Raw genomic sequence first — 111,109 nt, 5'->3', positions numbered from 1 at the left:
GCCCATGTCAAGCACACCGGCTATGCCCGCCTCCCAGCCGAGAATTGCCCGCTTGCGGGTCACGCCCCAGTGGTAACCACACATATTTCCAGATCGGCCGAGCACCCGGTGACAGGGCACAACGAATGACACCGGGTTTTTGCCAACGGCTGTGCCAACTGCACGTGATGCACCCGGCTTACCGAGACTTTTTGCGATATCGGAGTAGGTCGTTGCTTGGCCCATCGGAATTTTTAGCAGTTTCTCCCAGACGCGTATCTCAAAATCTGTGCCTATGAACACAACGCGCAACGGCGTTTCTTCCTGCCACTGCTCCCTATTGAAAATTCGGGCAACATAGGGGGCGCTTTGCTGAGGATTTTCTACAAAGGTGGCCGCGGGCCATCGCTTGCACATATCTTGCAAGGTCTCCTGCTCTTTGCCTGTGTCAGCAAACGCCAGCCCCGCTAGTCCACGCTCGGTGACCATCAACAGAACAACGCCAAACGGGCAAGGGTGGAAACCATAGGTTATGGTTAGACCTTCACCACGGCGGCGAAAATCACCGGGCGTCATAGCTTCGTGGGTAACAAAAAGATCGTGCAGGCGAGCAGGGCCAGACAGGCCGACATCATGCGCGGTGTCCAGAACAGTTTCCGCTTGTTGTAGCATTGCGCGCGCATGATCAAGTGTGATCGCTTGCAGAAATTGCTTTGGGGTGATGCCCGCCCAACGCGAAAACAAACGCTGCAGCTGGATTGGCTGTTGATCTACCTTGCGTGCAAGCTGTTCCAGCGATGGTTGCTCCCGCCAGTTTTCTGATATGTGTTGCAACGTTTGCTGCACCAGTTGATAGTCTTCAATCCGGCTTGGCTCCACCGGGGTGAAGCTGGTCGCGCCATGTTTTAATGCAGCAATAGGCATGCAGGCTCCTACGGGTAAATCTGCCCAAAATCTAGCAGCTTTTGCGGATCGGACGACCCGTTTTGCGAGGGGGCTGCGATTATGACGTTAAAAACCCGAGGCACCACCATTTCGTGCCTGATACAAGGCGGAGCGTAGCGCCACCGCCAACGACTGGCGCTCTTGCGGGCTAAGTACTTTTCCAATGACGACATGTCGGCGACCATGACGCAGCCAAAGAGCTGTAACCCCTTCTGCATCCTCCCATTTTTCTTCAACTCTTGCAAAGAAACTTGGCAGGTGGTGATAGCTCGCACGACCTCGGGCTGGAATTTGCGCGATGGTGACACCAACAAGTGTTACCTCTATCCACTCTCGATAGCTGGCTCGATATACATTAATTGCAAAGGCCGACCAAAGCGCAAGGCTAGGCAATACAGCGAAGCTCAACAAGAACCATACCCCCGTAACAACAGCATGCACAGCAATTGGAGCAGATAACAACAGTGTCAACAGGAGCGCTATACGGCGGCCTTGCCTGCTAGAGGATAGATTTGGGGTTACCAACGCAGAGAATATGGGCGTTTGCCCCGATAAATCAGGAAGAGCGCTTGAGCAATAAGATTGGGTTGGACTATTCTGGTTCCCATACTGCATAGCATGCTAGTGTATTCCCCAGGATATTAACAAAAGACCCCTATAAACCCATGGAAGCCCGCAAAGCCTCGACTGCCAAGCCAGCCAAACGCCCCATAAGCCGTTCACGCTATAGCAAAGCGGAAATTCACGCTATTTTTCAACGGTTTCATGAGGATAATCCAGAGCCGCATGGGGAGCTCGATCATAGTAACGAGTTTACCCTTTTGGTTGCAGTCGTGTTGTCAGCGCAGGCGACTGATGCAGGGGTAAACAAAGCCACGCGCAACTTGTTTGTTATTGCAGATAGTGCCCAAAAGATGGTGACGCTTGGCGAGGATCGGATCCGCGAGGAAATCCGTACAATCGGGCTATACAAAAACAAAGCAAAGAATGTCTACGCGCTCTCCAGAATTTTGGTGGAACGCTATAACGGCGTGGTGCCTCAAACTCGCGAAGAACTGGAAGCGCTGCCGGGGGTCGGGCGGAAGACAGCGAATGTGGTGCTCAATATTGCTTTTGGACAACCAACAATCGCGGTAGACACTCACTTATTCCGGATCGGCAACCGCCTTGGCCTTGCTCCGGGCAAAACGCCGCTAGACGTAGAATTGAAGCTAGAGAAGATCATTCCAAAGGAGTTTTTTCTGCACGCACACCATTGGCTGATTTTGCATGGGCGTTATATCTGCAAAGCGCGCAAGCCGGAATGCGGGAAGTGCATCATCGCAGACCTATGCAAATCTAAGGAAAAGGCTTTGCCTGTCTAATTTTACGAAAAACTGAAGCGCAAAACAAAAAAGCCCGCGAAAACCGCAGGCTTTTAAAAATCGATAGTTTTACGCGTCGATACGCTTTAACCGAACCACCACATCCACACGGGAAATGCGCATGCCCTCTGGCGGCTCTGGAAGATTATCCAGCGATACACCCGCGCCCGGAATGTCGATCACGCGGTTTTCATCCTCCAAAAAGAAGTGATGATGTTCTTCTGTGTTTGTATCGAAGTATGTTTTTGTGCCTTCAACAGCGACTTCGCGCAGGAGGCCAACTTCGGTAAACTGGTGCAACGTGTTGTAAACCGTCGCCAATGAGACGGGAACATTGGCAACAATCGCCTCTTCATGCAGGTTTTCCGCAGAAATATGACGGTTCCCTTTCGAGAAAAGGAGTTCGGCGAGCGCGACGCGCTGTCGTGTAGGACGTAGACCAGCGCCGCGTAACATCGCGGTTACATCTGGAAGACTGGAGTGGCAATGCATAGTCATGTTGAACCCACTGTCGAGTTTGTCAGGTTATCCGTCCGTGGCAACTTTACTTGTTCTAATATGAAGTTGCAGCACGAAAACGTACAGTGGACAATTTGGCTCACCCGCAAAAAAAGGGGGTGCACACCAAATCCACGCCTCATTGCCATTGAAACAGGAGGCTCACCTAACTAATTTTCATCGGTACATAATAGGAATAGTGTAAGATTAAAGCAACCTTGCACATTCTTGGGAAGTAAACTGCGCTTTTGTCCCCTTTCGGAGTGGCGGTGGCTGTGCTAGGAAGTGCGCGACAGAAAAGTACTAAAACCTAAGTTTTCGCTGCGTCCGGTGCATTTTTACCGAGATAATAGCGCATAAAAGAAAACTACAATTAATGCGGGAATAGAATGCAGAACAGGCGTTCCAGTTTCGATTACGAAGATCTCCTTGCTTGCGGTCGCGGCGAGTTGTTTGGCCAAGGTAATGCTCAATTGCCAGCCCCTCCAATGCTGATGTTTGATCGTATTACCGAGATTTCCGAGGATGGCGGCGAGAATGGTAAGGGCCATATTCGCGCCGAGCTGGATATTCGTGACGACCTTTGGTTCTTCGGCTGCCACTTTCCAGGCGATCCAGTAATGCCTGGGTGTCTCGGCCTTGATGCGCTGTGGCAGATGACGGGTTTCTTTCTTGGCTGGTTGGGCGAGCCCGGCCGTGGCCGCGCATTGTCAGTTGGTGAAATCAAATTCACCGGCATGGTGACGCCAAGCGTCAAGAAAGTCGAATATGGCGTTGATCTGAAGCGCGTTATGCGTTCGCGCCTCAAGCTGGGCATCGCTGATGGTTGGGTTAAGGCAGATGGTGAAACCATCTATGTTGCCAAAGACCTGCGTGTTGGTTTGTTTCAAGACGAAACAGAGTAAGCACAGCCATAGGCTATTAAAAACATAGGGGCTTTGGCCCCTGTTCTGTTGTAACTTGCCAAGCCGCGCCATCTGGCGCGGTCTTAGCATATTTCCACGGGAGTCTATTGATGAGACGAGTGGTTGTCACCGGTATGGGTATTGTTTCTTCCATCGGCAACAATGCTGATGAAGTTGAAACAAGCCTGCGCGAAGGTAAATCCGGCATTGTTGCTGCCAAAGATTACGCTGACCTTGGCTTTCGCTGTCAGGTGCATGGCGCGCCGACGCTAGATCCATTTGAGGCGCTTGGCCGCCGTACCACCCGCTTTATGGGGGCAGGATCTGCTTGGAACTACATTGCCATGGAGCAAGCAATTGAAGATGCTGGTCTAGCCGAAGATGTGGTAAGCAATGAGCGCACCGGCCTGATTATGGGTTCTGGCGGGCCTTCTACCAAAGCGATTGTTGAAGCTGCTGATATCACCCGTGAAAAAGGCCCTAAGCGCATTGGCCCAACTGCGGTGCCTAAAGCGATGAGCTCTACCAACTCTGCAACTTTGGCAACTCCTTTCAAAATTCATGGCGTAAACTATTCCATTTCCGCAGCTTGTGCGACCACCAACATTTGTATTGGTAACGCCTATGAGTTGATCCAATGGGGTAAGCAGGATGTTGTGTTTGCCGGTGGTGGTGAAGAGCTGGATTGGAGCCTTTCCAACCTGTTTGACGCGATGGGCGCAATGTCTTCCAAGTACAACGACACGCCTGAAAGCGCTTCTCGCCCCTATGACAAAAACCGTGATGGTTTTGTTATTGCAGGTGGTGCCGGTGTTCTGGTTTTGGAAGAGCTGGAGCACGCAAAGGCTCGTGGCGCGAAAATTTATGCGGAAATCGTTGGCTATGGCGCAACATCTGATGGGCACGACATGGTTGCGCCAAGTGGTGAAGGCGCGGCGCGCTGCATGAAGCTGGCGCTTAAAGACGTGGATTGCGAAGTTGACTACATCAATCCGCATGCCACCTCCACGCCTGTTGGCGATATCAAGGAGATCGAAGCAATTCGCGAAGTATTCGGCGATAAAGTTCCGTCGATCTCCGCGACTAAGGCTTTGACCGGGCACTCTTTGGGCGCTGCCGGCGTTCAAGAAGCAATTTACTCTCTGTTGATGATGAAGGGCGACTTCATTGCAGCTTCGGCTCACATTGAAGAAATTGACCCAGACTTTGCAGATATGCCGATTGTGCGTGAGCGCGTGGATAATGCAGGATTGAACTGCGTGCTTTCCAACGGATTTGGCTTTGGCGGTACAAATGCCTCTGTCGTATTCAAACGGTATGCTGACTAATCAATAGTTTTTGGAGCCGGCTTCGCCGGCTCTTTCATTTAAGGAGTTGTGCATGAACCAGTTGATGAAGGGAAAACGCGGCCTGATTATGGGTGTTGCCAACGATCACTCGATCGCTTGGAGCGTTGCAAAAGCCTTGGCCGATCAAGGCGCAGAGCTTGCGTTTACTTATCAAGGGGATGCATTTGGCCGCCGTGTAAAACCGCTTGCTGAAAGCGTTGGATCTGAGCTGTTGCTGCCCTGTGATGTGGAAGATATCGACAGTGTAGATGCAGTATTTGCTAAACTGAAAGAGCAGTGGGGGTCTATCGACTTTCTTGTTCACGCAATTGCTTTTTCTGACAAGAATGAGCTGAAGGGCAAGTTTGCTGATACTAGCCGCGCCAACTTTACGCGAACCATGCAGATTTCCTGCTTCTCGTTTGTTGAAGTTGCCAAGCGCGCGGCAGAGTTAATGACAAACGGCGGCTCTATGGTGACACTGACCTACGGCGGTGCCACCAGCGTAATGCCAAACTACAATGTGATGGGCGTTGCCAAAGCGGCTCTGGAAGCTTCTGTGCGTTATTTGGCTATGGACTATGGTGAGCAAGGCATTCGTGTAAATGCGCTCTCTGCGGGGCCCGTACGGACTCTGGCAGGCGCTGGTGTTTCCGATGCCCGGTTGATGTTCAACTATCAGCAGGTCAATTCACCGCTCAAGGAAACAGTGACCAGCGAGCAACTGGGGGGCTCTGGCCTCTATTTGCTTTCTGATCTTTCTGGCGGAGTTACTGGCGAAGTGCATTTTGTAGATTCTGGCTACAACATTGTTTCTATGCCGCGGCTGGAGGAGTTGAAAGCAATCGACAAACTGAAGCGCTCCGCTGAATAGCCAGACTGAGTTTTTTAGTTGAAACTCCATTAAAAACGCCGACCCATGGGTCGGCGTTTTTTTATTCAAACTCTTCGTCGTTGTAGACGCCAAAGAGGCGCTCTTGATCTATCCAACCCTCAAAATCTTTACCAGAAATGCGGCAGTAGCCATCTTTACACTCAAGGACACCAGCCAGCACATAAGGCTCTAGATAAGCCACAATCGGCTCATTCGGACCAGGGCGGCGACGGAGCGGGGTTTTCGCCGGCGCGTCTTCCCATGGTGTTACGAGTGCCGAGCGATAGCCTGTCAGCAAAGTTTTAAAAACCCAACCTGATTTGCCTTCCCAATCTCGGATTTTGTACCAGTTGTCATATTCTTGTGTGATCTCGACAGGCAGGCGCACTTTTACGAACGTCCAGACAATGCTGTGATCCATGCCCGGGCCACCACGCACATTAACCTTGTCAGATTTCAAGCTTACAAAGCGGGGAACCGGAAAGCCGCTTGAGCCGATTTTTTTTGTTTGTGCTATCGCCTGTAGTGGAGATAGAACCACAGCACCAGCAAGAAGCACTGCGCTGACAAGCTGTGTCAGCTTTAGTCTAAAGAGTTTAGGCATTGTTGCACCGAAATCTTCCAAATCCGTCGGAAACTGGTAGAGTTTTAATCCCTATCATTTTTTTTCTAAGTTAGGGAGCCTTGAATATGGCTGCTAGTGTAAACAGCTCGATTTTACAAGACTTGTTTTAGCTGTTCCATCTGCTAATGAAACAGGAGCAGCGCAATCCCTTACGGATTCATCATGCGCATGCTTGGGTTGGCGAGGGCTTGCATAGTCCTCAAGCGATTTGCAAAAGGCGGGGACGATGCCCAAAAAGAAGCCCGTGGTTGTTGTGACAAGAAAACTGCCTGAAGCTGTTGAAACGCGGATGCGCGAACTTTTCGACACTCGGTTGAATGAACACGACAAGCCGTTTAGTCAGGCAGAACTTGTGGAAGCGGTGAAAACCGCAGACGTGTTAGTGCCTACTGTGACTGACCGGATCGACAGCTCGATATTGACTCAAGCTGGCCCGAACCTGAAGCTAATCGCCAACTACGGAAATGGCGTCGATAGCATCGATGTCGCTACCGCAAATAATCGTGGTATCACCGTTACCAATACCGCAGGTGTTATGACCGAGGATACAGCGGACATGACAATGGCGCTGATCCTCTCTGTTCCCCGTCGCCTTGCCGAGGGTATCAAAAAAATTGAAGACGGCGAGTGGGCAGGCTGGTCGCCACAGTGGATGCTTGGCCGCCGAATTTGGGGCAAACGCCTTGGCATAATTGGCATGGGCCGTATCGGGCAAGCCGTCGCCCGCCGGGCAAAGGCCTTTGGCATGTCCATTCATTATCATAATCGCATACGTGAGCCGCTAGAGCTGGAAGAGGAGCTGGAAGCTACCTTTTGGGAAAGCCTAGATCAGATGTTGGCACGGATGGATGTGGTTTCTATCCATTGTCCTTATACACCTGCCACTTACCATTTGCTTTCAGCCCGTCGCTTGAAGCTCATGAAGCCTGACGCTTACATTGTTAACACCGCGCGTGGCGAGATCGTTGATGAGAATGCTCTTATACGCCAGATCGAAGCCGGTGAGCTGGCAGGAGCAGGGCTGGACGTATTTGAGTATGAGCCAGCGGTGAATGAGCGACTGGTGAAAAACGAGAATATTGTGCTGCTGCCCCATATGGGCTCCGCCACCATTGAAGGGCGAATTGATATGGGGGAGAAGGTTATTATCAACATTAAGGCATTCATGGACGGTCATCGTCCACCTGATCGAGTTTTACCTTCAATGCTTTGAGGCGAGAAAACGAGAGCTTTATGGGCTGACTAAGCGCCAGCCTTTTCGTTTCAAGAGGTCTCTTCGCCTGTTTTGAGTTCTTCGATGTATTTGGCCCAAAGGGGCTCGCTTTTCATACCTTTTATAAAGGCGATATGCGCTTCCGCTTCTGCTGCGCTTAGACGGGAAGGGAGCGGACTTGGCCGTTGTATCGCTGGTTTGCGCTGAAAAGAGCCACCTTCACCAGAAAGACCGCCATCTGTATCATCATCACCGAGGATGAGGGCTTTTTGCTTGCCGCCATTTAACTCTAGATAGACCTCTGCAAGCAATTCCGCATCAAGCAGAGCGCCGTGTTTGGTGCGCTTGGAGTTATCGATACCGAAGCGATTACAAAGCGCATCAAGTGAAGCAGAACCGGTTGGAAACTTCCGACGCGCCATTTTCAGCGTGTCGAGAACTTGAGTATTGGGGATAGGCGACTTGCCTATTCGGCCCAACTCCATATTGATAAAACCCATATCAAACGGCGCATTATGGATGACCAAGCGGCCATCACCTACGAAGTCCAGAAAGTCTTGCGCGACTTCGGCGAACTTTGGTTTGTCGCGGAGAAATTCCTCTGACAAGCCGTGAACGCGATAAGCCTCTTCCGGCATATCTCGCTCTGGATTTATGTAGACATGATAGACACGGCCTGTGGGCACAAAATTGATCAGCTCGACACCACCGATTTCAACCAATCGGTCACCATCCAAAGGGTTCAGGCCGGTTGTTTCGGTATCGAAAGAAATTTCACGCATTGCTGTTCCGCTGTTTTTTATCGGCTTGCTCTACAGGAGCATAGCCCCCCAGAGCCCTAACAATAGCATAGACTTGCGAGCGCGCATCAGCCAGAGATCGCGATGTATCGACAATAAAGTGCGCTTTTGCCCGCTTTTGTGCATCGGGCATTTGTTTTGCAAGAATTGCTGCAAATTTATCGGGGCTCATGTGAGGCCGTGCGAGCACGCGTTGTTTCTGTAGCTCTGGTGGCGAGGAAACAACGACAACTGCACTTAAGGCGCGTGGCTGAGGCTTATCCAGCAACAGGGGGATATCAAGTACGGCAAAGGCGTGCCCTTGCCTGCGTGCATTTTCCAAAAATGCCAGTTCCTTGGCTTGTACGAGTGGGTGAACAATCGCCTCTAGCCGCGCCAGTGCGGCGGCATCTCCCAGCACGTATTTAGCAAGCACCTGCCTATCTATTTTTCCCTCAACCAGTGCTTCTGGGAAGACTTGTGCGACCGGGGCAACCGCCTCATCTGCATAGATTTGGTGAACAGCAGCGTCCGCATCATAAACTGCGGCACCAGTTTCTTTAAACAAGCCGGCGGTGGTTGATTTTCCCATCCCGATTGAGCCGGTTAGGCCAAGTACCTTCATCCTTCAAGATCCATGGATTTAATGGTCTGCTGGCGAAGTTCTTCCGTTACCTCGGGCATTTGCCCAAACCATTTCGCAAAACCAACGGTTGCCTGATGCAACAGCATTCCAAGGCCATCGACTACCGGATTGCCACGCTCTATTGCGGTTTTGAGCAAGTCCGTCATGAGAGGGGTGTAGACGATGTCTGTCACTACAGCTTTTTTCGACAGCTTATCCAACGCGATATCGAGCTTTGGCTGTCCTTTCATACCAAGCGCGGTAGTGTTAACCAGCAAGTCGGCTCCTTCTAAATCTGTCGACCGGTTTTCCCATGGCTGTGCAGAAACATTTCCTCCGAAATAGTCCGCTAAAACCTTAGACTTTTCGAAGGTCCGATTGCAGATGTGGATATTGTTGAAGCCGCGCTGCTGTAGCGCCCATATGATCGCTCTTGCGGCGCCACCTGCACCAAGAACGACTGCTTTATTCACATTGTTATCCCAACCGGGGCAACCTTGATCAAGATTGCCAAGAAAGCCGAGGCCGTCGGTATTGGATCCACACAGAACGCCGTCTTCATCTAGCCAAAGAGTATTCACTGCACCAATCGCTTTCGCGGCATCGTCAAGGTGCTGTGCAGCTTCAAAGGCAATTTCCTTATTGGGAATGGTAACATTACAGCCATCCAAGCCATTGTCTTTTAGGCTCTGGTAGAAGTCCATCGCAGTGCTTGGCGAAACCTCGACCCGACCGTATTCTCCCTCAAGACCAAGTTGTTTTAACCAATAGCTATGAATTTCCGGAGATTTTGAGTGACTAACCGGATGTCCGGTTATGGCTGCTTTTTTCATGGGATCAGTCTTTTTTGTTCGCGGAAGAAATGAAGAAGCGGAAGAAGTGGCAGGCCAAGGATTGTAAAATAGTCGCCCTCGATCCGTTCAAACAGCTGAATACCCAGCCCTTCGAGCTGATATGCACCGACGCTGGAAAGGATCCGGTCTCCTGCAGTGGCTAGATACCAATCCAGAAATGTTTCGCTTAACTCTCGCACATGCAAATGCGCGCTTGATGTTGTAGCAAACAAGACCTGATCGCCTTGCGCAACTGCGACAGAAGAATGCAGCGCGTGAGGTTTTCCAGAAAAATCCAGAAGGCGCGCACGCGCTTCGGCCATTGATTTGGCTTTGTTGAGGCGCCCGTTTTCAAAAGCCAGCACCTGATCTGCCCCAACTACCAAGGCCTCAGGATGTTGCTTGGCTACAGCCAAGGCTTTGGCATTGGCAAGTTCTAGCGCGATGTCTTCAGGCGAGGCACCATTTTCGGCTAAAGGTTTTTCAATGGCGCGCTCGTCCAAATCCGCAGGAATGGCTGTAAACTCTAGGCCGGCATTTTTGAGCAAATCACCTCTGATTTTGCTCGTGCTTGCGAGAATGAGGGATGCTGTCATATACCTGTATTCCTGTTGGTTGCGCTTTGTCGTTCTGGCAGTTGTTCACTGGAAAAGGGCAAAAATCAAGGGAGGGGCGAGAGGCCACGCTCAATCCGCGTTTTCCGCATGACCTCGATTATTTCGGTTGCGGATTCCTCTATGGATTTCCTTGTTACATCTATCATAGTCCACCCGTTTTCCTTACAAAGGCGCTTGCACATCGCGATCTCCTGAGCAATGAGCTTTCGATCCACATAGCGTTCGTTTCGCTCGCCAGGTGACGCGCTTAAAATGCGGTTTTGCCGAATATCGCGAATGCGCTCAGCAGAGGCCAATAGGCCAACAACAACCGGATTTCTTAGCCTTTTTAGTGATCTTGGTGGATCAATATCAGGAACAAGAGGCACATTTGCCGCCTTGAAGCCACGATTTGCCAGATAGATACAAGTCGGGGTTTTTGATGTTCGACTAATGCCAACCAAAACGACATCCGCTTCTTCTAAATCATCGGCGAGCTGACCATCATCATGCATCATGGTGTAGTTCAATGCTTCCATTCGCTGGAAGTAGTGATCATCTAAAACATATTGCCCACCGACACGCCAAGTTGCCCGGACATTGAGATAGGATTTCAAGGTTTGGTGAACGGGATCAAGAATGTTGACGCAGGGAACCTGAATATGCTTACAGGCTTTTTCCAATCTCTGCGCAAATGTACTTTCTACCAATGTGTAGAGGACAATACCCGGTGCTGCCTCGATATCTGCAATAACCTTCTCCAATTGCCGATCTTGCCTGATGAGCGGATAAACATGCTCCACCGGCGCAATGTTTGAGTATTGCGCGGTCGTTGCACGTGCAACGGTCATCAATGTTTCGCCTGTTGAATCGGAAACCATGTGTAAATTGAAATAGTTAGATTCATTTCCCATGAAACTATCCTCAGGTTGTTACGGCGCATGGGAGAAACTGGGATATTCGGCAAGCGTCGCGTTTTTACTCCCCGAATTTCGAAATCCATCAACAGAAGTGTTTTTATTGAACATTGCTCGTGAAACGATTGGGAAAACCGGGATTACACATTTCATTCTTAAGGTATTCACAGGCTAGCAAAGACACAATTCAAATTTGGGCACAGCCGCGAAAAATTTTAAGTATCTGAAATACCGTATCTTTTGAAACGTTATCGACTCCTGTTGATGCATTCTTACCAGAGTCCTAACGATCTTTTCCCGTGAAAGATTATTCTTGGGTAGATTGTGCGTTATGAAGGATCCCTGTAATCCACTCCCTAATAGAAAAAACAAATTCCTCTAACGAGGATTCTATTAAAGCGAACAGGGGAAAAGGCGAGCGCTATGCAATCAAACGAACGTGCCGTTATGCGTGTACTAAACGGCGAAAAACTCGAACGCCCTCCAATCTGGATGATGCGACAAGCGGGTAGGTACTTGCCCGAGTATCGCGCAGAGCGCGCAAAATCGCCAAATTTCCTCGATTTTTGCTACAACACAGATCTAGCCACTGAAGTTACACTTCAACCGATCCGCCGCTATGGCTTTGATGCAGCCATTCTTTTTTCAGATATATTCGTCGTCCCAGATGCGCTGGGGTATCCAGTTCGCTTTGAAGAAGGGCGTGGACCTGTTCTGGAACCTCTTTCAAATGAAGTGGTCGGCAGGCTTGATCAGGCAAAAGTGGAAGGCCATTTAGAGCCAGTTATCGCAACTGTGAAACGATTGCGGGCAGAGCTTCCAGATGAAACGACTTTACTGGGCTTTTGCGGGGCCCCCTGGACAGTTGCTTGCTATTCGGTAGCAGGACATACCACTCAGGATCAAACGGCGGCCAGGATCGGCTCCTATAGCGATCCAGCGTTGTTGCAAGCGTTTATTGATGAGTTGGTGGAAGCCTCCATTTCATATCTTGTGAACCAGATTGATGCCGGTGCGGATGCTCTGCAGATTTTTGATACGTGGGCAGGGGTGCTAGACGATATCGGTTTCAAGCTCTGGTGCCTGGAACCGACACGAAAAGTTGTTGCCGGTGTAAAGGCGCTACGTCCTGACGCTAAAATAATTGGCTTCCCAAAAGCCTCTTCCTCGCGGCTAGAGCTTTATGTAAGAGAAACTGGAGTTGATGCGGTTGGTCTTGACTGGACCGTGCCTGCAGAAGTTGCGCAGAAAATCCAGCAGATTGTACCAGTTCAGGGGAATATGGATCCTATGCGCCTTGTCGCCGGTGGCACTGCCCTAGAAGAAGGTATCGATTATTGTCTCGATATTTTTTCTAAGGGACCGCATATTTTTAATCTGGGTCATGGTGTTGTGCCGCAAACCTCGCCAGAACATGTAGCGCAGATGGTTAAACGCGTAAAAGGGTTGTAACTCGTTAGATTAGAAAAGGGCGAGCGAATGGAAGACGTATATAGCTGGGTTAAATACCTACACATTATTTCTGTTATCGCGTGGATGGCAGGGCTATTCTACATTCCTCGCCTTTTTGTCTATCACACAAGTGCTGAAATAGGTTCAGACAAGAGTGAAACTTTTAAAATCATGGAACGCAGATTGTACAAGGCGATCATTAGCCCTGCTATGGTTTCCTCCTATGTTTTCGGGTTATGGACCGCCTATGAACTTGACGCGTTTTTAGACCCTTGGTTTCATGCAAAGATGCTTTTTGTTGTGGCCCTAACCGGTTATCAGGGCTTTATTGCTCGGTATCTCCGCGATTTTGCAAATGATGCAAACAAACATAGCGAACGGTTTTACCGGATCTTTAACGAGGTCCCGACGCTGCTCATGCTCTTCATTGTCTATTTTGTAATATTCAAACCTTTTTAAGTTTAAAAATTTTTCATTTATTTCAAAAATCAAAACTGTAACGCAGTGAATTTGGGCTTGCCCTTCGCCGCGTGAGGGGGTATGTTCCCGCCAACCTCACTTAGTCGTGATTGAGCGACGGTCCTGCTGGATTGAATTTAATCTCCTTCTCTAGCATCCTTAGCTTAGTCACTCCTCTCCCTTAACAATTTGAGTTCTTCTAGTCTTGACTGAAACAACATCAAGTACAGAACCAATAGAGAGATCGATCCCTTTTATGCGGGAAATGAAACTCAAAGATTTAAAAGCTAAAACACCCACTGAACTTCTTGCGATTGCGGAAGAGCATGAAGTGGAGAATGCCAGTACACTGCGCAAACAGGAACTTATGTTTGCAATTTTGAAGCGTCTGGCAGAACAAGACGTCGAAATTATTGGTGAAGGCGTTGTAGAAGTTTTGCAGGACGGATTTGCCTTCCTTCGATCTCCTGATGCCAACTACCTTCCAGGGCCGGACGATATTTACGTTTCGCCTTCGCAGATCCGCCGCTTCTCCTTACGCACCGGTGACACTGTAGAAGGGCAGATCCGTAGCCCAAAGGAAGGCGAGCGTTATTTTGCGCTGCTGAAGGTCAACAAAATCAATTTTGAAGAGCCGGAAAAGGCTCGACATAAAGTTCACTTTGATAACCTGACACCGCTTTATCCTGATGAGCGCTTTAATCTGGAAATCGAAAATCCGACATCAAAAGACATCTCGCCGCGGATCATTGATCTTGTCGCGCCGCTAGGTAAGGGGCAGCGTGCGCTGATTACCGCGCCGCCGCGTACGGGTAAGACTGTCTTTTTGCAGAACATCGCAAAGTCAATCACAACTAATCATCCAGAGTGTTATCTCATCGTTCTTCTGATTGATGAGCGCCCGGAAGAGGTGACTGACATGCAGCGCACGGTGAACGGCGAAGTGGTTTCTTCCACTTTTGACGAACCTGCAGCGCGACATGTTCAGGTGGCGGAAATGGTTATCGAGAAGGCGAAGCGCCTTGTTGAGCATGGCCGTGATGTTGTCATTCTGCTGGATAGTATCACCCGCCTAGGCCGCGCCTATAACACGGTGGTTCCGTCTTCCGGTAAGGTTCTTACCGGTGGTGTTGATGCGAATGCATTGCAGCGTCCTAAGCGCTTCTTTGGTGCGGCACGTAATATCGAAGAAGGCGGTTCATTGACGATTATCGCGACAGCCCTGATCGACACCGGCAGCCGCATGGATGAAGTTATCTTTGAAGAATTCAAAGGAACTGGTAACTCCGAGATTATTCTTGATCGTAAGATCTCTGATAAACGTGTGTTCCCGGCAGTTGATATTCAGCGCTCTGGTACACGTAAGGAAGAGCTGCTCGTGCCTGCTGATAAACTCAAGAAGACCTTCGTATTGCGCCGGATTCTCAATCCGATGGGTACCGTTGATGCTGCCGAGTTCCTTATTGATAAGCTGCGGCAGACCAAGTCTAACGACGACTTCTTCGATTCAATGAACACGTAACGACCAGCAGATTGAAACGATAGTTTCGCAATGCTAACGTTTTTGCCTCGGCGGGAAACTGCCGGGGCTTTTTATTTGGAGATTTTAAAATGCGTGTTCCGGAAATACAGACAGATCGCCTTTTGCTGCGAGCTATTAAAGATAGCGATATTGATTGCTTCTATGAGATGTGTAGCGACCCTGAAGTCATGGAGTTCTTTCCCTCTGTTATGTCACGACAAGAGACAGAGGAAATGATGGGGCGCATGAACGAATTGGCAGAAAAAAATGGTTATTGCTTTGAGGTTGTCGCTGATAAGCGAAGTGGAGAGCCGTTCGGCTTTGTCGGTTTAAACGTTCCTCGTTATCAGGATCAGCTGCATTTTGGCCCCTGCGTAGAAATTGGCTGGCGGTTAAAGCGTTCCTGCTGGGGGAAGGGGATTGCAGTTGAAGCGGCGAACGCTTGGCTCGAATACGGATTTAATCATCTGGGCCTTGAAGAGATTGTCGCCTTTACCGCGAAGGGGAACAAAAAATCGCAGCGTGTGATGGAAAAGCTTGGGATGAGCTATTCTGCCGCTGATGACTTTGAAATGCCAATGCTTGAAAAGGAGCACCCATTGCGCTCGCATGTGCTTTACCGGTTACGCTCCAGTGACTTTTCAAAGGTTAGGTTATTAACGAAAGGTTAACGTCCCGCTCTCTGAATTACGTTGGAAATTTCAGCGGAAACGAAAAACAGGGTGTTTCACGTGAATCCACAAGGAGCTATTGTTCTTCGCAGAAATAGCTTCGTGCGGGTTCCGCCGCACTGCGATAAGAGATGAAAAATGCCCCATACGTCTGCCCAAACTGCACTTGCACAAGAAACCATTTACGCGCTTTCAAGTGGGGCGCTGCCATCGGGCGTAGCTGTTATCCGTTTATCGGGTTCAAGAGCGGGCAAAATTCTCCGGGCTTTGGTGAATGGCCGCATGCCTGTTTCACGTGAATCCGTTTTAAAAAAGATCTACGATCCTGCAGATGGTTCAGTTCTCGATCATGCTTTGGTGTTGTGGTTTGAGGGGCCAAATAGTTTTACGGGTGAGGACACTGTTGAACTCCATTGCCATGGTGGGCGTGCAGTTGTGGCCGCGGTTCTTGAGTGCCTTGGACGTTTTGAGGGATGCCGTCCGGCGGAGCAGGGAGAATTCACACGCCGTGCCTTCCATAATAACAAGTTGGATTTGACCGAGGTCGAAGGGCTTGCCGATCTAATTGATGCGGAAACCGATGCGCAGCGGCGCCAAGCGCAACGCCAAATGTCTGGTGCCTTGGGTGTGCTCTATGAAGGATGGCGCGAGACATTGGTTCGCTGCCGCGCGTTTATCGAGGCCGAGCTCGATTTCCCCGATGAAGAAGATGTACCGGACTCCGTTGCGGCGGAAGTGTGGGAACGGGTTGCCCGTTTGATTGGCGAAATCGAAGCTCACCTTGCCGATGCCAGGCGGGGGGAACGGCTGCGTTCCGGTCTACAGGTTGTCTTACTTGGCGCACCTAATGCGGGGAAATCCAGCTTGATGAACCAGCTGGCAAAGCGGGATGTAGCTATTGTCACGCCGGAAGCTGGAACCACACGCGATGTGTTGGAAGTGCATCTGGACTTGGCGGGTTATCCTGTGACTTTGGTGGATACAGCGGGGCTGCGAGAAACTGAGGGACTTGTGGAGCAAGAGGGAATTCGACGTGCGCTCCAGCACGCTCAAGGCGCTGATTTGGTCTTATGGAGCGTGGCTCCCGATTTACAGGAGCAAGCATTGCCGGATGGTATTGGTTCTTCAGGGCAGGTTTGGCAACTTCACACAAAGGCAGATATGGAGAAGGGGGGATATCCGAGTGATCCCCGGGTTGAGAAAACCATCAGCTGCTCGGTAAATGCCGAAAGGGGGATGGATGAGCTGCTCGGTGCGCTTGAGGAGTTTGCACAGCAAAGTATTGGATTGCTTGAGAATCCAGTCATAACACGCGAACGCTATCGGGTTGCGCTACAGCAATGCCTGCGAGATCTAAAGCGCGCGCGGGATGCGGCGCATATGCCTATCGAATTGCGTTCAGAGGATTTACGTTTGGCCTCACATCAGCTTGGGCGAATTACCGGCAGGATCGATGTTGAAGATCTTCTTGATGTGATTTTTCATGATTTTTGCATTGGTAAATAGACCGAGTGTTTCACGTGAAACGTTTTCATTGCTGATGTTGATGAACCTGAATATTACAGTGGAAATGCTTTTTGCCGCTGCTCTTGATAGAAAGAGTGGCGGCATTTTTTTTACCAAGTACGGTAGTTTCGCCCGAAATAGATTTTGCCCCTGTGTTTTCTTTGACCAAGAGACAGAGCTGTTGTATTGAGGTGGTAATAAGCGATTAACCCCATATAGCTCGCGGATGAAATGAAAACACTGTAGTGTGAGTACTCCGCTTGAGCAGGTAGAAACAGCAGGTCAGCAATGTCTGAAATGTTTAACGACACTTTCGATGTGATTGTCGTTGGTGGCGGCCACGCAGGTTGTGAAGCGGCTGCGGCAGCAGCGCGCATCGGCGGGTGCGTAGCTCTCGTAACACATAAGTTTGAAACTATCGGCGTGATGTCTTGTAACCCCGCGATTGGCGGCTTGGGGAAGGGGCATCTTGTAAAAGAGATCGATGCGCTTGATGGGTTGATGGGCCGCGTGGCCGATGCCGGCGGTATTCAGTTTCGCATGCTAAACCGGCGCAAGGGGCCGGCTGTGCAAGGACCGCGGGCGCAGGCGGATCGACGGTTGTATCTGGAAGCTATGCAGCGCGAGATCAAGGCGATTAAAAACCTCGAAGTCGTAGAAGGGGAAGGGCACAAGATCCTCCGTTCTGCTGAAGGGGAATTGCTTGGGCTTGAGCTGGCTGATGGGCGCAAGCTCGGCTGTGGGCAAATTGTACTGACCACAGGTACATTCCTACGCGGGTTGATCCATATTGGTGACAAGAAGATTCCTGCGGGCCGAGATGGTGACGCGCCTGCGCTTGGTTTGTCAGAGAGCCTTGAGGAAATGGGGCTGCGGCTAGGGCGGTTGAAAACTGGTACGCCGGCACGGCTTGATGGTCGCACCATCGATTGGGATAGCCTGGCGCAGCAGCCGGGAGACGATGATCCCAAGCCGTTTTCTTACCTGAACAGCGCTGTTACGACAGATCAAGTGCCATGCTACATCACGCGCACAACGCCTGAGACGCATCAGATTATTCGTGATAATCTGCATCGCTCGGCTATGTATTCCGGTGAGATCAAGGGGCGGGGACCGCGCTATTGCCCTTCTATTGAAGACAAGATTGTGCGCTTTGGCGATCGTGATGGACACCAAGTCTTTCTTGAGCCAGAGGGACGCGACACGGACAGCGTTTACCCGAATGGAATTTCTACCTCGCTTCCAGAAGATGTTCAGCTCGATTTTTTGAGAACGATACCAGGATTAGAGAAGGTTGAGGTGTTTAAACCCGCCTATGCCATTGAGTATGATCACATCGACCCCACAGAACTATTGCCAACACTGGAACTGAAGAAACAGCGTGGCCTTTTCCTAGCGGGTCAGATTAATGGGACTACCGGCTATGAAGAAGCGGGGGCGCAAGGACTTGTCGCGGGGTTGAATGCTGCACGGCAAGCGAAGGGCGAAGAGGCGATCATTGTTGGTCGCGCTGATGCCTACATCGGTGTGATGATTGATGATTTGGTTACACGTGGCGTGAGCGAGCCATACCGAATGTTTACCTCACGGGCAGAGTATCGTTTGATGCTGCGGGCTGACAATGCAGACCAACGTTTGACCAAGCTTGGTGAGAGTTGGGGGCTTATTGGTGAGGTTCGCTCTAATGCTTTTGCGGAGAAGCAGCGGGCGCTAGCAGAAACAAAAGAGCTTATGCAACGGCTCTCTATTTTGCCTAATGATGGGCGCAAGCGTGGGTTGCCAATCAATCAGGATGGACAACGGCGCTCGGTGTTTGACCTACTTTCCTATCCAAACATTAGTCTAGACCAGTTGTGCGAGGTGTTTCCCGAGCTGCAGGAACTCGACCGCGGTATCGCTGAGCAGGTGGCAATTGATGCGCTTTATGCGGTTTACCTTGAACGGCAGGCGGCGGATGTAGAGGCGCTGCGCCGCGATGAAGAACTGCGTATTCCTGCGAGCCTTGATTACAATAGGTTGGCGGGTCTATCGAATGAGTTACGCCAGAAGTTGGAGGCGGTGCGTCCGGCAACTATTGGCCAAGCTTCTCGAATTGACGGGATTACGCCAGCGGCGCTGACGTTGCTGCTTTCTCATATTCGCCGCACGGGCACGGAAAAGGTGGATGCTGCTTAAATGACTAGTGATTTTGCGCAGGATGATGATACGCAGATTGAAGTTGTCCAGAAATTATACCCGGATGTTTCACGTGAAACGTTTTCAGACCTAGCAACCTATGTTGGGTTGGTTCGGAAATGGCAACCTGCCCAGAATTTGATTGCGCCTTCGACGATGGGCGAGATTTGGCTTCGGCACATCGCTGACTCAATGCAGATCCAGCGTGCAATGCCGGAAGCGCTCCGGTGGATTGATTTTGGCAGCGGGGCAGGGTTTCCGGGGCTTGTGACTGCTATACTCCTTAAAGGTAAAGAGGGGGCTTGCGTGCATCTGGTTGAAAGCAATCAGCGTAAGGCCGCTTTTTTACGTACCGTTGCCAGAGAAACAGGCACAAATGTTATGGTTCATGCTGGCCGCATTGAATCCGTCACAGAAGGCTGGCAAGATCCTATCGACGGAGTATCCGCAAGAGCACTCGCAAACTTGATAATGCTCTGTGATTTTTCACATGCGTTTATCTCTCGTGGAGCAAAAGCTGTTTTCCACAAAGGCAAAGATTTTGAGCGTGAGGTCGCAGAGGCCTCTGCATTCTATGAGCTCAATCTGATAGAAAACAAGAGCCTCATAGATCCGCTTAGCCGCGTTTTGATAATTGATCGGATGGACGTGCGCGCAACCAAGTAGAGGTTTGTCGGATGAGCATACTACCACAGTCTCCGCGTGTTCTTACCATTGCTAACCAAAAGGGTGGTGTTGGTAAAACAACGACTGCAATTAATTTAGGAACTGCGCTGGCCGCAATAGGCGAGCGTGTATTAATCATTGATCTTGATCCGCAGGGTAACGCCTCTACAGGTTTGGGAATTGAGCGACAAGATCGCGAATTTTCGACCTATGATGTCATGTGCGCTGATTGCAGCCTTGAGCAAGCGGTGATGGAAACGGCTGTGCCTCGCCTTTGGGTGGCTCCTTCCACTATGGATTTGCTGGGTGTCGAGCTGGAAATCTCTGGTGCAGCTGATCGGACATTCCGTATGCGCAATGCGATCACGGGTTTGATCAAGACAAGCCAGATGGCTGGGGAGGAAGGTTTTTCCTATATCCTGCTTGATTGTCCACCTTCGCTGAACTTGTTGACCATCAATGCTCTTAGTGCATCGCACAGCATTCTTGTTCCGCTGCAATGCGAGTTTTTTGCGCTTGAGGGCTTAAGCCAGTTGTTAAACACCGTGGAGCAAGTGAAGCATTCGCTTAATCCGGAACTGAGCATTCACGGTATCGTTTTGACGATGTACGATAGCCGAAATAATCTCTCCGAGCAGGTGGTTCAGGATGTGCGCGATACAATGGGAGACACCGTTTATGATACGGTTATTCCGCGAAATGTACGTGTTTCCGAAGCGCCGAGCTATGGAAAACCGGCTTTACTCTATGATCTAAAGTGCTCTGGGTCGCAGGCGTATTTGCGATTAGCTTCGGAAATCATTCAGCGTGAGCGTGACATGCGCACAGCAGCGGCGTAAAGTCTGCTCTGCAATCAATTGACGGGATTTGTCGCGTCGCAGGTACGCCGCGATATTTGAGTGCGCCTTAAACAACAATAATAGGTGGTTTTAAAATGGCGAAAAACGAGGAAGCGGGCAGAAGTAATAAGCGCCTTGGCCGTGGGTTAGCAGCGCTGATTGGCGATGTAAATACCGAGCCGATGACAACTGCCGAGCGGCCCCGTGATACGCGTAAAGTGCCTATTGAACATTTGCGGCCCAATCCTCGTAACCCTCGCAAATCCTTTGTCGAGGCGGATCTTAGCGCGCTGACAGATTCGGTGAGAGAAAAGGGGATTGTCCAGCCGATTTTGGTACGTCCCAATCCGGGTATGCCGGGACATTTCGAGATAATTGCGGGAGAGCGACGTTGGCGCGCTGCGCAGAAAGCTGGCTTACATGAGGCGCCAGTTATCGTGCGTGAGGTAACCGACCAAGAAGCGCTTGAGCTTGCAATTATTGAAAATGTCCAGCGCGCGGATTTGAACCCGATTGAAGAAGCGCTTGGCTACGATCAGCTGATCGAAGAGTTTTCTTATAGTCAGGTCGAGCTTTCAAAAGTTATAGGCAAGAGCCGCTCCCACGTAGCAAACACACTGCGCCTTTTGAAGCTGCCAAACTCTGTGAAAGATTATCTTGCAGAAGGCTTGATTACGGCTGGGCATGCGCGGGCCTTGATTACAGTCGATGATCCGGCGGCATTGGCTGATTTGATCGTGGAAAAGGGACTTACTGTTCGTGATGTGGAAAAAATCGCGCAAGACCCTTCTATACTAGAGAAGAAGCCAGCAGCACCAAAACCCGAAAAAGACGCTGATACGCGGGCTTTGGAGAAGCGTCTGGCCGACGGTTTGGGTTTGAAGGTCAATATTGCGCATAAAACAGAAAAAGGCTCAGGAGAGCTTAAAATCAAGTACGCCAATGTTGAACAGCTGGATGAGGTCTGCCGTCTATTGGGAATACAAAACTAGGCTCCACCGCTTCGTCTAGTTTCAGCTTTTGATAACCGTGCTACCTGAAAGGGTATCACGGTTTTTTGTCGTCTTGCGTCTGCCTTTTGTTCAAAGCAAAGGAAAGCACAATGATACAGCTACGAGTACTACGTGGAGATGATGCTGAAAACTGGGTAAGGAGCATTCGCCTTACCGATGTAACAGGCACATCATATACTTGGGGTGAGGATGGTCAGCCTTGGGGAGAGACCGTTGGGAATGTCGAGCTACAAGTGTTTGACGTGCGCATTACACCCGCTTTTGTGATGGGTACGGCTGATACAAATAACTTTGTTCAACCAGCGCAGCTAGAAAATATTCCGGCATTTGAATTGTGGCTACACGAAGATTTTGAGCAAGATCCTCATCTCAAAATCCTAGAGATAGTGCTAGCGGGGGAAGAAGAAAATGCCGATGATCCGCAGGACGGCTAGTTTACCTGCGCGTTTTTGAGGCGTGGGATGCAACCTGAGAAATGGCAAGAAGCACGTGCGAAACAATAGAGCGGCTGAGGACAGGGCCGCTCAACCGTGCTTTTGCCACGGCTTCCTCCAGCCTGACAAGGGCGCGTTCGAGCCTGCTTGTATCCCATATACTAAGCTGTTGGCTAACAAGGCGTTTACGCTTCCAGAAAATCGGAGGGCGAACAGAGCTGATGATATCATCTGATGACCTACCGGCCTCGACAGCCAGACGACTTTGGTGCAAAAACTGAAAGTGTTTTAAAGCCTGATTGGCGATCACGCCTGCATCTATGCCGCTTTGGGCAAGGCGTTCCAATCCATGGTCCAGTGTTTTTGTATCACCACATGAGGCGGCATCAATTAACTCATCCATGGCAAATGCAGAGGCATCACCGATGATTTCTTCAACGTGATGCAGCTCGACGCGTTGCGCATTCATGGCATATAGGCACAGCTTGCGGAGCTCGCCGCGGCTGGCCATTCGATCTGCCCCAAGAAGGCTGTGCAGGCCCATACGCGCTTCCTTGGAAATCTGCAGGCCCATGGAATGGGTTTCTTCATCGATAAGGCGATCAAGATCACGCTCTGTGTCGGCGAAGCATGGCACGGCATAAGCTGATTTGCTGGCTTCTATTTTTTTTCGCAGTGCGCTCGTCTTTTTGAGATCACCTGCCTCAATGACAACGAGAGCCTCATAATTCTGGTTTGCCAGAAGAGGCTCGACTGCGTTCATTGTTTGTTTGCCACCGTTGTCGCGGAGCCATATGGTCCGCCGTCCACCAAACAGCGGAATAGTGAGGGCTTCATCAATTAGGCGATTTGCGTCTCCAGCAATATCTGCGCTGTCGAGCTTTATCTGCGAAAATGGATCGCTGTTTTCATCTGCCGCGCTGTTGATGAGCCGCTGTGCGCGCTCATTCACCAAACCTGTATCTGGCCCGTAAACCAATATAAGGTTAACTGAGGTTGGTGGACTTGAAAGAAAGCGCTCGATCTCTGCGGCTTTTAAAGCGACCATGAGCCAAATCCTTTAGGGATGCGTGGCAAAGTAAGCTGCAATGCGAGCCTGAATATCTTCTGCAACCATATCGGCAGCGCGGTTCTCCGCATCTCGTTCTGCGCGAGTATTTGCAAAACGCTGGTTAGAGAAATCAAAGGACGCAGAAGCGAAAGAACGACCAAGATAGAGAGACTTGCCGCTTTCTATATTCGAGAGTGTGAAAGTAGTATTGATTGTCAGGTTATATGCTGATGGGACGTCAGCAAGGTTTTCAATACCAACTTCACTGAGTGTCTTGTCCGCGATGATTTCAAGCTTGAACTTGGGTAAGGGCTGCTGTGCGCCGCGATTGAACCCATAAATCAACTGGTTGCGCATGTACTGCGATGCGCGGCTGACATCCTGACTGCTTCCATAGCTGGAAATGCTGATGTCAGTTGCGGCTAGCATATCCTGTACTGCCTCATGCTGGGCGCCATTCGTCGATGTAGATGGCAATGAGCCGTAGAGTGGGCGCATTTGACATGCTGAAACTGCAAGCGCGCAAACAATTACGGCAGCGCCGCCGAGCATGGCCCGGCGGTTGCTTTTAGTGTTCTGGTAAAGTCGATTAAACAACGACATTAACAATCCTCTGGGGTACCACAATAATTTTGCGGGGCTCTTTGCCATCCAAAGCATTTTGCACCGCTGCGTGTGCCAGAGTAGCCGCTTCTACCTCTTCTTTGGAAGAGGTTCTTGCAACTGTTAGCTCACCTTTTTTCTTTCCGTTGATCTGGATTGGCAGCGTGATGGTGTTTTCGACAAGCAGCGCCTCTTCCAGTGCCGGCCATGAGCTTTGTGAAATCAAGCCTTCGTGCCCCAGCATTGTCCAGCATTCTTCTGCAAGGTGCGGCGTAATCGGGCTCATCATTACCAACATAAACTGAGCTGCCTCACGCAGAGCAAAGGCCATATCCGGCTTGCTGAGATCTGCCTGTAGAGCTTTGGACACAGCGTTGGTGAACTCGTAGAGGCGCGCTACAGCGCGGTTGAAGCCCAGCCCGTCGAAATCCTTTGTGATTGCCGACAAGGTTTTATGGGAGACGCGCCGCAGAGCGGTGGCATCATCTCCGAAGGTTTCTGGTTTGCTTGTTGCCCGCGATTTTTCAGCGACTTCACCGATAATGCGGTAAACGCGCTGAACGTGGCGCCAAGCGCCCAAAACACCTTCTTCTGTCCAGATGATATCACGCTCTGGCGGGCTATCAGACAGCACAAACCAGCGCGCTGTATCTGCGCCGTAAGTGTCGATGATGTCGGTCGGGTCCACGACGTTTTTCTTGGACTTTGACATCTTTTCGATGGCACCGATGGCGACAGGTTCGCCGGTTGTTAGCAAAGTCGCAATGCGGCCCGCCTCGCTTTCTTCGATGGTAATATCAGCAGGCGAAACCCAGCGCCCATCGGAGGAAGCCTTGTAAGTTTCATGATTGACCATGCCTTGGGTGAACAGGCCCTTGAATGGCTCTTTCAAATCCAAGTGGCCAGTGATCTGCATAGCACGGGTGAAGAAGCGGGAATAGAGCAGGTGCAGAATAGCATGCTCGATGCCGCCAATATATTGATCTACAGGCAGCCAGGCATTCGCTGCTTTGGGATCCGTTGGATTGCTGTTTTTAGGATCAGTGAAGCGCGCGAAGTACCACGAGGAATCTACGAAGGTGTCCATCGTGTCGGTTTCGCGTTTCGCTTCCTTGCCGCAGCATGGGCAGGTGGTTTGGCCCCAAGTAGGATGGCGATCCAGCGGGTTGCCCGGACGGTCAAAGCTGACATCTTCTGGTAGTTTGATAGGGAGGCTTTCGATTGGCGCATGTTGTACGCCGCAATCATCGCAGTGAATGATCGGGATCGGGCAGCCCCAGTAGCGCTGACGGGAAATCCCCCAATCACGCAGGCGATAATTGATCTCGGTTTCACCTTGCGGTTTGCCTGCGAGCTCTTGCCCGGCGAGCTTTTCCGCCACAGCTTTTTTAGCATCTGCGATAGAAAGGCCTGTCAGGAAGCCAGAGTTAAAGATCGAGCCATCACCTGTATAGGCTTCGTTTTCAACCTTGAAGCTTTGTGCATCTCCGCCTTCTGGCAGAACAACCGGCTTGACATCCAGGCCGTACTTGCGGGCAAAATCCAGATCGCGCTGATCGTGCGCGGGACAGGCAAAGATAGCGCCTGTACCGTAATCCATCAGGATGAAGTTGGCGATATACACCGGCAATTCCCAAGAGGGATCCAGCGGGTGTTTTACGCGCAAACCGGTGTCAAAGCCAAGTTTTTCTGCGGTTTCAATGGCCTCTTCTGTGGTGCCGATCTTGCGGCACTCCGCAAGGAAATCTTGCAGTTCTTCGTTGTCTTCGGCCAGTTTTTGCGTGATAGGATGATCGGGAGACAGGCCGAGGAAGGAGGCGCCAAACAGCGTATCCGGGCGTGTGGTGAAAATCTCCAGCTCGGTATCGCCGGTTGGCGCGGCATCGACCAGTTCAAAGCGTACTTTGAGACCTTCAGAGCGACCGATCCAGTTTTTCTGCATCAGGCGTACTTTTTCTGGCCAGCGGTCTAGCGTATCTAGCCCTTCCAGCAGGTCCTCGGAGAATTCGGAGATTTTGAAGAACCACTGGGTGAGTTCTTTTTGCTCAACAACAGCTCCAGAGCGCCAGCCCTTGCCATCTATCACCTGCTCGTTGGCAAGTACGGTCATGTCAACTGGGTCCCAGTTAACTTTTGATTTCTTACGGTAGATCAGGCCTGCCTTGAGGAAATCGAGGAACAGGCGCTGCTGTTGGGCATAGTAATCTTCATCGCAGGTTGCGAACTCGCGTTCCCACTCCAGCGAGAGACCCATGGATTGCAGCTGACCGCGCATGGTCGCGATGTTTTCGTAGGTCCAAGTTTTTGGATGCCCGCCGTTTTCCATTGCCGCGTTTTCCGCAGGCATACCGAAGGCGTCCCAGCCCATAGGGTGCAGCACGTTGTAGCCCAAAGCACGCTTGAAGCGGGCAACTACATCGCCCATGGCATAATTGCGCACGTGGCCCATGTGAATACGGCCTGACGGGTAGGGGAACATCTCTAGCACGTAGTATTTTTCCCGCGGATCATCGTTGTCCGAGGTGAATACCTTGTTATCGTTCCAGACCTTTTGCCAGCGCGCTTCTGTTTCGCGCGCGTTGTAACGCTCCGTCGCCATAAAATTCGCCATTCTTTTGGTTTTCATCAGGGCCAATGAGGCCACTTTTCCTTGAGAGGACTGTCACCAGAATTTCGCCACTTGGTCAAGGCAGGAAGCACGTAAAACGCCGTTCTGTGCTTGAAAAAACCGTCATTGCCATTGAGAAAACGCAGGAGGGCGGTTGTGTCTATGGAAAATAGGCTTGCAATTGGGTTTGTCCCGCGCCAGTGATGGGCAAACAGGCAGGATAAGTCCAAGGAGTTTTTCATGGCAGACAGCGCACAAAGCCGGTTGGAGCAAGTGAACGGCGCTATTGCTTTGGCAGAGAAAGAAGCAGGGCGGATGAAAGGCGCTGCGCAGCTTATTGCCGTATCTAAGACATTTGCAGCAGAAGATATTCGCCCGGTTTTGCTGGCAGGGCAGCGTGTCTTTGGTGAAAATAAAGTGCAAGAGGCGATGAAAAAGTGGGATGAGCTTCGCGCGGAGTTTTCCGGTGTTGAGCTGCATCTTATCGGGCCATTGCAATCTAACAAGGCGAAGGAAGCTGTTGCGACTTTTGATGTGATCCATAGTGTGGATCGAGAGAAAATCGCTCGGGCTTTGAAAACAGAGATGGATAAACAGAGCAAGTCACCAAAGCTGTTTATTCAGGTGAACACTGGCGAAGAAGAGCAGAAGGCGGGAATTGCTCCCAAGGAAACGGCGGCGTTTATCTCTTTTTGTCGGGATGAACTGGGCTTGGATATCGCTGGCTTGATGTGTATCCCGCCAGTTGATGAAGCGCCGGGTATGCACTTTGCGCTGCTGGAAAAAATCGCTCGTGAGAATGATTTGCCGCTGCTTTCTATGGGGATGTCGGCAGATTATCCGATTGCTATTCAGCATGGAGCAACGCATGTGCGCGTTGGCTCTGCAATTTTTGGAGCGCGGGATTACGCTTAGGCTTCTAGTAGACTTATGAATACTGGTGAAGGGCGGGAAACCGCCCCTTTTTTTTGACTACTCGATGCCGATTGTGGAGAGCCAATCGAGTGTTTGCGCCGCTATGGGCTTCGTTGCTTTTGGTGCCGTTAGCTTTCCAACATTAAGGTGGCTGTTCTTATGCTCGCTATTGGTGATCAGAATGCGCTGCTTTGATCCACCCCAAGCGTTATAGACTTGGTCGGTTGCGTCGGCATCAACGGTTTTATCTGCTTTTGAATAGATGAACAGTGCCGGGATTTTTGCGTCCTGTACTGGGAGATCTCGAGAGTATGCCACAAGCTCGGCCATTGGGAAGGTTGAGCGCAGTGGATAGGTGATCGTCCATGCATGTTCTTCTTCCTTACTAGGGTTTTCTGAGGAAGATCGGTTTTCTCCCAATATGATAGGCAGAGCGGAACGTATGAGCGGCTTACTAAGTAGGGAAGCACCGGCTGCATTGATTGCATAGTTAGGGCTGAGCAGGATTAATGCTTTGATGTTGTTGGTGGGAATTTGCTGTTGGAGCGCAAGCCATGAAGCAAGTGTGCCGCCAGTAGATGAGGCAATAATAATTGTTTCGTTTCCGATATGATTAGCTATTTTTATAGATTCTAGCGTATCATTCATCCAATCCTCCGCGCTGGCAGTTGCCATAGCTGCGCCTGTGCGGCCATGACCTTTAAAGCGCGTGTAAAAGAGGTTTGCACCGAGTTGTTTGGCAATGATATCGGGAAAGGGGCGCGCTTCTTCTTTGCTGGCTGAAAAACCGTGCAGATAAACAACAGCATATCGTGTTTTGTCTTTTTGCGTTGGATCGGCCCAAATGATTTGCTTTTGCAGGCCTTGACGGATGGCAGGAACCGCTGCTTCGCGCGCGTTTAAGTAAGCGTCGGCATCCTCGCCGATCTGTATTTCCGGCATTTGAGTGGGCGGGATGGGGGCGCTGTCTGGCTCAAACAGAAATAGAGCGGCACCGGCCAGCACGAATGCAATGAAAACTCCGACAAAAGCTTTTAGCATTAATAACGACCCTATTTGAATATGCATGGCTTAAAGAGCAACAAAAGGGAGCTTAGCGATGTTGGAGCGGATAGGCACTCGTGTTTTTTGGAGCAGACAAAGCCGCGAGTTTTTATTGACTTTTCCCCGAAAAGCTTATAGGAGCCACATGTTAATTCCAAATCATGGATGTCCATGAGCCACTGACTGGGCCCCGAGAAGGTATAAAGAGAGCCTAGAAGTCAACACCCGACAGCGCGTTGCGCCCTCGGGTGCTTTTTTGCTATGAGCTGTTACTGACAGATCTAGCAAATTGACCGGCGGCTCTTATGTCATGCATGAGGGGGAGTTTTCGGCGGGGTGCTGGATCCTTTTTCCTGCATGTTTCGTCACTCAAGCCACTTTAAAGGAACGCCATGTTCGATAATTTGTCAGATCGCCTCGGCGGCATTCTCGATAAGCTCACCAAACGCGGTGCGTTGACAGAAGCCGATGTCAACGAAGCGCTGCGCGAGGTTCGCCGTGCGCTGATCGAGGCAGATGTGGCGTTGCCAATTGTGCGCTCCTTTACAGATAAGGTGCGTAACCGCGCTGTTGGTGCTGAAGTAGTCAAGTCTATCCAGCCGGGTCAGATGGTCGTTAAAATCGTCCATGACCAACTGGTGGAGATGCTGGGCGAAGAAAGCCAAAGCCTTGATTTAAATGCCCCGGCGCCGGTTTGTGTGATGATGGTGGGTTTGCAGGGCGCTGGTAAAACCACCGCGACTGGCAAGATCGCTCTGCGGATGAGCAAGCGTGATAAGCGCAAGGTGCTGATGGCCTCGCTTGATACCCGCCGTCCGGCTGCTCAGGAGCAGCTAAAGGTGCTGGGCGAGCAAAACAGCGTTGATACTTTGCCGATTATTGCCGGGCAGGCGCCTGTCGAGATTGCCAAGCGCGCCATGCAGGCGGCAAAGCTAGGCGGTTATGACGTGGTGATGCTCGATACAGCTGGCCGCACACATATCGACGAGCCGCTGATGCAGGAGATGGTGGAGATCAAAGCTGCCGCCAATCCGCACGAGATTTTGCTGGTTGCTGATGCGCTCACTGGTCAAGATGCTGTCAATCTTGCTCGTAACTTTGACGAGAGCGTTGGCATCACCGGTATTATGCTGACCCGAATGGATGGTGATGGGCGCGGTGGTGCAGCTCTTTCCATGCGTGCGGTTACCGGAAAGCCGATCAAGCTGATTGGTACGGGCGAAAAAGCCGAGGAGCTGGAAGAGTTTCACCCAAAACGGATTGCTGACCGTATCTTGGGTATGGGCGATATTGTATCGCTGGTAGAAAAAGCTGCTGAGGCGATTGATGCGGAAAAAGCCGCAGAGATGGCCCGCAAGATGCAAAAAGGGCATTTTGATCTTAACGATCTTGCCGATCAGCTGAAGCAAATGGAAAAAATGGGTGGTATGTCTGGTTTGATGGGCATGCTACCGGGTGTTGGCAAGATGAAGAAGCAGCTGGATGCTGCCAATCTTGACGACAACATGATTAAGCGTCAGGTCGCGATTATTCAATCCATGACCAAACAAGAGCGCGCAAAGCCCGAGCTTTTGAAAGCCAGCCGTAAAAAGCGTATTGCAGCCGGCTCTGGCATGCTGGTTGCTGATGTAAATAAGCTGCTAAAAATGCACCGGCAAATGGCTGACATGATGAAAGCCATGAGCAAGGGCAAAGGTAAGGGCATGCTTGGCAAAATGATGGGTGCCATGGGCGGCGGAATGCCCGGGATGCCCGGAGGTGGTATGCCGAATATCGATCCAAAAGCCTTGGAGCAGATGGCGAAGAGTGGCCAGTTGCCCGGCGGGATGGAATTGCCAAAAGATTTCTCCGGTTTGCCGGGCGGCCTTGGTGCGCCGAAGTTGCCGGGGCTTGGCGGTGGTGCCGGTTTGCCCGGCTTAGGCAAAGGGAAGAAGTAATTGAGCGAGAACGACAAGACAGCAAAAGCCCAAGAGGTTTTGGGTGGATTGCGCGGTAGTATCGACAATATCGATGCGGCACTGGTGCATATGCTTGCCGAGCGGTTTCGCTGCACGCAGGCGGTTGGGGAGCTAAAGGCGACCTACGGCTTGCCCCCGGCTGATCCAAACCGGGAAAAAATTCAGATCGAACGTCTGCGCCGCTTGGCAACTGACGCCAACCTCGATCCTGATTTTGCCGAGAAGTTTCTGAACTTTATCGTGAAGGAAGTTATTCGGCATCATGAAGCTATCGCTGCCAATCGCAGCGCAGACTAGACATTCTAGGAGTACAACATGTCTGTAAAAATCCGTCTCGCCCGTGGTGGCGCGAAAAAACGTCCTTTCTACCGCATCGTAATCGCTGATGTGCGCTCTCCACGTGATGGCCGCTTCATCGAAGTTGTTGGCCGTTACAACCCAATGCTGCCAAAAGATGCTGAAAATCGCGTTGAACTGGTTGAAGAGCGCGTTCAGTACTGGCTGTCCAAAGGTGCAAAGCCTACCGACCGTGTACACCGTTTCCTCGATGCTGCTGGCATCTTGAAGCGCGAGCCACGCAACAACCCGAACAAAGCAAAGCTTGGCAAGAAAGCTCAAGAGCGTCTTGACGAGAAACTTGCTGCTGAAGCAGAAGCAAAAGCTGCTGCAGAAGCTGAAGCTGCTTCCGAATAAGCCAATCTAACGGGTCAGGGGCCGTATCATGACTTCATCGTCTGATGAGAAAATTCTTCTGGCCCAGGTTGGTGCCGCTCACGGCATTAAAGGGGAAGTGCGGGTCAAGCCTTTTGGCGATGACCCGCTTTCCTTCGCGGACTATGGAAAGCTGGAAACGCTGGACGGTAGCCGCAAATTTAAGGTCAAGCGCGCACGGGTGCAAAAAACCGTGGTGGTGACTAAATTTGAAGGCGTGAATACACGCAACGAAGCTGAGGCCTTGAACGGGGTTAAGCTTTATATTCCTCGGGAGCGGTTGCCGCAAATTGAGGAAGCTGACGAATTCTATCATTATGATCTGCTTGGGTTAAAGGCTGTTGATGCGCAGGGCGAGGTGCTGGGCACTGTTGTTGCGCTGCCAAACTTTGGCGCCGGAGATTTGATTGAGATAGCGCCCAAAAGCGGTGCTGCATTGCTGCTGCCATTTACCAAGGAAGTTGTTCCTGAGATAGATCTTGAAGCCGGGCAGGTTACTGTTATCCTGCCACTTGGTTTTCTTGAGGATGGCGAGCGCGAACCAGACGCCGATATCTAGGCGCCCCTTAGCATTTTATTGACATAAAAGGTGATGCCATGAGCTTTCACGCCAGCATTCTCAGCTTATATCCTGAGATGTTTCCCGGTATATTGGGGCAATCGCTCAGTGGCCGTGCGCTAGAGCGTGGGGACTGGGTGTTGGATGCGCATAACCCACGCGATTATGCGGCGGATAAGCATCGCTCAGTTGATGATACGCCCTCTGGCGGCGGGGCCGGAATGGTGCTGCGTGCTGATATTCTGGCCAAAGCAATTGATGATGTTGCTGATACTCATGATCCACGTCCCAAACTGCTTATGAGCCCAAGAGGGCGGCCCCTAACACAGGCCTATGTGCGTGATTTGGCGGCGGGACCGGGGGCAATCATCGTGTGTGGGCGCTTTGAGGGCGTCGATGAGCGGGTGATTGAAGCCCGGGGGCTACAGGAAGTTTCTATCGGGGATTACATCCTCTCAGGTGGTGAGGTTGCGGCAACTGTGTTGCTGGATAGTGTTGTGCGTTTGTTGCCCGGAGTGATGGGAAACAAAGAGAGCGGTGAGACCGAGAGCTTCGAAACAGGGCTGCTTGAGCACCCACATTACACTCGGCCTGCCGAGTTTGAGGGCCGGACAATCCCCGAAGTTCTTACCAGCGGCAATCACCGTTTGATTGATGAATGGCGGCATGAGCAAGCGGAAAAGCTGACGCAAGAGCGGCGGCCGGATCTTTGGCAGAATTACTGCAAAAAAGCGCAGAAATAGGCGTTTTTGGCGAGAATCTTGATGACAAGGCGAGGAAACTAGGCTAAGAACCCGCCAACCGGAGATGAGTGTTTGGCCACTGCAAGCTTGTTTGCGTGGTTTATAAAGCCTGTCTCTACTTCCCGGCATATTGCCAAGTTTGGTGTATTCGTCCTTCTCAGCGCGACTGGGGCGGGACGCTCTGACCAGAAATTATGAATGGAAGAACTGCCATGAATATCATTGAGCAGCTTAACGCCGAAGAAATGGCGCGTATCGAAGAGAAGCGTAAGCTTCCTGAGTTTTCTCCTGGTGATACTGTTCGCGTTCTTGTACGCGTGACCGAAGGTACCCGTACTCGTGTGCAGGCCTATGAAGGCGTTTGCATTGCGCGTTCCGGCGGCGGTATCAACGAAAACTTCACAGTTCGTAAGATCTCTTACGGTGAAGGCGTTGAGCGTGTATTTCCAGTATTCAGCCCAATGGTTGAGGGTGTAGAAGTTGTTCGTCGCGGTAAAGTCCGTCGTGCGAAACTCTACTACCTGCGTGATCGTCGCGGTAAATCCGCACGTATCGTTGAAGCAACCAACGTTCGTGCCAAGCGTCTCAACGAGATCGACCGCGCAAACGCTGCTGCTGCTCGCGCTGCTAAAGCTGCCGAGAAAAAAGCAGAAGCTTCTGCTGAGTAATTCCGAAGGTCTGATTAGGCCTTTGAAAGAAACCCCGCCGGAAATCGGCGGGGTTTTTTGTTTTTTGCGCTTGGCGGTGATGATGTCATGTCGCGTTGAGAGAAACTCAACCGATACCTGCTTGAGATTTTTCTGGAACTGCGTCACTTATTTAAGCAATGGGTGGCAAGCGCGAATGCTTTGCGGATAGTGCCGCCAACAACTTTGATTGGCGGAAGACCGCCCGATAACAATTTTGACCATCTGCTGCTGTTTTTGGCACGCTGCACAGGTTGCGCGGGGCTGAAACTGTTGAACTAGATGGTCGCTCCAGGAGACAAGCGCCATGTCGCAGGCCAAAACACTCTATGACAAGATCTGGGATGCGCACGTTGTTGCCACTCAAGAAGACGGCACCAATTTGCTCTACATTGATCGTCACCTTGTACACGAAGTGACCAGCCCACAGGCTTTTGAGGGACTGCGCATGGCTGGCCGTCAGGTGCGTCATCCTGAACGGACCTTGGCTGTTGTTGATCACAATGTACCTACCACAGACCGCACAAAGGGTATTGATGATCCAGAGAGCGCTTTGCAGGTGCAGACACTGGCAAACAATGCTGCTGAGTTCGGCGTCGAGTACTATTCCGAGCTGGATGACCGTCAGGGCGTTGTGCACATCGTAGGCCCGGAACAGGGCTTTACCCTGCCAGGCATGACAATTGTTTGTGGTGATAGCCACACCTCGACCCATGGTGCGTTTGGCTCTCTTGCCCATGGTATTGGTACATCCGAAGTGGAGCACGTGCTGGCAACCCAGACGCTGATCCAGCGCAAAGCCAAGAACATGCGTGTCACAGTGAATGGGCAATTGCCTGCTGGTGTGACGGCAAAGGACATTGTTCTGGCAATTATCGGTGAAATCGGTACTGCTGGTGGAACAGGTTATGTGATTGAGTATGCCGGTGAAGCTATTCGCTCGCTCTCCATGGAAGGCCGTATGACCGTGTGTAACATGTCCATTGAAGGCGGGGCGCGCGCGGGCTTGATTGCACCGGATGAGAAGACTTTTGAATACCTCAAGGATCGCCCAAAATCTCCAAGCGGAGAAAACTGGGAAGCAGCTGTTGCCTATTGGAAAACCCTGTTTACAGATGAAGATGCACAGTTTGACAAGGAAATCGTTCTGGATGCAGCGGCATTACCACCGATTGTAACCTGGGGCTCTTCTCCAGAGGATGTCGTTTCTGTTAACGGTGTTGTTCCAAATCCGGAGGAGATTGAAGAGGAAACACGCCGTGCTTCCAAGCAGCGCGCTTTGGAATACATGGGTCTTGAGGCTGGTACCAAGATCACCGATATCAAAATTGATCGTGTTTTCGTTGGCTCATGCACAAACGGCCGAATTGAAGACCTTCGTGAGGCTGCAAGCGTTGTTAAAGGCAAGCAGGTGGCAGACACAGTTAGCGCTATGATCGTGCCCGGCTCTGGCCTTGTTAAAGCGCAGGCAGAGGCTGAGGGGCTTGATAAGGTGTTTGTTGAGGCAGGTTTTGAATGGCGTGAGCCAGGCTGCTCCATGTGCTTGGCGATGAACGCTGATCGTTTGAAGCCGGGCGAGCGCTGCGCCTCTACTTCCAACCGTAACTTTGAAGGCCGCCAAGGCTTTAAAGGCCGTACGCACCTGGTTTCACCAGCTATGGCAGCAGCGGCAGCAATTGCTGGACATTTTGTAGATGTGCGCGATCTTTAAGAGATAGCTGTTCAGTTCAAGATAATTTGAGGGCATTCTGGAGTTCAGAGTGCCCTTTTTATTTATACACATATTACTATTAGGCAGCAAAATACATCTAATTCATTGTTACTTAATAAGCTTTTTTAAAGCATAGGCTAATTCCGCTAGGGTATATGCTGATGTCAGCTTCACAGTTCTGTCATTTGTTGCCTACAATATCCGCGTGACTGGACACCCCTGTTTCCCGGCATCAGCCGAGAGCGAAACTGAGGATCACGCTGTGAATGTTGCGGTTACTGCGGGGACGCACCCGGCGCTGGTGCTAAACGCGGATTACAGACCTTTATCCTATTATCCCTTGTCGCTTTGGTCGTGGCAGGACGCGGTGAAAGCCGTGTTTTTGGATCGTGTAAGCATTGTTTCTGAATACGATGTCTCTGTGCGCAGCCCAAGTTTTTCTTTTCGCCTGCCTAGCGTTGTTGCGCTAAAAACCTATGTGGAGGCACAACGATATCCCGCCTTTACCCGTTTTAACGTGTTTTTGCGTGATAAATTTGAGTGTCAGTACTGCGGCTCGCCCCATGATCTGACGTTTGATCACTTAATCCCTCGCTCCAAGGGCGGGCTGACGACTTGGGACAACGTGATTACCGCTTGCTCGCCGTGTAATCTTCGTAAGGCAAACAAGTCTTGGCAAGAAATGAATATGAAGCCGCGCCAAATGCCTTTTATGCCGTCGGTGCATAGTTTGCATAACAATGGACGGCTGTTTCCGCCAAACTACCTCCACGAGAGTTGGCTCGATTTCTTGTATTGGGATACCGAGCTAGATCCGTGAGCTGCGAAAAAATGCAATTCACTTTAAGTGATCTCTGCATTAATTTGCAAAAGTGTAGTTATTGGATGCCTTCGTTTACTTTTCGACATAGTCGAGTTTTCTTGTAGAGGGGTTTTGTTCACGATTTATAGGTATACTATATTTACCATATCTGTAATAAATGCAAGGTTGCTTTATAAATAAAATTCTATTTAACATAGAATAAATGATGAATATTATATGGGAGAAACATATATAAAATAGAAGATACTAGCGATGTTGTACGCATTTGTAGGAAGTGAACGCGGGGCTGTTGCACCAATTTTTGCACTCATGGCTGTTGTCCTGATTGTGATTGCTGGTTTTGGAATCGACTTTGCCCGAGCTGTAAACGCAAAGCGCCAGCTTCAATACGCGCTAGACTACGCAACCTTGGTTGTTGTGAAAGATGTACGCAAATACGAATATCATCAACAAAAGGCAGAGGTTGATTTTAGGGAATACTTCAAAACCAGCTTGGCCAGCAAGTTAGAAGAGGGCATCTCTCCTAAACTTGACTATTTTGAATTCAGCAACAATCAGGCGAAGCTCACTGCCCGTACATCTGCCGATGTTCCTACCTATTTTATGCGCTTGCTTAATCTTTTGGACAGATCCAGCAAGCATGACCATCTGACCGTTGCTGTAGACTCCAGAGCAGAAGTTGGGACAGCAAATCTAGAGCTAGCCCTTGTTGTGGATGTGACAAGTTCAATGCGACAAGATATTCCAAGCCTAAAAAGGGCATCAAAGCTGCTCATTGAGCAACTCATTCGAGAAAGCAGATACGCTGAGAAGTTACGGGTTCGTATGTCGATTGTTCCGTATTCTTCCGGTGTGCAGCTAGACTACAAAAAGTCTGCGGCTATTCTTGGTGAAAAAAAGCCAAAGGACGGCAAAATCTGTGTCATCGAGCGGCTTGAGGATTTGAGTTCAAGTAGGAGAGGAAAGCATAACAACTTTAACCCTACAGATGAATACACGTATTCGGGGAATGTTATAAATAGGGGAAAAGTAGCCTATTTTAGTCACTTTTTGCACTCTCCGTGCCCTAGGGCGGAGGTTTTGCCGCTTACCAGTAGAAAGGGTGCACTGCTTAGTAAGGCTGATGAACTGGCTAATATAGGAACGACGGCTGGTCATGCAGGTTTAAACTGGGGGTACTTTACGCTTTCGCCAAAATGGGGTGACTTTTGGGCGAGTTATGGTTCAGCTCAAAGTCGACCTTCAGATTATTCAGATCAGAGTGTTCGTAAGGCGATCATCTTCATGACTGATGGGGAGTTTAACTCTTACACATACCAGAAGCGCGGACATGCAAACAATTGGGACTGGGCGATGAAAATAATGTTTAGCGGAAGCAGAAAACTTGCTGAATTTCGCGTGCAGGAGGTATGTGCCGAGATTAGAAAAGACGGAATTGAATTGTTTACACTTGCATTTGACAATAGCGGGCGTGGTGCGTTGAAGGGCAGCAACACCGAGCGAATATTAAAGGAATGCGCAACTGATCCCCAAAACTACATTTATGCCAATAAGTCCAAAGAGCTTGTTTCGGCATTTGAGATGTTTGGTTCGCGACTGACCCATCTACATCTTTCAAAGTAATGTGCGCCGATTCTCGTGCTAAGGATAATAATGTATACGTTGTGGATCTTAGGTAAAAATAAAAATTTAATTAAAATAACTAGGTAAGAGGGATATATAGTCACAGTATCCTAACATACCTCATGTTTATTGTGTTTCTCTAGTGTGACTTGCACAATTATCCTATAATTTTCCGTAGGGTAAAATGTGCTGATGCTGTTTTTCAGGGATGAGCGTGGGGTTGTGGCGCCAATAACCGCGCTAATGATCGTCGTGCTAATTGCTATTGCTGGTGCGAGTATTGATTTTGGCCGTGCGTTTGCTGCGAAGCAGAAAGTAGCGCAAGCGCTGGATGTTGCGGCCTTGCAGGTTATCGGTAACATCCGTTACTACAAGAAAGATCGTACTAAGGCCCTAAAAGATTTTGAGGATGCATTTAACGCTGCCATGACCGGTAAGCTGCCATCAAGTGTTTGGTATAGTATCTCTGATGTGCAGTTTGACTTTGTGGAAAGTACAATTGACGCTCAAGGCAAAGCCAAAGTTCCCACTTACTTTATCCGCGTTCTGAACATGATAAGCGGGGAGGACGACCTTGATACGCTGACCGTGGTTTCTGACACGCGCGCTGAATATGGAACACCGGACCTAGAAATTTCAGTAGTGGTTGATTTGACCGGATCGATGAATAGTCATGTGAAAAGTCTTCAGAACGGTGTAGAGCAGCTTATTGCTCAAGTTTTACCCAGCGATATTCCTAGAGACAAGCTGCGTGCTAAGGTGGCAATTATACCCTACAGCGCAGGGGTGCGATTGCCCGTAAACAAAGAGACAAGGAAAGTCCTTGATCCTGATTTTAACATGCGTAGCTATACGAGTGTTTGTGCATTGGAGCGACGCTCAAGTCTCAAGGCGAGCAAGGCCGAGAAAAAATGGAACTTTAATCCAAAAGACAACTATTTTTACGGTGGAGCGGATCCTGGTAAAAAGAAAAGCTATTTCGGGGTTATGAGGAGCGGATGTCCCAGCACTCAAGTGCAGGGGTTAACCCAAGATCGCGCGCAACTTGAAAGACGAATAAAGTCTTTCAAGGCAACAGGTTATACTGCGGGACATACGGGGTTGAATTGGGGTTATCTGGCACTTTCACCTAGCTGGGGCAGCTTTTGGGGAGCCGCTAAACCCAAAAGCTACAGTGACAAAAGTACCCGTAAAATACTGATATTTATGACTGATGGACAATTTGTAACATATTTTTACAAGAACAATAAAACTTGGTTTGGGCGCAATTACTCCGGCGATGCGACGAGCATTTCAAATGCGCGTGGGCTGCGCGTATGCGAGGAAATGAAGAAACGGGATATTGATGTCTATACGCTGTTTTATAAAACAACTAGGAACACAACTAGCGCAAAAGCAGCGGAACAAGTTTTAAAAGACTGTGCAACGGGCCCCAGCTATCATTTCTTTGCAAGAGATAAGAGCGATTTGGTGCAGATGTTTGAAGTGATCGGCGCCAGATTATCGGAGCTATTCTTATCTCGATAAAGCCTGAAAAAAGGGGGCCACAGGCCCCCTTTTTTGTATCAAGTTATGTTTTGCTAGCAAGCTCTAGGCTTCCTGCCTATTTTGCCGGTTATCAATCAGATCACCGACAACGGTTGGATCAGCCAGTGTTGACGTGTCGCCCAGATTTTCAAAGCTATCCTCGGCGATTTTACGCAGAATGCGGCGCATGATTTTGCCCGAACGCGTTTTTGGAAGACCAGGTGCAAACTGGATGAGATCTGGTGAGGCGATTGGTCCGATTTCGGCCCGAACATGTTTGACGAGCTCTTTTTGCAGGGCTTCTGAAGGCTCTTCGCCTTCCATCAAGGTGACATAGGCATAGATGCCTTGGCCCTTGATGTCGTGCGGGTAACCCACCACAGCCGCCTCGGAGACTTTCTCATGCGATACGAGCGCGCTTTCAACTTCTGCTGTGCCCATGCGGTGGCCTGATACGTTGATGACATCATCCACGCGGCCTGTGATCCAGTAGTAGCCATCTTCGTCGCGGCGGCAACCATCGCCAGTGAAGTAGAGGCCCTTATAGGTTGCGAAGTAGGTTTGAACGAAGCGCTCATGATCGCCATAAACAGTGCGCATCTGCCCAGGCCAGCTGTCTTTAATGACAAGGTTACCTTCGGTTGCGCCATCAAGGAAATTGCCTTCTGCATCGACAATAGCAGGCTCGACGCCGAAGAAGGGTCGCGTTGCCGAGCCGGGCTTAAGTGCAGTTGCGCCCGGCAGCGGCGTAATCAAAATACCGCCGGTCTCTGTTTGCCACCAAGTGTCAACGATTGGACAGCGACCTTCGCCAACAACGTTGTGGTACCAACTCCATGCTTCCGGGTTGATTGGCTCACCGACAGAGCCGAGAATACGGAGGGACTTGCGGCTGGTTTTGGTTACAAACTCATCACCTGCGCCCATTAGGGCACGGATTGCAGTTGGGGCTGTGTAGAAGATGCTGACGTTGTGTTTATCGCAAACCTGCCAGAAGCGAGAAGCGTTAGGGTAGGTTGGCACGCCCTCAAACATCAATGTTGTGGCGCCATTGGCAAGCGGGCCATAGAGGATGTAGCTGTGGCCTGTGACCCAACCCACATCTGCAGTACACCAGTAGACCTCGCCGGGTTTATAATCAAAGACGTACTGGTGCGTCATAGAGGCATAAACGAGGTAGCCGCCGGAGGTGTGTAAGACACCTTTTGGGCTGCCGGTTGAGCCTGAGGTATACAGAATGAAGAGCGGGTCTTCTGCGTTTACTTCCTCAACCGGGCAATCTGCCGAAACCTTTGCCGTTTCCTCATGCACCCAAACATCGCGCCCTTCCTGCATTGGGACAACGCCGCCTGTGCGCTTCACAACGAAAACTTTGTCGACACCGCCGCACCGCTCGATCGCTTTATCGGTGTTGTCTTTTAGTGGCACTTTGCGCCCTCCGCGCAGGCCTTCATCAGCTGTGATGACATAGCGGGAGGCACAATCTTCAATGCGTCCTGCAAGGCTGTCTGGAGAAAAACCACCGAACACGACTGAGTGAACTGCTCCGATACGTGCGCAAGCGAGCATCGCGTAGGCGGCCTCTGGGATCATCGGCATGTAGACAGTAACCCGATCACCTTTTGCAACACCATTGGCGCGCAGCATATTAGCAAAGCGGTTTACTTCTTCAGACAGCTCTTTGTAGGTGATGATTTTGTGCTCGCTCGGGTCATCACCTTCCCAAATAATTGCCGGTTGGTCGCCGCGCTCTTGCAAGTGGCGATCAATGCAATTGGCTGAGACATTCAAAGTCCCATCTTCAAACCACTTAATATCGACATTGTGATAATCGTAGGATGTATTTTTAACCTTGGTGTAAGGCTTGATCCAGTCGATGCGCTTGCCATGCTCGCCCCAAAATGCATCGGGATCCTTGATGGATTGGTCGTAGAGCTTTTGGTAGGCGTCGTTGTCTACCAAAGCGTTAGCGGCGATATCTGCTGGTACCGGAAAGACTTCTCCAGTCATCACATTTCCTCCCATGGGCTGCTGGGCAGCCAGTTACTGTTCCCCGCGCGCATTATGATCGCCGGACGTTGCGACGTCCAGTCGCAGTGCGTCGAACTTTCGTCTGCTTCGGCTGGGGAGGGTGTGATTTATGTGCGCCTGGCATTAAAAAGGGGGCTGGGCCCCCTAAAGACATGTGGACTTTTATTTCATGAAAACGTTGAGCTGATCCAGCCATACAGTGCCCCTTGCAGCATCAAGGCAATGAGCCAGTGCCCAGAATCAATCAACATGAGAGACGAGGGCGCATTTTGAAATGTGTAGTTGATTGCCATTGTTGTCAGCACAAAGCCGAGCCAAGCAGTTGCGCCAGTGTAGAGCCCGTTAAGCAAGGTAACTTGGCCAAGCGCTGTCATAAACAGAGCCAACACCACCGCGATCATCAACTGGCATGCAATTAGAAGAACAATTTTAGCTAAGCTCATGCCTGCTTGTTCTTCACTTACATTTGCTGCCGCCATCCACTGCTTGGAAAGTGCGCCATACCAAATCGCCCCAAAAATAAAAGAGGCAAATGCCGCGGTCACAGCGGCAGGGATATAAATGCTAAATACAGTCATTTCATCCTCCAAAAATGATACATAAATATACTTAGTTATACTTTGGTTTTAAATTAATAGTTCTAAGTTGTCGGTCTTCAGGCCTTGCTGGTTTGGCTAAAGAGCTTTGACATGCACTTTGTCGCGGCTGGCCGAGCTAATATGCCAGCTAAGTACTTTTGTACTGCTTTGCTTTTTATCTCGAATTTTGCTTTGCCAGCCCATAGCAAGCAATGACAAACGAGGATATCGGCGATCGTAAATGTGTCTCCCATGAGATAAGGATTTCCCTGAAGGCGCTGTTCCAATCGCTCAATAGCAATATCCCATTCATAGCGACATGCGTTTTTTGCTTCTGGAACGCGGTATTCTTCAGGAAGCACGAAGCTGTGTTTCGCGGCAGTCCATAGCGGGCCTTCCAGCTCTTCTACAATGAACTGAGTGTAGCTGTCTTGCTCAGCGCGGGCGAGTGTTCCGGCCGGAAAAGTGAACTGGCCATGTTTATCAGCTAAGTAAGTGAGAATGGCGACGGAATCCGTGATGATCGCATCTTCGTCTTGGAGAATAGGCACCTTGCCGAAAGGCGAGTATTGCTTTGCTTCATCAGAGCGAGGTTGTGCCAGAATAAACTCAAAATCCTGAGAGAGTTCTTCCATCATCCACAAGACGCGAAGCGCACGGTTCGCATATGTCCCAATGACCTTATACATGAAAAATCCTCCAAAACGTGTTGCTGCTAGTTTATTGGCAATATGAGCGATGGCAAGGCGACGGAGAGCATTCTGATCAAAGGTTGCATGAGATAGCTTGTTTGGCTGCCTAAACCGCCTAGCTTTGCACGTAGCTCCTGATTTCAGGGTATTGATCTGCCGCTTTTGGGCTTATACTCTACGGCGGTAATTGCTTGCGGCAAAGGCGCTATTTTTAGCGATTGACCGATTGAGCTCTATCTGGAAATCGATCAACACAGGCAAAGAGTGAATAACATGGCGAATGTGTTGATGCGCGTTTGGGGCCTCTCTTTTCTGTTGTTTTGTATTGTGCTGCCGTTAAAGGCGATGGCGGACGTTGCTGCATGGATTGCCATCGATGCGAGAAATGGCAAGGTATTACAAGAGCACAATGCGTTTGACCGTTGGTATCCCGCGTCTCTCACAAAGATGATGACTGGCTATATCGCTTTTAGCTATCTCGCGAGTGGTAAGATTGCCCCGCAGGATACTCTTGTTATCTCCAAGGCTGCGCTGGCTATGCCCCCCAGCAAGATGGGTTTTAAAGTTGGCACCCAAGTGACGCTAGACAACGCGCTAGCGATGATCATGGTGAAATCGGCTAATGATATTGCCTTTGCAATGGGGGAGCGTATTGGCGGATCTGCAGGAGAATTCGCAGTATTGATGAATGCCTATGCCAAAGAGCTGGGGATGCGCCACACACACTTTGTCAATCCGCATGGTTTACCTGATAGCGCGCAGGTGACAACAGCTCGTGATATGGCTGTGCTTGCACAAAGATTGTGGAACGACTTTCCGCAGTACCGTGGTTATATGCGCCAGGCTGGCATCAGATTTGGTCGACGGACAATGCCCTCGGGAAACAAGGATTACCTGTTGCGCACCGAAGGGGCGAGCGGGATAAAAACGGGTTATATCTGTGACTCTGGCTACAACGTGGCCGCAGCAGCGACGCGCGGCGATAGGACAATTATTGCGGTTGTGCTCGGCGCCGGATCGACCTTGGAGCGGGCTGCATTTACCAGCAAGCTGATGGATAGCAGTTTTAAAAAAACGTCTGGTCCGAACCTCAGACAGTTTGCGGAAAAGGGCCGAAAGGCACCGCCTGAAAAGGGCTATTGCAAGCGCAATAGCAAGTCCAATGCGCAGCAGCTGGTCAACCGCTTTGGTAGTAAGCGGCAGAATGCCAGCATGTTGGCCTACTCTAAGAGCCGGAGCCCTGCAGCGGACGGGGTAAACATATATTATACAAAGGAAGGCTCCAAAAAAATTAAAACAAACTGGGGCAAGGTTTATGAAGAAATTTTAGGACCTAAGCTGCGCAGTTATGAGCCGCTTGTTGTACGTGCAGGAGCGGGGCGTTCTGTGGGGCAAATTCGGGATTTTCTTGGTCTGGATGGGCGCGTCCCCACGCCTCACAGAAAACCCAGTGGTGTTGTTGAGCGGGCAAGCGTGGTTGATCGGCATCAGCGGAAAGATCCGTTTGCACTTGCGGCAAATCAGAATAACCCAAGCGGTTTGCGCCCGTTAGCAGGGAACGGCTCAGGTAGTTTGATGCCATTAGGGCGTGCGCAAGCGGGGCACACAAGAAACAATAGCGGAAAACAGTTGTTTGGTGCGCCGGGTGGCCTCTTTGCCTCGCCAGAGTGATGAGTTAGGATGCGCGCTCTTGTAATTGCTTAGCGACGCCACGATGACTTCAGAAAACAAAAGCACACCGCCACCGCCAATTCCGCTCAATGTCATCACAGGGTTTTTAGGGGCTGGCAAAACCACGCTGCTTAATCGGCTTTTGAAAGAGCCAGAGATGGCGGATACGGCTGTTATCATCAATGAGTTTGGCGAGATTGGCTTGGATCACCTGCTTGTTGACGAGATTGAAGATGGCATCATCGAGTTGTCCTCTGGTTGTCTGTGTTGCACCATTCGCGGTGATCTGGTTTCAACGCTGGAGAATTTGTTGCGGCGGCTGGACAATAATCGCCTTGATAAATTGCAGCGGGTGGTGATCGAGACGACCGGTCTTGCAGATCCTGCCCCTGTGCTGCACTCGGTAATGCTGCATCCTTATCTGGTGCTTCGTTATCGGTTGGATGGCGTGATCACTCTGGTGGATGCGGTGAATGGCCTTGATACAATTCGCCACTACGAAGAGGCCGTGAAGCAGGTTGCTGTGGCAGATCGGATCTTGCTAACGAAAACAGATCTGGTGGACGGTGATGAGCATGCCGAGGGCCAAGCGGCGCTTTTGCAAGAGCTGAAAAGACTGAACCCGGGGGCTGAAGTCTTTGACAATTGGCGGGTTAAGCCACTGTCCGAAGCGCTGGTTCATTGTGGACTTTACAACCCGAAAACCAAAATTCCTGATGTGGCGCGATGGCTGAAGGAAGAAGAGTTTCACGGGGATCATAGCCACCATCATCACGACCATTCGCATGGGCATTCCCATAACCATCATGGTGCTGAAAGCGAAAAAGCGCATACGCATCACGCAAGCAGCCATGGTGCGCATACACATGGGCACCATCACCATGATCATGCCCACGATGTAAACCGGCATAGTGCAGATATTCGGGCGTTTACGCTGACCCATGATAAGCCTATCGGGGCGGGGGTGCTTGAGATGTTTATTGATCTTCTGCGTTCAGGGCATGGGCCGAAACTTTTACGGGTGAAGGGTATTATTAATGTGGCTGAACATCCTGATGAGCCACTTGTTATTCATGGCGTGCAACATGTCTTCCATCCACCTGCGAAGCTGGCAGAATGGCCAGATGACGACCGCAGATCAAAGCTGGTTTTCATTGTGAAGGATTTGCCAGAGGGATTTGTGCGGCGCATGTTTGGAGCGTTTACAGGCGGGATAGCGCCAGACACGCCAGATAAAGATGCGCTTGCAGTTAATCCGCTATCTGTTCCCGGATTTGGGGGCGGTTTCAAGCCAAGATAGGCTTGAAACTTTGAGCTAAAAAGTATAAGCCCGCGGCGATTTCGCTGCGGGCTTTTGCCGTCTATTTATCTTACCGAGTTGGCACGGGAGTATCGCCGCGATAATCGTAGAAGCCGCGGCCACTCTTCCGGCCAAGCCAGCCGGCCTCAACGTATTTCACCAGCAATGGGCAGGGGCGGTATTTGGTATCGGCCAAGCCTTCGTAGAGCACTTGCATAATGGACAGGCATGTATCAAGGCCAATGAAGTCAGCAAGTTGCAGCGGGCCCATTGGGTGATTTGCTCCAAGGCGCATGGCTGTATCGATGGACTCAACAGAGCCAACCCCTTCATAGAGGGTGTAAATGGCTTCGTTGATCATTGGCAGGAGAATACGGTTCACCATAAACGCCGGGAAATCTTCCGAAACCGCGTTGGTTTTGCCCAGCTTGTCCGTGAACTGCTTGCATGAGGTGAAGGTATCGTCGTCCGTCGCAATACCACGGACCAACTCAACCAGCTCCATCACGGGTACAGGGTTCATGAAGTGAACCCCAATGAACTTTTCTGGGCGGTCTGTGGCCGCAGCAAGGCGAGTGATAGAAATGGATGAGGTGTTGGTCCCCAGAATTGCCTCTGGTTTCATCACCGGACAAACGGCATTATAAACCTTGCGTTTAATCTGCTCGTTTTCACTGACCGCCTCAATAACAAGATCGGCATCAGCTAGGGCCTGCAGATCCTCTGTCATGGTGATGAGATTAATTGCTGCATCACGTTCTGAGGCGTTTATCGTTCCTTTGGCGACTTGGCGGGCCATGTTGCCCTTGATTGCCTCTATGCCGTTTTCAAGGGCCTCAGCCGAGATGTCCTGCACAACGACATCAAGACCTGCCAAAGCGCAAACATGGGCAATGCCATTGCCCATCTGTCCCGCGCCGATTACGCCTACTTTTTTAATTTCTATTGCCATTTTTGAACCCGGGTTGTTTGGCTCGGCTTTGTTAGGGCCTGTCGCCCCGCTCTAAATCTCATAGCGCCCAAGATTGCAAGAGAATAAGAAAACAGCAAGGCCTCGAGCATTTTTTTCGCTCGAGGCCTCTAACTGAATTATTTTAGACGCTTAGATCTGGTTTTGGAGTTCCGGCAAGACATCAAAGAGATCTGCCACAAGCCCATAATCCGCCACTTGGAAAATAGGGGCCTCTTCATCCTTGTTGATTGCAACAATGATTTTGGAATCCTTCATGCCTGCAAGGTGTTGGATAGCACCGGAGATCCCGCAGGCGATGTAAAGCTCTGGGGCGACGACTTTGCCTGTCTGGCCAACCTGCCAATCGTTTGGTGCGTAACCGGCATCAACAGCGGCGCGGGAGGCGCCAATTGCCGCACCTAGCTTGTCAGCCACCGGAGTGATGACTTCTTCAAATTTTTCTTGGGAGCCAAGGGCGCGGCCACCGGAAATGATGATGCGCGCTGAGGAGAGCTCAGGGCGATCCGATGCGGCAATTTCCTCACCAACGAAGGCTGAAAGCGCAACACCTGTGGCGGCATCAATGCTCTCGACCGCGGCAGAACCACTATTTTCTGCGGCTGCGAAGGTAGAGGTGCGAATAGTAAGAACTTTTTTCGCGTCTGTGGCCTGTACAGTTTGTATTGCGTTGCCGGCATATATCGGGCGCTCGAAGGTGTCAGATGAGATCACTTTAATGACCTCCGAGACCTGCATCACGTCCAGCTTTGCGGCCACGCGCGGCAGGATGTTTTTGCCGTTGGTTGTGGCTGGGGCAACAATGGCGTCGTAATTATCGGAGAGCTTGAGAATAAGCGCTGCGGCTGGCTCGGCGAGGGAGTGCTCCAGAGCTTCATCCTCGGCAAGTAGAACCTTTTGGACGCCTGCAAGTGTGGCTGCCTGATCTGCAACAGCAGCGACGCCTTTGCCAATAACCAAAATATCCACAGGAGCGCCAAGCTCGCTTGCTGCTGTTAGCGCTTTTGCGGTTGCTTCGTTTAGCTGGCCACCTGCGTGTTCTGCCAAAAGAAGTGTTGTCATGGGTGATACCTCTCTTGTCGTATGCGGTTAAAGGACGCCAGCTTCGTTTTTGAGCTTTTCGACAAGCTCGCCAACAGAGGCAACTTTAACACCGGCTTTGCGCGCTTCTGGCTCAGCGGTTTTCAGGGTTTTCAGGCGCGGGGTTAGATCAACGCCGTAGTCTTTTGCGGTTTTCTCAGCGATTGGCTTCTTCTTTGCCTTCATGATGTTCGGCAGTGAAGAGAAGCGCGGCTCGTTGAGGCGCAGATCAGTGGTGATGATGGCAGGCATTTGCAGCTTTACAGTTTGCAAGCCGCCATCAATTTCACGGGTGACATCCACTGTGCCATCTTCCAGCGAGACGCTGGAGGCGAATGTGCCTTGCGACCAATCAAGCAGAGCTGCCAGCATCTGGCCGGTTTGGTTGCTATCATCATCAATCGCCTGCTTGCCAAGGATAACGAGGCCGGGCTCTTCTTCGGCAACCACGCCCTTTAGCAGTTTGGCGACAGCTAGCGGCTCAACGGTTTCATCGCTTTGGATGAGAATACCGCGATCTGCACCCATGGCAAGGCCGCTGCGGATGGTTTCGGTTGCCTGCTTCGGGCCGATGGATACGACAATGACCTCGTCTGCCTTGCCAGCTTCTTTGAGGCGCAGGGCTTCTTCAACTGCGATCTCATCAAACGGGTTCATGGACATTTTGACGTTTGCGAGCTCGACGCCGGACTGATCGGCCTTAACGCGAACCTTAACGTTGTAATCAACCACCCGTTTTACGGGCACCAGAATTTTCATCATTATCCTCCACCGGATCGTGGCCATTTGCTGCACAGCATCATTCGTGCTGCGCTGCAATGCAGACTATGCCAATTTGGAATGCTTGCAACATTGCCTTTGAGGGTGGACGGTAATGACGAGTGGGGAAGCTGTCAACGATGGCCCTAGGGAAACTATCCCTAAGTTTCAACCATTGTATAAGGGCTTAGGCCATGTGGGCAGGAGGTTAATTCCAATGGTATTGAAGGGGGTGGTAATAAAAACTCACCTAGGCCAGATGATTGGAAGCAAGAGGCTACTTTTATTGGTTTGTTGCGTTTTGGGCAGGCATGCCGGTGCACTTCGCACTTGTGTATAACTTGAAATGGTCGCTCAACGATTAGCGCCGGGCACCCAGAGGACGTCGCCGCTTTCTCTGGCGTTTGCGTAGCGCGAGGCGACAAAAAGCAAATCTGATAAGCGGTTAAGGTATTTTATAGCTTCTGGCGAAATAGCCTCCTGTGCTGCTGCGGCGGTCGCGAGACGTTCTGCGCGGCGGCAAACTGTGCGGGCTTGGTGCAGGTGGGCCGCTTGGGGGCAGCCGCCTGGCAGCACGAATGATTTTAACGGCGATAACTCACTGTTCATCTGGTCAATAGCGTTTTCGAGTGCGTCGATTTGCGCAGCTGTGATGCGCAGGGGCTCATAGCCAAGGTCTTCATCGGTGTGTGGAGTGGCAAGATCTGCACCCAGATCAAACAGATCATTTTGAATGCGCCCGAGCAGTTCGTTCAGCACCGGCATTTCATCGCAATGGAGGCGAACTATGCCTAGAACCGCGTTGGTTTCATCAACGCTGCCATAAGCTTCTATGCGCAGATCGTGCTTTACGCGGCGCTCGCCATTACCTAGCGCGGTGGTGCCATCATCACCAGTGCGGGTGTAGATCTTGTTGAGAGTGACCACATGAGCCTCTTTGGGTTTATAAGGTTAACCTAGCCACGGGCAAGCCATGCGCCGACAATGAGTAACAAAACAGCGCAGAATTGGAACAACACGCGCAGGCGCATCAGCTTTTGCGAGCGATTGGCACTGCCGCCGCGCATCATATTCCACAGGCCGAGAAAGAGCACTACCGCGACAGCGAGTAGCGAGAGCGGGATTAGCACAGAGAAAAGACTGTCCATGAATTCTCCAAGGTGAGACTAAGTGTTAAGAACAATGATAGCGCCGTTTAACAGGGCGGCGAAACTGATCCAAAGGATGTAAGGGCAAAAGAGCAGGGCAGCGAGTGGCCTAGCCTTGTGTGCTTTGATCACAAAAACAAGAGCAAGCAGGATCATTGCCAGCAAAACAGCCATTGCGAAGAGGGGATTATGAGCCCCGAAAAAGGTGAAGGACCATGCAGCATTGAGGAGCAGCTGGGCCACCGCGAGCAGTTGCAGGGCTAGTTTTTGCTTTGTCGATTGGGGAGAAGGTGCGCTTGTTGGCAGTTCTGTCGCAAGCCAAGTGGCGAGGGCAAAGAGGGCATAGAGCGCCGTCCAAACAGGTGCAAAAATCCAGTTTGGCGGGCTGAATACCGGCTTTTCCAATGCGGCGTACCACGTGGTGATTTCCGGCTTGGTTACGATTGCGCCATATGTGGCCACTGCGTAGCAAAGCAGGCCCCAGCCGATCAAACGAGACCAGACATGCCTGCTTTTCCAGCGCTGGTGAGGTTTGTTGGCTTTTGGGGCATTCATGGGTGGCCTCCTACCGTTCTTCCGAATTTGCAGCGCGGCGCAAAAAGGCATCTAGGGCATTGGTTGAAAGGACGCGGCGCAGCACTGCCATAAGCTTGGTGGGGAAGGTGACACGGTATCGGGCGCGAGCCCGCGGCGCCTCAATTGCATGGATGAGCTTATCGGTGACGGCTGAAGGGGGGAGTTTAAAGCGGGTGGCGCCGCCTTTGCCCAGCAAAGCAAGGCGGCGGCGGTAGTTTTCTTTAAAGGCCGAGGCATCACGGCCTTTTTCGCCAATTTCCGCGTAAAAAGCTGCGATGGCGTTTTTGGAAAACTCTGTAGCAATCGGGCCCGGCTCTATAAGGCTTACCTGAATGCCACTGGTGTGCAGCTCAAGGCGCAGGGTGTCTGTATAACCCTCTAGCGCAAATTTGGTGGCATTGTATGCACCGCGAAAATCCATTGCGACAAGGCCAAGGACGGAAGAGCACTGCACGATACGGCCATGACCTTGCGGGCGCATTATGGCGATGGCTTGGCGGGTTAATTCATGCCAGCCAAAAAAGTTGGCTTCAAACTGGCGGCGCAGGGCCTCTGTCGGGATGTCTTCAATAGCGCCGGGCAGGCCGTAAGCGCCATTGTTAAACAGGGCGTCAAGCCGACCGCCGGTAAGCTCCAGTGTTTGGGCGAGTGCCTTAGTGATACTCTCTTCGCTTTGGTAATCTAATTGGACCGCATTGAGGCCCTCATTTTTTAGGCGCTCGACATCTTCGGCTTTGCGAGCGGCAGCGACAACGCACCAGCCGCGTTTTTGCAAGGTGTGGGCGGCGTCATAGCCAATGCCGGTGGAGCAGCCGGTGATTAGAATTGCGCGTTGGGCGGAATTATCGGTCATGCGGAATGAAAAGCCTCGGTGCCAAAGGGAACTAAACGGTTAAATTGGATTGCCGAGCAGGAGCTTGGGGCTATCGCCCTTGGTTGCTGCGGCTTCACCAATCAGGGCTTTTTTCAAGAAGGGCAATCGCTCGACAACGCCTAGGCCAAAATCGCGGGCAAAGCGAACCGGGTCAATATCATTGGAAAACAGCCGGTTTAGCACATCAGTTGTTACGCCCATTTGCCATGTGTCGAAGCGGCGCCAGCTTTGATAGCGTTCCAGAATGTGTTCGGCGCCGATATCCAGCCCCAAGCGGTGTGCGTCTACAAGCACTTCGGCGAGCGCAGCAACATCCTTGAACCCGTAGTTTAATCCTTGTCCGGCGATTGGATGAATGCCGTGGGCCGAATCGCCTGCCAGCGCAAAGCGTGGCTTGATGAATGCGCGGGCGAGCGTGAGGTTTAGCGGGAAAGCGTGGCGCGGGCCATCGAGCGAGAGCGGGCCAAGATGCTTACCAAAGCGGCGCTCCAGTTCGATTTCGAATGTGAAGTCATCGGTTTTTACAAGCCGGTCAGCATCGCTGGTTTTCTCGGTCCAGACGATTGAAGAGCGGTTGCCTTTTAGCGGCAGAATTGCAAATGGACCGGATGGCAGGAAGTGTTCTTCAGCGCGACCATGGTGCGGGCTCTCGTGCGCAACTGTTGTCACTATGCCTGACTGGTTATAGCGCCAGCGATTACAATGAATTCCTGCTAGATCACGCAGTTTCGAGCGCACTCCATCTGCCGCAACCAGCAAGCGAGCTGTTAGGTTTTTGCCGCTGGCAAGGGTGATGTCTGTCCGCTCCGGATGCGTGGTGAAATCTGCCAGTGTGTCTGGTGCGAAAATCTGCACATCTGCCGCCTCGCAAGCATCATAGAGCGCGCCGACCATGTGGTTGTTTTGCACCATATGGGCGAAGGGTTCGCCGTCTTTCACCTCTCCTGAGAATGTCAGGAATATGGGGCGTACGCTGTCGTTAAGCTTGCTATCGGTGACAATCATTTCGGTGATTGGCTGGGCATCGCCTTCCAGTAGGTGCCAGATGCCCAGTTGATCGAGCATGCGGCAGGCACCGGCGGCAATTGCTGATGAGCGGGGATCATTTTTGATTGCGTCACGTGGGCGCAGGTCTACCAGTGCGACTTTCATATCCGGTTCGGACTGTTTCAACGCTAAAGCGAGCGAAAGACCAACATATCCGCCGCCGCCGATAACCACATCGAAAAACTGCGAGGCTGTGGTGTGGTTATCTTTGCTCATGAAAAAATCCTTTTGTCCTGAAGGCTAACCATTTGGCCCGTTGACTTGATGTTATGGCGCGCCTTAACTCGTGCCCGCTACGTATAACACTCAAGCTATGGAATTGTCGCCCATGACAAGCGCTGTGGACAGCCTTTTACAAACACTTGGTTTGGAAAACCTAGAGCACAACCTGTTTCGCGGCAACAGCCCCAAGGCGGGTTGGCAGCGGGTGTTTGGCGGGCAGGTAATTGGGCAGGCGCTGGTTGCTGCATATCGTACAGTGCCGGAAGAGCGCAGCGTGCATTCCCTGCATGGTTACTTTCTGCGAGGAGGCGATCCATCTACACCGATTATCTATGAAGTAGATCGCATTCGCGATGGTGGCAGTTTTACAACGCGTCGCGTGGTCGCTATTCAGCATGGACAGGCGATTTTCTCCATGTCGGCTTCGTTCCAAGTGCAGGAAGGTGGATTAAGCCATCAGGCAAGCATGCCAGATGTGCCCATGCCTGAAGATCTGCCGGGTGAGGAGGAGCTGAAGGAACGCTACCTCGCCCACGCGCCAGAACCTGTGCGTAAGTATTTTGAGCGGCGGCGCCCCATTGAACTGCGCCCTGTTGAACTGCAGCGATACTTCACAACGGACAAAAAGCCACCAACGCAGTATGTATGGGTACGGGCAACAGCGCCTTTGCCGGAGGAAGCGCGCATTCATGAATGTGTGTTGGCTTATGCCTCGGATATGACCCTGCTGGACACAGCACTGCATGTGCATGGCATGTCGGTGTTTAACCCCAAAGTACAGGTTGCCAGCCTTGATCATGCAATGTGGTTCCACCAGCCGTTTAAAGCAGATGAGTGGCTGCTCTACGCACAAGATGCACCGGCGAGCGGCGGCGGACGCGCCTTTACCCGAGGCAGCCTATTCACCCGTGAAGGCCAGCTGGTGGCCTCCACTAGTCAGGAAGGGTTGATGCGGCTTAGGCAGGAAAAAAGCGAAAACTAGAGCTATTCCTGCGCTTTTATCGCAGCTTTTATGAGGGCAAGCGCTTCGGGGGCTGCCCAATTGGCCGGACCATACATGGTGCCAATTTCGCAACCATCCTTGCCGATTAGGACAGTGGCGGGCAAACCGCGGGCTCTCGCCTTGGCGCGAAGATCACGGAAAACCTGCATGGTGTTATCATTGTAAAGCGCGAGATGCTTGACGTCGATTTCTTTTAGGAAGGCTGCGGGTTTTTCTTGAGGGTCACCGCGATCCACATTAACCGCGAGGACATGGAAGGCGTCGCCGCCAAGCTTGTGTTGGAGTTTGTCCAGATCCGGCATTTCTTTGCGGCACGGCGCGCACCACGTGGCCCAGAGGTTGAGCAGGGTAGTTTTACCCATTAGCGCCTCTGGGGTGGCTGACTTTCCTTCTGCGGTTTTAAAGCTCAGATCTGCCATATTGAGGTTTTGCTGAGCAGGTAAGAGGGCGGCCACCTCTCCAGTGGCGAGCGGTTTTATCGCTTCAGCTGCATTATGGGACGCTGTACAGGACGGTGCTGAGTTGAGAGAACCTTGCCAATTCAGCAGAAAAACTGAAGCAGCTAAAGCGCCGATAACGCCAAATCCGGCAATAAAGCCTTTCCTGCGCTTTGAGTTTCCGCTACTTGAAGTATTCAGCATAATATTTCCCTAACTCATAAGTGAGGCGCGTAATGAGCAACCGCATGTGGGGCGGCCGGTTTGCAGAAGGCCCTGATGCCATCATGGAAGAGATTAACGCTTCCATCGATTTTGACCAGAAGCTTTATAAGCAGGATATCACTGGTTCAAAAGCCCATGTGCGCATGCTTGCTGCCAATGGCATCGTCAGTGCGCAGGATGCCGAAACCATCGAGGGTGGTCTAGACAAAATTCTGGCCGAGATCGAGGCAGGCGAGTTCAAATTCTCGCGAGCGCTTGAAGATATTCATATGAATATCGAGGCGCGGCTGGCGGAGTTGATTGGCCCGGCGGCGGGGCGTTTGCATACAGCACGCTCGCGCAATGACCAAGTGGCGACAGACTTCCGCCTTTGGGTGCGCGAGAGCGTTGACAATCTTATCGTGCAGCTTGGCGAGTTGATGCAGGTGCTTAGCGCCAAAGCGGAGACCCATGCGGCGGATGTGATGCCCGGCTTTACGCATTTGCAATCAGCCCAGCCGGTAACATTTGGCCACCATATGCTGGCCTATGTGGAGATGTTCGCGCGCGATCGCTCGCGACTGAAAGATGCGCGTGCGCGGATGAATGAATGCCCACTGGGCAGTGCGGCTCTTGCTGGCACCTCCTTCCCGATTGATCGCGAGATGACGGCCAAGGCATTGGGGTTTGATCGGCCAATGGCGAACTCGCTGGATGGTGTTTCTGACCGCGATTTTGTGCTTGAAGCACTATCGGATGCGTCAATTTGCGCTATGCACCTTTCTCGTTTAGCTGAGGAAATTGTTATCTGGTGCTCGGCACAGTTCAATTTCGTCAAGCTCTCGGACAAGTTTTCTACTGGCTCCTCCATTATGCCGCAGAAGAAAAATCCGGATGCTGCGGAACTGATTCGTGCGAAGACCGGGCGTATTTACGGCGCTCTTAATGCACTTTTGGTGATGATGAAGGGTTTGCCGCTTACTTACTCCAAAGATATGCAGGAAGATAAAGAGCAGGCTTTTGATGCCTTGCCGAACCTGTCATTGGCGTTGGCCGCGATGACTGGCATGGTGCGGGATCTGGAGCCGAACACCAAGGTGCTGAAAAAAGCAGCTGGTTGTGGTTATGCGACCGCGACTGATCTTGCTGACTGGTGCGTGCGTGTGTTGGGCATGCCGTTCCGCGATGCCCACCACGTGACTGGTTCTCTTGTTAAGCTGGCAGTTGAGAGGAACGTGGAGCTGCACCGGCTTTCCCTTGCAGATATGCAGAGTGTGGAGCCGCAGATCACTGTTGATGTCTACAATGTGCTGTCTGTCGATAAATCCGTGCGCAGCCGCGTGAGTTATGGCGGTACTTCGCCGGTGAATGTACGCAAGCAATCGCGCCGCTGGTTGCGGCAGCTGGAAAAAGAGCAGGCTTAGCTTGCGCTTTTTTTCTGGTTGAGCCCACAGGTGCCTTGCGAGAGGGCTGTGGGCTGTGCCACTTTGACGACACTTATTGGCTTGCTGCTTTGCTGCGCAAACATCGGGATATTTGTTAGATATGGGCGTTTACCAAGCTGTAACGGGAAAACGGTTTTTGACACCTGCTTTGGTGCTCGGCGTGGTGCTGATGCTGGCCGCTTGCGGGCGAAAAGGTGCATTGCAATATGAACCATCACCGCTTGCGGCGCCGGAGCAGTTGCAGGAGCAACCCTTGCCAGAAGCTGAGGATGAGCAGCTGCAAGAGGCGTTGCCGGACAGCGAAGAGGTGAACAAGGATATCGCAGGTAAAAGCAAGCCCGCGAAATCTTCCTTCCCGCTTGATTTCCTTATCTAGCGCGCAAAGCGACACAAAAACAAACAGACCTGCACCTATAAAAACGCAGGCTGCCAGAGGGTTTTTATCTTGCACCATTTTTCCTATCAAAATGGCCAGCTTCATGCTGAAGATGTGGCTTTGAATGAAGTTGCCGCAGCCGTTGGAACGCCGTTTTACTGCTATTCCCGCGCTACGTTCGAGCGCCACTACACCGTGCTCAACGATGCATTTAGCCAGATTGACCACCTGATCTGCTACGCCATGAAGGCAAACTCAAATCAGGCGATCTTACGCGTGCTGGCACGGCTTGGCGCTGGCATGGATGTTGTGAGCGAGGGTGAATTACGCCGGGCGCTTAAAGCGGGTGTTCCCGCTGAAAAAGTAGTGTTTTCTGGCGTTGGTAAAAAGCGCAGTGAGATGCGCTATGCGTTGGAAGCTGGTATTCTTTGTTTCAATGTGGAATCCGAGCCAGAGCTTGCGCGTCTTTCGCAGGTTGCGCAAGAGCTTGGTAAAGTGGCGCCGGTATCGCTGCGCATCAACCCGGATGTTGATGCCAAGACCCATGCCAAAATCTCGACAGGCAAGGCGGAAAACAAGTTTGGTATTCCGTGGCAGCGGGCACGCGAAGTATATGCCCGTGCGGCGGAGTTGCCTGCGCTGAAAGTCACCGGCATTGATATGCATATTGGTTCGCAGATCACCGAGCTGGAGCCTTTTGACAGCGCGTTTTGCCGCCTTGGTGAGTTGGTTGAGCAATTGCAAAGCGACGGCCACGAAATCTCCCACGTGGATGTTGGTGGCGGCCTTGGTATTCCTTATGGGGGTGGCATTGAAGCGCCATCGCCGGAGGCATACGCCGAAGTGGTTCGCAAGCACGTGAGCAAGCTCGGCTGCAAGGTTATTTTTGAGCCGGGCCGGATTATTGCCGGTAATGCGGGCATTCTGGTTACCGAGACGATCTTTGTAAAAGAAGGTGAGGCAAAGAATTTCGTTATCGTTGATGCGGCGATGAACGATCTTATTCGCCCAACGCTTTACGAAGCGCATCACGATATCGGTGTTGTTGAAGAAGCCAAGCTGAGCGGTGAGAGCTTTACCGCCGATGTGGTGGGACAGGTTTGCGAGACCGGTGACTACCTTGCCAAGGACCGGGTGATGCCGAAAGTGGATGAAGGCGACTTGTTGGTTGTCTATTCTGCCGGGGCATATGGCGCAACGCAATCTGGCACTTATAACACGCGCTTGCTGGTACCTGAGGTGCTGGTAGATGGTGAGAATTTTGCCATTATCCGCCAGCGACCAGACTATGATGCACTGATTGGTATGGACACCGTGCCGAACTGGGTGGAAGGCGACTAAGGCTTTAGCCAAGCTGCTTAGGAATTTGCAAGGTTGTTGCCATAGGATTCTCGCTCTAGATTTTGCATTAAAGCAATGTGGAGCGTTTCTTTGGTACAGCGGTGGTTTTCCAAGCTAATGAAGATAACGGGCGTGCAGCGGGGGAGAGGAAACTCCGCTGCAGGCTCGGCAGATGGTGGCTTGGTTGATAAGGCTGTGCCGGTTTCGCGCTATTTTACCAAAGGGCTTCGCGGAGCTATTGCCCGCAAGATTTTCGTGGCGCGGCTGATTTCTTTCCTTGAAGAATTTGTCTGCGAGTCTGTTCCATTATTGGTGTTGATTTGCGCCTATGCTGGCAGCGCTCTGCTGGGCGTTTGGGCTTTGCTGCCCTTCTGGCTATCTATAGTCCTGCTTGTTTTGGTTGGGCTGGCCGGTATCTGGTCTGCGTTGCCGCTGTTGTCGCTGCGGTTTCCAAGTTATGGCGCAGGTATGGCGCGGATGGAGGCAGCCTCCGGGCTTTCACATCGACCATTGTTGGCGCTGGAAGACCAGCTTGATGCACGCGTTCTGGACCCCACTGCGGCGAAGCTCTGGCAATTGCATCAGGAAAGAGTGCGCCGCAAACTAGCGTCACTAAGAATTGGCGGATTAAAACTTGATCTGCATCGCCGTGATCCCTACGCGTTGCGTACGCTTGCAGTGATGCTGCTGGCGGTTGGTTTGGTGGCCGCCCCCGGTGGTTCTTGGCTGCCAAATACGCCTCAAGGTTCTGCTACTCCGATGCGGCTGGATGCTTGGGTTACACCGCCCGCCTATACGGGGTTGGCGCCGATTTACCTCAGCGGGGATGCGGCACAATTGCGAGGGGTTCGCGGTAAGATTACGGTGCCGGAGGGAAGCGAGCTTGTTGTGCAGGTTCGTGCGGATAGGCGAACGGAGTTGCACAGCCGTGTTTCGGGAGACGATTGGCGAGAGCATGAGACGCAAAATACTGCTGGAGATCTCGAGCAGAACTGGAAACTAGATCTGCATGAATCGATAGAAGTGCGTGTTGACGCGAGACGCGACAAGCACATCTGGGTTTTTGATGTGGAACAAGATCGTGCTCCGCTGATTACTTTGCTTGAAGAGCCTGAGGCTCAGCTCTCCGGGAGCTGGGAGCTGCGCTATCATGTGAAAGATGATTTTGGTGTCGTCTCTGCTCACGCAATGACCAAGTTGCACAGGCCGCAGAACGAGGGAGCTGTTGCCCTTGTGGAGGCGCCGCGCTTTGCTTTGCCATTGCCTGCTAGCGACAAACGCGTAGGCGAGGCGAAAACCTTGCAAGACCTTTCTGCGCATCCGTTCGCAGGAGAGGCCGTGGATCTGGTGCTTTCTGCGCAAGATCAGCAGGGGCAGATAGGTGTTTCCAAGGTTGCAACCGTGCGCTTGCCTACCCGCCAATTTGCCAACCCAATTGCTCGCGCCGTTGTTGAGCAGCGTCGCTATTTGGCGCTGGATGCGAGACGACATGTGGAGGTGGTGCACGGGATGGATGCACTGCTAACCGGTGCTGCACGCTTCTTCGATAATGCAGGGCATTATCTGGCATTTCGTTACACCTATCGAAAGCTTGCACGGGCGCGAAGCCCCGAGGAATTGCGCGCGCAACTGGATAGTATGTGGCAGTTGGCATTGCTGCTGGATGGCGGGGCGGTTGCCAATGCGCAAGAGGCGGTTCGCGCTGCGCAAAAGGCCCTGCAAAAAGCACTGGAAAATGGCGCGTCCAACGAGGAGATTGCCGAGCTTATGGACGAACTGCGCGCTGCGATGGATGAGTATATGCAGGCATTGGCGCAGCAGTTGCACGAACAGGGGCAGGCGAGCCCGCCGATGGCAGCTGATGCGATGAACAGCATGAGCTCTGAAGAATTGGATGCCATGATGGAGCGGATGGAAGCTCTAGCACAAATGGGCAACCACGAGGCTGCGCGGGAGCTTTTGGCGCAAATGCAAAAAATGCTGGATAATATGCCAAGTCAAAGCGCTTCGGCGGCAAATCAACAGCAGCAGGAAATGATGCGAGCGTTGAACGAGCTCAGTGATGTTATTCAAGAGCAGCAAAACTTGATGGAACGCACCTTCCCCCATGATGAAGGGGGGGAGCGGGATTTTACCTTGCCTGACTGGTTGAAAAACAATCAACAGCCTCCCAGCGCTGACAATGAGCAGAGGGCTCCTACTGATGAAGAGGCAAACGAGCTCTCGGAATTGCAACAGGAACAGGATGAGTTGGCGACTACCCTGCAAGAGCTGTTGGAGAATATGGCCCGCCTGGGAGCGCCTGAAAACGAGCAGTTGCAGGGAGCTCAAGAACATATGGAAGGCGCGGAGGAAGCTCTTGGCCAAGAGCGTGCTGGCATGGCCCTGAACCAGCAGGGGCGGGCGCTACAAAGCCTTCAACAAGGGGCGCAGCAGCTGATGGAGCAAATGGCCCAGCAAGGAAATGGAATGGGTGTTTCGCGCAATTCACAGCTGAGCCGTGACCCTCTTGGGCGGGTGCGGCGCAACTTGGGCCCCGAGTTTGGCGATGAAGTGCGTGTTCCAGACGAGATTGATGTGCAGGCCGCCCGACGCATTTTACAGGAGCTGCGCCGCCGCTTGTCTGAGCGTGAGCGGCCACGGTTAGAGCTGGAGTATTTGGAGAGATTGCTGGAAGGGCGTCCTTAAGCAAATGTCGCGTTGCTTTTGCGCAATGTAAAACGCTGGTCGTGCTTTGCTCTAGCCGTTTGAGGCTGCATAGATGCGAGGCTCTAAGGCAGAGCGGACAGCACTGCGTATATCATGTAGCGAAAACGGCTTGGATACCACGTCAATTATGCTGGCACGCAACTCTTCGCAGCCTTCGCGCAGATCTGCGTATCCTGTCATCAACAGGATTGGCAGGCCAGGAAAGTGGCTGCTTGTATGGCGCGCAAGCTCGATGCCATCCATTTCCGGCATCATAATATCGGAGAGCAACAGGTCAAAGGCGCCCTGTTCGCTCTCCAATGTTTGTGCGGCCTCTGTGCCATCTTCTACAGCGGTAACTTGATGACCATCCAGCTCCAGCGCACGTTTTACAAATGCGCGGACGGCGTCATCATCCTCTGTGAGTAGCACTCGAGCCATTTAAATCCCCTAGGTGTCATCCCCTTCTTGCGGCACGTAGCCGATGAAGGGGAGTTGGCGCCACGCATGGCCCATATCCATGCCATAGCCCACTACAAATTTATCCGGACAATCAAAGCCGATATAGTCGGCATCGATTTCTGCAACGCGGTTCATCGGCTTGTCGAGCAGCGCTGCCACGCGGACAGACTTAGCACCTCGTGCGGCAATCATATTGCGGGCGAAAAGCAGCGTGCGGCCGGACTCGAGGATATCATCGACAAGAACCACATCGCGGCCTTCTACATCGCTTTCGATATCGCGCAGTACTTTGACTTCGCCAGAAGAGACCGTGCCACTTCCATAACTGGAAAGGTGTAAAAATTCCATTTCCGGCGCTACGCCGACTTTGTGGAGGGCGCGGGCCAAATCAGCGGCAAACATGAAGCTGCCTTTGAGAATGGCGACCACCAGCAGGTTGGTTGGTTTGTCCTTAGCGATTGCCTCAGCAACAGCATCAACGCGGGTGGAGATTTCTGCTTCGTTATAAAGCACGCGGATTTCCGGGGTTCCGGTCATCAGTTTTTCGCTCTTTTCTCTAGGCGCTTCGTAAAACGCAATTGAATGCTTGTGGCCATCTCGGACGGTTTGGCCAAGCGGGTTCTGAATCTTGTTTTCTGGCCAGATGTCAGCCGGGTTTGTAACGGCTGGGCTGTCCAAGCTGTTATCTCGCGGTTGTCCTGTCCGCGCATGCTTAGGCGAATGGGTGGAACTTCCACGGCGGCATCGCTAATATTCTCTATGGTTCCTTCAACCACCAAAAGAGTGCTTCCCTCTTCATACTCCCGGAAAGTTCTAATGGAATTAAAGACCAGACCACGGGTGTTTACAGAAATTCCAACCAATCTGTAAAGGCTGGCGAGCTCTGGGTAGCGTTTTACCAGCGTGTTTCTGTAGGTGTAGGTCCCAACACTCATAAAAACAGCGAGGGCAAAAAGTGCCATGCCAAAAGCGCGCGCAGGGTATTTGACGAGCCGAGAATTTTTCTTTTGGCTCGGGCGCGGCTTTTTAGGTTGTTCTGCAGGTTGCTGCGTTTGCTGCTCATTTGCTGGCTGTGGAGGCTCCTCAAAAGCTGGGAGGACTTCTCCAAAGCTGTTTTTCGTCGGCTCATTCTGTTTAGCCGGTTGTTTCTCAACTTCTTTTTTTGATGAGACAATTTGTCCATCTTCCAGATTCAGGCTTGCGGGCTCTTGTTCTTGCGGCGCTGTTATCTCGCGCAGGCTTTGTGGTGCTGGTTCATGCCAGACAGTTCCACACTTAGAGCACTTAAGCTTGCGACCTTGCGAGCCGAGCTTTTCCTCTGAGATTGCATAGGTGGTTTTGCAGTTGCTGCAGGTGATTTTCATGTGGTGCGCACCATGCCAAATTCGCAGATCATTAAGGCCTATCACTCTGCCCGCAGCTATGTGGAAAACGGGGATGCTTTGAACAAAGCATCAGTCGGCGTATTCTAGCCAAATCGAAAGGAAAAATGCAGCCCCCATGATTTTCTTGGGGTGGAAAACTTCATTGACTGTGAAACTCGTGTGCTTACGGCATAGAAAGACCAGAGTGCATAAAATTGAAATTAGCCTTAATTAATCCTTAATCCACTTGCTTCTAGCATGTGAAATAAGGTGCTACGAAAAGTTAGGGGCATCTGCGATTATTGGGGGCATGGTGTGATCCTGTTCGAAAATGTTGGTTTGCGATACGGCATGGGGCCGGAAGTCTTGCGGGATGTATCGTTTCGGATCGAACCGCAGTCCTTTCAGTTTCTCACTGGGCCCTCGGGCGCCGGTAAGACCAGCTTGTTGCGCCTGCTATTTATGAATCTGCGCCCAACACGGGGATTAATTTCGGTGTTTGGGAAGGATACCGCCGCGGTCTCAAAATCGCAGCTGCCAGCGATGCGGCGTAGAATTGGCGTTGTTTTTCAAGATTTTCGGTTGCTTGATCACTTAACGACCTACGAGAATGTCGCCCTGCCGCATCGTGTGGCTGGTAAATCCGAGGTAGATTATCGCGCTGATGTTATTGATCTGCTTAAATGGGTAGGTCTTGGTGATAAGATGCATGTGTTGCCGCCGGTGCTTTCTGGCGGTGAAAAGCAAAGAGCGGCCATTGCGCGGGCGTTGATAACTCGCCCTGAAGTGCTGTTGGCGGATGAGCCGACTGGTAACGTGGATCCTCCCTTGGCGCGTCGTTTGCTCCGCTTGTTTGTGGAGCTTAACCGGCTAGGGACCTCTGTTTTAATCGCAACACATGATGTGCATTTGCTGGAGCAGGTGGAGGCGCGTCGCTTCGAGCTGAATGAGGGGCGGTTGACGGTCTATGGTTAAGCAGAACAAGCGGCGAGAACCTGATTTGGGTGCTAAAAAGCGAGCCCTCCCACGGCCATTGCCCGGGCAGAAGCCTGTAAGAGGGCGTCCAGTAAAACGCGGTGGTAAGCCCCAAAGTCCCACTAAGAAGCCAAGGCCGGACAAACAGAAAAAGTCATCACCGATTGTTCCTTCGCAAGCGATTGCAGGCAGGGCGCTGACGCTTGTTGTGGCCATCATGAGTTTTTTGGCTTGCTTAACTGTTGGTTCTGTTTCTGTTGTGAATGATGCTGCGAATGACTGGACAAATGATCTCGTTCGCGAGGTAACGGTTCAGATTCGTCCCGCTGATGGCATTAATATGATGCAGGAGATCGAGAAAACTCTCGCGCTGGTTCAAGAGTTTTCCGGGGTTGGCGGCGCGCGGGCGCTCTCAAATGAGGAAACGGGCGATTTGCTGCAACCTTGGCTTGGGGCGGGCCTGAGTTTGGAAGAGTTGCCGATACCGCGTTTAATACTGGTTGAAATAAATGAGCCAGCGCTGTTCAACCTTGCTGAAATGAAGGAGCAAGTCGAGAAGGATATCCGAGCCGCGACGGTGGATGATCATCGTTTGTGGACACGGCAGCTTTCCGCCATGGCCAATGGTGTTGTGGTTGGTGGACTGGTCATCCTTGTTTTGGTGCTGTTTTCTATGGTGCTTTCTGTGGTGTTTGCCACAAGGGCGGCCATGTCCGGAAACAAAGATGTGGTTGAGGTTTTGCACTTCGTCGGTGCTGAAGACAGGTTTATCGCTGGTGAATTTCAAAGGCACTTTCTCGTGCTTGGGCTAAAAGGGGGTGTCATCGGCGGTGCTGTAGCTTGCCTTTGCTTCTTTGTCTTTGGTCTTTTGGGGGGCAGCGATGCGTTTGGCTTTGGTGGTGGTCAGCTACAAGCGTTGATTGGCCCGTTTTCCGTGGGCGCGCCTGGGTACTTTGGGGTCTTGGCGATTGTCTTTCTTGTGGCTGTGTTGACGGCTCTAACCAGTCGGTTGGCTGTTCATTCTCATCTTGCAGAAATCGACTAGGTGTATTTGCACTAGGCGATGCTGATTTTTACCAAGATTGCCATATAGCATGCATTGTACTCCTGCTTCTGATAAGGAAGCTTAGAGACGGTTAGCCTGAGGTGGCTTGGGTGGTTTTTGGGCAAGTGCATGGCAAATGAGTTTCCAAAGAACAAGAAGCAACGACACAGCATTCGTGCACGTATTGCAATTGTGTTTTTCGTAGCCTTTGCTGTTTTTTTTAGTGCGCTGTTGATCGATTTCTCGCTGTATCTGCGTGTGGTGACAAAAGGTGATGGTGACACCACTTCTAATGCCGATGGAATTGTTGTGTTGACCGGAGGGCGGGAGAGAATTCAGCATGCCTTGACAATGCTTGTGGCGGGGCAGGGCAAGAGGCTTCTGATTTCCGGTGTTCATCCGGCAACCGAGGTTGGCCAGCTGGCAAAACTCACGGCACATCGTCCTGAGTTGTTTTCTTGTTGCGTGGATTTGGACCGTGATGCCCTTGATACCGTCGGTAATGCGGTGTCTTCCGCGCGCTGGGCTAAAGAGCACGACTACAAAAGCTTGATTGTGGTAACCAGCGCCTATCATATGCCACGAGCCTTGATTGAATTTAAACGAAAATTGCCGTACATGGAGCTGGTGCCAAGCCCTGTTTACCACCATCGTTTGGAATTATCCCAATGGTTTCGTTCCTCTGAAATCGCGGGTGTTTTGCTAAATGAATATGGAAAGTACGTTCTGGCGCGCCTACGCATGTCTCTGGATGGAGCCATTGGCCCGTTAGGGTAGTGGTGCCGCATTGAGGCGGGCTTACTGCTGTCTATCGATGGGAAGCACAATGCTGCTGATACGTTCTGTACTGTTTAATATCTCCTTTTATCTCTACACCTTTTTGCTAATGCTGGTGATGATCCCGGTGTTTTTCCTGCCGCGTAAGCTTGGTATCAAAGCCGTACCGCTTTGGACGAAGGGTAATTTCTTTTTACTGAAGTATATTGGCGGCGTGAATAGCGAGGTTCTAAATGGGGATCGCATACCGCAGCAGGGCTGTATCATTGCTTCCAAGCACCAGTCAGCTTGGGAAACATTTGCCTTTATGCCTTGGCTCAATGACCCAACCTACATTCTGAAGGCAGAACTGCGAAAGGTGCCGTTTTTTGGCTGGTACCTGCGTAAGTTTGATCAGATTCCGGTAAATCGCGGCCGAAAAGGTGCTGCGATGCAGGAGATGACTTTAAAGGCAAAAGAAGCCATCGCCGATGGACGCCATATTATCATCTTTCCCGAAGGGACCCGGCGCCCCGCTGCGGAGGAGCCAAAGTACAAATATGGCATCACCCATTTGTACCTAAATTTGAACTGCCCTGTGGTCCCCATAGGTTTGAATTCTGGAGTGTATTGGCCGCGTCGGCGCTTCTTCCGCTTTCCAGGGACAATTACCGCGCAGGTAATGGAGCCTATCGAGCCGGGCCTCAGCGCAGAGGAGTTTAACAAAAGACTGCAAGCGGCGATTGAAGGCTCTTCGCAAGAACTCTTTGAAAAGGCGGCTAGAGAGACCCCTGACAATATCATCGTCAAAGAAGGTAGGGAGCGATTGGCGCAGCGCAACAAAGACTGATCAGTATTTAGATAAAGTTGATCTTGTTTTGTTCTTGCATTTGGTTCTCTATGTGTTCTAGTATGAAAACATGGTTAACGCGAAGCAGGAGCGCCGGCTATGACGTCTTTTGTTTTGGAATTCGAGCACATCGGAGAAGCTGCGGTCCGTGTGGCTGAAGAGCTGGGCATTGGTGGCAAGTTCCGCTATTGGTGTGGGCGTTCTGGCGCACGCTATCTTTTCACGCGGATCGACGTGGATGCCCTGACTGATTTTAACGAAGCGGTCGTGCTTATCAGTGAGCGCGGTGAAGATCCGCAGGCATTGTGGGTGGGGCAGCTGCGCGAGCCGGGCTTTAGCCGCTGGTTGCAAGGACAAGAGGCAGCCGAGCATTTCGACTTCTTTGTGCACTTGCTTGCAGAAGATCCAGTGGCAAAGCAGGCAGCAATTTCAGATCTAAAGGCAAGTTTAGCTGAAGGGGCGGTGCTACAAGCCGCTTAGCCGATGTTAATCGGCTTGTAGGAAAAGTGAGTGGTGAAAAGGCGCCGCGCCGCTTGATGTCGTGCGCTAGTTTTCTGGTAGGCGCTCGCACAGCCAGCGAACCTCAAAGTCATCTATTCCAAGCTCGCAGATATGTGCGAAGGTGCTGGTCACGTATTCAGGGTTCTTTCCAGAGAGCCCGCTTGCGCCTTTTACGATCTCCAACTGCTTCTCAAGAGGCAGGCGACCAGCATATTGCTCGTGGCTGGTATCTGCAATGTAGGTCATGGCTTCGACTTGCAGCGCTGGTTTGGCTTCCAACGTGAGCGGCACCGTAACTTCCTTATAGACTGCGGTTTGTTGCTCGCGCTCCCGCAGATAGGCGATCGTTTTCTGGCGGTTTTCGCTGGCTACTTTAAAAGCCATTCCTATGCATTCGCCGCCTTTGTCCAGCCCGAAAACGAGGCCGGGGTTTGCCTCGGTTCCCCTGTGAACCCAGCTGTAGATACAAAGTGAGCGGTGATAGCCTTCTAGCTTGGCCGGAATGGCTAGTTCGTATTCAAAGCCAGGGCGCCACATCAAAGAACCATAACCAAACACCCAAAGTGCTGACATAAGCGAAATTCCCCCAATTTCCTTGTTGTAACTCGCGTAACAGGGTGGCAAACCATGCGCAAGCATTATGGACTGATCGAGGCGAATTATCTGATGAGCGCAACTCAACCAAGCGAACAAACTGGCAAAAGAGCAGGGCGAAAATACCTCTACCTTGGCCTTGTGACGGCACTGGTCGTTGGCGGCTGGTCGCTTTACTGGGATCTAGGCTCCGGTGTTATCAATGATATTTATCGAAATGGCAAAAAGGTGGTGGCTGCACAGGGCGGTGAGCTTGTCTGTGGCCAGCAGGAAGTTTCCGGCTATCCGTTTCAGTTCCGTTTGGACTGTCAACCCTTGCGCGTAGAGACAGCACTGGGCTGGGTTGAGGCTGCGGCTGCAAAGGCAATGACACTGGCTTATAATCCTCAGCATGTCATTGTTGATATGAAAGCGCCAATAAGTGGCGTTGTGCAGAATGGGCCGGGGTATTCGGCGGACTTTGCCTCCACACTGTTGAGTGCGCGGCTAGGTACGAGCGGCATTAACAATCTGGATGGAGAGGCAAAAGAGCTGACTCTATCGCTGGTTGGCTTAGCTACGCCGTTTCAAGCCTCTGTTAAGGCGGCGGAGGTGCATATTCGCCGAGCAACTCAAGATGACCAAGACATGCAATTAGCTGCTAGTCTTAGTGGATTACTGCTGGAGACGTTAGGAATTGAGCAGCCGGTCGAGGGTAAGGTGAGAGCTGTTCTAAAAGGTGGAGCGGCGTTGCTTTCCTATCAGGCCCCTTCTTTTTCCCAGCTTGCAGGCTCGACTGACTTACAAATTGTTCTAGAGAACGCGAAGGTGATACAGGGTGAATTATCTGTCTCAACAAAGGGCACATTAAAAGTGCGCCCAAACGGACAGTATGAAGGTACGCTGCCTATCACCGTTAAAGGTGTTGATCAGCTGGAAGCAGCTCTGTTGCCGTTTTTTCCTGAAGGCTCACAGGTTCCAGCAAGTGTGGCGCGCTCTGCAAAAGGCCTTGGGGGTGATAAGGGAGAGGTAACTCTGCCGATCACCTTCTCGGATGGCCGCGCACGTTTGGTGTTCTTTGATCTTGGACCCGTACCACCACTGTTTTAACAGCTGTGACATGTTAGAGAGTAAAGGCGGGTGCACCCGCCTTTGCCGTTTATATAGCTACACTTTAATCGGCGAGGAGTTTGGCGAGCTCGACATGGTATGTCGCTTTGTCTCCGGGCGCGCCGATGCGCTCGTAAAGCCCTACAAGGCCGATGTCGACGATTGGGCGGGCGGGGACAAGCCAGCGGATGTGCAGCCAGTCTCGCTGCGTGCCAATTATTGCCAGTTTACGCACCATCGCACGGCCAATACCTTGAGATTGATGGTCTGGCACCACATAGATGTCTTCGAGGCTGCCGATGCGTCGGCCGCTGGTCAGATCTGGAAGATCAAAGAACGCTGCAAAGCCAACAAGTTCAGAGCCATCAAAAGCGCCTATTAGCTCAACTGTTTTATCTCCGATCAGCTGCTCAGCGTAGACTTCATCTGGTCGGCGTGGTGCCCCGCGTTTTAGCGCTTGCGCGTTTTCTGCCAATAGTGGCGCGAAGGCATGCGCATCAGAATGAACCAGTTTTCTGATCTCTAGATCAGCCATTTTCTCATTTTCCCGTCGTTCGTTTGGGTGCACAAGAGTGACCCTATTGACCTGCGTAAATCAAGCGGGATAAAGGGCTACAAGCGAAATATCACCAGCTAGAAAATGATAGGCGCGCAGATCAACTTCTAAGAGGAATAAATGGGATGTTACAGCCGCAACGGGGGAGTGCAACGCTCATAGGCTTTAGCGCTGTTTTGATGTGGTCCTTACTTGGGCCACTGGGTGCTTATGCTGATGTGGTTCCCGCGTTTTTGCTAAATGCTATTTGCTTTGGAATCTCCTCGCTTGTTGCGTTCACACGAATTGCGATGATGCCAAACAAAGGGCGAGTTTTTCGTCAGCCTCTTTCCCTTTGGCTGATGGGTATTGTGGGCGTATTCGGGTATCATGCCTTTTACTTTTTGGGCCTGCGCAATGCGCCGCCGGTTGAGGCGAACCTTATTAACTATTTGTGGCCGGTGTTAATCGTTCTGTTTTCGGCACTACTGCCTGGAGAGCGTCTGCGCTGGTTTCACGTTGCGGGAGGTGGGCTTGGTCTGTGCGGTGCTGGGCTGCTGGTTGTTGGCGGTGCGGGGCTTTCTTTCTCCGGTGATGCGAGCCTTGGTTACGCCTGTTCCGCTTTGGCGGCGCTGATCTGGGGGAGCTATTCGGTGCTATCGCGCCGATTTGGCAATGCACCTACCGAGACAGTGGCTGTTTTCTGTTTGGCGACTGCGGTTTTATCGCTTCTGTTTCACGTCCAATTTGAAGAGACAGTTTGGCCTGCGGATGCTTCGCAATGGATCGCGGTTGTTGCTATGGGGCTAATGCCGCTTGGGCTTTCCTTTTTTACTTGGGATATCGGAATGAAGTATGGTGATATCCAGCTGCTCGGCGTGAGCGCCTACACTGCGCCGCTGCTTTCTACTGCTCTTATGATTGTGCTGGGTATTGGCGAGTTGAATGGTCGAGTGGTTATGGCGTGCTTTTTGATTGTCGGTGGGGCATTGGTTGCTGCGAAAGACTTGCTGTTAAAGCCACGCTGACCCCGCCTTTTGACTGGGTGGCCTGCGCGCTAAGGATCGGCAATAAATAGTAGCAGCAATAATATTTCAGGAGTTGCACCGATGCAGCAACACGAACAAAGCCAAGTGCGGCCTCGGCGCAGCGTGCTTTACATGCCGGGCTCTAACGCCAGAGCGCTGGAAAAGGCAAAGTCTCTGGATGTGGACGCGTTGATTTTTGATCTTGAAGACGCAGTGGATCCCGAGGCCAAAGAATTGGCGCGAGATCAGGTTTGTACTGCTGTTGTGCAAGGCGGGTATGGCCATCGTGAATTGGTGGTACGGATTAACTCACTACACAGCCCACTTGGGCAGGAAGATATGTTGGCGGTGGCAAAGGCACAACCTGACGGGGTTTTGGTGCCAAAGCTGGAAGGGCCCGCTGATGTTCGCCAAGTGCTTGATGTGCTGGATCGGCTCGATGGGGGGAAGCAGATCGCGCTTTGGCTGATGATGGAAACGCCGGGCAGCGTTCTTTACGCCAGAGAAATTGCTGAGGAAGCGCGCAATGCAACAAGGCCAGTCGCGGCTATGGTGCTTGGCACGAATGACTTGGCCAAAGATACACGTGCCGCATTAGAGGCGCCGCGAACCGGCTTTCTGCCTTGGTTGATGCAATGTGTGGTGGCGGCGCGGTACGCTGGAATAGATGTGATTGACGGGGTGTTTAACCAAATCGGAGCGGACGATACTTTTCTTGCTGAGTGCGAGCAGGGTAGAAACCTTGGAATGGATGGCAAAACACTTATTCACCCAAGCCAAATAGCGGCGGCAAATGCGTCTTTTGCACCCAGTGAAGAGGAAATAACGTGGGCAGGAAAGGTGATTGCTGCATTCGATGCGCCGGAGAATGAAGGCAAAGGCGTGTTGAAAGTTGATGGAAAAATGGTTGAGCTGTTGCATGCGCAAATGGGGCGGCGGTTGATTGATTTGGCTACAGCTATTGAAATGCGTCGATCTGGCTAAGAGGCTGGCGGTAGCTGAGCAGCACCGGGGCTTCCTGCTTGAGTGGTTGATTAATCTTGCAGGTGCCATTGCTCCGACGGCGGAGCATGATAAAAACACACAAACAACAGCTCGCTGCCAAAACTTGAGGGAGTGGGCGTCAAAGAGGATAAAAAAGCATGCGTCTCTACCGCTTTATCACTGAGCCAGACACACCCGAGTTTTGTCACCGTGTGACCCAGGCGCTGAACCGTGGCTGGGAACTGCATGGCAACCCAACCATGACTTATGACGCCACCAAAGGGGTGACAATGTGTGGGCAAGCAGTGGTGAAGTATGTTCCTGATGAGGAATATACGCGCGAGACCAAGCTGGGCGCCTACTAGATCTCCTATGAAAAAGCTATGGATGATCACAGGAAGATCATCCATAGTGATATACTATAGATGCTTTTGCAGTCACCTTTTTATGTAATATTGGTATTGCTTGAAGTATATCAGATGCTGCGGCAAGTTTTCCGCTAGGTATATTACTGATTTTCTGTATATGTCTATTTAAACAAATGGACATATGACCGTGCTTTCCGCCTTTATCAATGCAATTCTGCCTGTTTTTTCTGTTGTCATCATTGGCTACGGCCTTGGGCGGCGCGGCATTTTTGATGGCGAGGCGGTGCATACGATAAACAAACTGGTGTTTTATGCGCTGTTGCCGCCGTTTTTTATTGGTTTGACGGGGCAGGCACCGTTTGCAGAGTTTAAAAGCGTCTATTTACTTGCCTATTTCGCGGTATCCTTGGCCATAAACTTTTCCGTGGTTATCGCGGCTTACAAGCTGTTTGGCCGGAGTTTTCACGAGAGCATTTTGCTCGGCTTCATGGCTGGTTTTGTCAATCACACGTTTTTTATTTTGCCGGTCGCGCGCGTCATTTTCGGTGCCGATGCAGTTTTGCCTGTTACAGCAGTTATCGCGCTTGATATGATGTTTATGTATGGCGCGACAGTGGTGGCGATGGATTGTACGCGCACAGCGGCGGCTGATCGTTCGCTACGTGGTACGTTGTTGCATGTGGGCAAGACAGTTTTAAAGAATCCGCACAGCCAAGCTTTGAGCGCCGGGGTGTTGCTCAATATCGCGGGTGTATCCTTTGATAATGGCTTGGGTGTCTTTACCAGCTTTTTAGGATCGGCAGCTGCACCATGCTCCTTGTTTTCTTTAGGGCTTTTTCTTGCTCAGCAACCGCTTTGCCCGTCGCGTGAGAATGTGGGAATTGTGACCTATGTCAGTGCGGTCAAGTTGCTGCTGATGCCCGTGCTTGCATTTGTTTCGCTGTCGCTTGTGTTTCAATTGCCGGGTAACTGGGCCGGACCGGGGCTTTTTGTGGCGGCGGGGCCGTGTGGTTCACTTCCGTTTATTCTGGCAACGCAATACAAGGTGCGTGTTGACGCGATTAGTCAGATTTTGCTCTTCACCACTTTTGCTTCGGTTTTTACGCTGACAGCATCTCTGATGTTGCAGTAATTTAAAGCCCTTTCAGGGAGCTACAGATTTTATTGTAGATTTGGCTGATAATGCGCGCATGGCTTGGGTCTGCGCTGAGGAAATTTACAAGACCCGGCCCGGCATTCAGCTCAATAATCTTGTAGGCGCCGCTTGTTTGCGCCGTTACATCTTCCACCATGAGATCAACTCCGGCATAGCGCAGGCCCACGGCTTTTGCCGCGGCAATGGCAGTTTGTGCATGGCAGGGGGCAAGGTCACCTGTAATGAGGGTGGCAGTGCCGCCGGTGGAGAGATTTGCCGAAGGCAGAAGCGTAACTTTAGCTCCCTTGGGCGGGATATCATGCAGCTGCCAGCCTGAGCGGGCGAGGTGCGCGGCGAGGCGGTTATCCTCTTGGGATATTTTTTTTCCGCCGCTTCTGGTTTGTTGTTGTGTTTCGAAGCTGTCTAGCAGCTGGGCGAGAGAGCTTGCGCCATCTCCATTAAGAAACGGTGGATCGCGGCGGATGACTGCTTGCACTTCGCCATCCAGAACGATGATGCGCAGATCGGTGCCGGTTGCCGCTACTTCCAGGCGGATAAGCGGGTGATTGTGCGCGAGCTCGTTAAAGCGTTGCAGGAGCTGCGCCGCTTCATCAACCTTATAAACGCCTTTGCCTTGCGTCCCGTCATTTGGTTTGATGAACAACGGAAAGCCATGGTGGGCGGAGAAGTACTCTGCCTGTCTGAAACCAGCAGTTTTAATAGCGGCCTGAGGATTGCTGTTACTTATTTCGCGTAGTGTCGCAGGTGGGGCAAGCACAATGCCTGTCGGGGTGCTGAGAGACTGAGATGCCAGCAGCTCGGCGCAGAAGCCTTTGTCTGCGGCCACAGCGGCGGCGCCATATGCATTTACTGGCAGAGATGTGCCTTTGAAGGGCAGCAGCGTGCCTGCTTTGGTTTTGAAGTAGCCAGAGTATTGAAATGCTTCTTCCAGATAGAGCTCTAGTCCATGCTGTTTGCAGGCAGCGGCCAGCAACGCGTTGCAGGGTGTGAGGTGCGCTGAGGCTGGATCGGCTTTTAGAAACGGCATGAAAGGCTATCAAGAGCTGGTCAACACCCCCTTGAGGCGCGCGTAGGTTTAGCTAGGCGCACCTCGATAGGAGCTTATTAATCGTAGTCGCGCTGGCGGGCGTTGGCCAGATAATCGATTTTGAACAGTTTGGCGTTGGTGGGGCCGTTTTCCTCTGTGTTGTAGATGGCAACAGAGGTGTCGTAGCCCTGATTATCGCGCACTGTCCACTGCTTTAGGCGATAGGTGGCAGTATCAAAAATGAGCGTAAGGCGGCCGGAGTTAAACCGGGTCTTATCGTCGATCACGACGGTGATCAGATCTGGCTCTACATGAATGGATGTGACATTGGCGTCGCGCTGTAGATCGATCTTGTCGGAAAGTAGGAACCGCAGTGGGGTTTGTGAAAGCGGCCACAGATCTTGCGTTTGTAGTTTTCGATCCTTTACGGCAATCATCTCGCCATCTGCGATGATGTCCAGCGAAGAGGGCTTGTTGTAGTAGAAGCGGATGCGGCCGGGGCGGTGGATGAAGAACTGCCCCTCAACACGGCCACCGGTTGGGCCAAACTGGATAAAGTCGCCGCGCATTGTCTTCACAGAGTTGAAGTAGTGATTAATATTTGCGATCGCTTGCGCTTGCGATGGTGCGGCGGCAACGGCTGTTTCACCTGCTGCGAGCGACGGGGGGGATTGAAATGCGCCCATGCAAAGCGCGGCAATCATGAGTGCTCTAACAGTTTTGATAGGATGCCGGGGCATAGAGTTCTCCGCAATACGTAAAGGCATAGTTCAATTGATCGTGCCATCGCCTTATCGGTGCTGATAGATGTGAACGGTTTTTACAGCGCCGACAAGGCATTTTTCAGGCAGTGCTTAGGAAAAGGTGACGTTAAAACTCCTCACCGGCTTCTGGGAGTAAAATTTCCCGTTTTCCGGCATGGTTGGCCGGACCGATCATGCCTTCCTGCTCCATGCGCTCAATCAGCGAGGCAGCGCGGTTGTAGCCGATGGAAAGGCGGCGCTGGATATAGGAGGTTGAGGCTTTTCGATCTCTTGCAACAATGGCGACCGCCTGATCAAACAGATCTGCGCTGGCGTTGCCACTGCCTTGGGAAAGCGCATCGTAGCTGCCACCCTCGTCACCACCCTCTGTGACTTCGGCGAGATATTGCGGAGTGCCTTGCTCTTTTAGATGATTGACGATCATCTCGACTTCATCATCAGAGACAAACGGGCCATGGACGCGTTTGGTTTTACCGCCACCGGCCATGTAGAGCATGTCCCCCATACCAAGCAGCTGTTCTGCTCCCATTTCACCCAGGATCGTGCGGCTGTCGATTTTGGATGTTACTTGGAAAGAAATCCGGGTCGGGAAGTTTGCCTTGATCGTACCGGTGATTACATCCACCGATGGGCGTTGGGTGGCCATGATAAGATGGATGCCTGCGGCACGGGCCATCTGCGCAAGGCGCTGGATGGCGCCTTCGATATCTTTACCGGCGACCATCATAAGATCTGCCATTTCATCGACGACGACGACGATGTACGGCATTTTTTCTAGAGGCAGCTCTTCTTCTTCAAAGATGGGCTCACCACTGTGCTTGTCGAAGCCGGTTTGAATTGTGCGGGTGAAGCGTTCGCCTTTTTGTGCCGCCTCCGAAACGCGGGTATTGTAGCCGTCGATGTTTCGCACACCGACTTTTGACATTTTCTTGTAGCGGTCTTCCATTTCCCGCACTGTCCACTTGAGAGCGACAACTGCCTTGTTTGGATCGGTGACCACGGGTGTCAGCAGGTGCGGAATGCCATCGTAGATAGACAATTCAAGCATTTTCGGGTCAATCATGATCAGCTTACATTCTTCCGGTGTAAGCCGGTAGAGCAGTGACAGGATCATGGTGTTGACCGAGACAGATTTACCTGAGCCGGTTGTACCTGCCACCAGCAGGTGTGGCATGCGGGCCAGATCGGCGATTACCGCTTCGCCATTGATGGTTTTGCCGAGGGTCAGCGCGAGCCCTGCTTTGGATTGCTGGAAATCACGGCAGGAAAGCAGCTCACGCAGATAAACGGTTTCGCGGCGGGCATTTGGCAGCTCGATGCCAATGGCATTTTTACCGGGTATGACAGCGACGCGCGCGGAAATCGCGCTCATGGAGCGGGCAATGTCATCGGCAAGTCCAATTACTCGGGATGATTTTATGCCCGGCGCTGGCTCCAGTTCGTAAAGGGTTACAACGGGTCCCGGACGCACGGCAATAATCTCGCCGCGCACACCGAAGTCTTCCAATACGCCTTCAAGTATGCGGGCATTTTGTTCAAGTGCGTCGTTGCTCAGGCGAAATTTTCCCATATCCTCTGCTTGCTTGAGCAATGCAAGCGGTGGCTTCTCAAACTCACGCGGAGGGTGCACCAGTGAAGGACGTGCAGGGGCACGGCGTTGCGGTTGAACTGGTGTGGATGCCGGCGCGGTTGGGCCGCTGTCATTGGCCGCTTGAGGAGGCTGGGCGATGCCGACAGGGCGCAGTGCGCTATGCGGCTTGCCCGTACGCTGTGGCTCGACAGTTCGCTGTGGCACAAAATCCAGCATATTGTCGTTGCCCTTGGAGAAGTCTTCCTCTGCGAAATCGGTCGGCGCGACAGGCTCTACGAGGGAATTGGCGTCGGCCTCGAACGCATCAGGCGCTTTTGTGGGGTGTGCTCTGGAGGCTGCCGATTGGGTTTCATAGTCTTCTGGATATGCATCTATCTGCATTTCCGGCTCTTCTGCATGATGATGTACGGGCTCTGGTCGGGCAAAGCCATCTTGCGCTGCCGCGTAGCCAGCATCTGTAAATTCGACTGCCTCGTCATTGTAGTGAGCCTCATCTGCGCTAATCGGGGCCCCTTCATAATCGGGTGACCATGGGGCGGGTTCCTGCGCCGTAGGATAGGGGGACGCGGCTTGCTGTTGCGCAGCGCTGTGATAATTCGTTGCGGCATCCTCGTAGAACTTGTCTAAGCCATCATCTGGTTGCTGGCCTTTAAACTTGGAAAGAGCAAAGCTTTTTACACGAACCAAGAGGCCCGGTTTATGTGCTTGTGAATCCTCTTCATACTCATAGTGCTGGGCAGCGTAGTCATCTTCGTTCTGCTCGTTTTCTGCCGGGTACTGATCAAGATCCGGCTGCGAGACATATATTTTGCGCTGATGGCTTGATTGTTCTTGGCTTTGATAGGTTTCCTCTGGATCATCGTAGCCATAGTCATCAATTGGCGCGTAATTTGGTTCAGACTTTTTGCGCTGAATAAGGCGCTTGACAGCGGCAAGGGCCATCAGCTTCCAGTGGCTGATCGCGCCAATTGTAGCAGAGAGCCGGCTGTCTTCATCGCCATCGTCCTCTTCATCCGCCTCATAGGCAGCGGGATCGTAGGTGTCTTGTGGTTCAGATTGCGAGGCGAAGTATCCGCTGGCATTGGCAAGCAGGGCAAGGGCAGGCACGCCAAGCAGCAGGACACCGGTAAGGGTACGTATACCTTCAGTTAGGCCGCCAAGCATGGTGTTGGGCACCGAGAAGACCCAATCGCCCATAAAGCCGCCCAGCCCGGTGGGCAAAGGCCAGTTTTGGGTGAGTGGTAGCGCTGCAAAGGCGCCAGCGCTTGCCAGAATGGCGATAAGCCAAGAAATAAACCGCCCCTTAGTAAGCGGTAGGGCGCTGGTCCAAAATAGTCGCCACCCCCAATAGATAACCGGCAAAAGTGCAAAGGCAGCAGCCAAGCCAAGTGACTGCATTAGTATGTCGGCGAGGATGGCGCCGGATTTGCCAAGAGCGTTTTGGGCTGGAGTTTCGGTTACATGGCTGAAGCTTGGGTCTGTGACGTTCCAAGTGGCGAGTGCCACGGCCGATGCCAAAGACAGTACCAGCACGATAAGGCCAGTGAGCGAGCGTAGGTTGCGATAGACAAAGCGTTTGACAGGGCTTTGCGTATCTTCCAGAGAAACGCGGCGACGATGGGTGGATTTGGACCGTGCGAGCATAAGCGGTGCTTACTCCATGCAATCGAGGAGGCGCTGGCATGCGGCGCGCGTGGTTTCGGCGTTTTCAACAAGGGCGATGCGGATGAAGCTCGTCGCCGGATTGGTTTGGTTTGGCATTGGTGCGGCGAGGTACTCTCCGGGCAAAACGCGCAGGCCTTGTTCCTGCCAGAGTTTGCGGGTGATCGCTTCGCCGCTGCCCCACTTACGCACGTCTAGCCAAATGAAAAACCCGCCAGCACAGGTGATGTTTCCAAAGCGCGGACCAAGTAGAGTTTGGGCAATCTCGTATTTCTCATTGTAGAGGCGGCGATTGTCTTCCACATGGGTTTCGTCGTTGAATGCGGCGACGGCAACGGCCTGAGCCGGTAACGGCACTTGCGGAGCGGCAACATTGCGGAAGGTGGCGTAGAAGGGCAAAAAGTTGGCATCGCCAGCGGCAAAGCCACAGCGCAGGCCGGGTAGGTTCGAGCGTTTAGATAGGGAGTTGAAGCAAACGACATGGCTGTGCGTGCCATCAAGCGCTTCTGCAGCTTGCAAGATGCCTACGGGTGGTGAGCTGCGATAAATCTCTGAATAGCACTCATCGGAAAAGACAATGAAATTGTGCTTGCGCGCAAGGGTGACGAGGCGTTTGAGGTAATCGAGCGTTGCGACTGTGCCTTGCGGGTTGGAAGGTGTTGCAAAATAGAACGCAACCGTGCGATCAAGCAGGCTCGTGCTTAGGCTATCAAGATCTGGTAAGCCTCCGCCGGATTGCTCTGGAAGCAAGACCGGTTCAGCCCCGGTCATGTGAGCGCCGGCACCATAGGCTTGATAGTAGGGATTTGGCAAGATCACAGCAGGGTTTTCGTGCTTGTCAAGGTAATCGCGGGCACTGACACAGCCAAAAACAAGCCCTTCGCGCGAGCCATTTAGGGGAATGACCTGTTTGTCGGCATCAAAAGGTGCCGTTAAAGCAAAGCGGCGTTGTAGCCAAGCACCAATGGTTGCGCGAAACTCCGGTGTGCCGAGAATGGGAGGATACTTGCCAAAGCCTGCTAGATTATCAGCGAGGACCTTGCCAAGAAACGCGGGTGGACTGTGCTTTGGCTCACCGATTGTCAAGGATATCGGCGCTTTACCTGGCTCGATATCTTGCAGCAAATCTCGCAGGCGCTGAAATGGGCTGGCTGCGATTGCTTGTTTGCTGGTGTTTTTGGGCGCGTTGGAGGTCACAGACTGTCTCATATTCTTCGTCAATTTACATAGCTATCAGTCAGATTAGGCAGAACAGGTAAACTTGGGATTAACCATATTGGCTCGCTGCACCGCTGTTATCGAACTAAGCGGCAGCGGACATGGCTGTACTGACAGGTTGCCAAGACATTCTGGCGTGCTTGTGGAGCTTTTGCAGTTTTCCACGGGAGTTGTAAGCGACCCTGCAAGTACCCGAGTAAGCAGGAAGAGCGCTAATGGCAACTTAGAACGAGAGGGTATAGTGACAACCCTCGGCGGGGACGACGCCCCGGCAGGGCACAGAGGAGCTCACGCCAATGCAGGCACTACATCATGTCGTATCGGGTTGCAGGTGTATAAGGCTATCGCAGCTTTCGGTGCGGTTGGGTAAGCAACTAGAAGTCGCTGGTGATGCCTTTAACTTCCCAATCGGCATAGCGAACAGGATCAAGACCACCACGGCCATCAAGCTCTTGCGGGCGATCGCGCGTGATGCTGTCGATTGCTTCTCGGCGGGCTTCTGCCTCTTGCAAGGCGCGCTGGGCAGCGGGCGGTAGATCTTCAAAGCGCCGTTTAGGTGGCTCCTGCGCCTCTGAGGGGCGATCAATCTCGTGGCTTTTGAAGGTTGGCGTTACAACCCTATTTGCTGTCTCAGCCATTTAGATTCTCCTACTTACCAGTTCAAACGGTTCTGATTTTCAACTGGCATCTTGAGCTATGCTCTGCGGTTACCCATCTTATCATGATAGAAGCACAAGCTTTGTTCGCCAATAAACCGCTCCTCTTGCTATATAGGCGGGGGGTGCACGTCAAGCTACAGAGTGGCGAGGCAAGGCTAGAGAACTTTTGTGACAGAGTAACAGATCAAAAGCGAGAGTATCGAAAAATGAACTATATGCGCACCGGGATGTTGCTGGCGTCGATGACCGCGCTGTTCATGGGGCTGGGTTATTTTATTGGCGGGCAAAGCGGGATGATGATTGCGCTGGTGATTGCTGCGGCCATGAACCTGTTTGGCTATTGGAACTCCGATCGTATGGTTCTTTCCATGCATGGTGCGCGAGAGGTGGATCAGCGAAGCGCGCCCGAGCTTTATGGAATGGTAGCGCAAATGGCCAATAATGCGCAGCTGCCGATGCCCAAGGTTTACATAATCGATAATGCGCAGCCCAATGCTATCGCCACTGGCCGTAACCCGGAAAACGCTGCCGTTGCCGCAACTACAGGCCTGCTAAACTCGCTTAGCCGCGAGGAGGTAGCCGGCGTAATGGCGCATGAACTGGCGCATGTGAAGAACCACGACACATTGATCATGACGCTGACAGCGACGCTGGCCGGGGCTATTTCGATGCTTGCCAATTTCGCCTTCTTTTTTGGCGGAAACCGGGAGAACAACAATCCACTCGGGTTTGTCGGCACAATTTTGATGATGATTTTAGCGCCAATAGCGGCGGCTTTGGTGCAGATGGCGATTTCTCGTACACGCGAATATGCGGCGGACCGGCTGGGGGCGCAGATCTGCGGCAATCCTATCTGGCTGGCCTCGGCGCTTGCGAAAATTGCAAATGGTGCGGCTCATATCCCCAATGAAGCGGCGGAGCATAACCCAGCCACTGCGCACATGTTTATAATTAATCCCTTGTCTGGGCAGAATATGGATAATCTGTTTTCGACGCACCCCGACACAGGCAACCGGATTGCGGCCCTGCAGAAAATGGCGACCGAGATGGGTGCGCCTGCCTATTCTTCTGGGGCCGCTCGGGGATCAACTGTTCAGGCTGCACAAAAGACCGCCCAAGAAGCTGCACAACAAGCAGCCAAGGGGCCGTGGGGAAGTCGCCGGTCTGCCGGATCCCAAGGTTCTACCTCCGCCAATCCTTGGGGCAGAACAGAGGGCAAGAGCCAAAGTGATAGAGAGGGGAAGAATAGCTCTCCGCGCAAACCCAAAGGGCCATGGGGCTAGGCGTCCTATTGAACCTGAGTGGATTGGGCGGGCTGGCAGCGCTGCTTGAAAGAGTGATCGGTTTACTTAGCTGGCGAAAAACGCGGTTTAACCGTTGTTTTTGCGTTTTCTCCTTGTTTTTTTGTGGGCAATATCGTGTAGGTACGATACGAAACAAATGATTGGTGCGCCTGAGTGCGCGCTGCCATCTGCACCTAGCAGATGCTACTCCCCTGAACTGGATAGACGATAGTCATGAAGCCGACGCGCAAGCCAAAACGCCAGAGTAAGCCTGATGTCATCAACGCGCCTGTAAAGCCGCAGGAATTGCCCGGCTATTTCCCGCGTAAAGTCGCTACAGATTTGCTTGGCAAGACCCTGAGTAAGCGCATGCCGCTGGATGGTGAACTGGATTTGCAGAACGGGCACCCGGGCTTTAAGCGGCTTGAGCCACAGGATCGCGCGCTGACACGAGCGATTATCGGTACGGCGCTGCGGCGACGGGGGCAGATCAACGGTGTGCTGGCGCAGTTGCTGGAGCGACCAATTCCGGAGAAAACTGGCCGGATTATGGATATATTGCATATCGCTTTGGCGCAGGTGTTTTTCATGGGGGTGGCTAATCATGCTGCGGTATCACTTGCTGTGGAGCTGGCCGGGCAAGACCAGCGCGCCCGGCCCTACAAGGGGTTGGTGAATGCGGTGCTGCGCCGTGCAGTGCGTGAAGCGGAGGCACTGCTTGAAAGCGTGAAAGATACCAGCGTAAATGCACCTGAATGGATGCTGGAGCGCTGGAAAGTCGCGTATGGTGAAGAGACAGCCGCGAGAATCGCGCAGGCGCATCTTCAAGAACCTTATGTGGATTTAACCGCACGCGATAGTGAGAGCGCGCAGTGGGCCGAGACTAAAGGTGTGCTTGGTGGAGAGGCTTCGCTTGGAGCGTCTTTGCGCATTTTGCCGGAAGGGCCTATCGAGAAGCTATCGGGCTTTGCCGAGGGGGCTTGGTGGGTGCAAGATGCGGCTGCTGCTGTGCCTGCCAGATTGCTCAAAGACTTGCGTGGAAAGCGTGTTGCCGATATTTGCGCAGCGCCGGGCGGAAAAACCTTGCAGTTGGCAGCGGCCGGAGCCGAGGTGACGGCGGTGGACATTTCTGCGAGACGATTGCAGCGTTTACAGCAAAATCTACAGCGCATGGACTTGCGCGTTAAAACTGTTGTCAGCGATGCGCGTGAGTTTGCGCCCGACGAATTGTTTGATGCCATATTGCTTGATGCGCCATGTAGTGCAACGGGCACCGTGCGGCGGCACCCTGATGTTGCGTGGCTGAAACGCGAAGATGACATCGAGAAACTTGCTGAACTGCAGTATGAGCTTCTGGAGAAGGCGGCGAGCTGGCTGAAGCCGGGCGGCACTTTAATCTACTGCACTTGCTCTTTGGAATTGGAAGAGGGTGAGCTGCAGATTCAGCGGTTTTTGCTCGAGCATTCGCAATTTAAACGCGAGCCTTTATTGCCCGAAGAGCTGGGCGGGGTTGCTGAAGCGATTAATCCTCAAGGTGATTTTAGGGCTCTTCCTTGTCATAACCAGTTGCAAACTGAGAAAACCAGTGGGCTTGATGGTTTCTTTGCGGCGCGTTTGCGCTTACACTCCTAAAATGTAGAGGTTTGCCAAAGCAGGGGTTTTCTGGTTTTGGCCATGTGATGAGGTGAGGGCGATCTTAATGGGGTTTCGCCGTGTCTCCGAAATGGCGTGCGTGACGCGGCTGGTGACACAAAGCTATGCAACTACTGGTGTGCAGTGGGTGCACTCTGGTGCGCTTGCGCGGCTTGCCATGCTTGGTAATGCGCCGAGCCGGTTGCTCATTGCCCCGCAGGACTTGCGCATAGCCGACCCTGTTATCGCAGCGGACATTTACGCTGGCCGCTTTCTTTTTGTTGGTCAGAATGTTGAAACCCACAACGCCTCTCCTTTTGAAGCGCCAGCACCCAGCGAGGAGTGGTCGAAGGCGCTGCATGGTTTTTCGTGGTTGCGGCACTTACGTGCGGCTGATACGGCGATTGCACAAAAAAACGCCAGAGCACTGGTAGAGGATTGGATTACTGAAGTCTCCAGTGGTCATCACATTGGCTGGTCGCAGGAGGTAATCGCACGGCGCTTGTTGAGTTGGCTGAGCCAATCGCCAATGTTGCTGGAAGATTGCGAAGCTGAGTTCTACCGCCGGTTTATGCGGTCGATCTACCGACAGCTGCGCTTTTTGCGTGGGACGCTCTATCGTGCACCTGACGGGCTGCCACGGTTGATCTGCGCCATTGCAGTGGTGAGCGGATATGCCTGCCTAGAGGGGCAGGAAGGGGCTTTGGCAAGAGCGCAAGAGCAGCTGGACAAGGAGTTGCTGCGGCAAATCCTGCCGGACGGGGGGCACGCCTCGCGGCATCCCGGAGCGCTGCTTGATATTCTGCTTGATTTGTTGCCATTAAAACAAACGCTGGTGATGCGGGGGCTCTCGGCCAGTAGCGCGATGATGGAAGCGATTGATCGGATGATGCCGATGGTCCGGTTTTTCCGCCATGGGGACGGCTCGTTTGCCCATTTCAATGGCATGGGATCCACGGCGGGCGATGTTGTTGCAACTGTTTTGGCCTATGATGATACGCGGGGCGCAGCACCTAAAGGCGCGCCGTATTCTGGCTATCAACGCTTACAGGCTGGCGATGCATTGGTACTGATGGATTGCGGGGCGCCGCCGCCAGCTGCGCTGAGTAGCGCTGCGCATGCGGGATGTCTTTCCTTTGAGATGTCGTCGCGGCGTAACCGCTTGATTGTGAATTGCGGGGTTTCGGCAAGACAACGACTGGAATGGCGTGCTGTGGCGCGATCCACAGCGGCGCATTCGACTGCCGGTATCGGGGACAGCTCGTCCTGCCATTTTCTGGGGCCAACGCGCTTTGAAGAGCGTATTGGCACGCCGGTGCTTTCCGGCCCCAAAGCGGTGAATGTGGAGCGACGGGATGATGAGATTGCCGAACGGGTTGTTGCCAGCCACGATGGTTATGCGCGGGACTATCATTTGTTGCATGAGCGGGATCTGACTTTGTCCCGCGACGGAACCGCACTGGATGGTGTGGATCGTTTTACTTGGAGTGGCAGTAAGCGCGGCGCGGACTATTACAGCATTCGGTTTCATTTGCACCCACAAGTGCGCTGCTCGCTGGTTCAGTCTGGCTCAGCTGTCATTATGCAATGTCCAGACGGGGAGAGCTGGGAGTTTAGCGCTGCGGGCGTGGAATTGGCACTTGAGGAATCTATCTATCTTTCCGACTTGTTCGGGCATCGGCGGACGCATCAGATTGTTGTTTACGGCAGTGTTAATGAGCGTGAGGAAGTGAGCTGGATGATGCGGCGAACAGCAATGGCCAAAGGGCGTAGAAAATCTTCAGGGATCGCATAATATTTCGCAGAATTCTGCGGTTTTGCCGGATATCCATTTAATTTCACCAAACTTTTAAAAAGCTTGTGTTTTTGGCTTTGCAGCGCGCGGGAAGCGTGCTAACGGAGCCGCGTTGACCTGCGACTTTCATCTCTCAAAGAGGTTCTAAACGCTATGGCTGTGGTGTCCAAAGGCATTCCCGCTCCTGATTTTGTTTCTGTAAAACGCGCTTTGCTTTCCGTTTCTGATAAAACCGGTTTGCTAGAGTTTGCTCGTGAACTGGCGGCGCTCGGTGTCGAGCTGGTTTCGACCGGCGGCACAGCTAAGGCGATTGCCGAGGCTGGTTTGCCTGTGAAAGACATCAGCGAAGTGACAGGCTTTCCCGAAATAATGGATGGCCGGGTGAAGACGCTGCACCCGAAAGTGCATGGCGGCCTGCTTTCTATCCGCGATGATGCGGATCACGTGGAGGCGATGCAGCAGCATGAGATCACCGGAATAGATCTGCTCTGTGTTAATCTCTACCCATTTGAAGAGACCGTGGCTTCTGGTGCTGATTACGCCAATGGTATTGAGAATATTGATATTGGTGGTCCGGCAATGACGCGTGCTGCCGCTAAAAACCACGCATATGTGGCGATGGTTAGCGATCCGACTGATTACGCGGGCGTGATTGAGGCACTCAAAGCAAATGGGGGGCAAACGCCGCTTACCCTGCGTAAAACGTTGGCGCAAAAGGCGTTTGCTCGCACTGCGGCTTATGATGCGGCAGTTTCAAACTGGATGGCCGAGCAGCTGGAAGTGAGCGCGCCGGAATACCGCGCAATTGGCGGGCGCCTTAGCGAGGTGATGCGCTATGGCGAGAACCCGCATCAGGCAGCGGGCTTTTATCTTACTGGTGAGAAGCGCCCCGGCGTGGCAACTGCACGGCAAGTGCAGGGGAAGAAGCTGTCTTACAACAACATCAATGATACAGACGCTGCATTTGAGTTGGTGAGCGAGTTTGATCCTGCCAAAACTGCGGCTGTTGCCATTATCAAGCATGCAAACCCCTGCGGGGTGGCTGAAGCGGCAACGCTGAAGGAAGCCTATGAGAAGGCGTTGGCGTGTGATCCGGTTTCCGCATTTGGTGGCATTGTGGCATTGAACGGTACACTTGATGGTGATGCTGCCAGCGAGATCACCAAAATCTTCACCGAAGTGATTATCGCACCAGACGCTACAGAAGAAGCGCAGGCGATTGTCGCAAAGAAAAAGAACTTGCGATTATTGCTGACAGGTGGGTTGTCTGACCCTCGCGCAAAAGGGCTGGCTGTGAAAACGGTTTCTGGCGGTCTTCTGGTGCAGGAACGCGATAATGGCGTTGTCGACGATATCGAGCTGAAGGTGGTGACCAAGCGCGCACCAAGCCAGCAGGAACTGGCCGATTTGAAAATGGCATTCCGCGTTGGCAAGCACGTAAAATCGAATGCGATTGTCTATGTGAAAGACGGGGCGACTGTTGGTATTGGCGCCGGACAAATGAGCCGGGTGGATAGTGCGCGAATTGCAGCGAGTAAGGCAGAGGACGCGGCAGAAGCTATGGGCCTTAAGCAGCCGTTGACCAAAGGCTGCGTGGTCGCATCTGATGCGTTCTTCCCGTTTGCTGATGGTTTGTTGTCGGCGGCAGAGGCCGGTGCTACGGCGGTTATCCAGCCGGGTGGATCTATGCGCGATGATGAAGTGATCAAAGCGGCGGATGAAGCTGGGCTAGCCATGGTCTTCACCGGTATGCGCCACTTCCGTCACTAAGAGTAAATGCGTTTAATTTATCATGAGGCCCGCCGGAGAGATCTGGCGGGCCTTTTCTAAGTTTTATGATCGGATTTGATCTTTCCCTTGGTCTGCCCACGCGATATTGCTTATTGGTGCAACTTGGTAAAAAGAAGTTACGCCTTAGTGCTGCCGGCGGGAGAACAATGACAAGCCAAAAAATGATCTGCCAGGGACTATCCTGCGAGCGTGGTGGGCGCCGTGTTTTAAGCGATGTAAGCTTTGAGCTGGATGGTGGCGCGGCCTTGCTCATTAAGGGCCCCAATGGCGTGGGTAAATCCAGCCTGCTGCGAACACTGGCCGGTTTGGTGTCTGCAAGCGCAGGCACGATTGCGCTTGAGGGTGGCCGCGAAGATTGCAGGCTTGGTGAGCAATCCCACTACTTTGGCCATCTGGATGCCCTAAAGCCCGCCCTTTCAACGATCGAGAATCTACGCTTCTGGCAAGAGTTCTACGAGCCTCATAGCTTACCAAACGGTACAGGTGCAATTTTTCCCGATCTTGAGGCTGCGCTTGAAGCTGTTGGTATAGGGCATACTACGGATTTACCGAGCGGTTACCTCTCTGCTGGGCAGCGTCGGCGGCTATCTTTTGCACGTCTTTTGAGTGTGCCGCGGCCGGTTTGGCTGTTAGACGAGCCAACGTCTGCGCTGGATGCTGCTTCTGAGGAGCGGATGCTGGGATTTATGGAACAGCATATGCAGATGGGTGGAATGGTGATCGCCGCAACCCATTTGCCGCTTTCGCTTGCCAATGTCGGGGAATTAAACTTGTCTGCCGTGCAGGGTCCGGCGGGTGGCAGCGATGCTACGGCGGAAGACACGCAAGCAGGAATGGATGACTGGTTCTATGACTAACACTAGGGATGCGGCGCATTGGGCGCGCGCTTTGTTCATCCGCGAATTCCGCCTTGGCGTGCGCGTTGGTGGCGGCGCGCTCATTGGCGTGTTATTCTTTCTGGCGGTGGTGACTGTTTTCCCCTTCGGTGTTGGGCCGGATATGAAAATGCTGGCACGCATAGGGGCAGCCGTGCTCTGGATTGGTGCGCTGTTGGCAACGCTACTTGGGTTGGACAGGCTGTTTCAGGCAGATAGAGAAGACGGGTCTCTTGATTTGTTGGTGATGTCTGGACGCTCGTTAGAACTGGTGGTGCTCATCAAGTGCGCAGCGCATTGGTGCGCAACAGGGTTGCCGCTGGTGTTGGCGGCGCCGGTGCTTTCACTTTTCATGAATTTGGAACCGGTGGCGATGGGTGCGGTTACGCTCACTCTGCTGGTGGGCACTCCGGCCCTGACGCTGTTTGGTGCTGTTGGCGCAGGGGTAACTGTGGCTCTGCGCCGCGGCGGTGTGTTACTCTCTATTCTCGTAATTCCGCTTTGCATTCCCGTTCTAATATTTGGGGTGAGTGCATCGACGGCAGCGGTATCTGACTTCGCGCCATTCAAAGCGCCGCTGTTATTCCTTTGCGCTATCTCGGTGTTGGCGGTGGTGGTTGGCCCTGTTGCTGCGGCGGCTGCCTTGCGAAACGCGGGGGATTAATCTTGTGTGCGTAGAGAATGAAGCATCGCTAAATCTGACATACAATTGAATTAACATGCCAATATCTAGCCGCATTAGTGAGCAATAACGCTGCAAAACTGCGGTTTTTTACGCTGATGCATAAAAAACGACAAGGAACTTGAGGCTGGTCAAGTACCCCATGCGGCACCTGTGACAAACAGATGCATTGAAGCAGCCCGAGCTAGAGTTTAGAATGGTTCTATGACCCTATACGATCTTGCAAACCCGACTTTCTTTCTTAAGCTGGTGCGGCGCGTGCTGCCTTGGCTTATCGGAGCGTGCGTGCTGGTATCCGCCATTGGCCTCTACATGGCGTTTTTCTCTGCACCAGAGGACTACCAGCAGGGCAATACCGTGCGCATAATGTTTGTGCATGTCCCCTCGGCTTGGCTGGCGTTGTTCTGTTATGGGATGATGTCGGTGTCTTCCATTGGCTCATTGGTCTGGAAGCATCCGCTTGCGGATGTCTCTGCTAAGGCAGCCGCACCAATAGGCGCTACTTTCACATTTCTGGCCCTGTTTACCGGCGCTGTTTGGGGTAAGCCGATGTGGGGTACATGGTGGGTTTGGGATGCAAGACTGACCTCCATGCTGGTGCTGTTTATCATGTATCTCGGCATTATCGCGCTTTGGAAAACCTTTGATGATCCGGCCAAGGCCGCACCAAAAATCGCTGTGCTGACGCTCGTTGGCTCGCTGAACCTGCCGATTATCAAGTTCTCTGTAGATTGGTGGAATACGTTGCACCAGCCTGCAAGCGTGTTTCGTACTGATGGGCCCTCTATTGCCACGTCCATACTTGTGCCGTTGCTGGTGATGGCTTTGGCCTTTACTCTTTTGTTCGTCGCAATGCACTTGAGCGCAATGAGGAACGAGATTTTCCGTCGGCGTATTCGCTCGATGCGGGTTCGCGTTGCAGCGAAGGCACCTGCTGCGGCAGCGGGCCGTGTGGTTGGTGCTGCTGGTGTTGCAGGAGGAAACTGATGGATTTTCTCGGTTTTGATCTTGGCCGTCACGGGGGCTATGTGTTGGCGGCTTACGTGGTTGTCGCTTTTGCGGTGACGGGGTTGCTGGTTTGGATTCGTGCGGATCGTCGTAGGCTGGAGCGCGAGATGGCTGAGCTGGAGGCTGCGGGCGTGCGCCGCCGTTCGCAACGCGCAAAACCAGTACAGACAGATTAATCAAGGGCATTTTTATGAGCGACAACAATCAGGAAGAGAGCAAACGTTCTGGCGGATTGCTATTCTTGTTGCCAGCCGTTGTTTTTGGCGCACTCGGTATTCTTTTTGCTTTCTGGCTGGTTTCTGGCCATGATCCGCAGAAACTCCCCTCGGCGCTGCTGGATAAACCGGCGCCGGAATTTGTGCTGCCTGCGGTTGCTGGTGTTGAGCGTGAGGGGACGGCTGTTCCCGGGTTTGCAAGAGCGGATCTGATCGGCCAAGTTAGCGTTGTAAATGTGTTTGCATCTTGGTGTGCCCCTTGCCGCGTTGAGCATCCGTTTATCAAGCAATTGGGGGAAGATGGCCGCTTCCAGCTTTTGGGTTTGAATTACAAAGATGCACCTAAAAATGCCAAGCGTTTCCTTGATCAACTCGGAAATCCTTATGATCGCATCGGTTCGGATTCGGGCCGTGTTGGCATCGACTGGGGGGTGTATGGTGTGCCTGAGACTTTTGTGGTCGATCGCCAAGGGGTGATCCGCTACAAGTTTGTTGGGCCGCTTAATCCGCAGGCCTTGAAGGACGTGCTGATGCCACGGATTGAAGACGTGTTGGCTCTTGAAAGCGGCAAATAATCCTTTAGCTTAAGACGCATCACCTTCATGTGATTTTGGATTTCGCGCCTTTTCGCTATGCTAACAATAGCAATAAAGGAATTCTCGGGAAATGCGTAGCGGCAACCAACTCTTTAAGATAGCTCTTGGGGCTGTCCTGCTTGTATTGGGCTTCTCACAGGTATCGGCTGGTGAAAAGAACGTCCAGCCGGTGAAGGCTGTGCTGGAGTTGTTTGCCTCGCAAGGGTGCTCAACTTGCCCGCAGGCTCTCAACGTGTTTCGCACGATTGAAGAGCGCGAGGATACGCTTTCAATCTCGTATCACGTGGATTATTGGGATTATCTGGGCTGGAAGGACACGCTTGCCTCGGCCAAAAATACCAAGCGACAGAAAGACTATGCGGATGAGCGCGGGGATATGGCCGTTTACACTCCGCAGATGATAATCAACGGTGTTGCACTTGCGGATGCTTCCAGCGCCAAGAATATTGAGGCGCAACTGGGAGAGATCGCGCCTTTGAGCGTTGCTGTGGACATGCAGGAAACCGAAATGGCGCTCAACATCTCTGTTTCGGGCATTTGGGCTGGCGGTGAAGAGCCAGCGAACATCTACTTGCTTTGCATAGACGGTGAAGAGACAGTTGAAATCCTAGGCGGAGAAAACGCCGGCAAGACCAAAACCTACCGCAATGTCGTTCGTTCATTTAATGCTGTTGGTATGTGGAGCGGTGGCGAAAAGCGCATCCAGATGGCGAAGACTGCGGTGTTCCGCGCCGATGCGCCCAACTGGGTTGTTTTGGTCCAGGAAATGCGCAACGGGAAACCGGGGCGTATCATCGGGGCGAGCCAGCTTATGGCGAAAACTCCAAGCTCCTAGAGGTCCTGAGTTTAGCCTTCGCTTTTTTATCTTCGTTTGTTTGCAAGTACCCTAAAAACTGATAGAACTTGCGCAAGAGCCGCGCATGTGTATGGGCCGCGCGGTGTTTGGCGTTTTGCGGGCACAGCGAGATTTTCCGATGTCAAAGAGTATGCAATTTGCGCTCGGCAGCATTTTTGTCGGGTGTCTTGTGTTTGCTATAAAATATGTCGCCTACATTTATACCGGATCAATCGCTCTCTATTCCGATGCGCTCGAAAGCATCGTGAATATTGCTACTGCCCTTGCAGCAGCTGGGGCGCTGCATATGTCGCAAAAGCCAGCAGATAACAATCACCAGTTTGGCCATTACAAAGCAGAGTATTTTGCGGCTGTGTTCGAGGGTGCGCTCATCGTGCTGGCGGCGGCGATTATTTTGCAACGCTCTTATGAGGGCTTCACGCAGTCCTACGAGATTTCTTATTCTGCTGAGGGCATTGGGCTAAATATTGTTGCCTCTGTCATTAATTGTGTGTGGGCGACCGCGCTAATGCGCGTAGGGCGTGCGAACCGCTCGCCAGCGCTGATGGCGGATAGCCGGCATATCATGACGGATGTGTTCACTTCCGCTGGTGTGTTAGTTGGTTTTATTGGCGTCTACCTTACCGGGCTTGAGATCCTTGATCCGGCAATTGCAGCGTTGGTTGCACTTCACATTCTCTGGAATGGCTGGAAACTTGTACGGGATTCTGTTGCTGGTTTGATGGACGAAGCCGCGCCGGAGGAAGAACAGGAAACCTTGCGCCAGCTGATTTCCAAGTATGGGGAAGGGGCGCTTGAGGCGCATGATTTGCGCACACGCCATGCGGGCCATGTGACATTTGTTGATTTTCACTTGGTGGTGCCAGGTGAGATGAGTGTGAAAGATGCTCATTCGATCTGTGATCGGATTGAAGAGGGAATAGCGGACGAAATGCCGGGGGTTCGGGTGACTATTCACGTGGAGCCGGACAACCATGCCAAGCATTCCGGTATTGTCGTCGTTTAAACGCAGCCCTCTGTTTGGAATGCGAAAGTGGAGGGGACGTGCGCAAATCGGTTTTTGATCATAGCGTGTTGCTGCTGGGTAGTTTGATGATGATTGTCCCGGTAGTGGTGCTATTTTCCTCTTCTACGCATAGCGGCGCAGTGCTTGCTAATGAAGGTCCGCAATTGTTACTTGGCGGACGTTTCTTGGAGACATATAGCGCTGCGCTTTTTGAGGGCCGGGGCTTTTCGCAGGAAGTGAACGGCCTGCGGATGATGTTGAATTCTCTGCTGCTTGCTGGGGCGTTTGCGGCGGGTAAGACACTGGTTTCGATGCTTGCCGCATTTGCATTGGTTTACTTTCGTGTTCGATTTGCTTCTTTCTTGTTTATGGGCCTCTTGGTTTCTCTAATGTTGCCTTTGGAGTCCCGCTTTCTGGCTGTGTATGATGTGGTCGCAACGCTTGATCTGGTCAATACAGGGGCGGGTGTTGTGCTGCCGCTGATGGCTTCGGCGCTGGGTGTTTTCTTTTTTCGCCAGTTTCTGCAAACAGTGCCACAAGAGTTGAGCGAGGCTGCGCGCATTGATGGCGCAGGACCGTTGCGGTTTTTTTTCGGCATTCTTTTGCCTGCATCATCGCCGATGGTTAGTGCATTGTTTCTTGTGCTTTTTGTGCAAGGCTGGAACCAATACCTGTGGCCGCAAATGGTGAACAGCAATGAAACGCGCATCACCTTGGTGCAGGGTATGGCACTGGTGGGACGACAAAGCCCTGCCGGTTTTGCACTTGCAGTGTTGGCGCTGTTGCCGCCGGTGTTGCTGGTGCTTTTGTGCCAAAGAAGCTTTGTGAAGGGGCTGACTGACGGGCGTCAGTAAGGCTGATCAAGCACTTACCGCAAGAGGGGCCGTACTTCTGATCGCGTCGGTGAGATCCTCCAAAGAACCAAGCCGCGGGTGTGCCACATCTGTATTGGCAGTCGCGGAAAGCCATAAAGTTCCAAAGCCTAATTGATGGGCAGCATCTAGATTTGCCGGGCGGTTGTCTACAAGTAGAATTCTCTGGGGCGCCGCGCCAAGTTGCTCTGCGGCTTTGGCAAAGAACGAAGTGGCAGGTTTACGAATGCCTATGTCAGAGGAGATGATCCAGTTCTCAATATATGTATCGAGATGGTTGTGACGCCCTGCCGCTTTGAGCCAGCTGGCTATTCCATTGCTCATGCAGGAGAGGCCAATATAGTTGTTCTGCGCTTCTTCAAGAAGATCTATCAACTGCGGCATAAGTGTGTACCGTTGTGGGAGCGAGCTGGCCTGTGTTTTGGTAAGCCCTAGGGTTTGGCAAAGCTCTGGTTCGCTTAGATCTCCGCTGGTGGCGGAGAGGTACTGTAAAATAAGTCTGCTCTCATCATACTCACACTCACAGGCGAAGAGATGTTCTTGAAGGACCTGCTCTACCTCGTCTGTTTGGGTAAACAAAACTCCCATCGCATCAAGCGCTAAAAAATCATAGGAGTGGCAAACTCTGTCGAGAAAATCTTTGTACATGACCGGACTCGCTCTTTGATATTTCACAGCAAGTCTAAACTAGGCGGATCTGTAAAAGGGCGCAAATTCAATATTTTAGATGATATATAAACAAGCATTCGCTACAGGTTTAGACCTATTTGTTTCCTCCCTGTTGTTTTGAGCACACCTTTGCACGCCAAGTTCTGTTTGTTTGGCGGCTGTCTCAGGAAGCAATGAAATGGAATTGTAATGGCAGATCTATTTAAGAAAATGGTTGCAGCTGCGTTTGGCGCGTCTGCATTGGCAATGGTGGCTGTTGCGCCGGCACAAGCGCAAGACGGCCTGAGCTGCAGCGATCTGGACGATGCAATCGACATGCTTGATGAAGTATCGATGGAAACATTCTTCCGTGATCGAATTCGTGCAGGTTCGGATATGGATGATGCATTGGAAGCCATTATTGGCGTTTCTGCAATCATCGCTATGGTTGAAGATGACGGCCGTATTGCCCAGAGTGTGGATGATCTTGCTGAAGCTTGGGATGATGAGGATTGGGACGAGTATTCTGATGCCCTTGATGATATCTCGGATCGTCTCAGCCGCTTTTATGATCGCGATTGCTAAAAAAAAAGCCCGGTCTGAGGACCGGGCTTAATAGTTTGGGCTGCAGAGGTTCTGCAGATTCAATCAAGGTGCTGCCCCTAGAGGCGTTGCGAACCTTGACCGAATTCTGGATAGGCTTCGACACCGATTTCGACTTTGTCGAGGCCAAGTGCCTCTTCCTCTTCGCCGACACGCAGGCCGATAGTTGCTTTTATTGCAAGCCAGATGAGCGCTGAAGAGATCGAGATGAATGCGCCGATGGAGACCACGCCTACCAACTGCGGCAGGAAAGAAACATCGCTGTTCGAGAGCGGTACGACCAAGGTGCCCCAGATGCCTGCCAAAAGGTGCACAGGGATAGCGCCAACGACATCATCAATTTTAAGTTTATCGAGCAGTGGTACGGCGAAGACAACCAGTGCACCACCGACAGCGCCGATGAACATGGCTTGTGGTACGCTTGGGGTCAGTGGCTCTGCCGTGATGGCAACAAGGCCAGCCAGCGCGCCGTTAAGGGCCATGGTAACATCAACCTTCTTGTAAAGAATCTGGGTAAGCAAGATAGTGGTGACAACACCCGCAGCGGCAGCCATATTGGTGTTTGCAAAAATCCGGGAGATGTCGGTTACATCGCCAATGGTGCCCATAGCCAGCTGGGAAGCGCCGTTAAAGCCGAACCAACCGAGCCACAGGATGAAGGTACCCAAGGTGGCCAGCGGCATAGAGGAACCCGGCATTACGTTTACCTGACCGGCCTTGCCGTATTTGCCAGAGCGTGGGCCAAGGATGATTGCGCCAACCAGAGCAGCCCAGCCGCCAACAGAGTGAACCAGCGTAGAGCCTGCGAAATCTGAGAAGCCCATTTCGTCAAGCCAGCCAGCGCCCCACTCCCAAGAACCGGTGATCGGGTAGAGTACACCTGTGAGCAAAACGGTAAAGATAAGGAACGCCCAAAGCTTCACACGCTCGGCCATGGTGCCGGAAACGATTGAGGCTGTGGTTGCGCAGAAGACCATCTGGAAGAACCAGTCAGATGCCGTGGAATAGCCGGTGTCCAGAGCATCGCCGCCTACTGCGTCAAAAGAGTAGGTCCCGAAGGACCCGAAGAAGCCGCCATCCACGCCGGTGTACATCAGGTTGTAGCCGGTTACCCAGAACATAATACCTGCGATGGAGTAGAGTGCGATGTTCTTCAAGCATTGCATGGAAACGTTTTTGGTGCGGACCAGACCCGCTTCCAGCATGGCAAAGCCTGCGGCCATCCACATGACGAGAAAGCCGCCGATGAGGAAGAGCAGGGTGTTGAAGATGTAGGCGGTGTCGACGGCCAGAGCGTATTTTTCTTCCGCCATTGCCGGAGCAACACTCAACGCAAGGGTGGCAAGCGCGGCTCCTGATAGAATTTTGAGGTTTTTCATCGGGTGTTCCCTTGTCACTTAAAGAGCTTCGGCGTCTGCTTCGCCGGTACGGATGCGCACAACCTGATCAAGGCCGAAGACAAAGATCTTGCCATCGCCGATTTGGCCAGTGCGAGCAGTTTTGGAGATCGCTTCGACAGCTTCGTCCACTTGATCGGCGGCGACAGCGACTTCGATCTTGAGCTTTGGCAGGAAGCTGACCGAGTATTCGGTCCCGCGATAGATTTCGGTGTGACCTTTTTGGCGGCCATAACCTTTGACTTCAGTTACGGTCAGACCTTGAATTCCTAAGGCGGTGAGTGCGTCGCGCACCTCATCCAGCTTAAATGGCTTAATAACGGCCATAATGATTTTCATGTTCAGTTCCCGTTCCCGTCTAGAGTGTTGAAGGCTTGCGCTTGCGCGCTTGGCAAAACGGGGCGGCTTTGCTCATCTCCCGTAACCTTCGGCCTTTCACCCTTGCTTTAATCAAGATACGTGCCAACTTAGATTTGTGAGGAGGAGTATTTTTCTAATTCATTGAAAGTACTATGTAATATTTGCCAGTTCTGAGGGGGCTGACGATGGCTTGAGGCTCGTTGCCTATTTTGTAGCCTGCCAGATATGCATATTTATTAGACAGAGAGTGTTTTGCTATGTGATGTTTTTTTGTGCAGTGATTTGCAAAGTGTTTACCTCTGCCGCATTTGCGACTAGCTAGGAACTGCAGGATTTGAGGGGGCGCAGGTGAGCGACCAAGCAGTATTGTTAGATTTGCGGGGGCTTAATTGCCCGCTACCGGTGTTGAAAGCGCGGCAAAAACTGGCGCGAATGAACGCGGGCGACGTTTTGCACGTTGAAGCGACCGATCCGATGTCCGCCATCGATATCCCGCATATGTGCAGTGAGGACGGGCATTGCCTGCTTAGCAGCACGCAGGAAGGCCGTTTGCTGCGCTTTGAGATCCGCCGTGGTGGCTTGCACAAAAGGGAATTGCCGCATGAAGAAGCATAGCGTTCTGTTTGTTTGTCTTGGGAATATCTGTCGCTCACCTTTGGGAGAAGGGATCTTTGCGCATTTGGTGCATGAGCGGGGCTTAGAGGGGCAGTTTGAAATCGATTCAGCTGGAACTGGAGCATGGCATGTGGGCAAGCAACCTGACGAGCGCTCGATAGAGATTGCCAAGAAACATGGCATAGATCTTACCGGCCAACGCGCCCGGCAGGTGAGTGAACAAGATTTCTATCGGTTTGACACGATCATTGCCATGGACCGATCCAACTTGAAAAACCTGCGTAAGATCGAACCAAAGGACGGCACTGCCACCTTGCAACTCATGTTGCCCGATGGCGGGGATGTGCCGGATCCCTATTATGGTGGGAGAGATGGTTTTGCCGATGTGTTTACTATGGTCGAGCGCGCATGCACCAGCTTGCTGAATAAGCTAGCAGCTCAACATTAAACCTTCTTTAGCGCATTGATAATACTGCGCCAGCCCTTTGAGAGTTTGGAGCCGGCGCTTTTGCCTTTTCGCTGTAGGGCAATGCCGGCACGAGCGATGCCGTTTTCCAGCACCTGTGGCTTTGCCCATGAGCGCGGTGATACGTAAAGCATGTGATAAACGCTGATAATCACAAGCGCGGAGCATCCCCACGACAACAAAGTGTCCGATAAGAAGTGGCCGCCGAAAGCGACACGGTTTGCAGAGAATATTAGGCATAGACTGGCGGTGGCGATGAACGTTGGCAGGCGAAAGCGCGCCGGAACAATAAGGGTCAACGCAAGCAACCAGAACGAGGACGATCCCTCGCCAGATACAAACGAACAATTGCTTTCACAATAATTCGTCGGTGGCCAAACACCGATGAAAGGTTGATCGCCGCCAAATAGCTCTGTGTGCCGCGGCCGCGGGCGCCCCCATGTTTCTTTGAGGATCATGTTAACCAGCACACCGGGCCCAAGGATGAGGGTTGAGAGCAAGAATACAGGTGCACGCAGATCAGTTATGGCCTTGAGGCGGGGGAAGACCATTTTTATTATAAGAAGTGCAAGACACGCCAAGGCGGCCCAAATAACCAGATTGACCGCTAAGTAGCGCAGTTTTACGCCAAGATAGCTTTTCGAGACCGGAAAACCTCCATTGCCATCGTAGAATATAGACGTGACGGCGGGGTCGACGCTGGGAAACACGATGAAAAACGCCATGACAGCGGCGATATAAATCAGGCAAGCGCGCAGCGGATATGTGCGACAGAAGTGCATTGTTTTGCAGGCTGCTGATTTAACTCGTGCTTGCACCGGCTGGCCCCTCATTCATCCATTCGTGTTTAGCGAATTATATTTAAGTAATGAATACACTCTGGGAAAGAGGCATTTCTTTTTTTTAGTGGTGCTAATCAAGGGGTGGAAATTCAGTGAGTATCGGCTCGGGCTCAGCATCTTCAGCAACCGAAAGCGGAAGTTGTAGCGTAAAGATGCTGCCGTTTTGCGAAGATTGCTTGATGTAGACGTCTCCGCCGAGCTCGGAGGCAAGTTTCCGCGCGCCGTAAAGCCCTAAGCCGGTGCCCGAATCCTGCTCGGTTTCCGTTGCTCTCGCTCTGCCACGAACGAAGGGCGTGAAGAGGTGTAATTGGTCCTCTTCGGCGATGCCAGTGCCTTGATCAATGACATTTACTGATAGGCTCTTATAAGTTGTCGACATTGAGCTTGGAAAGCTGGTTTCGTCCAGTGTGGTCAGCACTGTTATGTTACCTTTGGCGGCATACTTTAGAGCGTTGCTGATAAGCGCTGCGAGGATGCTGCTGGTTTTTGCCGCTGGTACTGGTAGGTCTGCAAGTGCAAGAGGTGCTGGTGCGATGTTTAGCGCGCTGCCTTGCTGCTCTGCCAATGGACCATAAAGATCATTCAGGTGTTCAAGCACGTCTGCAAGTGCCTGATAGTCTTCTTCTTCTGCCAGATATTCAGAGGCGCTTTGTTGCAACAGATTGTCAGTTGATTGCAGCAGATTATTGAGGGCGGCCTCCAGAATACCAAGATAGCGCTGCTGGGATTGGGAGAGGGGCTCATGGGCGATAAGCTCCGCCGCCGTCCTCATTGCAGAGAGCGGCGTTTTTAGATCATGTGCCAGTTGTGCCACGTCCAGGTGTGATACCTGTTTTGGCGCGCCCATTTAGCTTCTCCTTGCATAGAGCCGTGCAATCAGCCTAAAGCATTAAGGGGGGGGGCGTCGCCCTTGCACATGACGCCATCCCCTGAAAAACAATGGACAGCCCTTGAAAAACAAAGGGTCGCAGAAAAAAACAAGTAAAAGGCGACTTTCAAGAGATGATTATAGAAACACTGGTGTTTGTGGTTGTGCCGTTGTTTGCGCTTATCGCAATTGGCTACGCAGTTGCTGTTTCGAAGCTGCTGGGCGCGGATGTGGGGCATGCGCTTGGTGCATTTGTAACCACGATAGCGGTACCTGCGCTTTTGTTTCGAACGCTGGCTACTGCTGATCTTGCTGGCGTTTCTCCTTGGTGGCTGTGGGCGACCTATTATCCGGTTTTGTTTAGTGTTGGCATTGGCGCAGCGCTATTGGTGCGCAAAGTGTTTCGCCGTGAGGCAAGGGCGGCGGTGGTAGCCGCGATTTCTTCTGGATTTTCCAATACTGCCTTGCTTGGCATTCCGCTTATTACCGCTGTTTATGGTGATGAGGCGTTGGTGCCGCTCTCGATCGTGATAGCGGCGCATATTCCCAGCGTTACGATAGTCTCCGTTATCGCAATGGAGCGCGCTGTGGTGATTGATGGATACACCCAAGCGCGGCCTATGGGCGAGGTGATGCAAGCGGTGGTGCAGAAGCTGCTTGGAAATCCAATTGTGTTGGCGATTGGCAGCGGCGTGCTTTGGAATGTGTTTGGTCTGCCTTGGCCTGAGCTGCTGGAGCGCACCTTGCAGCCGGTGGCGAAAAGTGCGTCCACTGTGGCGCTTATTTCTGTCGGGATGTCGATGTTACACTACGGTATTCGCGGGACATTGAGCATTGGTGTGACGCTTAGCGTGATCAAGATTTTGGTGTTTCCGGCGTTGGTGTTGCTCTGGGGGATATACGTGACACATCTGCCCGGTGAATGGCTGAGTGTGTTGGTGCTGGCGGCGGCGTGCCCAACTGGTGTTATGGCTTACGTGTTTGCAAACCAGTTTGGAACAGGGCACGCGATGTCTACCAATTCGATTAGTATCACAACAATGGCAAGTATCGTGACAGCCAGTGGCTGGATCTGGCTGCTGCACGCGCTGGGCTACTAATGCGCAAAGCCGAGTTTTCTGCGAATATCTGCTGGGGTGGTGCCTTGTTCTCTCAAGGTGCGTAGCGAGATGCTGGAGGCTGATTTTGCGAGTTTGTCGCCGCTGTCATCGGTAAGGAGTTTGTGGTGATGATAGAGCGGTGCGGGTAGGCCAAGAAGTTGTTGGAGCAAACGGTGGACGGAGGTGGCGTGGTATAGGTCTTGCCCGCGCACAACGTGGCTTATGCCTTGCGCAGCATCGTCAACTACCACAGAGAGATGATAGCTTGTGGGTGTGTCTTTGCGTGCCAGAATGATATCTCCCCAAGCGGCTGGATTTGCCTTGATGCGCTCAGCCTCCTTTGCATCGGGTGCGGTGAGTTCTTGCCAGTCAATGCCTTGGTTTTGTAGCGTGGAGAGCGCTGCTTGCATATTAAGACGCAGGGCGTAAGGGGCGTTGCGGGTATCTTTTGCCTCCCGCTCCCCAAACGCGCTGCCGGGATAAAGCGGGGCGCCATCTGGGTCTCGTGGCCAATCTTGCTGCTGCGAAATGTAGGTTTTTATCTGGGATCGGGTGAGATAAGCGCGATAAAGCAGGCCTTTTGCTTCTAGCTGAGCTAGGGCTTGTTGGTAGCGCGGAAAGTGTTCACTTTGCTTTTGTGGGGCCTCATGCCACCTGATGCCAAGCCACTCCAGATCCTCCAGCATTTGCTGCTGCAATGCAGGGGTGCAGCGGGTGGTGTCAATATCTTCCAGGCGGAGCAATAGCTTTGCTGCGAGCCTGTTCGCCATGTGCTCGTTAAGCAGGGCCGAGTAGGCATGGCCTAAATGCAGCTGGCCATTGGGCGAGGGGGCAAAGCGGAGGCACGCTTGGTTCATGCGGTATCTTTGGCTAGAATGCGAGTAATGATTTATGCCTAGCGCGAGATGAGTGAAAAATCCATGGCTCCGATAAATGAACTAGCTGATTTGCAGCGGGATTTGGCCGCGTTGTTACTGGTGGACCCGGGTTTAAGCGAAGCGGTGGAGGTTGCTGGCGAGCTGCCATTACGCCGGCGGGCTGCTGATTTTCCAAGTCTTTGCAATATTGTGGTGTCGCAGCTGCTTTCTGTTGCTGCTGCTCGCACGATATGGGGGCGTGTTGAGGCTTTGATTGTGCCATTTACTCCCGAGCGCCTATTGGGTTTTGCAGATGAAGAGCTGCGGGCGGCGGGCCTATCTGGCGCGAAGGTGCGGACATTGCAGGCTATCGCGCGGGAGGTGCAGGCAGGGCTGGATCTGGTGCATTTATGCGAGCAAAGTGGAGAGGATGCCCACAAACACCTTTGCAAGATTAAGGGCATTGGCCCGTGGACGGCAGATGTTTTCCTGCTGTTTTGTGCCGGGCATCCGGATGTTTTTCCAAGTGGAGATGTAGCATTGCAAAACGCCGTGCAGATGCTGCAAGGGCTCGACAAAAAGCCAGTGGGCAAGGAGCTTGATGCTATCGCCCTGCGCTGGGCACCTTATCGAGGCACCGCAGCGCGGCTCTTTTGGGCGTATTATGGAGCGATTAAGCAGGGCAAGGACTTGCTGCCTGTTTAACAGCTAGTGGGTACGCTTAGCTATAAAATCGGCAATTTCGATGAGAGTGCGTGCGTCATTGCCAAAGGGAGCGAGCAAGATTGCTGCTTCATCAATCAGTTGGGCAAGCTCTTCTCTGGCATGCTCTTGCCCCATCAGGCCAACCAAAGTCGCTTTGCCGCGCTCTTCATCTTTTCCGGCGGCTTTGCCAAGGGTTGCGGCATCAGAGGTGACGTCGAGAAGGTCATCGGCAAGCTGGAAGGCGAGGCCAACAATTTCGCCAAAGCGGGTGAGGCGGGCTATGTCTTCATTGCTGGCTTGAGCAAGCATGGCGCCAGCTCGGCAAGCATAGCGGATGAGTGCGCCGGTTTTCATCGCTTGAAGCGTGCGGATCTGCGCTTCGCTTCTGTCGCTATGCTCTGATTGGAGATCCAGCATTTGGCCTCCTGCCATGCCGCCAATCCCAGAAGCGCGGGCGAGCTCTTGCGATAGCTGAAGGCGGAGCGCGGCACTCTGGTGCACATCTTCACGGGCAATGAGATCAAAGGCGAAGGTGAGCAGAGCATCACCGGCTAGAATGGCGGTTGCCTCGTCAAAAGCCTTATGCGTTGTCGGTTTGCCGCGGCGCAGATCATCATCATCCATCGCTGGCAAATCATCATGCACCAAAGAGTAGCAATGAATGCACTCCAGCGCGGCGGCGGCTGTGAGAACGCCATCATCCTCGCGGCCAAACAGCTTGGCAACCTCTACCATCAGCAGGGGGCGCAGGCGCTTGCCACCGGCCAGTGCGGCATATTGCATGGCATCTGTCAGGCGCTGAGGGCGCGTGATCTCATTTGCTTGGGCATCTTCTTTCAGCGCATTGGCAAGAACGCTTTCTACCTTGCTTGCGGTTTGTTCCAGAGCATTTTGCAAAGTAGGGGTCACGTTGTTGTCTCGCAGCTGAATGAAGTTTGGTCTTTCCTGTCGTATCTGCGCAAAAACGTCAAGGAAATACAACAGCTGCCCTTCTGCTGTCCTTGGGGAATACTGCGGAAATTGAAGGATGATTGCGACAAGTGCTGCGACTATTCTAGGCCATCGTAAATCCTGCTAGGTGCGGATGTTCAGCGGGGGCAAATCATGCAGGCACTAGGGAATATTCTTGGATCCTTTATCAGGAAGGGTCATTTGACGATTATTGATGCGAAGGGTGGGCGTCACGTATTCGGTGATATTACCGAGGAACCCGGCGGCGCACTGCGTATTCATAGCCAAAGCTTGCCATACCGTGCCATGATAGACCCTGAGTTGAAACTCGCCGAAGCCTATATGGATGGGGAACTTACCATTGCCGATGGTTCGAGCCTTATTGATGTCATGTCGGTTATAATGGCAAATGAAGGGCCGATGTCCAACCACTTGCTACATCGGTTGTTGCTCGCGTTTAAAGAAGGACATACACGACGCAAGCAGCGGCTGGACGTGCGACGGGACAAGCAGCATGTGCGCCATCACTATGATCTTTCTGCGGAGCTATACGAGCTGTTTCTCGATGGCGGGATGAACTACAGCTGCGGATATTACGAGAGCCCCGAGACGCCTCTCGAGGATGCACAGAACGCAAAGCTAAACCACATCGTTGCCAAGCTTGACTTGCGCGAGGGGCAAAGCCTGCTGGAAATTGGGGGTGGTTGGGGTTCTTTGGCAATCAGGCTGGCGCAGGCAGGCGCGCAAGTAACATCGCTGAATGTATCGCGCGAGCAGATCGCTGTGGCGCAAAAGCGTGTGGAGCTGGCGGGCGTTGCCGACAAGGTGGAGTTTCTTTGTGTAGATTACCGCGAGTTTGAGGGGCAGTACGATAAGGTTGTCTCGGTTGGTATGATGGAGCATGTGGGGATTGGCAATTACGAGCAGTATTTTGCTAGGGTTCGCGATTGTTTAAAGCCGAACGGATCGGCGCTTATTCACAGCATCGGCCGGTACACGCCGCCGGGGGTCACGGGCCCCTTCTTGGCTAAATATATATTCCCTGGTGGGTACTGTCCTGCTTTGTCCGAGGTGTTTGCTGCTGTTGAAAAGCAGGGCTTATGGGTCTGCGATAACGAAGTGCTTCGGCTGCACTACTACTACACTGTTCGCGATTGGCGGCGGAAATTCGAGCGGAACCGCAGTAAGATCCGCGAACTATATGACGAACGATTTTGCCGGATGTGGGAGCTTTATCTCACCAGCGTGGAGCTTGGGTTCCTACTGGGGCCTACGATGGTGTTTCAGTTGATGCTCGCCAAGGAACGGGATGCTGTGCCTATCTTACGGGGCTATATAGATAAGCGGGAACGGGAACTGAACAAGCGCTTTGACAAGATGCCTGCTCCGATGAGGGCGCTTCATGAAGCACAGGCGCTAGATGTGGGCGCGGCTGAGTAAGGCGCCCGAGATCTCCGTTAACAGTGACCCAAGGAACCTATAAAAAACCCCGGGCGAAGGGCCCGGGGCAGCGCTACTAATCCACAAAGCTTAAGGGGTTTAAGCGTTTGCTTCCAGCGCGATAGCAGCGGATTGGATGATTGCGGCAAAGCGTACAGCGGTCTGCACCATTTCTGCGGTTACACCGGCTTTGCGCAAAATAGCTTCATGGCTATCGATACACATGCCGCAGCCATTAATGGCGGATACTGCGAGTGACCATAGCTCAAAATCAACTTTGTCGACGCCCGGTTTGCCAATGATGTTCATGCGTAGCTTGGCTGGCATGGTTTTGTACTGCTCATTGGAAGAGAGATGGACAAAGCGATAATAGATGTTGTTCATGCCCATGATGGTTGCTGCGGCTTTTGCAGCCTCTAGCGCTTCGGCAGTTAGATGCGGCGCTGCTTCAGCTATCAGGGCTTCGCGTACCTGCTGGTTGCGCGAAGAAATGGCGCAGGCAACGAAGAGGCCATACTTTTGTTGATTAGAGAGGCTTTCATCGGTGGCCATGGAGCCAAGATTCAGGCGGACGTCTTTGGCAAAATCGGGCAGTGCCGCTTTTAAACTATCGATAGACATAGGTTCTCTCCAATCAACTAAGTAGGGTCTTGGCTCGTCTGTTGTTGTTATGCGAGCCTTGGGGCCACTGGCAGCCGCGGGGCACAGTTTTCCCGCGACTGCTTGTTTGTTATGTGCGGCGATTAGGCTGCGATAACGTCGCCGCCAACTTCGCGGTTACATGGGCAAAGTTCGTCGGTTTGCAGTGCATCGAGAACGCGCAGCGTGTCTTTCGGGTTACGGCCAACGTTCAGGTTGGTTGCGTAAACGTGCTGGATTGTGTTCTCGTTGTCGACGATGAAGGTGTAACGGTATGCTACGCCATCAGGAGAGCGAACACCGAGGCCATCGATCAGGGAGCCGTTGGTGTCGGCAAATGCCCAGATTGGCAGTTTATCGAGATCTGGGTGGTCACGGCGCCATGCGAGCTTACAGAATTCGTTGTCGGAAGAACCGCCAAGAACGACGGCATCACGATCTTCAAATTCCTGAGCAAGGCGTGCAAATTCAGCGATTTCGGTTGGGCACACAAAGGTAAAGTCTTTTGGGTAAAAGAAGATAACTTTCCACTTGCCTTCAAAGCTTTTCTCGGTGATCGCTTCAAATGCGCTTTCGCCGTTTTCTTCGTGGTTGTTAAAGCCAGGTTTAACACCAACAACTTCAAATTCAGGCAGTTTTTCACCAATACCGAGCATAGGGGCTCTCCTTGTAGACGAGTTAGGCGATTGAGCACTGTGGTGCAGTGCGAAATTCTGTGTCGCAGGTGCTTTGCGCTGCGAGTGATTTTGTTATGCAGGGTCGGGACGGATCGGTCAAAACGATAATAACGAATTGTGTTATCGTTTTTTTCGATATAAGGTGTTGGCAGGCAATAACTCAAGGAGACACAAGGGATTTTGGAGTTATTCTCGTTCCAGATATTCCTGTGTGTCATGCTGACGCACCGATGTTACCCACACTTCGGCAATTACAATATTTCAAAGCTCTGGCAGAGCATCTGTCGTTCTCTAAGGCGGCAGAAGCTTGCCACATAACGCAATCGACGTTGTCCGCATCTATTCGTCAGTTGGAAGACAACTTGGAATGCGCGCTGGTTGATCGTTCGGGCAAGCAATTGGTGCTCACCGAGACAGGAGAAAAAGTGCTGGCGCAAAGTGCGGCTTTGCTGCGGGATGCAGAAGAGCTGGTGCAAGGGGTGAAGGCCCAACACCAGCCGCTGACAGGCCGATTTCGTCTTGGGGTCATTCCATCTATCTCGCCTTTTGTTTTGCCTCGTTTTTTGCCTGGATTGAGAGAGGCGTTTCCCGCCTTAAAGCTATATTTGCGCGAGGACTTGACGCGCAACCTGCTTTCCAGCTTGAGAGAGGGGCGCATTGACGCTGCCTTGATCGCTTTCCCCTATGAGCTTAGTGGGTTTGATTTTGAGATTGTTGGTGAGGATGCGTTTCTCTTAGCTGTTCCGGCGGAGCACCCATTGGCGGCTCGCGAGGAGATTGCCCTAGAAGAACTTGGGAATGAGCGTTTGCTGCTTTTGGAAGATGGGCATTGTTTGCGCAACCATGTTTTGGCGGCAACGAAGGGACGGTTGGCAGGAGGTGAGGAAGATATTCAGGCAACCTCGTTGATAACTCTTGTACAAATGGTGGATAACGGGCTTGGTGTCACGTTGCTACCCAAGTTAGCCGCGGAAGCTGGGGTCACGGGCGGAACAGGCCTGCGGCTAATTCGCCTAAAAGGGGCGCGTAGCGGACGGCAGTTAGGTGTGGTGTGGCGGCGTAAGTCATCTTTTGAAAAGAATGCGCGGTTGATGGCTGGTGAGTTGGCGATGTTTCTAGCTGGTGAGGGGGCAGGGTGAGTTCGCAAGTGCCGAAAAATAAATGGAGGGTGTGGCGCTGGGTTTTCCGCGCGGTTCTTTGCCTTGCTTTGTTACCTGTCTTACTGAGTGTGCTTTATAGTTTTCTTCCGCCAGTTTCCGCCCTCATGCTCGGGCGTATGTTGAGCGGCCAACCTGTTTGGCGAGATTATAAGCCGCTGGAGGAAATTTCTGTTTATTTACAGCGCTCTGTGGTGGTTTCAGAAGATAGCTTGTTCTGCCAGCACAACGGTGTTGATTGGCAAGCGCTGCGTGGTCAGGTGGATAAGGTGGTTGAAGGGGGCAAGGCGCGTGGGGCGAGCACGTTGACGATGCAGTTGGCGAAGAACCTCTTCCTCTGGAATGACCGCAGTTACCTTCGTAAAGGTCTTGAAGTGCCGTTGGCGGTGATGCTGGATGCGGTGCTGACCAAGCGCCGTATTTTGGAGTTGTATCTTAACATTGCCGAGTGGGGCCCCGGAGTGTTTGGCGCAGAGGCTGCGGCGCAAACTTACTTTGGCAGCACAGCGGCTAAGCTGGGTCCAGCCAAGGCGTCACTGTTGGCAACCGCGCTGCCAAACCCGATTGCGCGGAATCCAGCGCAACCTACGACTGGACATCGGCGGTTAGCGGGGATAAACCAGCAGCGAATGCGGATTGCAGGGGGTGTTTTGGCCTGTGTCGACAAGCCTTGAAGCATTGGCAAAATAAATTTTTGTTTTAGGCTGGCATATTGCGCAATAACCCTGTATAAACCGCGCCATTCTGAAAGTTTGCGTGCGTCGCACGCTGACTCTGCACGCCGAAAGGTGTGTGAGCATAAGGCACAAGAGAGAGCTACGATGGCAGTTCCAAAGAAAAAAGTAACGCGTATGAAGCGCGGCTTTCGCCGTTCTGCGGACGCCCTTGGTCAGCCGGCATATGTGGAAGACAAGGATTCGGGCGAACTGCGTCGTCCGCACCATGTTGACCTGAAAACCGGTATGTACCGTGGTCGTCAGATCCTGCAGGTTAAAGAAGACTAATCTGCAGCGCTAGACGCGTTTGGTTATAAAAAAGCCGCTCTTGCAAAAGGGCGGCTTTTTTTGTGTCTTTGAGAAATACGGTTAGCCGTTAGCCATGTATTGTGCGCCGTTGATGGTCATAACCGAGCCGGTGATAAACGCGGCAGCAGGAGAGCAAAGATAGGTGACCAAAGATGCGATCTCGCTGGCTTTACCCAAGCGACCTACCGGAATTTGGCTAATAATGCTCTCCAGCACCTTCTCAGGCACGGCGGAGACCATATCGGTATCTATATAGCCGGGACAGATGCAATTGACCGTAATGCCTTTGCGAGCGTTTTCTTGCGCTAGAGCTTTTGTAAAGCCAATGACGCCCGCTTTTGCTGCGGAATAATTGGTTTGGCCGATCTGGCCTTTCTGACCATTGATTGAGGAGATATTGATAATTCGGCCATGGCCGCGCTCGCGCATTCCAGAAATGACTGGCCGGGTCATTGTAAACATGGAATCCAGATTGGTGCGCATGACTTGGCTCCACTGGTCAAAATCCATTTTGTGAAACCAGCCGTCGCGCGTGATGCCCGCATTATTTACCAGGATATCAATTGGGCCCAGATCTTGCTCGATTTGGGCAATGCCTTGTGTGCAAGATTGCGGACAACCTGCATCCCATTTGTAGGCTTTTATTCCAGTCTCTTCTGAGAACTTTTCGGCGCGCTCTGTATTTCCGGCATATGTTGCCGCTGTTATGTAGCCGCTTTTTTGTAAAGTAATCGCGATTTCTGCGCCTATTCCACGTGTTCCGCCGGTAACTACTGCAGTATTCCCCATAGTGACACCTCATTCCTAAAAGAACTGGGAGATAACAGGTATTTCAAGCAAACAGTAATGGCGAGCTTAATACAACCTCGCCATTAGAATATACTGGCGTTTATATCTTATGTTTCTTGCTAGTATTTAGTAGGGTTTTGCGCTTACCCGCGTTCGACGCAGAGGGCAACACCTTGACCGCCGCCGATGCATAATGTGGCGAGGCCTCGCTTGGCGTCTTGGCGCTTCATCTCGTGCAGCAGCGTTACAAGAACGCGGGCCCCAGATGCGCCGATAGGGTGCCCAAGCGCAATGGCGCCGCCATTGACATTGACCTTTTGCGGGTCAAGGTTGAGGCCTTTGTTAACGGCAAGAGCTTGAGCGGCGAAGGCTTCATTGGCCTCTACCAAATCGAGGTCTTCCACGTTCCATCCTGCTTTTTCCATCGCCTTTTGCGAAGCTGGGATCGGGCCTGTGCCCATGATCGATGGATCGACACCAGCGGTTGCCCATGAGGCGATGCGAGCGAGAGGCTCTAGGCCGCGCTTAGCAGCTTCGTCTGCGCTCATGAGTACCAGCGCTGCCGCGCCGTCGTTTAGGCCTGATGCGTTGGCGGCCGTGACGGTGCCATCCTTGATGAAGGCGGGACGTAGTTTTGTCATGGACGCGAGGTCGGCGTCGTAGCGGATGTATTCATCATCAGCAACGATACGCTCTTTGCGTCGTTCTGTGACGGTGACGGGAGTGATTTCCTCTTTAAACTTGCCAGCTTTTTGCGCAGCTTCGGCTTTGTTTTGAGAGCTTACGGCGAAGCTGTCCTGATCCTCACGGGTGATCTGGAACTTCTGGGCAACATTTTCTGCTGTTTGGCCCATATGATAGCCGTTGAAGGCGTCCCAAAGGCCGTCCTTAATCATGGTGTCGACCATTTTATAGTCGCCCATTTTAACGCCAGAGCGCAGGTGTTGGCAGTGAGGCGAGAGGCTCATGTTCTCTTGGCCACCTGCAACGATAATATCCGCATCGCCAGAGAGGATTTGCTGCATGCCCATGGCAACGGTGCGCAAACCAGAGCCGCAAACCTGATTAACGATAATGGCGGTTGAATCCTCTGAAAGACCTGCGTTGATAGCTGCGATCCGAGCGGGGTTTTGCCCTTGTCCAGCGGTGAGAACTTGGCCGAAGATAACTTCGTCTACCTCGTTTGCTGGAAGCTTGGCTTGCTCTAGGGCCGATTTTATGACGATGGCACCTAGGTCGTGTGCGGGGGTATTTGCGAATGAGCCGTTGAACGAGCCTATGGGTGTTCGAGTTGCGCTCACAATGACGACGGAAGCATCTTTTGATGCGTTGCTTTGGGTTGGCATTGTAGTCTCCTCAGCTACGACTTGGGAGGCTGCCGATGTGTACTCTAGGTGCAACCCCGCAAGGAAAAGTATGTAGTTGCAATCTAGGCAGTTTTCCTGAGAGAGCGCCAGTCTGTTTTTCGTCTAAGTCTCCCCTAATTCTCAGGGAATGCATGCTTAAAAGGGTTTGGCATGGCAAAATAGTTGCGCTAGGGTTGCCGCCAAATAGGAAATTCGTAGGTGTGGCAGGTGTGTTTGCGGCGCCCCGATTTGCAGGAGGTGCACATGGCACAGCACGGTGAGGCAACTGTAATCAAGAAGTATGCTAACCGCAGGCTTTATGACACCAGCAGCAGCTCTTATGTCACCTTGGAAGACTTGGCTGTGATGGTGAAGGATGGCCGGGAGTTTGTTGTGCAGGATGCCAAGAGCGGGGAAGATATTACGCGCTCGGTGCTAACCCAGATTATTTTTGAGCAGGAAAGCAAAGGGCAAAATCTGCTGCCGATTGCGTTTTTGCGCCAGTTGATCGGATTTTATGGCGACAGCATGCAAAGCATTGTGCCGAGCTACCTAGAGCACTCGCTTGGAAGTTTTGTGCAGGAACAGGAAAAGATGCGCGCCAAGCTTTCGCAGGCTATGACAACGACGCCTTTTGAATTGGTTGAGGAGCAGGTGAAGCGCAACAGCGAGATGTTCCAAAAAGCTATGGGTATGTTTATGCCGGGCTTTGGAGACGGTAAGACCGAGCCAGGCGAAGCGGTAAAAGCCGAGGGTAAAACATCTGGAGCAACTGATGAAAGAGCTGCAACGGGCGAGCAGCTGGACGGGCTGAAAGAACAACTCGCCCAGATGCAGGCGCAGATAGAAGCACTTTCCAAGAAGCACTAGGCCGGCGCGGGTGTGCAATTGCAACTTACCGCAAAAGAAAAGGGGCTATGACCCCTTTTGCTATTTTGAAACGTAGACGCTTTTCACATACTTTGCGATGCCTGAAAATGCCTTTTTAAGGTCATCTGCGTTTTTGGCAAGAACGAACTTTCCATCCTTACCTGCGCAATCACGGAGAATCTTAAGAAGGGAAGATGGCGGCTTTTCGCTAGTTTGATAAAAGACCGAAAAAATAGTAATCCCACTTTCTCTAATGGCTTTGCAGGCCTCTTTTGCGCGATAATTTGCTATTGGTATGTTTACATCGTTCCCTTGCGTATCACGGTCGTACTTGGGATTTTTCAGACGTTTTCCATTTATGTACTCAAACATACTGCGCGGATAGGGCTGATAAAACTTGTATGTGTCCGTCTCCCAAAGGTACTTTACAACAGTTCTATATTTTCGAACCCACATCCCATATTCTTCGATGTACATATAAGGAGTTTTGCGGAAGTAGCTGTTAAACTTTCCATCTGTCATAAAAATCATGAATTTCTTGGTTTGGCCATAGCTAGCAGCTGGCTTGCTGTTAGGTTGCCGTTGCCAAAAGGAGTTCCATTTGGGTGACAAGGTGTGCCAGCCCCAAAGCATGCCAATATGGCCTGCTGTGTTATTTTCCGTGTCCAAGAGGTTAATGGTTTGTGAAAGTGCATTGCGATTAGAGGTAAGCGCTCTTATGGGTGCTGTTTTCTTGCAGTTTTCACCAAAAAACGCGCCGTATCCATTTATCGCATGCCCCATGTGCTTATATCTCCTCGTAGGAAGCTCGAGAGGCGGCATATCGTCCTTAAGCAAGAAGTTATCTATTTCATCTGCATGTGATACTTGTCTCTTAACGAAACGCAGTTGCTGTCTATAACCCTTTTTGCTAACTGTTTCATTGTCGTATGTATCAATGTATTTTTGACGGCTGACCATGCAGGAGTGTTTTGATTTAGATGTACTTTGCAAAGGCACAATACTGTCTTGAACTATTTGGGCATCTTTTAGTGGAAGTGAAACAAATTCATTGTATGGAATGATGGATAAACTGATACGTGCATCTTCTTCGCTGATAGAAGGTGGTAACAGTTCATCGATGACACTTTTTACTGCGGTTTCTAAAGCCCCGTCTGCCTTGCCTTTCTTTATATGCCTTTTCATGGACAATGTGACATCTAGAACTAGAGCAATTTCTGCGCTTCCAACGCCGAAGTTGACCGTGGTATTTGTTCCCACGTTTAGTTTTGAGTAGTCATCCTCCCCGAAACCCGGGATAAGATTAGCGAGGCGGATAAAGAATGTGGGAACGTTCGCACTTGCAGCTAGATTAATGACACCGGTTTGCATATTTACATCTGGCTCTATCTCCGCGATCGTGACATCACCGTAGACCATCCCCTCGATGTTTTTTATGTAAAGTTCTTTGATCAGCGTTTTAGCCTCAGCGACTGACATCTCTTCTTTATCTAGCCGGGTGGCAGCGGCGAGGCCGGCGGTGTCTAGCGCGGCATAGAGGCGCTGCTGGGTGGTGAAAGCACGGCCAAAATCGATACCCATACCGATGATCACAATAAGCAGCACGATCAGGAAGGCCGTGATAACCGCGACCACTCCCCTCTCGTCGTCTTTAAATGCAATCTGCTTGGCGCGAAGTTGCGCAATCCAATGAAATAGCATAGCAGGCCCCACAATCTGCCCATTTTATAGTATGGGTTGCATGATATTGCTTTGTGCAGCTTTTGGAAGAAAAAACGCGACGTTAACTTTAATAATAGGTGGAAATTTATTACAATTTTATATTATGTGTGGCTCGTTTTGAGGATATCTGGTCCGATATGTCGAGATTTACTTAAGGAATAGCACGGTTTTTACTAGGTATCTATTTTGCATGTTAATTGCTGTATGTAGACTATCCGCAATCAGCAACAAGATTGTTCTGATATATGCTGTGGCAGGCGCAAGTTTCATCGTTTTCTGATGTGTCACCTGTTATACCAATGGCGCCAAAGATCCTACCAGTGTCGTTTCGTATCAAAACTCCACCTGGAACAGGTACAATGCCACCTTGCGCTAGGCCATTTAGAGCCTGAATGAAGTGGGGGCGGCTTGCTGCATTGTCATTAAGCCAGCGGCTGCCTACGCCCACAGCTAAGGCGCCAAATGCTTTTCCTGTGGCGATTTGCGGGCGCATGATCGAGGAGCCGTCTTGGCGCTCCAGAGCGATTACATGACCGCCCGCATCAAGAACTGCTACTGTGATGGGCTTGAGGCCAAGTTCGGCTGCCTTCTCCTGAGCTGAAGATATAATGGCTTTTGCTAGTGAAAGGTTGAGTTGCATACCGTCTAATCCCTATCGTAAATTCACTAGGAGATAGCAGTGGGGTCGCCGTGTTCCAACCGGCCAATATGGAAAAGCAGTTGCGCAAATTTGGCAGTAAAAACCTTAATGGTGCATGGGTAAGGTGGCTTGATGAGCAGTCGTGACTTTCAGATGAATGGACGCTCAGCCGTGTATGGACAGCGCGCTATGGTGGCGACCTCGCACCCGCTGGCGAGTGAAGCGGCTGTTGGTATTTTGCACAAGGGGGGGAACGCGGCAGATGCAGCTGTTGCAGCGGTGGCGGTGCAAGGTGTTGTCGAGCCGCAGATGACAGGCATTGGCGGTGACTGTTTTGCCCTTGTGGGGCAGGAAGGCCGTAAGCTGTGGGGCATGAATGCTTCAGGGCGTTCTGCGGCAGCGGCAAATGCTGCTGCGCTGAGGGAGGAGGGACTAAGCAAGGTGCCGCCTCATAGCGGCCACGCGGTGACAGTGCCCGGCGCTGTTCGTGGTTGGGAAATGCTGCTGCAAGAGTTTGGCAGGCTCTCTTGGGCAGAAGTGCTAGCGCCGGCGATTGGTTATGCTCGCAATGGATTTCCTGTGGCGCCACGTGTTGCCTTTGATTGGCAAGGGCTTGTTCCTGCGCTGAGAGTTTGTGAGGCAAGTGAAAAGATTTATCTACGCGCTGGCGCAGCTCCAAAAGCTGGTGATGTGATGCGTTTTGCACAACTGGCAGAAACGCTGGAACGTATCGCAGCAGAAGGTGCCGACGGTTTTTACAAGGGGCCTGTGGCGCAGGACATTGCTGCGCAGGTGCAGGCGCATGGCGGCTTGTTAACTGTTGATGATCTCGCCGCAATGCAGGCAGAGGAAGTGGTGCCGATTACCAGCGATTATGCAGGGCTTGAAATAGCCGAGTTGCCACCAAACGGGCAAGGAATTGTTGCATTGC

General features: G+C 52.1%; 114 protein-coding genes (2 of these 114 only partly in view). 66 read left to right on the top strand and 48 right to left on the bottom strand.

Features of this window, described 5'->3' with window-relative positions:
• Both AYK82_RS02285 and AYK82_RS02280 read right to left on the bottom strand, forming a co-directional pair.
• Positions 1-903 carry the 5' portion of a methylated-DNA--[protein]-cysteine S-methyltransferase gene (locus AYK82_RS02285; protein WP_068310905.1) on the bottom strand. The gene continues 30 nt to the left of window position 1, outside the view, so the window shows 903 of its 933 coding nt (coding positions 1-903); the start codon lies at positions 901-903; its stop codon lies off the left edge, out of view.
• Between the two features lie 87 nt (positions 904-990).
• Positions 991-1,539 (bottom strand): DUF2244 domain-containing protein, encoded by a 549-nt coding sequence (locus AYK82_RS02280; protein WP_082733682.1) that lies wholly within the window; start codon positions 1,537-1,539, stop codon positions 991-993.
• 50 nt (positions 1,540-1,589) lie between these two features.
• On the opposite strand from AYK82_RS02280, the gene nth reads away from it, so the two are divergent.
• Positions 1,590-2,288, top strand: coding sequence for an endonuclease III (gene nth, locus AYK82_RS02275; protein ID WP_068310900.1), 699 nt, complete (start codon positions 1,590-1,592; stop codon positions 2,286-2,288).
• A 69-nt stretch (positions 2,289-2,357) separates the two neighbouring features.
• Here the strand turns inward: nth and irrA are convergent, their stop codons facing one another.
• Entirely contained in the window at positions 2,358-2,786 is a 429-nt protein-coding gene (gene irrA, locus AYK82_RS02270; RefSeq protein ID WP_068310898.1) for an iron response transcriptional regulator IrrA, read from the bottom strand.
• Positions 2,787-3,175: 389 nt separating this feature from the next.
• Between irrA and fabA the strand changes: the two genes are divergently transcribed.
• The 3 genes from fabA (at position 3,176) to fabI (ending at position 5,893) form a co-directional block, all read left to right on the top strand.
• The gene (gene fabA, locus AYK82_RS02265; protein WP_068310895.1) at positions 3,176-3,691 is read left to right on the top strand and encodes a bifunctional 3-hydroxydecanoyl-ACP dehydratase/trans-2-decenoyl-ACP isomerase; all 516 of its coding nucleotides are present in this window, start codon (positions 3,176-3,178) and stop codon (positions 3,689-3,691) included.
• 110 nt (positions 3,692-3,801) lie between these two features.
• On the top strand, positions 3,802-5,019 hold the full coding sequence (gene fabB / locus AYK82_RS02260; RefSeq protein WP_068310892.1) for a beta-ketoacyl-ACP synthase I: 1,218 nt from the start codon (positions 3,802-3,804) through the stop codon (positions 5,017-5,019).
• A 52-nt stretch (positions 5,020-5,071) separates the two neighbouring features.
• Positions 5,072-5,893 carry an enoyl-ACP reductase FabI gene (fabI, locus tag AYK82_RS02255; RefSeq protein ID WP_068310889.1) on the top strand — a complete coding sequence of 274 codons (822 nt, stop codon included), beginning with the start codon at positions 5,072-5,074 and terminating at the stop codon, positions 5,891-5,893.
• A 61-nt stretch (positions 5,894-5,954) separates the two neighbouring features.
• Here fabI and AYK82_RS02250 read toward each other — a convergent pair whose 3' ends face one another.
• Positions 5,955-6,497 (bottom strand): SH3 domain-containing protein, encoded by a 543-nt coding sequence (locus AYK82_RS02250; protein ID WP_068310886.1) that lies wholly within the window; start codon positions 6,495-6,497, stop codon positions 5,955-5,957.
• A gap of 247 nt (positions 6,498-6,744) precedes the next feature.
• Between AYK82_RS02250 and AYK82_RS02245 the strand changes: the two genes are divergently transcribed.
• Complete coding sequence (locus AYK82_RS02245; protein WP_068310884.1) at positions 6,745-7,731, top strand: 2-hydroxyacid dehydrogenase; 987 nt, start codon at positions 6,745-6,747, stop codon at positions 7,729-7,731.
• A gap of 50 nt (positions 7,732-7,781) precedes the next feature.
• Here AYK82_RS02245 and dnaQ read toward each other — a convergent pair whose 3' ends face one another.
• The 5 genes from dnaQ to AYK82_RS02220 all read right to left on the bottom strand — a co-directional run bounded on the left by dnaQ (position 7,782) and on the right by AYK82_RS02220 (position 11,478).
• Entirely contained in the window at positions 7,782-8,513 is a 732-nt protein-coding gene (gene dnaQ / locus AYK82_RS02240) for a DNA polymerase III subunit epsilon (RefSeq protein WP_068310881.1), read from the bottom strand.
• Positions 8,506-9,135, bottom strand: a complete 630-nt coding sequence (gene coaE / locus AYK82_RS02235) for a dephospho-CoA kinase (RefSeq protein WP_068310878.1) — start codon at positions 9,133-9,135, stop codon at positions 8,506-8,508. The genes dnaQ and coaE overlap by 8 nt, the downstream gene beginning before the upstream one ends.
• Positions 9,132-9,968 (bottom strand): shikimate dehydrogenase, encoded by an 837-nt coding sequence (locus AYK82_RS02230; RefSeq protein ID WP_068310875.1) that lies wholly within the window; start codon positions 9,966-9,968, stop codon positions 9,132-9,134. Before AYK82_RS02230 ends, coaE begins: the two co-directional genes overlap by 4 nt.
• The gene (locus tag AYK82_RS02225) at positions 9,965-10,564 is read right to left on the bottom strand and encodes a Maf family protein (protein WP_068310874.1); all 600 of its coding nucleotides are present in this window, start codon (positions 10,562-10,564) and stop codon (positions 9,965-9,967) included. Before AYK82_RS02225 ends, AYK82_RS02230 begins: the two co-directional genes overlap by 4 nt.
• Positions 10,565-10,629: 65 nt before the next feature.
• A complete protein-coding gene (locus AYK82_RS02220) occupies positions 10,630-11,478 on the bottom strand; it encodes a pyruvate, water dikinase regulatory protein (RefSeq protein ID WP_082733681.1) in 849 nt (282 codons plus the stop codon).
• Positions 11,479-11,904: 426 nt separating this feature from the next.
• Between AYK82_RS02220 and hemE the strand changes: the two genes are divergently transcribed.
• From hemE to AYK82_RS02165, 10 genes are all read left to right on the top strand, one after another.
• Positions 11,905-12,933 (top strand): uroporphyrinogen decarboxylase, encoded by a 1,029-nt coding sequence (gene hemE, locus AYK82_RS02215; protein ID WP_068310870.1) that lies wholly within the window; start codon positions 11,905-11,907, stop codon positions 12,931-12,933.
• Positions 12,934-12,960: 27 nt separating this feature from the next.
• Complete coding sequence (gene hemJ / locus AYK82_RS02210; RefSeq protein WP_068310868.1) at positions 12,961-13,392, top strand: protoporphyrinogen oxidase HemJ; 432 nt, start codon at positions 12,961-12,963, stop codon at positions 13,390-13,392.
• A 256-nt stretch (positions 13,393-13,648) separates the two neighbouring features.
• On the top strand, positions 13,649-14,914 hold the full coding sequence (gene rho / locus AYK82_RS02205) for a transcription termination factor Rho (protein WP_068310866.1): 1,266 nt from the start codon (positions 13,649-13,651) through the stop codon (positions 14,912-14,914).
• An 89-nt stretch (positions 14,915-15,003) separates the two neighbouring features.
• Entirely contained in the window at positions 15,004-15,585 is a 582-nt protein-coding gene (locus AYK82_RS02200; protein WP_068310862.1) for a GNAT family N-acetyltransferase, read from the top strand.
• 138 nt (positions 15,586-15,723) lie between these two features.
• The gene (gene mnmE, locus AYK82_RS02195) at positions 15,724-17,091 is read left to right on the top strand and encodes a tRNA uridine-5-carboxymethylaminomethyl(34) synthesis GTPase MnmE (RefSeq protein ID WP_068310859.1); all 1,368 of its coding nucleotides are present in this window, start codon (positions 15,724-15,726) and stop codon (positions 17,089-17,091) included.
• 288 nt (positions 17,092-17,379) lie between these two features.
• Positions 17,380-19,266: a tRNA uridine-5-carboxymethylaminomethyl(34) synthesis enzyme MnmG gene (gene mnmG, locus AYK82_RS02185; protein WP_068310853.1), complete on the top strand. Its 1,887-nt coding sequence runs from the start codon at positions 17,380-17,382 to the stop codon at positions 19,264-19,266.
• Positions 19,267-19,932 carry a 16S rRNA (guanine(527)-N(7))-methyltransferase RsmG gene (gene rsmG, locus AYK82_RS02180; RefSeq protein ID WP_068310851.1) on the top strand — a complete coding sequence of 222 codons (666 nt, stop codon included), beginning with the start codon at positions 19,267-19,269 and terminating at the stop codon, positions 19,930-19,932.
• 11 nt (positions 19,933-19,943) lie between these two features.
• Entirely contained in the window at positions 19,944-20,771 is an 828-nt protein-coding gene (locus AYK82_RS02175) for a ParA family protein (protein ID WP_068310846.1), read from the top strand.
• A 95-nt stretch (positions 20,772-20,866) separates the two neighbouring features.
• Positions 20,867-21,763, top strand: a complete 897-nt coding sequence (locus AYK82_RS02170) for a ParB/RepB/Spo0J family partition protein (protein ID WP_068310843.1) — start codon at positions 20,867-20,869, stop codon at positions 21,761-21,763.
• Positions 21,764-21,873: 110 nt separating this feature from the next.
• A complete protein-coding gene (locus AYK82_RS02165; RefSeq protein WP_068310840.1) occupies positions 21,874-22,218 on the top strand; it encodes a hypothetical protein in 345 nt (114 codons plus the stop codon).
• Between the two features lies 1 nt (position 22,219).
• Here AYK82_RS02165 and holA read toward each other — a convergent pair whose 3' ends face one another.
• The 3 genes from holA to leuS are packed head-to-tail and all read right to left on the bottom strand — an operon-like array spanning position 22,220 to position 26,471.
• On the bottom strand, positions 22,220-23,266 hold the full coding sequence (gene holA, locus AYK82_RS02160) for a DNA polymerase III subunit delta (protein ID WP_068310838.1): 1,047 nt from the start codon (positions 23,264-23,266) through the stop codon (positions 22,220-22,222).
• Between the two features lie 12 nt (positions 23,267-23,278).
• Complete coding sequence (gene lptE, locus AYK82_RS02155; protein ID WP_068310835.1) at positions 23,279-23,872, bottom strand: LPS assembly lipoprotein LptE; 594 nt, start codon at positions 23,870-23,872, stop codon at positions 23,279-23,281.
• Entirely contained in the window at positions 23,859-26,471 is a 2,613-nt protein-coding gene (gene leuS / locus AYK82_RS02150) for a leucine--tRNA ligase (RefSeq protein WP_068311298.1), read from the bottom strand. The genes lptE and leuS overlap by 14 nt, the downstream gene beginning before the upstream one ends.
• 249 nt (positions 26,472-26,720) lie before the next feature.
• Here leuS and AYK82_RS02145 point away from each other — a divergent pair, with 249 nt between their 5' ends.
• The gene (locus tag AYK82_RS02145; protein WP_068310832.1) at positions 26,721-27,395 is read left to right on the top strand and encodes a YggS family pyridoxal phosphate-dependent enzyme; all 675 of its coding nucleotides are present in this window, start codon (positions 26,721-26,723) and stop codon (positions 27,393-27,395) included.
• 57 nt (positions 27,396-27,452) lie between these two features.
• Here the strand turns inward: AYK82_RS02145 and AYK82_RS02140 are convergent, their stop codons facing one another.
• Positions 27,453-28,436 (bottom strand): alpha/beta hydrolase, encoded by a 984-nt coding sequence (locus AYK82_RS02140; protein ID WP_068310830.1) that lies wholly within the window; start codon positions 28,434-28,436, stop codon positions 27,453-27,455.
• A 395-nt stretch (positions 28,437-28,831) separates the two neighbouring features.
• Here AYK82_RS02140 and ffh point away from each other — a divergent pair, with 395 nt between their 5' ends.
• The 10 genes from ffh to AYK82_RS02090 all read left to right on the top strand — a co-directional run bounded on the left by ffh (position 28,832) and on the right by AYK82_RS02090 (position 38,780).
• The gene (gene ffh / locus AYK82_RS02135; RefSeq protein ID WP_068310827.1) at positions 28,832-30,376 is read left to right on the top strand and encodes a signal recognition particle protein; all 1,545 of its coding nucleotides are present in this window, start codon (positions 28,832-28,834) and stop codon (positions 30,374-30,376) included.
• Entirely contained in the window at positions 30,377-30,694 is a 318-nt protein-coding gene (locus AYK82_RS02130) for a chorismate mutase (protein ID WP_068310824.1), read from the top strand. It abuts the gene before it with no gap.
• Between the two features lie 18 nt (positions 30,695-30,712).
• Positions 30,713-31,090 carry a 30S ribosomal protein S16 gene (gene rpsP, locus AYK82_RS02125; protein ID WP_068310822.1) on the top strand — a complete coding sequence of 126 codons (378 nt, stop codon included), beginning with the start codon at positions 30,713-30,715 and terminating at the stop codon, positions 31,088-31,090.
• 28 nt (positions 31,091-31,118) lie between these two features.
• Entirely contained in the window at positions 31,119-31,667 is a 549-nt protein-coding gene (gene rimM, locus AYK82_RS02120; protein WP_068310819.1) for a ribosome maturation factor RimM, read from the top strand.
• Between the two features lie 38 nt (positions 31,668-31,705).
• Positions 31,706-32,410 carry a tRNA (guanosine(37)-N1)-methyltransferase TrmD gene (gene trmD / locus AYK82_RS02115; protein ID WP_068310817.1) on the top strand — a complete coding sequence of 235 codons (705 nt, stop codon included), beginning with the start codon at positions 31,706-31,708 and terminating at the stop codon, positions 32,408-32,410.
• Positions 32,411-32,622: 212 nt separating this feature from the next.
• Positions 32,623-33,078 (top strand): 50S ribosomal protein L19, encoded by a 456-nt coding sequence (rplS, locus tag AYK82_RS02110; protein WP_068310815.1) that lies wholly within the window; start codon positions 32,623-32,625, stop codon positions 33,076-33,078.
• 325 nt (positions 33,079-33,403) lie between these two features.
• On the top strand, positions 33,404-34,807 hold the full coding sequence (gene leuC, locus AYK82_RS02105) for a 3-isopropylmalate dehydratase large subunit (protein ID WP_068310813.1): 1,404 nt from the start codon (positions 33,404-33,406) through the stop codon (positions 34,805-34,807).
• Positions 34,808-35,069: 262 nt separating this feature from the next.
• Positions 35,070-35,627 carry an HNH endonuclease gene (locus AYK82_RS02100; RefSeq protein WP_068310811.1) on the top strand — a complete coding sequence of 186 codons (558 nt, stop codon included), beginning with the start codon at positions 35,070-35,072 and terminating at the stop codon, positions 35,625-35,627.
• Between the two features lie 255 nt (positions 35,628-35,882).
• Positions 35,883-37,253 (top strand): TadE/TadG family type IV pilus assembly protein, encoded by a 1,371-nt coding sequence (locus AYK82_RS02095; protein ID WP_068310809.1) that lies wholly within the window; start codon positions 35,883-35,885, stop codon positions 37,251-37,253.
• 192 nt (positions 37,254-37,445) lie between these two features.
• Positions 37,446-38,780 (top strand): TadE/TadG family type IV pilus assembly protein, encoded by a 1,335-nt coding sequence (locus AYK82_RS02090; protein ID WP_068310807.1) that lies wholly within the window; start codon positions 37,446-37,448, stop codon positions 38,778-38,780.
• Between the two features lie 63 nt (positions 38,781-38,843).
• Here the strand turns inward: AYK82_RS02090 and acs are convergent, their stop codons facing one another.
• From acs to AYK82_RS02075, 3 genes are all read right to left on the bottom strand, one after another.
• Positions 38,844-40,790: an acetate--CoA ligase gene (gene acs / locus AYK82_RS02085; protein WP_068310805.1), complete on the bottom strand. Its 1,947-nt coding sequence runs from the start codon at positions 40,788-40,790 to the stop codon at positions 38,844-38,846.
• A 188-nt stretch (positions 40,791-40,978) separates the two neighbouring features.
• On the bottom strand, positions 40,979-41,389 hold the full coding sequence (locus AYK82_RS02080; protein ID WP_068310803.1) for a DUF1761 domain-containing protein: 411 nt from the start codon (positions 41,387-41,389) through the stop codon (positions 40,979-40,981).
• A 77-nt stretch (positions 41,390-41,466) separates the two neighbouring features.
• Positions 41,467-42,078 (bottom strand): glutathione S-transferase family protein, encoded by a 612-nt coding sequence (locus AYK82_RS02075; RefSeq protein ID WP_068310801.1) that lies wholly within the window; start codon positions 42,076-42,078, stop codon positions 41,467-41,469.
• A gap of 276 nt (positions 42,079-42,354) precedes the next feature.
• Between AYK82_RS02075 and AYK82_RS02070 the strand changes: the two genes are divergently transcribed.
• A complete protein-coding gene (locus AYK82_RS02070) occupies positions 42,355-43,752 on the top strand; it encodes a D-alanyl-D-alanine carboxypeptidase family protein (RefSeq protein ID WP_068310799.1) in 1,398 nt (465 codons plus the stop codon).
• Positions 43,753-43,795: 43 nt separating this feature from the next.
• Positions 43,796-45,052, top strand: coding sequence for a CobW family GTP-binding protein (locus tag AYK82_RS02065; RefSeq protein ID WP_068310798.1), 1,257 nt, complete (start codon positions 43,796-43,798; stop codon positions 45,050-45,052).
• 70 nt (positions 45,053-45,122) lie between these two features.
• Here AYK82_RS02065 and AYK82_RS02060 read toward each other — a convergent pair whose 3' ends face one another.
• From AYK82_RS02060 to AYK82_RS02025, 8 genes are all read right to left on the bottom strand, one after another.
• Positions 45,123-46,004, bottom strand: a complete 882-nt coding sequence (locus AYK82_RS02060; RefSeq protein WP_068310796.1) for a 3-hydroxybutyryl-CoA dehydrogenase — start codon at positions 46,002-46,004, stop codon at positions 45,123-45,125.
• Between the two features lie 150 nt (positions 46,005-46,154).
• Positions 46,155-47,084, bottom strand: coding sequence for an electron transfer flavoprotein subunit alpha/FixB family protein (locus AYK82_RS02055; protein ID WP_068310794.1), 930 nt, complete (start codon positions 47,082-47,084; stop codon positions 46,155-46,157).
• Between the two features lie 27 nt (positions 47,085-47,111).
• Positions 47,112-47,861 (bottom strand): electron transfer flavoprotein subunit beta/FixA family protein, encoded by a 750-nt coding sequence (locus tag AYK82_RS02050; protein WP_068310792.1) that lies wholly within the window; start codon positions 47,859-47,861, stop codon positions 47,112-47,114.
• A 354-nt stretch (positions 47,862-48,215) separates the two neighbouring features.
• Positions 48,216-48,788: a cob(I)yrinic acid a,c-diamide adenosyltransferase gene (locus AYK82_RS02045; protein ID WP_068310789.1), complete on the bottom strand. Its 573-nt coding sequence runs from the start codon at positions 48,786-48,788 to the stop codon at positions 48,216-48,218.
• Between the two features lie 29 nt (positions 48,789-48,817).
• Positions 48,818-49,009, bottom strand: a complete 192-nt coding sequence (locus AYK82_RS02040) for a twin transmembrane helix small protein (protein WP_068310788.1) — start codon at positions 49,007-49,009, stop codon at positions 48,818-48,820.
• Between the two features lie 18 nt (positions 49,010-49,027).
• Positions 49,028-49,564: a TspO/MBR family protein gene (locus tag AYK82_RS02035; protein WP_068310784.1), complete on the bottom strand. Its 537-nt coding sequence runs from the start codon at positions 49,562-49,564 to the stop codon at positions 49,028-49,030.
• A gap of 10 nt (positions 49,565-49,574) precedes the next feature.
• Complete coding sequence (locus AYK82_RS02030; RefSeq protein WP_068310782.1) at positions 49,575-50,438, bottom strand: SDR family oxidoreductase; 864 nt, start codon at positions 50,436-50,438, stop codon at positions 49,575-49,577.
• A gap of 39 nt (positions 50,439-50,477) precedes the next feature.
• Complete coding sequence (locus AYK82_RS02025) at positions 50,478-51,722, bottom strand: ubiquinone biosynthesis hydroxylase (RefSeq protein ID WP_068310780.1); 1,245 nt, start codon at positions 51,720-51,722, stop codon at positions 50,478-50,480.
• 112 nt (positions 51,723-51,834) lie between these two features.
• Here AYK82_RS02025 and tesB point away from each other — a divergent pair, with 112 nt between their 5' ends.
• The gene (gene tesB, locus AYK82_RS02020; protein WP_068310778.1) at positions 51,835-52,710 is read left to right on the top strand and encodes an acyl-CoA thioesterase II; all 876 of its coding nucleotides are present in this window, start codon (positions 51,835-51,837) and stop codon (positions 52,708-52,710) included.
• Between the two features lie 2 nt (positions 52,711-52,712).
• On the opposite strand, the gene tlpA is transcribed toward tesB, so the two are convergent.
• Positions 52,713-53,372, bottom strand: a complete 660-nt coding sequence (gene tlpA / locus AYK82_RS02015; protein ID WP_068310776.1) for a thiol:disulfide interchange protein TlpA — start codon at positions 53,370-53,372, stop codon at positions 52,713-52,715.
• 32 nt (positions 53,373-53,404) lie between these two features.
• On the opposite strand from tlpA, the gene argH reads away from it, so the two are divergent.
• The 4 genes from argH to AYK82_RS01995 all read left to right on the top strand — a co-directional run bounded on the left by argH (position 53,405) and on the right by AYK82_RS01995 (position 59,222).
• On the top strand, positions 53,405-54,796 hold the full coding sequence (argH, locus tag AYK82_RS02010) for an argininosuccinate lyase (RefSeq protein WP_068310774.1): 1,392 nt from the start codon (positions 53,405-53,407) through the stop codon (positions 54,794-54,796).
• 121 nt (positions 54,797-54,917) lie between these two features.
• The gene (lptM, locus tag AYK82_RS02005; protein WP_068310772.1) at positions 54,918-55,193 is read left to right on the top strand and encodes an LPS translocon maturation chaperone LptM; all 276 of its coding nucleotides are present in this window, start codon (positions 54,918-54,920) and stop codon (positions 55,191-55,193) included.
• 69 nt (positions 55,194-55,262) lie between these two features.
• On the top strand, positions 55,263-56,534 hold the full coding sequence (gene lysA / locus AYK82_RS02000) for a diaminopimelate decarboxylase (RefSeq protein WP_068310770.1): 1,272 nt from the start codon (positions 55,263-55,265) through the stop codon (positions 56,532-56,534).
• A 117-nt stretch (positions 56,535-56,651) separates the two neighbouring features.
• On the top strand, positions 56,652-59,222 hold the full coding sequence (locus AYK82_RS01995; protein ID WP_068310768.1) for a TIGR02302 family protein: 2,571 nt from the start codon (positions 56,652-56,654) through the stop codon (positions 59,220-59,222).
• A 51-nt stretch (positions 59,223-59,273) separates the two neighbouring features.
• Here AYK82_RS01995 and AYK82_RS01990 read toward each other — a convergent pair whose 3' ends face one another.
• Genes AYK82_RS01990 through AYK82_RS01980 form a run of 3 tightly spaced genes read right to left on the bottom strand, consistent with a single transcriptional unit; the run spans position 59,274 to position 61,048 of the window.
• Positions 59,274-59,663: a response regulator gene (locus AYK82_RS01990; protein ID WP_068310766.1), complete on the bottom strand. Its 390-nt coding sequence runs from the start codon at positions 59,661-59,663 to the stop codon at positions 59,274-59,276.
• A 9-nt stretch (positions 59,664-59,672) separates the two neighbouring features.
• Entirely contained in the window at positions 59,673-60,221 is a 549-nt protein-coding gene (gene hpt / locus AYK82_RS01985) for a hypoxanthine phosphoribosyltransferase (RefSeq protein ID WP_068310764.1), read from the bottom strand.
• A complete protein-coding gene (locus AYK82_RS01980; protein ID WP_068310762.1) occupies positions 60,221-61,048 on the bottom strand; it encodes a zinc-ribbon domain-containing protein in 828 nt (275 codons plus the stop codon). The genes hpt and AYK82_RS01980 overlap by 1 nt, the downstream gene beginning before the upstream one ends.
• A gap of 315 nt (positions 61,049-61,363) precedes the next feature.
• Between AYK82_RS01980 and ftsE the strand changes: the two genes are divergently transcribed.
• The 5 genes from ftsE (at position 61,364) to AYK82_RS01955 (ending at position 65,154) form a co-directional block, all read left to right on the top strand.
• Positions 61,364-62,023 carry a cell division ATP-binding protein FtsE gene (gene ftsE, locus AYK82_RS01975; protein WP_068310761.1) on the top strand — a complete coding sequence of 220 codons (660 nt, stop codon included), beginning with the start codon at positions 61,364-61,366 and terminating at the stop codon, positions 62,021-62,023.
• 217 nt (positions 62,024-62,240) lie between these two features.
• Positions 62,241-63,068 (top strand): cell division protein FtsX, encoded by an 828-nt coding sequence (locus AYK82_RS01970; protein ID WP_082733707.1) that lies wholly within the window; start codon positions 62,241-62,243, stop codon positions 63,066-63,068.
• Positions 63,069-63,197: 129 nt separating this feature from the next.
• Positions 63,198-63,845 carry a YdcF family protein gene (locus AYK82_RS01965; protein ID WP_068310757.1) on the top strand — a complete coding sequence of 216 codons (648 nt, stop codon included), beginning with the start codon at positions 63,198-63,200 and terminating at the stop codon, positions 63,843-63,845.
• Between the two features lie 49 nt (positions 63,846-63,894).
• Positions 63,895-64,674 (top strand): lysophospholipid acyltransferase family protein, encoded by a 780-nt coding sequence (locus AYK82_RS01960; RefSeq protein WP_068310755.1) that lies wholly within the window; start codon positions 63,895-63,897, stop codon positions 64,672-64,674.
• Between the two features lie 99 nt (positions 64,675-64,773).
• Positions 64,774-65,154: a hypothetical protein gene (locus AYK82_RS01955; RefSeq protein WP_068310753.1), complete on the top strand. Its 381-nt coding sequence runs from the start codon at positions 64,774-64,776 to the stop codon at positions 65,152-65,154.
• A 66-nt stretch (positions 65,155-65,220) separates the two neighbouring features.
• Here AYK82_RS01955 and AYK82_RS01950 read toward each other — a convergent pair whose 3' ends face one another.
• Entirely contained in the window at positions 65,221-65,748 is a 528-nt protein-coding gene (locus AYK82_RS01950; RefSeq protein WP_068310751.1) for a gamma-glutamylcyclotransferase, read from the bottom strand.
• A gap of 54 nt (positions 65,749-65,802) precedes the next feature.
• Between AYK82_RS01950 and AYK82_RS01945 the strand changes: the two genes are divergently transcribed.
• Positions 65,803-66,858 (top strand): DUF2125 domain-containing protein, encoded by a 1,056-nt coding sequence (locus tag AYK82_RS01945; protein WP_068310749.1) that lies wholly within the window; start codon positions 65,803-65,805, stop codon positions 66,856-66,858.
• 64 nt (positions 66,859-66,922) lie between these two features.
• Here the strand turns inward: AYK82_RS01945 and AYK82_RS01940 are convergent, their stop codons facing one another.
• A complete protein-coding gene (locus tag AYK82_RS01940) occupies positions 66,923-67,393 on the bottom strand; it encodes a GNAT family N-acetyltransferase (protein ID WP_068310747.1) in 471 nt (156 codons plus the stop codon).
• Positions 67,394-67,539: 146 nt separating this feature from the next.
• Between AYK82_RS01940 and yddG the strand changes: the two genes are divergently transcribed.
• The 4 genes from yddG (at position 67,540) to AYK82_RS01920 (ending at position 70,905) form a co-directional block, all read left to right on the top strand.
• The gene (yddG, locus tag AYK82_RS01935) at positions 67,540-68,421 is read left to right on the top strand and encodes an aromatic amino acid exporter YddG (RefSeq protein WP_068310746.1); all 882 of its coding nucleotides are present in this window, start codon (positions 67,540-67,542) and stop codon (positions 68,419-68,421) included.
• A gap of 81 nt (positions 68,422-68,502) precedes the next feature.
• On the top strand, positions 68,503-69,405 hold the full coding sequence (locus tag AYK82_RS01930) for an HpcH/HpaI aldolase/citrate lyase family protein (RefSeq protein ID WP_068310743.1): 903 nt from the start codon (positions 68,503-68,505) through the stop codon (positions 69,403-69,405).
• A 158-nt stretch (positions 69,406-69,563) separates the two neighbouring features.
• Entirely contained in the window at positions 69,564-69,770 is a 207-nt protein-coding gene (locus AYK82_RS01925) for a DUF1737 domain-containing protein (protein ID WP_068310741.1), read from the top strand.
• A gap of 184 nt (positions 69,771-69,954) precedes the next feature.
• On the top strand, positions 69,955-70,905 hold the full coding sequence (locus AYK82_RS01920) for an AEC family transporter (RefSeq protein ID WP_068310740.1): 951 nt from the start codon (positions 69,955-69,957) through the stop codon (positions 70,903-70,905).
• Between the two features lies 1 nt (position 70,906).
• Here AYK82_RS01920 and AYK82_RS01915 read toward each other — a convergent pair whose 3' ends face one another.
• From AYK82_RS01915 to AYK82_RS01895, 5 genes are all read right to left on the bottom strand, one after another.
• The gene (locus AYK82_RS01915) at positions 70,907-71,956 is read right to left on the bottom strand and encodes a hypothetical protein (protein ID WP_068310737.1); all 1,050 of its coding nucleotides are present in this window, start codon (positions 71,954-71,956) and stop codon (positions 70,907-70,909) included.
• 77 nt (positions 71,957-72,033) lie between these two features.
• Positions 72,034-72,696 carry a LolA family protein gene (locus AYK82_RS01910; protein ID WP_068310735.1) on the bottom strand — a complete coding sequence of 221 codons (663 nt, stop codon included), beginning with the start codon at positions 72,694-72,696 and terminating at the stop codon, positions 72,034-72,036.
• 130 nt (positions 72,697-72,826) lie between these two features.
• The gene (locus AYK82_RS01905) at positions 72,827-75,955 is read right to left on the bottom strand and encodes a DNA translocase FtsK (protein WP_068310733.1); all 3,129 of its coding nucleotides are present in this window, start codon (positions 75,953-75,955) and stop codon (positions 72,827-72,829) included.
• Between the two features lie 9 nt (positions 75,956-75,964).
• Positions 75,965-77,170, bottom strand: a complete 1,206-nt coding sequence (locus AYK82_RS01900; protein WP_244265700.1) for an aminotransferase class I/II-fold pyridoxal phosphate-dependent enzyme — start codon at positions 77,168-77,170, stop codon at positions 75,965-75,967.
• A gap of 395 nt (positions 77,171-77,565) precedes the next feature.
• Positions 77,566-77,829 carry a DUF1674 domain-containing protein gene (locus AYK82_RS01895; RefSeq protein WP_082733677.1) on the bottom strand — a complete coding sequence of 88 codons (264 nt, stop codon included), beginning with the start codon at positions 77,827-77,829 and terminating at the stop codon, positions 77,566-77,568.
• A gap of 227 nt (positions 77,830-78,056) precedes the next feature.
• Here AYK82_RS01895 and htpX point away from each other — a divergent pair, with 227 nt between their 5' ends.
• The 12 genes from htpX to AYK82_RS01835 all read left to right on the top strand — a co-directional run bounded on the left by htpX (position 78,057) and on the right by AYK82_RS01835 (position 90,443).
• A complete protein-coding gene (gene htpX, locus AYK82_RS01890; RefSeq protein WP_068310729.1) occupies positions 78,057-79,133 on the top strand; it encodes a zinc metalloprotease HtpX in 1,077 nt (358 codons plus the stop codon).
• A gap of 234 nt (positions 79,134-79,367) precedes the next feature.
• The gene (gene rsmB, locus AYK82_RS01885) at positions 79,368-80,765 is read left to right on the top strand and encodes a 16S rRNA (cytosine(967)-C(5))-methyltransferase RsmB (protein ID WP_208976354.1); all 1,398 of its coding nucleotides are present in this window, start codon (positions 79,368-79,370) and stop codon (positions 80,763-80,765) included.
• A 67-nt stretch (positions 80,766-80,832) separates the two neighbouring features.
• Positions 80,833-82,560: a heparinase II/III family protein gene (locus AYK82_RS01880; RefSeq protein ID WP_068310727.1), complete on the top strand. Its 1,728-nt coding sequence runs from the start codon at positions 80,833-80,835 to the stop codon at positions 82,558-82,560.
• Positions 82,561-82,713: 153 nt separating this feature from the next.
• Complete coding sequence (gene purH, locus AYK82_RS01875) at positions 82,714-84,330, top strand: bifunctional phosphoribosylaminoimidazolecarboxamide formyltransferase/IMP cyclohydrolase (RefSeq protein ID WP_068310725.1); 1,617 nt, start codon at positions 82,714-82,716, stop codon at positions 84,328-84,330.
• A gap of 167 nt (positions 84,331-84,497) precedes the next feature.
• Positions 84,498-85,208, top strand: coding sequence for a heme ABC exporter ATP-binding protein CcmA (gene ccmA / locus AYK82_RS01870; protein ID WP_068311291.1), 711 nt, complete (start codon positions 84,498-84,500; stop codon positions 85,206-85,208).
• Entirely contained in the window at positions 85,201-85,890 is a 690-nt protein-coding gene (gene ccmB, locus AYK82_RS01865) for a heme exporter protein CcmB (RefSeq protein WP_068310722.1), read from the top strand. Before ccmA ends, ccmB begins: the two co-directional genes overlap by 8 nt.
• A gap of 222 nt (positions 85,891-86,112) precedes the next feature.
• Complete coding sequence (locus tag AYK82_RS01860) at positions 86,113-86,895, top strand: heme ABC transporter permease (protein ID WP_068310720.1); 783 nt, start codon at positions 86,113-86,115, stop codon at positions 86,893-86,895.
• Positions 86,895-87,092: a heme exporter protein CcmD gene (ccmD, locus tag AYK82_RS01855; protein WP_068310718.1), complete on the top strand. Its 198-nt coding sequence runs from the start codon at positions 86,895-86,897 to the stop codon at positions 87,090-87,092. Before AYK82_RS01860 ends, ccmD begins: the two co-directional genes overlap by 1 nt.
• Before the next feature lie 14 nt (positions 87,093-87,106).
• Positions 87,107-87,706, top strand: coding sequence for a DsbE family thiol:disulfide interchange protein (locus tag AYK82_RS01850; protein WP_068310716.1), 600 nt, complete (start codon positions 87,107-87,109; stop codon positions 87,704-87,706).
• 91 nt (positions 87,707-87,797) lie between these two features.
• On the top strand, positions 87,798-88,562 hold the full coding sequence (locus tag AYK82_RS01845; protein WP_068310714.1) for a DUF1223 domain-containing protein: 765 nt from the start codon (positions 87,798-87,800) through the stop codon (positions 88,560-88,562).
• A 139-nt stretch (positions 88,563-88,701) separates the two neighbouring features.
• Positions 88,702-89,589 carry a cation diffusion facilitator family transporter gene (locus AYK82_RS01840; protein WP_068311289.1) on the top strand — a complete coding sequence of 296 codons (888 nt, stop codon included), beginning with the start codon at positions 88,702-88,704 and terminating at the stop codon, positions 89,587-89,589.
• A gap of 86 nt (positions 89,590-89,675) precedes the next feature.
• Positions 89,676-90,443: a carbohydrate ABC transporter permease gene (locus tag AYK82_RS01835; protein WP_082733705.1), complete on the top strand. Its 768-nt coding sequence runs from the start codon at positions 89,676-89,678 to the stop codon at positions 90,441-90,443.
• A 6-nt stretch (positions 90,444-90,449) separates the two neighbouring features.
• On the opposite strand, the gene AYK82_RS01830 is transcribed toward AYK82_RS01835, so the two are convergent.
• Positions 90,450-91,109 (bottom strand): HAD family hydrolase, encoded by a 660-nt coding sequence (locus tag AYK82_RS01830; RefSeq protein ID WP_068310710.1) that lies wholly within the window; start codon positions 91,107-91,109, stop codon positions 90,450-90,452.
• 210 nt (positions 91,110-91,319) lie between these two features.
• Here AYK82_RS01830 and AYK82_RS01825 point away from each other — a divergent pair, with 210 nt between their 5' ends.
• The gene (locus tag AYK82_RS01825) at positions 91,320-91,694 is read left to right on the top strand and encodes a hypothetical protein (RefSeq protein ID WP_068310708.1); all 375 of its coding nucleotides are present in this window, start codon (positions 91,320-91,322) and stop codon (positions 91,692-91,694) included.
• Positions 91,695-91,771: 77 nt separating this feature from the next.
• On the opposite strand, the gene AYK82_RS01820 is transcribed toward AYK82_RS01825, so the two are convergent.
• Both AYK82_RS01820 and AYK82_RS01815 read right to left on the bottom strand, forming a co-directional pair.
• Positions 91,772-93,091 (bottom strand): ammonium transporter, encoded by a 1,320-nt coding sequence (locus tag AYK82_RS01820; protein WP_068310706.1) that lies wholly within the window; start codon positions 93,089-93,091, stop codon positions 91,772-91,774.
• An 18-nt stretch (positions 93,092-93,109) separates the two neighbouring features.
• Positions 93,110-93,448 carry a P-II family nitrogen regulator gene (locus AYK82_RS01815; RefSeq protein ID WP_068310704.1) on the bottom strand — a complete coding sequence of 113 codons (339 nt, stop codon included), beginning with the start codon at positions 93,446-93,448 and terminating at the stop codon, positions 93,110-93,112.
• A 369-nt stretch (positions 93,449-93,817) separates the two neighbouring features.
• Here AYK82_RS01815 and AYK82_RS01810 point away from each other — a divergent pair, with 369 nt between their 5' ends.
• Positions 93,818-94,084 (top strand): sulfurtransferase TusA family protein, encoded by a 267-nt coding sequence (locus AYK82_RS01810; RefSeq protein WP_068310702.1) that lies wholly within the window; start codon positions 93,818-93,820, stop codon positions 94,082-94,084.
• The gene (locus AYK82_RS01805; RefSeq protein WP_068310701.1) at positions 94,071-94,532 is read left to right on the top strand and encodes a low molecular weight protein-tyrosine-phosphatase; all 462 of its coding nucleotides are present in this window, start codon (positions 94,071-94,073) and stop codon (positions 94,530-94,532) included. Before AYK82_RS01810 ends, AYK82_RS01805 begins: the two co-directional genes overlap by 14 nt.
• On the opposite strand, the gene AYK82_RS01800 is transcribed toward AYK82_RS01805, so the two are convergent.
• Together AYK82_RS01800 and AYK82_RS01795 are read right to left on the bottom strand one after the other, a co-directional pair.
• Positions 94,529-95,332, bottom strand: coding sequence for a phosphatase PAP2 family protein (locus AYK82_RS01800; protein ID WP_172795174.1), 804 nt, complete (start codon positions 95,330-95,332; stop codon positions 94,529-94,531). The two genes, AYK82_RS01805 and AYK82_RS01800, sit on opposite strands and share 4 nt — an antisense overlap.
• A 130-nt stretch (positions 95,333-95,462) precedes the next feature.
• Positions 95,463-96,239, bottom strand: a complete 777-nt coding sequence (locus AYK82_RS01795; protein ID WP_068310697.1) for a sensor histidine kinase — start codon at positions 96,237-96,239, stop codon at positions 95,463-95,465.
• Between the two features lie 155 nt (positions 96,240-96,394).
• Between AYK82_RS01795 and AYK82_RS01790 the strand changes: the two genes are divergently transcribed.
• On the top strand, positions 96,395-97,360 hold the full coding sequence (locus AYK82_RS01790; protein WP_068310696.1) for an AEC family transporter: 966 nt from the start codon (positions 96,395-96,397) through the stop codon (positions 97,358-97,360).
• On the opposite strand, the gene gluQRS is transcribed toward AYK82_RS01790, so the two are convergent.
• Positions 97,357-98,217, bottom strand: coding sequence for a tRNA glutamyl-Q(34) synthetase GluQRS (gene gluQRS / locus AYK82_RS01785; protein ID WP_068310694.1), 861 nt, complete (start codon positions 98,215-98,217; stop codon positions 97,357-97,359). The genes AYK82_RS01790 and gluQRS overlap by 4 nt on opposite strands.
• Before the next feature lie 63 nt (positions 98,218-98,280).
• On the opposite strand from gluQRS, the gene AYK82_RS01780 reads away from it, so the two are divergent.
• A complete protein-coding gene (locus tag AYK82_RS01780; RefSeq protein ID WP_068311287.1) occupies positions 98,281-98,922 on the top strand; it encodes a DNA-3-methyladenine glycosylase family protein in 642 nt (213 codons plus the stop codon).
• 3 nt (positions 98,923-98,925) lie between these two features.
• Here AYK82_RS01780 and AYK82_RS01775 read toward each other — a convergent pair whose 3' ends face one another.
• Entirely contained in the window at positions 98,926-99,831 is a 906-nt protein-coding gene (locus AYK82_RS01775; protein WP_068311285.1) for a polyprenyl synthetase family protein, read from the bottom strand.
• Between the two features lie 243 nt (positions 99,832-100,074).
• Between AYK82_RS01775 and AYK82_RS01770 the strand changes: the two genes are divergently transcribed.
• Positions 100,075-101,313 (top strand): SAM-dependent methyltransferase, encoded by a 1,239-nt coding sequence (locus AYK82_RS01770; RefSeq protein ID WP_244265699.1) that lies wholly within the window; start codon positions 100,075-100,077, stop codon positions 101,311-101,313.
• A gap of 99 nt (positions 101,314-101,412) precedes the next feature.
• Here the strand turns inward: AYK82_RS01770 and ahpD are convergent, their stop codons facing one another.
• On the bottom strand, positions 101,413-101,934 hold the full coding sequence (ahpD, locus tag AYK82_RS01765; protein ID WP_068310692.1) for an alkylhydroperoxidase, AhpD family: 522 nt from the start codon (positions 101,932-101,934) through the stop codon (positions 101,413-101,415).
• A gap of 122 nt (positions 101,935-102,056) precedes the next feature.
• The gene (locus AYK82_RS01760; protein WP_068310690.1) at positions 102,057-102,608 is read right to left on the bottom strand and encodes a peroxiredoxin; all 552 of its coding nucleotides are present in this window, start codon (positions 102,606-102,608) and stop codon (positions 102,057-102,059) included.
• A 251-nt stretch (positions 102,609-102,859) separates the two neighbouring features.
• On the opposite strand from AYK82_RS01760, the gene AYK82_RS01755 reads away from it, so the two are divergent.
• The 3 genes from AYK82_RS01755 to rpmF all read left to right on the top strand — a co-directional run bounded on the left by AYK82_RS01755 (position 102,860) and on the right by rpmF (position 104,790).
• Positions 102,860-103,768, top strand: a complete 909-nt coding sequence (locus tag AYK82_RS01755; RefSeq protein WP_068310689.1) for a hydrogen peroxide-inducible genes activator — start codon at positions 102,860-102,862, stop codon at positions 103,766-103,768.
• Positions 103,765-104,460: a monofunctional biosynthetic peptidoglycan transglycosylase gene (gene mtgA, locus AYK82_RS01750; RefSeq protein ID WP_341860413.1), complete on the top strand. Its 696-nt coding sequence runs from the start codon at positions 103,765-103,767 to the stop codon at positions 104,458-104,460. Before AYK82_RS01755 ends, mtgA begins: the two co-directional genes overlap by 4 nt.
• Before the next feature lie 147 nt (positions 104,461-104,607).
• The gene (rpmF, locus tag AYK82_RS01745; RefSeq protein WP_068310687.1) at positions 104,608-104,790 is read left to right on the top strand and encodes a 50S ribosomal protein L32; all 183 of its coding nucleotides are present in this window, start codon (positions 104,608-104,610) and stop codon (positions 104,788-104,790) included.
• 81 nt (positions 104,791-104,871) lie between these two features.
• On the opposite strand, the gene phbB is transcribed toward rpmF, so the two are convergent.
• Together phbB and AYK82_RS01735 are read right to left on the bottom strand one after the other, a co-directional pair.
• Entirely contained in the window at positions 104,872-105,600 is a 729-nt protein-coding gene (gene phbB, locus AYK82_RS01740; RefSeq protein ID WP_068310686.1) for an acetoacetyl-CoA reductase, read from the bottom strand.
• 143 nt (positions 105,601-105,743) lie between these two features.
• Positions 105,744-106,946 carry an acetyl-CoA C-acetyltransferase gene (locus tag AYK82_RS01735; RefSeq protein WP_068310685.1) on the bottom strand — a complete coding sequence of 401 codons (1,203 nt, stop codon included), beginning with the start codon at positions 106,944-106,946 and terminating at the stop codon, positions 105,744-105,746.
• A gap of 264 nt (positions 106,947-107,210) precedes the next feature.
• Between AYK82_RS01735 and phaR the strand changes: the two genes are divergently transcribed.
• Positions 107,211-107,816 carry a polyhydroxyalkanoate synthesis repressor PhaR gene (gene phaR / locus AYK82_RS01730; protein WP_068311283.1) on the top strand — a complete coding sequence of 202 codons (606 nt, stop codon included), beginning with the start codon at positions 107,211-107,213 and terminating at the stop codon, positions 107,814-107,816.
• Between the two features lie 60 nt (positions 107,817-107,876).
• On the opposite strand, the gene AYK82_RS01725 is transcribed toward phaR, so the two are convergent.
• Positions 107,877-109,517 (bottom strand): TadE/TadG family type IV pilus assembly protein, encoded by a 1,641-nt coding sequence (locus tag AYK82_RS01725; RefSeq protein ID WP_068310684.1) that lies wholly within the window; start codon positions 109,515-109,517, stop codon positions 107,877-107,879.
• Positions 109,518-109,749: 232 nt separating this feature from the next.
• Positions 109,750-110,178: a GlcG/HbpS family heme-binding protein gene (locus AYK82_RS01720; protein ID WP_068310681.1), complete on the bottom strand. Its 429-nt coding sequence runs from the start codon at positions 110,176-110,178 to the stop codon at positions 109,750-109,752.
• A 132-nt stretch (positions 110,179-110,310) separates the two neighbouring features.
• On the opposite strand from AYK82_RS01720, the gene ggt reads away from it, so the two are divergent.
• Positions 110,311-111,109 carry the 5' end (the start) of a gamma-glutamyltransferase gene (ggt, locus tag AYK82_RS01715; protein WP_244265698.1) on the top strand. Its footprint extends 800 nt past the window's final position, so only the first 799 of its 1,599 coding nucleotides appear in the window; its start codon is at positions 110,311-110,313; its stop codon lies beyond the right edge, outside the window.

This window comes from Polycladidibacter hongkongensis (assembly GCF_001561995.1).
In the GTDB taxonomy this organism is placed as follows: Bacteria; Pseudomonadota; Alphaproteobacteria; order Rhizobiales; family Stappiaceae; genus Pseudovibrio; species Pseudovibrio hongkongensis.
The sequence above is the reverse complement of the archived record's forward strand: the minus strand, read 5'-3'. Positions and strand labels throughout refer to the sequence as shown.

Bases quoted from the DNA above. Each gene is read 5' to 3' on its own strand.
- AYK82_RS02090 (WP_068310807.1), top strand. From the start codon at position 37,446: ATGCTGTTTTTCAGGGATGAGCGTGGGGTTGTGGCGCCAATAACCGCG.
- AYK82_RS01915 (WP_068310737.1), bottom strand. From the start codon at position 71,956: ATGCCGTTTCTAAAAGCCGATCCAGCCTCAGCGCACCTCACACCCTGC.
- AYK82_RS02140 (WP_068310830.1), bottom strand. From the start codon at position 28,436: ATGCTAAAAGCTTTTGTCGGAGTTTTCATTGCATTCGTGCTGGCCGGT.
- AYK82_RS01825 (WP_068310708.1), top strand. From the start codon at position 91,320: ATGGCAGATCTATTTAAGAAAATGGTTGCAGCTGCGTTTGGCGCGTCT.
- AYK82_RS02050 (WP_068310792.1), bottom strand. From the start codon at position 47,861: ATGAAAATTCTGGTGCCCGTAAAACGGGTGGTTGATTACAACGTTAAG.
- leuS (WP_068311298.1), bottom strand. From the start codon at position 26,471: ATGGCGACGGAGCGTTACAACGCGCGCGAAACAGAAGCGCGCTGGCAA.
- tlpA (WP_068310776.1), bottom strand. From the start codon at position 53,372: ATGCTGAATACTTCAAGTAGCGGAAACTCAAAGCGCAGGAAAGGCTTT.
- AYK82_RS01920 (WP_068310740.1), top strand. From the start codon at position 69,955: ATGACCGTGCTTTCCGCCTTTATCAATGCAATTCTGCCTGTTTTTTCT.
- nth (WP_068310900.1), top strand. From the start codon at position 1,590: ATGGAAGCCCGCAAAGCCTCGACTGCCAAGCCAGCCAAACGCCCCATA.
- ccmD (WP_068310718.1), top strand. From the start codon at position 86,895: ATGGATTTTCTCGGTTTTGATCTTGGCCGTCACGGGGGCTATGTGTTG.
- AYK82_RS02035 (WP_068310784.1), bottom strand. From the start codon at position 49,564: ATGAATGCCCCAAAAGCCAACAAACCTCACCAGCGCTGGAAAAGCAGG.
- AYK82_RS01720 (WP_068310681.1), bottom strand. From the start codon at position 110,178: ATGCAACTCAACCTTTCACTAGCAAAAGCCATTATATCTTCAGCTCAG.
- AYK82_RS01755 (WP_068310689.1), top strand. From the start codon at position 102,860: ATGTTACCCACACTTCGGCAATTACAATATTTCAAAGCTCTGGCAGAG.
- AYK82_RS01940 (WP_068310747.1), bottom strand. From the start codon at position 67,393: ATGGCTGATCTAGAGATCAGAAAACTGGTTCATTCTGATGCGCATGCC.
- AYK82_RS02030 (WP_068310782.1), bottom strand. From the start codon at position 50,438: ATGACCGATAATTCCGCCCAACGCGCAATTCTAATCACCGGCTGCTCC.
- leuC (WP_068310813.1), top strand. From the start codon at position 33,404: ATGTCGCAGGCCAAAACACTCTATGACAAGATCTGGGATGCGCACGTT.
- AYK82_RS01880 (WP_068310727.1), top strand. From the start codon at position 80,833: ATGGGGTTTCGCCGTGTCTCCGAAATGGCGTGCGTGACGCGGCTGGTG.
- AYK82_RS01760 (WP_068310690.1), bottom strand. From the start codon at position 102,608: ATGCTCGGTATTGGTGAAAAACTGCCTGAATTTGAAGTTGTTGGTGTT.
- phaR (WP_068311283.1), top strand. From the start codon at position 107,211: ATGGCACAGCACGGTGAGGCAACTGTAATCAAGAAGTATGCTAACCGC.
- AYK82_RS02245 (WP_068310884.1), top strand. From the start codon at position 6,745: ATGCCCAAAAAGAAGCCCGTGGTTGTTGTGACAAGAAAACTGCCTGAA.
- AYK82_RS02145 (WP_068310832.1), top strand. From the start codon at position 26,721: ATGGCAGACAGCGCACAAAGCCGGTTGGAGCAAGTGAACGGCGCTATT.
- AYK82_RS01830 (WP_068310710.1), bottom strand. From the start codon at position 91,109: ATGTACAAAGATTTTCTCGACAGAGTTTGCCACTCCTATGATTTTTTA.
- coaE (WP_068310878.1), bottom strand. From the start codon at position 9,135: ATGAAGGTACTTGGCCTAACCGGCTCAATCGGGATGGGAAAATCAACC.
- AYK82_RS01845 (WP_068310714.1), top strand. From the start codon at position 87,798: ATGCGTAGCGGCAACCAACTCTTTAAGATAGCTCTTGGGGCTGTCCTG.
- rplS (WP_068310815.1), top strand. From the start codon at position 32,623: ATGAATATCATTGAGCAGCTTAACGCCGAAGAAATGGCGCGTATCGAA.
- AYK82_RS02225 (WP_068310874.1), bottom strand. From the start codon at position 10,564: ATGACAGCATCCCTCATTCTCGCAAGCACGAGCAAAATCAGAGGTGAT.
- rsmB (WP_208976354.1), top strand. From the start codon at position 79,368: ATGAAGCCGACGCGCAAGCCAAAACGCCAGAGTAAGCCTGATGTCATC.
- AYK82_RS01780 (WP_068311287.1), top strand. From the start codon at position 98,281: ATGGCTCCGATAAATGAACTAGCTGATTTGCAGCGGGATTTGGCCGCG.
- hpt (WP_068310764.1), bottom strand. From the start codon at position 60,221: ATGACCGGAACCCCGGAAATCCGCGTGCTTTATAACGAAGCAGAAATC.
- AYK82_RS02170 (WP_068310843.1), top strand. From the start codon at position 20,867: ATGGCGAAAAACGAGGAAGCGGGCAGAAGTAATAAGCGCCTTGGCCGT.
- AYK82_RS02250 (WP_068310886.1), bottom strand. From the start codon at position 6,497: ATGCCTAAACTCTTTAGACTAAAGCTGACACAGCTTGTCAGCGCAGTG.
- AYK82_RS01815 (WP_068310704.1), bottom strand. From the start codon at position 93,448: ATGAAAATCATTATGGCCGTTATTAAGCCATTTAAGCTGGATGAGGTG.
- AYK82_RS01860 (WP_068310720.1), top strand. From the start codon at position 86,113: ATGACCCTATACGATCTTGCAAACCCGACTTTCTTTCTTAAGCTGGTG.
- ccmA (WP_068311291.1), top strand. From the start codon at position 84,498: ATGACAAGCCAAAAAATGATCTGCCAGGGACTATCCTGCGAGCGTGGT.
- AYK82_RS01850 (WP_068310716.1), top strand. From the start codon at position 87,107: ATGAGCGACAACAATCAGGAAGAGAGCAAACGTTCTGGCGGATTGCTA.
- lptM (WP_068310772.1), top strand. From the start codon at position 54,918: ATGGGCGTTTACCAAGCTGTAACGGGAAAACGGTTTTTGACACCTGCT.
- argH (WP_068310774.1), top strand. From the start codon at position 53,405: ATGAGCAACCGCATGTGGGGCGGCCGGTTTGCAGAAGGCCCTGATGCC.
- AYK82_RS01950 (WP_068310751.1), bottom strand. From the start codon at position 65,748: ATGTCAGCACTTTGGGTGTTTGGTTATGGTTCTTTGATGTGGCGCCCT.
- AYK82_RS01980 (WP_068310762.1), bottom strand. From the start codon at position 61,048: ATGAAAATCACCTGCAGCAACTGCAAAACCACCTATGCAATCTCAGAG.
- ccmB (WP_068310722.1), top strand. From the start codon at position 85,201: ATGACTAACACTAGGGATGCGGCGCATTGGGCGCGCGCTTTGTTCATC.
- fabB (WP_068310892.1), top strand. From the start codon at position 3,802: ATGAGACGAGTGGTTGTCACCGGTATGGGTATTGTTTCTTCCATCGGC.
- AYK82_RS02055 (WP_068310794.1), bottom strand. From the start codon at position 47,084: ATGACAACACTTCTTTTGGCAGAACACGCAGGTGGCCAGCTAAACGAA.
- irrA (WP_068310898.1), bottom strand. From the start codon at position 2,786: ATGACTATGCATTGCCACTCCAGTCTTCCAGATGTAACCGCGATGTTA.
- AYK82_RS01820 (WP_068310706.1), bottom strand. From the start codon at position 93,091: ATGAAAAACCTCAAAATTCTATCAGGAGCCGCGCTTGCCACCCTTGCG.
- AYK82_RS01960 (WP_068310755.1), top strand. From the start codon at position 63,895: ATGCTGCTGATACGTTCTGTACTGTTTAATATCTCCTTTTATCTCTAC.
- acs (WP_068310805.1), bottom strand. From the start codon at position 40,790: ATGACTGGAGAAGTCTTTCCGGTACCAGCAGATATCGCCGCTAACGCT.
- trmD (WP_068310817.1), top strand. From the start codon at position 31,706: ATGAGCTTTCACGCCAGCATTCTCAGCTTATATCCTGAGATGTTTCCC.
- AYK82_RS02065 (WP_068310798.1), top strand. From the start codon at position 43,796: ATGACTTCAGAAAACAAAAGCACACCGCCACCGCCAATTCCGCTCAAT.
- AYK82_RS02040 (WP_068310788.1), bottom strand. From the start codon at position 49,009: ATGGACAGTCTTTTCTCTGTGCTAATCCCGCTCTCGCTACTCGCTGTC.
- AYK82_RS01955 (WP_068310753.1), top strand. From the start codon at position 64,774: ATGACGTCTTTTGTTTTGGAATTCGAGCACATCGGAGAAGCTGCGGTC.
- fabI (WP_068310889.1), top strand. From the start codon at position 5,072: ATGAACCAGTTGATGAAGGGAAAACGCGGCCTGATTATGGGTGTTGCC.
- AYK82_RS01965 (WP_068310757.1), top strand. From the start codon at position 63,198: ATGGCAAATGAGTTTCCAAAGAACAAGAAGCAACGACACAGCATTCGT.
- lptE (WP_068310835.1), bottom strand. From the start codon at position 23,872: ATGTCGTTGTTTAATCGACTTTACCAGAACACTAAAAGCAACCGCCGG.
- rho (WP_068310866.1), top strand. From the start codon at position 13,649: ATGCGGGAAATGAAACTCAAAGATTTAAAAGCTAAAACACCCACTGAA.
- AYK82_RS02200 (WP_068310862.1), top strand. From the start codon at position 15,004: ATGCGTGTTCCGGAAATACAGACAGATCGCCTTTTGCTGCGAGCTATT.
- AYK82_RS01735 (WP_068310685.1), bottom strand. From the start codon at position 106,946: ATGCCAACCCAAAGCAACGCATCAAAAGATGCTTCCGTCGTCATTGTG.
- mnmG (WP_068310853.1), top strand. From the start codon at position 17,380: ATGTCTGAAATGTTTAACGACACTTTCGATGTGATTGTCGTTGGTGGC.
- ffh (WP_068310827.1), top strand. From the start codon at position 28,832: ATGTTCGATAATTTGTCAGATCGCCTCGGCGGCATTCTCGATAAGCTC.
- AYK82_RS02070 (WP_068310799.1), top strand. From the start codon at position 42,355: ATGGCGAATGTGTTGATGCGCGTTTGGGGCCTCTCTTTTCTGTTGTTT.
- gluQRS (WP_068310694.1), bottom strand. From the start codon at position 98,217: ATGAACCAAGCGTGCCTCCGCTTTGCCCCCTCGCCCAATGGCCAGCTG.
- AYK82_RS01800 (WP_172795174.1), bottom strand. From the start codon at position 95,332: ATGCACTTCTGTCGCACATATCCGCTGCGCGCTTGCCTGATTTATATC.
- ahpD (WP_068310692.1), bottom strand. From the start codon at position 101,934: ATGTCTATCGATAGTTTAAAAGCGGCACTGCCCGATTTTGCCAAAGAC.
- rsmG (WP_068310851.1), top strand. From the start codon at position 19,267: ATGACTAGTGATTTTGCGCAGGATGATGATACGCAGATTGAAGTTGTC.
- AYK82_RS01835 (WP_082733705.1), top strand. From the start codon at position 89,676: ATGATGATTGTCCCGGTAGTGGTGCTATTTTCCTCTTCTACGCATAGC.
- AYK82_RS02095 (WP_068310809.1), top strand. From the start codon at position 35,883: ATGTTGTACGCATTTGTAGGAAGTGAACGCGGGGCTGTTGCACCAATT.
- rimM (WP_068310819.1), top strand. From the start codon at position 31,119: ATGACTTCATCGTCTGATGAGAAAATTCTTCTGGCCCAGGTTGGTGCC.
- holA (WP_068310838.1), bottom strand. From the start codon at position 23,266: ATGGTCGCTTTAAAAGCCGCAGAGATCGAGCGCTTTCTTTCAAGTCCA.
- purH (WP_068310725.1), top strand. From the start codon at position 82,714: ATGGCTGTGGTGTCCAAAGGCATTCCCGCTCCTGATTTTGTTTCTGTA.
- tesB (WP_068310778.1), top strand. From the start codon at position 51,835: ATGACAAGCGCTGTGGACAGCCTTTTACAAACACTTGGTTTGGAAAAC.
- hemJ (WP_068310868.1), top strand. From the start codon at position 12,961: ATGGAAGACGTATATAGCTGGGTTAAATACCTACACATTATTTCTGTT.
- AYK82_RS01790 (WP_068310696.1), top strand. From the start codon at position 96,395: ATGATTATAGAAACACTGGTGTTTGTGGTTGTGCCGTTGTTTGCGCTT.
- AYK82_RS02220 (WP_082733681.1), bottom strand. From the start codon at position 11,478: ATGGGAAATGAATCTAACTATTTCAATTTACACATGGTTTCCGATTCA.
- rpmF (WP_068310687.1), top strand. From the start codon at position 104,608: ATGGCAGTTCCAAAGAAAAAAGTAACGCGTATGAAGCGCGGCTTTCGC.
- AYK82_RS01905 (WP_068310733.1), bottom strand. From the start codon at position 75,955: ATGCTCGCACGGTCCAAATCCACCCATCGTCGCCGCGTTTCTCTGGAA.
- AYK82_RS02230 (WP_068310875.1), bottom strand. From the start codon at position 9,968: ATGAAAAAAGCAGCCATAACCGGACATCCGGTTAGTCACTCAAAATCT.
- AYK82_RS02075 (WP_068310801.1), bottom strand. From the start codon at position 42,078: ATGTATAAGGTCATTGGGACATATGCGAACCGTGCGCTTCGCGTCTTG.
- mnmE (WP_068310859.1), top strand. From the start codon at position 15,724: ATGCCCCATACGTCTGCCCAAACTGCACTTGCACAAGAAACCATTTAC.
- AYK82_RS01895 (WP_082733677.1), bottom strand. From the start codon at position 77,829: ATGGCTGAGACAGCAAATAGGGTTGTAACGCCAACCTTCAAAAGCCAC.
- hemE (WP_068310870.1), top strand. From the start codon at position 11,905: ATGCAATCAAACGAACGTGCCGTTATGCGTGTACTAAACGGCGAAAAA.
- AYK82_RS02280 (WP_082733682.1), bottom strand. From the start codon at position 1,539: ATGCAGTATGGGAACCAGAATAGTCCAACCCAATCTTATTGCTCAAGC.
- phbB (WP_068310686.1), bottom strand. From the start codon at position 105,600: ATGGGGAATACTGCAGTAGTTACCGGCGGAACACGTGGAATAGGCGCA.
- fabA (WP_068310895.1), top strand. From the start codon at position 3,176: ATGCAGAACAGGCGTTCCAGTTTCGATTACGAAGATCTCCTTGCTTGC.
- AYK82_RS01725 (WP_068310684.1), bottom strand. From the start codon at position 109,517: ATGCTATTTCATTGGATTGCGCAACTTCGCGCCAAGCAGATTGCATTT.
- AYK82_RS02060 (WP_068310796.1), bottom strand. From the start codon at position 46,004: ATGGCAATAGAAATTAAAAAAGTAGGCGTAATCGGCGCGGGACAGATG.
- AYK82_RS01995 (WP_068310768.1), top strand. From the start codon at position 56,652: ATGAAGATAACGGGCGTGCAGCGGGGGAGAGGAAACTCCGCTGCAGGC.
- htpX (WP_068310729.1), top strand. From the start codon at position 78,057: ATGAACTATATGCGCACCGGGATGTTGCTGGCGTCGATGACCGCGCTG.
- AYK82_RS01910 (WP_068310735.1), bottom strand. From the start codon at position 72,696: ATGCCCCGGCATCCTATCAAAACTGTTAGAGCACTCATGATTGCCGCG.
- AYK82_RS01970 (WP_082733707.1), top strand. From the start codon at position 62,241: ATGAGTTTTTTGGCTTGCTTAACTGTTGGTTCTGTTTCTGTTGTGAAT.
- AYK82_RS01805 (WP_068310701.1), top strand. From the start codon at position 94,071: ATGAAGAAGCATAGCGTTCTGTTTGTTTGTCTTGGGAATATCTGTCGC.
- dnaQ (WP_068310881.1), bottom strand. From the start codon at position 8,513: ATGCGTGAAATTTCTTTCGATACCGAAACAACCGGCCTGAACCCTTTG.
- AYK82_RS02175 (WP_068310846.1), top strand. From the start codon at position 19,944: ATGAGCATACTACCACAGTCTCCGCGTGTTCTTACCATTGCTAACCAA.
- AYK82_RS01945 (WP_068310749.1), top strand. From the start codon at position 65,803: ATGCGCAAGCATTATGGACTGATCGAGGCGAATTATCTGATGAGCGCA.
- AYK82_RS01840 (WP_068311289.1), top strand. From the start codon at position 88,702: ATGTCAAAGAGTATGCAATTTGCGCTCGGCAGCATTTTTGTCGGGTGT.
- rpsP (WP_068310822.1), top strand. From the start codon at position 30,713: ATGTCTGTAAAAATCCGTCTCGCCCGTGGTGGCGCGAAAAAACGTCCT.
- AYK82_RS01795 (WP_068310697.1), bottom strand. From the start codon at position 96,239: ATGGGCGCGCCAAAACAGGTATCACACCTGGACGTGGCACAACTGGCA.
- AYK82_RS01990 (WP_068310766.1), bottom strand. From the start codon at position 59,663: ATGGCTCGAGTGCTACTCACAGAGGATGATGACGCCGTCCGCGCATTT.
- AYK82_RS01925 (WP_068310741.1), top strand. From the start codon at position 69,564: ATGCGTCTCTACCGCTTTATCACTGAGCCAGACACACCCGAGTTTTGT.
- AYK82_RS02080 (WP_068310803.1), bottom strand. From the start codon at position 41,389: ATGACTGTATTTAGCATTTATATCCCTGCCGCTGTGACCGCGGCATTT.
- AYK82_RS02165 (WP_068310840.1), top strand. From the start codon at position 21,874: ATGATACAGCTACGAGTACTACGTGGAGATGATGCTGAAAACTGGGTA.
- AYK82_RS02025 (WP_068310780.1), bottom strand. From the start codon at position 51,722: ATGAGCAAAGATAACCACACCACAGCCTCGCAGTTTTTCGATGTGGTT.
- yddG (WP_068310746.1), top strand. From the start codon at position 67,540: ATGTTACAGCCGCAACGGGGGAGTGCAACGCTCATAGGCTTTAGCGCT.
- AYK82_RS01930 (WP_068310743.1), top strand. From the start codon at position 68,503: ATGCAGCAACACGAACAAAGCCAAGTGCGGCCTCGGCGCAGCGTGCTT.